Genomic DNA, 104861 nt, shown 5'->3' on the forward strand with positions numbered 1-104861 from the left:
GCCCGGTCCCATTCCGAACCCGGAAGCTAAGGCCACCTGCGCCGATGGTACTGCACTCGACAGGGTGTGGGAGAGTAGGACACCGCCGGAACATCCTTCGCGATAAGGGGACCCTCTTGGGTCCCCTTATCGGCGTTTAAGCACCCGGTGCTGCGTTGACGCTCGAGGCAGCGTGATTGAATTTGGGGTAGGTGGATCGCCCACCCGCCCTCCTCACGCGCTCTCCAGCGCCGTGGCCGGGTACCGCAGGCTACAAAGTACAGAGAGGGATCACCGTGGCGGAGCAGAACGACGGCCGCAAACCCTTCCGCCGCAATGACGGTGGATCCGGACAGGGCGGCTACGGTCGACGCGAGGACGGCGGACGCCGGGACCAGGGCCGGCCGTCGTACGGCGGTGGTCCGCGTCGCGAGGGCGGCGGCGGCCGCGAAGGCGGCTTCAACCGCGGTGGTGGCGGCGGCTTCAACCGCGGCAAGGACAATGAACGCGGCGGTTTCAACCGCTCCGAGGGCGACCGCGATCGCGGCGGCTATCGGGGCGAGGGCCGGACCGGCTCCGATCGTGACGGCGGCAGCCGGAGCGGTTACAGCCGCGGCGACCGCGACGGTGGATTCAACCGGGACCGCGGTGACCGCCGCGAGGGCGGTTTCAACCGTGGTGGGGAGCGCCGTGAGGGCGGCTTCGATCGTGGTGGCGAACGCCGTGAAGGCGGGTTCAACCGTGGCGGTGGCGAACGCCGTGAAGGCGGGTTCAACCGTGGCGGTGGTGACCGTCGCGAAGGTGGCTTCAACCGTGGTGGCGGCAGTGGTCGTCGCGAGGGTGGCTTCGATCGTGGTGGGGAGCGCCGTGAGGGCGGTTTCAGCCGCGGCGGAGATCGTCGTGAAGGCGGTTTCGATCGGGGCGGTGACCGCCGTGAGGGTGGTTTCAACCGTGGTGGCGGCGGCGATCGTCGCGAGGGCGGTTTCGATCGCGGTGGTGACCGCCGTGAAGGTGGGTTCAACCGTGGCGGGGAGCGCCGCGAGGGTGGCTTCAGCGGCGGCGGTGGTGACCGTCGTGAAGGTGGCTTCAGCCGTGGTGGCAGTGGTGACCGCCGTGAAGGCGGGTTCAACCGTGGTGGCGAGCGCCGCGAGGGCGGGTTCAGCCGTGGTGGCAGTGGTGACCGTCGTGAGGGCGGTTTCGATCGTGGTGGGGAGCGCCGTGAGGGTGGCTTCAACCGTGGCGGTGGTGACCGTCGTGAGGGTGGCTTCAACCGCGGCGAGCGTCGTGAAGGCGGATTCGACCGGGGTCGTGGGGAGGATCGTCGCGAGGGCGGGTTCAACCGCGGCGGCGAGCACCGTGGTGGCGGACGGGGATTCGATCGCGACCGTGGTCCGCGTGAGGAGAAGCGGAGCTTCGCGCGCGACGAGGTCGACGCGACCGGTGGTGAGACCGCCCGCGAGGACAAGGATTTCGAGCAGACCGGGACCGGTTCGGGCGAGCGGTCGTTCGATCGCGGTGCGGACCGTCGCCGGGGCGGCGAAGGCGCGCGGGCCGGTGGCGGCCGGCCGGGCGAGCGGCGGTCGGGTCGTCCCGACGAGCCGGGCCTGCCGGACGACGTGCAGCCCTCCGATCTCGAGCCGGCGGTGCGGCGCGATCTGCTGAGCCTGGACAAGAGCAATGCCGAGACGGTGGCCCGGCACCTGGTGATGGTGGCGCAGCTGCTGGACGAGGATCCGGAGCTGGCGCTCGAGCACGCCCGGGCGGCCCGGCAGCGGGCCGGCCGGATCGCCGTGGTGCGCGAGACCGCCGGTGTCGCGGCCTATCACGCGGGTGAGTGGGCCGAGGCGCTGTCGGAGCTGCGGACCGCGCGGCGCATGTCGGGTGGTTCGGGCCTGCTGGCCGTCATGGCGGATTGCGAACGCGGTCTGGGCCGTCCGGAGCGCGCCATCGAGCTGGGCCGCAGTGATGAGGCCCGCGCCCTGCAGGGCGACGAGGCGACCGAGCTGCGCATCGTGGTGGCGGGCGCGCGCATGGACCTGGGGCAGTTCGACCAGGCCGTGGTGACGCTGCAGACCGCGGAGCTGGATCCGGCACGCTCGGGTTCGGCCGCCGCGCGGCTGTTCTACGCCTACGCCGAGGCGCTGCTGGCCGCCGGTCGCGAGAACGAGGCGCTGACCTGGTTCATGAACTCGGCGTCCGCGGACCACGACGGCGAGACCGACGCCGAGGAGCGTGCCGCCGAACTCTCCGGCGAGGGTGACGCCGACGGCGCGGACTGGACCGCGGCCTTCGACGAGGATGTCGAAGACGCCGAGGACGAATCGGATTCGGCTGCGGCGGAGCGGGATTCCGAAGACGATGGACCGGAGAAGTCGGCGAAGCCCGCCGAGGGCTCCGAGAACTAGGACCGGCAAGTGAACTCGACCGTGCGGCAGCGCCACAGCGCAGCCGCACGGTCGTTTCTGTTTCTGTGCACAGTGAGAGGGACGGCGTAATGCGATTGCGGGACCGGTTCGAGGCCTTGCTACTGGATCTGGACGGGACGCTGTTCCGCGGCCACGAGCGGATTCCCGGTGCGCCGGAAGCGCTGTCGGCGGGTGCGCCCGCGCAGCGGCTGATGTATGTCACGAACAATGCGAGCCGTTCGGCGGACGCGGTGGCGCTGCATCTGCGCGAACTGGGTTTCGACGCGCACGAGGACGAGGTGGTGACCAGCGCGCAGGCGGCCGCGCGGCTGCTGGCGCAGCGGATCCCGCCGGGGTCCACTGTGCTCGTGGTCGGCACCGACGACCTGATGTCGGAGGTGGAGAACGTGGGCCTGCAGGCGATCCGTCGCTTCGATGGCGCGTTGCCGAGCGCGGTGGTGCAGGGCCATTCGCCGCAGACGGGCTGGCCGGATCTGGCCGAGGCCGCCTACGCGCTGCGTCAGGGCGCATTGTGGGTGGCCGCCAATACCGACGCCACGTTGCCCACCGAACGCGGTCTGGCGCCGGGCAACGGGTCCATGGTGGCGGCGTTGCGGCACGCGTCGGGACTGGAGCCGATTGTGGCGGGCAAACCGTACGCACCATTGATGGAGGACGCGCTGGAACGCGCGGGCACCCGTGACGCGCTGGTGGTCGGCGACCGCCTCGACACCGATATCGACGGCGCGCACACCACCGGGCTGGAGTCGTTCATGGTTCTCACGGGCGTGAGCACGCTGAAGGATCTGCGCACCCAGCCCGCCGATCGCATGCCGACCTATGTCGCCGAATCCCTGGACGCCCTGAACCATCCGGTGGCCGACCTCGAACCGGTGGTGCCGGGGGAGGGCGATATCGCCGAGGTGATCGCCGACCGTCTGGCCAAGGCGCCCGGCCGCGCGATCACCATCCGCTCCATCTAGCACGCCGCGAGGGATACAGCCTCACAACGGTTTTCGCGCCTCGAACAAGGTTCGTGCCGAATGCGCGACGAAGGGGCCGTCGTGCACGATCTGCCGATGCAGGTCGTGCAGACGGTCCCGATACTCGGCGACGGTGAACCCGGGCACCATCCAGATGACCTTGCGCAGGAAGTACACCACCGCGCCGATGTCGTTGAACTCCACGCGAAGTCGTTCCGGCCGGGCCTGCACGATCTCCAACCCCGCGGCCCGCGCCTCGTCGGCCTCGGTGCCGGGATCACGGAGGCGGCGGGCGTCGGGCTGTGGTCCGAGGAAGTACTCGACGAGCTCGAACACACTCGCCGGATCGACATGCTGCGCGAAGTAGGCGCCGCCGGGTTGGAGAACGCGCGCGATCTCGCTTCACCAGACGGTGGCGGGGTGCCTGCTCGTCACCAGATCGAAGGCCGCGCCGGCGAACGGCAGGGGCGGTTCGTCCGGGTCGGCGACCACCACCGCGCCGCGCGGATGCAGCAGCCGGGTCGCCCGGGCCAGATTCGGCGGCCACGATTCGGTGGCGACCATGGTCGGCGGGAAGACGGCGGCCTCGGCGAGCACCTCGCCGCCGCCGGTCTGGATATCGAGGGCGGCACGCGCGGCCGCCAGTCGCGTCGCCTGGTGCCGCTGGTATCCCCAGGAGGGCCGCTGTTCGGTGGCGCGCCCGTCGAGCCAGGAGAAATCCCACCCGTCCACCGGGGCCGCGTCGGCCTCGGCGATCAGTTCCTCGAAGTCGCTGTCCATTTGCCTCATCCTGTCAGCCGCCCCCGATGGTGGCCGGCACGGCCGCCCCGGTCGGCGGTCGGATCGGGATGCGGCGGGGTACGTGTGTTCGAATGCGGGTTCGGGTAGCGTTATCGCCACGATGACTATGCCCACGCCTCGACCGCAGATTCCCGTGCTGGGACAACATCCCGGCACGCCCGGAGCGCACCCCGGTATGCCGGGTCCCCGCCCGGGCGCGCCGCTGCCGGGACAGCATCTGGCGGGCGCGAATCAGGAGTTCGCCGACCCGGATCGGGTCCGGACCGAGGTGGACGCGCTGCTGGCCGAATTGTCGGCGGGCGCGCCGAATCCGGGCTTCCCGGGCGCGCCGAGCGTGCACTCGGAGGGCACCGACATCGTGCGTCGAGCCAAGATTCTGGAGCAGGCGCACGAGGTACTGGTGCAGGCGCTGGCCACGGTGGACAAGATCTGAGGTGGCCAGGCGCGCGCGGGTGGACGCGGAACTGGTTCGCCGCGGATTGGCGCGGTCGCGGGAACACGCGGTCGAGCTGATCAACGCGGGCCGCGTCCTGATCAATGGGTCGGTCGCCACCAAACCGGCGACCGGAGTCGAAACGAGCACCCCCCTGCTGGTGCGGGAGCAGCCCGACGAGGTGCAGTGGGCCTCGCGGGGTGCGCACAAATTGCTGGGCGCGCTCGAGGCGTTCGAGCCGCAGGGCGTGTCGGTGGACGGCAAGCGTTGTCTGGACGCGGGCGCGTCCACGGGCGGTTTCACCGATGTGCTGCTGTCGAAGGGCGCGAAAGAGGTGGTGGCCGCCGACGTCGGCTACGGCCAGCTGATCTGGCGGCTGCAGAACGACGACCGCGTCCAGGTGCACGATCGCACCAATGTGCGGGCGCTGACGCCCGAACTCATCGGCGGCCCCGTCGATCTGGTGGTCACGGACCTGTCGTTCATCTCGCTGGGGCTGGTGCTGCCCGCGCTGGCGGCCTGCTGCGCGCCGGGCGCGGACCTGCTGCCGATGGTGAAGCCGCAGTTCGAGGTGGGCAAGGAACGGGTGGGTTCCGGTGGCGTGGTGCGGGATCCGGCGTTGCGCGCCGAGGTGGTGCGCGAAGTCGCCGCCGCGGCAGCGGCCCTCGGGCTGCGCACGCGCGGCGTGACGGCCAGCCCGCTGCCCGGTCCGTCGGGGAACGTCGAGTATTTCCTGTGGCTGCGCAAGGAGTCCGCGCCGGTCGAGCCGGATGCGGCCGAACCGGTGGCGACCGGCGTCGGAGCGGCCGCCTACGATGCTGACGAGGCGGCGCGTGTGGCGGCGCTGATCGAGCGTGCGGTGCAGGAGGGTCCACAGTGAACGCGGCGAGCCCGGCCAGGGAAGTGCTGCTGGTCGCGCACCCGGGACGCCCGGAGATCACCGATACCGCGCATCGGGTCGCGAAGATCCTGTGCGGGGCCGGGATCGGGCTGCGGGTGCTCGAGGACGAGGCCTACAGCACCCGCTTCGACCTCGACGACGACGGCACCTCCAACGGCTACCCGATGCGGGTGATGACGCATGACCTGGTCGCCGCGGTCGGCACCGAGATGGTGCTCGCGCTCGGCGGCGACGGCACGTTCCTGCGCGCGGCCGAACTCGCGCGCGCCGCATCGGTGCCCGTGCTCGGAATCAACCTGGGCCGCATCGGTTTTCTCACCGAAGCCGAGGCCGAACACCTCGACGAGGCGCTCTCGCAGGTGGTGCGGCGCGACTACACCGTCGAGGAACGGATGACCATCGACGTCTCCGTGCGCGTCGACGACACGGTCGTGGAACGCGGCTGGGCGCTGAACGAGGCCAGCATCGAGAACGCGGCCCGCATGGGCGTGCTCGAAGTGGTCCTCGAGGTCGACGGCCGCCCGGTGTCGGCGTTCGGTTGCGACGGTGTGCTCGTCGCCACGCCGACCGGGTCCACCGCATACGCGTTCTCAGCCGGCGGTCCGGTGGTGTGGCCGGAACTCGAAGCGCTGCTGGTGATTCCGTCCAATGCCCACGCCCTGTTCGCGCGACCCCTGGTGACCAGCCCGGATTCGCTGATCGCGGTGGAAACGGTGGCGACCGGACACGACGCGATTGTTTTTCTCGACGGCCGACGCACCCTCGCACTGCCGCGGGGCGGCCGGGTCGAGACGGTCCGCGGGACCGAACCGGTGCGGTGGGTTCGGCTCGATTCCGCGCCGTTCGCCGATCGGATGGTGCGCAAATTCCAGTTGCCCGTGACAGGCTGGAGAGGCCGACAGCGGACGGAGAGCACGAGTGCTGACAGAGATCAGGATTGACGGGCTGGGCGTAATTTCCACCGCCACCGCACAATTCCACGAAGGTCTGACCGTTTTGACGGGTGAGACGGGTGCGGGCAAGACGATGGTGGTGACGAGCCTGCATTTGCTCAGCGGCGCCCGCGCCGACGCGGGCCGGGTACGCCTGGGCGCGTCGCGAGCCGTGGTGGAGGGGCGTTTCACCGTCGACGAGGTGCACGACGGTGCACTCGGCGAGGTGGAGGAGGTGCTGGAATCCACCGGGGCCGAACGCGATGACGACGGCAGCATCATCGCCGTCCGCACCGTCGGCAGCGACGGCCGCTCCCGCGCCCACCTGGGCGGCCGGTCCGTCCCCGCCTCGGTGCTCTCGGATTTCACCGGTCCGCTGCTGACCGTGCACGGCCAGAACGACCAGCTGCGGTTGCAGCGCCCGGACCAGCAGTTGCACGCGCTGGACCAGTTCGCCTCCGACGCGGTGGCCCCGCTGCTGGCCAAGTACCAGAAGGCGCGAAAGGCCTGGCTGGACAAGCGCAATCAGCTGCTGGAGCGCACCGCGCGCAGCCGCGAGCTGGCGCTGGAAGCAGATCATCTGACCCAGTCGCTGGCCGAGATCGACGCCATCGCACCCGAACCCGGCGAGGACGAGCATCTCGTCGGCGAGGTGCGGCGGCTCTCGGATCTGGACTCGCTGCGCGAGGCCGGTTCCATCGCCCACGACGCGCTGGCCGGTCCGGCGGATTCGCCGGGCGAGGCGGCGGGCGCGCTGGATCTGCTCGGCACCGCTCGCGCGCGCATCGAATCCTCCGACGACCCGAAGCTGACGGCGCTGGCTCCCCGTCTGGGCGAGGCGATTTCGGTGGTGGTGGACCTGACCACCGAACTCAGCTCCTATCTCTCGGATCTGCCGTCGGATCCGGGCGCGCTGGAGTCCATGCTGACCCGGCAGGCCGAGCTCAAGACGCTGACCCGCAAGTACGCGCCCGATATCGACGGCGTCATCAAGTGGGCCGACGAGGCGCGCACCCGGCTGTCCTCATTGGACGTGTCCGAGGAGGCCCTGGCCGCGCTGGCCGCCGATGTCGAGACCGCCGCGGAGAAGGTGCGCGAGACCGCCCGCAAGCTGACCGCCGCGCGCGGCAAGGCCGCCGGCAAGCTGGCCAGTGCGGTGAGCACCGAACTGGGCGGACTCGCCATGGGCCGCGCCCGGCTCGAGGTCGGAGTCGGTCCGATCCTGGCGGGCGTACAGGATTCGGCGCCGCTGGTCATCGACGGCCAGGAACTGCACGCCGGATCGACCGGTGTCGACGAGGTGGAGTTCCGGCTGGCCGCGCACTCCGGTGCGCATCCGCTGCCGTTGAGCCGCAGCGCTTCCGGCGGTGAGCTCTCGCGCATCATGCTGGCGCTGGAAGTGGTGCTGGCCAGTTCCGAGCACGGCACCACCATGGTGTTCGACGAGGTCGACGCCGGTGTGGGTGGTCGTGCGGCGGTCGAGATCGGTCGTCGCCTGGCGCGTCTGGCGCGCACCCATCAGGTCATCGTCGTGACCCACCTGCCGCAGGTGGCGGCCTTCGCCGACACCCACCTGGTGGTCGACAAGCTCGATGACGGTCAGGCCGTGAAGTCGGGTGTGAAGGCGCTGACCCAGGACGAACGGGTCGTGGAGCTGGCTCGGATGCTGGCGGGCATGGGCGACACCGAGACCGGTCGCGCGCACGCGTGGGAGCTGCTGACCACCGCGCACTCCGAGAAGGTCGGCGCGGCCGCCTCCGGCGAATAGCGCGTCCCCGAACAGAAAACCGGCCGAGACCCGACAGGGTCCGGCCGGTTTTTCGTGCGTTCGTCGCGCCGGTCCTACTTCACGGCCTTGCGCACGCCGCCGATGAGGGCGTTGGTGAGGGCGCGCAGGCCGGGCTCGAGGATCTGGGCCGGAAGCGGGAGGCTCGGCTCGGATTCCATGGTGTAGACGACCCGGGTGCCGCCGGGAGCGTCGGAGAAGGCGATGGTGCCGACGTGCCGCTTGACCGGGGCGCCCGCGATGACGCGGTAGACCATGCGCTCACCGGGGACGAGCTCGGTGGTCTCCTCGGTCGGGCCGATGCCGGCGATGCCGAGCTGGTACTGGGCGCCGACGCCGGACGGGCTGCCGATGCCCGGCTTCTTCAGCGAGATCTTGATGGGCAGAAAGGGATTGAGGCTGTCGCGCTCGGAGAAGAGTTTGTACACGACGTCGCGGGGGGCGGGAATGACGGTGTCGACCGTGGTGCTGGCCATGACGGCATTGTCTCCTTTCGTGCCGGTGCTCGGAGCATATCCTTACCGGCCGGTAAGAAGATAGCCGCGAACCGGACAACCTGCGGCCGCCGGGACTCGAGCAACATTTCGGCGATCGAATGACGATGCTGACCGGCGCGCCTCCATCATTGGTTGAGGGTTTGGGGCGATCATCGGTCGCTATGAAGATGATGGGCCTGCTGTCGCGCAATACCGAAACGCTGCCGGGTCTGACCGGGATGGCCCGGGTGGACCGCAATACCAGGCGTTTGCTGCAGCGCGTGGGCCCGGGGGATGTGGTCGTCCTCGACGAGTGCGACCTCGACCGGCTCACCGCCGACCGCCTGGTCGAGGCCCAGGTCGCGGTGGTGGTCAACGCCTCACCCTCGATCTCCGGGAGGTACCCGAACCTGGGACCGGAAGTGCTGGTGGCCAACGGCATTCAGTTGCTGGACGCGGTCAGCTCGGACGTGTTCAAGAAGATCAAGGACGGCACCAAGGTGCGCGTCGAGGGCGGTGTGGTCTACGGAGACAAGCTCGCCAAGAAGGAGCCCGAGGCCCTCGTGGAGGGCATCGAACTCACCGAGGCGACCATCGCCGAGCGCATGATCGAGGCCCGCAACGGGCTCGCCGACCACCTGGAAGCGTTCTCCGGCAACACCATAGAGTTCATCCGCACCGAGTCCTCCTTGCTCATCGACGGCATCGGCGTGCCCGATGTCGAGGTCGAGATGAAGAAGCGGCATGTCGTGGTGGTGGCCGACGGTCCCGAGCACATCGAGGACCTCAAGCGCATCAAGCCGTTCATCAAGGAGTACGCCCCGATCCTGATCGGCGTGGGCCGCGGCGCGGACACCCTGACCCGCCACGGGTATCGCCCCGACCTGATCGTCGGCGATCCGGAGGAGATCACCGCCACCACGCTCAAATCCGGCGCCGAGGTGATCCTGCCCGCCGACACCGACGGCCACGCCAAGGGGCTCGAGCGCATCCAGGATCTGGGCATCGGCGCGACCACCTTCCCGTCCTCGGGCGCGCCCTCGGATCTGGCGCTGCTGCTGGCCGACCACCACGGCGCGTCGCTGATCGTGACCGTCGGCGCGGCGGCCTCGCTGGACGACTTCTTCGACCGCGGTCGCCGCGACTCCAATCCGGCGACCTTCCTGACCCGTCTCAAGATGGGCACCAAGCTCATGGACGCCAAGGCCGTGGCCTCGCTGTACCGGCACCAGGGTTCCGGCTGGGCGATCGCGCTGGTGGTGCTGGCCGCGCTGGTGGCCCTGGTGGTCGCGGTGCTGGCCACGCACATGGGCGGCGAAGCGGTGACCTGGATTTCCGATACCTGGGATCGCGGATGGCACTGGGTGGAGCGGCTATTGGACCGGCAGAGGTAGAGGACCGAATGATTTCTTTTCGCCACCACGCGATGTCGATCGCCGCGGTATTCCTGGCCCTGGCGGTGGGCGTGGTGCTGGGCACCCGGGCGCAAGGCAACGGGTTGTTCTCCGGCACAGGCGAGCGGCAGCAGGTCGGCGACCTGCGAGCCGAGAACGGACGGCTGACCGAACAGGTGAAGGCGGCCGACGCCTTCCTGTCCGGCGCGTCCGGCAAGCTGCTGACCGGGGCTCTGGCCAATCGGTCGGTTCTGATCTTCACCACGCCCGACGCGGACAGCGGCGATGTCGACGCGGTCAGCGCGGCGCTCACCACCGCCGGGGCCGCGGTCACCGGGCGGGTCGGGCTCACCGGCGCGTTCACCGACTCCTCCGAAGGCGATCGGTTGCGCACCGCGCTGGTGAATATGGTGCCCGCGGGCGCGCAGCTCGAGGTCGACGCCGTCGACCAGGGCAGCCTTGCGGGCGATCTGCTCGGGCAGGTGCTGCTTCTCGATCCGGGGAGCGGGCAGCCGCGCGGCACCCAGCAGGAGCGCGGCCTCGCTGTGGAGACGCTGCGCGGCGGCGGCTTCCTGAACCCCGCCGGCGACGTGCAGCCCGCCCAGCTGGCCGTGGTGGTCACCGGGGACGGCGCGCGGGCCGAGGAGAACAACCGGGGCACGATCATCGCCCGCTTCGCGGGCGCGCTGCGGTCCCACGGTGGCGGTGTGGTGCTGGCGGGTCGCTACGGGGCCGCCGAGGGGCCGGGCGCGATCGCGGTGGCCCGTTCCGAGCTCGGGCTGGCGGCCGTCACCACCGTCGACAACGCCGATCGTGAGATCGGGCGGATCACCACCGTGCTCGGGCTCACCGAGCAGCTGAACGGCGGTACCGGTCGTTACGGCACGGGTGCGAAGGCGACCTCGCTCACAGTCGCCGCCATGCCGCACTGACCGCGGTGAACACAAAGCCAACGCCGAGCACCGGAAAGGTTGCCCGCGACACGCGGAACCGAGTCGATCGCGGGCAACCGAACACGCGTGGCATGCGATCAGCCTCCACAATCCGTGTTACCGTGAAGACCCGTGGGTAATTCACGGATTCCGGCGCGCGCGGCCACGAAACACATCTTCGTCAGCGGCGGTGTCGCCTCTTCACTCGGTAAGGGTTTGACCGCCTCCAGCCTCGGTCAGCTGCTGACGTCGCGCGGTCTGCGCGTCACGATGCAGAAGCTGGATCCGTACCTGAACGTCGATCCCGGCACCATGAACCCCTTCCAGCACGGTGAGGTGTTCGTGACCGAGGACGGCGCGGAGACGGACCTCGACGTCGGCCACTACGAACGGTTCCTGGACCGCGATCTGTCCGGGGACGCCAATGTCACCACCGGCCAGGTGTACTCGAAGGTGATCGCCAAGGAGCGTCGCGGCGAGTATCTCGGCGACACCGTGCAGGTGATCCCGCACATCACCGACGAGATCAAGAGCCGCATCCTCGCGATGACCGGTCCCGATCTGCACGGGCAGGCGCCCGATGTGGTGATCACCGAAATCGGTGGCACCGTCGGCGATATCGAGTCGCAGCCGTTCCTCGAGGCGGCGCGCCAGATCCGCCACGAGGTGGGTCGCGATAACTGCTTCTTCCTGCACGTCACGCTGGTGCCCTACCTGGGCCCGTCCGGTGAGCTCAAGACCAAGCCGACCCAGCACTCGGTGGCGGCGCTGCGCAATATCGGTATTCAGCCCGACGCGCTGATCCTGCGCTGCGACCGCGATGTGCCGCAGCCGCTGAAGAACAAGATCGCGCTCATGTGCGACGTGGATGTGGACGCCTGCATCTCGACGCCGGACGCGCCGTCGATCTACGACATTCCGAAGGTGCTGCACCGGGAGGGCTTGGACGCGTACGTGGTCCGCAAGCTCGGGCTGCCCTTCCGCGACGTGGACTGGACGGTTTGGGGCGATCTGCTGGACCGCGTGCACAACCCGCGCGAAGAGGTCACCGTCGCGCTGGTCGGCAAGTACGTGGACCTGCCCGACGCCTACCTGTCGGTCACCGAGGCGCTGCGCGCGGGCGGTTTCGCCTCGCGGGCCAAGGTGAACATCCGCTGGGTGCAGTCCGACGAGTGTGAGACCGAGGCCGGCGCCCGCTCGCACCTCGCCGATGTCGACGCGATCCTGATCCCCGGCGGCTTCGGCATCCGCGGCATCGAGGGCAAGGTGGGCGCCATCCGCTTCGCTCGCGAGCACAAGATTCCGCTGCTGGGCCTGTGCCTGGGCCTGCAGTGCGTGGTCATCGAGGCGGCGCGCTCGGTGGGCATGAAGGACGCCAACTCGGCGGAGTTCGAGCCCGACACCAAGTTCCCCGTCATCTCGACCATGGCCGATCAGGAGCAGATCGTGGCCGGTGAGGCCGACCTGGGCGGCACCATGCGTCTCGGCGCGTATCCGGCTGTGCTGCAGAAGGATTCGCTGGTCGCGCAGGCCTACGGTGAGACCGAGGTCTCCGAGCGGCACCGCCACCGTTACGAGGTCAACAACACCTACCGCGACAAGATCGCCAAGAGCGGCCTGAAGTTCAGCGGCACCTCCCCGAACGGCCACCTGGTCGAGTTCGTGGAATACCCGCAGAACCAGCACCCGTTCCTGGTCGCCACCCAGGCGCACCCGGAACTCAAGTCCCGCCCGACCCGCCCGCACCCGCTGTTCGCGGCGCTCATCTCGGCGGCGCTGGATTACAAGGCCGCCGAACGCCTCCCGGTCGAGATCCCGGCCGAGGCCCCCGCGCCGGAAGCGGAGAAGGTCTCCAAGTAGTTCTCCGCCGAGGCTGAAAGCCCGAAACCGCCCGAGCGCCCAGCGCGCCGGGCGGTTTCGCATGTCGGCAGCTGCCCGAGATAGGGGAGCGCTGTCGCCCTGGCACCGGCCCTCCTATTCGGCGTGGTGAGGCATTGCCGCCTCGTGGACGGGCAGTCCCGCCTGAGAACGGCCGGTCGCACAGCCGCATCGACCTGGTCGGCCACGACTCGACGCCCGTTCGGCGGTGGCGTGCACCCAGCGTTGGGTGTGTGGCGCGCACTGGGGGTGGCGGCCGTCGCCGGGCGGGGTGTGTGGCATGCCGCGTCCGGGCGGTGGTAGTCGCCACGGGGCGGGGGTGTGGCAGGTACCACGGCCGCGTCGGCGGCAGGCCGGGTGTGTCCTGGCGGCACGGTGATTCGCGCTACGGTTCTCGGATGACGTCCTCCGGTCCGGTTCCCGGTTCACACGAATTCGATGTTCTGTCCAGTCGCACCGTGTATTCGGGAGCGATTCTCGCGCTGCGGCTGGACCAGGTGGTCATGCCCGGCGGCAAGGTGGCCGAGCGGGAGGTGATCGAGCACCACGGGGCGGTCGCGGTGGCGGCGCTCGACGAGGACGAGAATCTGGTGCTGATCAATCAGTATCGGCATCCGATCGGGCGGCGGTTGCTGGAATTGCCCGCCGGATTGCTGGACAAGCAGGGGGAGGATCCGCTGGAGGCGGCCAAGCGGGAGCTGGCCGAGGAGACGGGGCTGGCGGCGCGGGAGTGGGCGGTGCTGGTGGATGTGGCGCTGTCGCCGGGGTTCACCGATGAGGCGCTGCGGGTGTATCTCGCCACCGGGCTGTACGAAACCGACCGGCCTGACCCGGAAATGGAGGAGGCCGACCTCCAATTGCTGCGGATGCCCTTGGCGGAGGCCGTGCAGGCCGCGCTGGCGGGGGAGATCACCAATGCCACCGCGGTCGCCGGAGTCACCGCGCTGATGACGGCTCGGGCCACCGGGGCCGTGCTGCGCCCCGCGGACGCGCCGTGGCCCGGCATGCCGACCGCCTTCCTGGACCGTAAGGCACGGGGGCACGCGGAGTAGATCCCGATTAGGAAACTTGTTCTGTTTGCCGGGGTTTGGCTGGGGAGTTCGTCGGTGGCTGCTGCAATGATGTGACCCGTGCTGAAGCGGCAGATCGACGCGTACCTCGACCATCTGGCGGTCGAGCGCGGTGCCGCGCGCAATACGCTCAGCGCCTACCGCCGCGATCTGGGACGATACCGGCACTTCCTGTCCGAGCGCGGGGTGGAAACGCTTGCGCGCGTGGCTGAATCGGACATAGCCGACTACATGGTGTCGCTGCGGTCCGGCGACGCCGAGCATCCGGCGCTGGCGGCGTCCTCGGCGTCGCGGGCCCTGGTCGCGGTGCGTGGGCTGCACCGGTTCGCGACGGCGGAGGGGATCACCGACGCGGATGTGGCGCATCCGGTGAAGCCGCCGACGCCCGCCCGCAGGCTGCCGAAAGCCCTTCCTTACGACCAGATCTCGCGGCTGCTCGACGCGGCCGGCGGCGACATCGCCGACGGTCCGCGCGGGCTGCGGGACCGGGCCCTGCTGGAGTTGCTGTACTCCACGGGCGCGCGCATCTCCGAAATCGTCGGCCTGGACGTGGACGACATCGACACCGCCGAGCGCGCGGTCGTGCTGCGCGGCAAGGGCGGCAAACAGCGCATGGTCCCGATCGGCCGTCCCGCCCTGGCCGCCCTGGACAACTACCTGGTCCGCGGCCGCCCCGATCTCTCCGCGCGTGGCCGCGGCAACAGCGCCCTGTTCCTCAACCACCGCGGCGGCCGGCTGTCCCGCCAGACCGCTTGGCAGGTCCTGCAATCCGCGGCCGAGCGCGCGGGGATCGCGGCGCAGGTGTCGCCGCACACCCTGCGCCACTCGTTCGCGACCCACCTGCTCGACGGCGGCGCGGATGTCCGGGTCGTGCAGGAACTGCTGGGCCACGCCTCGGTGACCACCACGCAGATCTACACCCTGGTCACGGTCGGCACGCTCCACGAGGTCTGGGCGACCGCGCATCCGCGCGCCCGGTGAGAGTGCCGTGGGGTCCCGGAAGCCGTGGGTCTCGAAAGGCATTGTCGCCCCGAGGCTCTCTCGCCCGGTCCGCGGTCCGGGCGCGCCGGCACGCACGGGATGTCACTCGTGGACGCCCACGGGCGCCGGTGAGACCGCGTTGTCCTCAACCGGACTCCACCGACCGGGCTCGCGGCGCAGTTGCGCCATACCCGTATCCTCCAATTCCGCCGATTCCGGTTTATCCGGTGCTTCGGGCGCGGAACATGACCCTGAACCCGTAACCTGCTGTGCCACAGTGCAACGAGACGTCCCGGACCGGTCCTCGGCCTGGGTCGGGCGTCTGTACCGGGTCTGAAGTGCAGGTTTAGGGTGCGTGTCCGAACGTTGGTCTCGCGCGAACAGGCGGTAGCGTCTAGGAGGAACCCGATCGCACACGCGGCCGGGTGCTTCGTCCATTCCAGGCCGGTGGGCGGGGCAAGGGCAGGAACGTCGAAGGAGCAGCGGACGTGACGACTACCGGTGGTGCGGGCCAGCGGATCGAAACCGCCGCGCAAACACTGTGGGAGGCACCCGATGTGGTGTCCGACGGCAAAGAGGTCGGTCCCACCGGACGCCCGCTGCGCGAGATTCCCGAACCGCCCGAACCGGACCACACCGGCCCCGCGCTGATCGTCGCCATGTGCAATCAGAAGGGCGGAGTCGGCAAGACCACCTCGACCATCAATCTCGGTGCGGCGCTGGCGGAATACGGGCGCAAGGTGCTGCTGGTGGACCTGGATCCGCAGGGCGCGCTGTCGGCGGGACTCGGTGTGGCGCATCACGATCTGAACGTGACCGTGCACAACCTGCTGGTCGGTCCCGGCAAGGTGAATCCCGACGACGTGCTGATGAACACCAAGGTCGACGGCATGGATCTGCTGCCCAGCAATATCGACCTCTCGGCCGCGGAGATCCAGCTCGTCAACGAGGTAGGCCGCGAGCAGACCCTGGGTCGCGCCCTGGCGCCGCTGCGCGACCGCTACGACTACATCCTCATCGACTGCCAGCCGTCGCTGGGCCTGCTCACCGTGAACGCCCTGGCCTGCGCCGACGGCGTCATCATCCCGATGGAATGCGAGTACTTCTCGCTGCGCGGACTGGCCCTGCTCAACGACACCGTGGAGAAGGTGCGGGACCGGCTGAACCCGGAGCTGATCCTGTACGGCATCGTGGTCACCATGTTCGATGCCCGCCTATTGCATTCGCGCCAGGTCATGACGCGCGTGGTCGAGGTGTTCGGCGACCTCGTGTACGACACCGTGATCTCGCGGACCGTCCGCTTCCCCGACGCCAGCGTCGCGGGTGAGCCCATCACCACGTGGGCGCCGAAATCCGGTGGCGCGGAAGCCTATCGGGCCATGGCCCGGGAAGTCATCCAGCGGTCGGGCCGTTGAACGATCCTCTCGACTCGGCGTCCGGCCACGACCCCGCGGACGCGGACACGAGCATGCCCGGGGACGGGTCGCCCGTCTCGAGCGATATCGTCGGCGCTGGTGAGGACGTTGCCGGTGCGGACCTCGTCGATGCGGACCTGGCCGGGCAGGACCCGGCCGGTGTCGTCGCGGACATCGCCGGGGCCGGCGCGAACGCCGACAGCGCGACCGCGCCGGGTTCGTCGGTGGTGTCCGATATCGCCGGGTCCGGCGCTGTGGCGGCGGACGTCGCTACGGCATCCGAAAGTTCGGACAATGCGGGCAAATTCCACCTGAAGCTGGCCAACTTCGAGGGCCCCTTCGATCTGCTGCTGCAACTGATCAGTTCGCGACGCCTGGATGTCACCGAGATCTCGCTGCACAAGGTGACCGACGAGTTCATCGCCCACACCAAGGCACTCACCGCCCGTCTGTCCGAGGTGAAGGGCCTGCGGGCGGACAAGGTCCTGGACCAGACCACCGAATTCCTGCTCATCGCCGCCACCCTGCTGGATCTGAAGGCGGCCCGGCTGCTGCCCTCGGGCGAGGTGTCCGACGAGGAAGACCTGGAGTTGCTGGAGGCGCGCGACCTGCTCTTCGCCCGGCTGCTGCAGTACCGCGCGTTCAAGCAGGTCGCGGAACTGCTGGGCGAGCTGGAGGCGGCGGCGCTGCAACGGTATCCGCGCGCGGTGTCGCTGGAGGAGCGGTATCTGGCGCTGTTGCCCGAGGTTACGCTGGGGGTGGACGCCGCGGGATTCGCGGAGGTCGCGGCCACCGTGTTCCGGCCGCGTCCGCGACCGCGGGTGGGGCTGGATCACATCCACGCCCACGCCATCTCGATCGCCGAGCAGGCCGCGCTCGTGCTGGAGATGCTCAAGAACGCGGGCGCGGGCGGCTGGACGACCTTCCACGAACTCTGCGCCGACTGCGAGCTGCCGATTCAGATCGTGGCCCGCTTCCTCGCGCTGCTCGAGCTCTACCGCGGCAAGACCATCGAGTTCGACCAGCCCGACCCGCTGGGCCCGCTGTCCGTCAGCTGGATCGGCGAGCTCGAGGACCAACCCGCCCAACCGGTGACGATTGAAGAGGACTACGGGTGACCGAGGTGCACAACATGGATGACGACGTGCAGGACCAGCTCGCCGGCAGCCAGCCCGCACCCCGGCCGACCCTGGCCGAGCAGATCATCGCCGAAGCGGCCGCGGCCGCCAAGGCCCGCGCGGCCGGACCGGATGCGGCCGGGTCCGAGGCCGCCGCCGAACCCGCGTCCGAGGCTGCCGTCGAGACCACCGAGTCCGCGCCGGACGCCGAAATCACCGCGACAGCGGTCGAAATCACACCGGGCGAGGCCGAAATCACAGCGCCCCGGCACGCGGTCACATCGGCTGCGAACGAAGTCACAGTGCCCGACGCCGAAGCGGCGGATACGGGGGCGGTTGCCGCGCCGCCCGCTCTTGCGGTCGATCCGCAGGAGTTCGACGACGAGGACGAGCTGTCGGAGGCGGAGTTCCGGTCCGCGCTGGAGGCCATGTTGCTGGTGGTCGACGCGCCCGCGCCGACGGAACTGCTGGCCTCGGCATTGCGGGATCACCCGGTCCGGGTCGAGGCGGCGCTGCGGGAGATGTCGGCGGAGTTGACCGCGCGGCGCAGTGGCATGGATCTCAGGTTCGTCGGCGACGGCTGGCGGTACTACACGCGGACGGAATTCGCTCCCTATGTGGAACGTATGCTGTTGGACGGCGCACGATCGAAACTGACTCGCGCGGCTTTGGAAACCATGGCGGTGATCGCGTACCGTCAACCGGTTACCCGAGCACGCGTGAGCGCGGTGCGCGGCGTGAACGTGGATGGCGTGATCAGGACCCTGCTGGCGCGGGGGCTGATCGCGGAGGCCGGAGCGGACCCGGAGACCAACGGCACTCTGTACATCACCACCGAGCTGTTCCTGGAACGGATCGGGCTTGCGTCACTGGCGGATCTGCCGCCGTTGGCCCCGCTGCTCCCGGGCGTCGATCTGATCGACGAGATCAACGAGAGCTTGGAGACCGACCCCCGGTACACCAGGCTGAAGAAACCGGCCGAGGCGGATATCGACCTCGGCACCGAAGACTGAAACTAGGACAACGTGAATACACCCGCTCGCCGAGATGGCACACCGGATCGTAGGAAACGTGGCAGCGAACCGCCCCGCGGCGGTTCCCGCGCCGCCCGAGGCCGGACCGGAGACGACCGGTCCGCTGCCGGCGGCACTTCTTATGACGGAGCCCGTGGCGGCTCCACGTCGCGCGGCTCGCGCGGCGACTCGCCCTCCTGGGGTGGCAATTCCCGCGGTGACTCCCGCGGCGGTTCGGGTTCGTACGGCCGTGACTCGGATCGTTCGCGCGGTGGTGCTGGTTCGTATGGTCGTGATTCCGATCGTTCGCGTAGCGGTGCCGGTTCGTACGGTCGTGACTCCGATCGTTCGCGTAGCGGTGCCGGTTCGTACGGTCGTGACTCCGATCGCTCGCGTGGCGGTTCCGCTCCCCGCGGCGAAAGCCAGTGGGGCGCAAGCGGTTCCCGCGGCGGCGCGCCCGCTCGCGGCGGCTCGGGCTCCGGCGGCCAGAGCGGTAACTCCGCGCGCGGCAACCAGTCTCGCGGTATCGGCGGCGGTCGCCCGCTGGCCCCGCACACGTCGCCGAACACCGCCGGCAAGAAGAAGACCCCCAAGCCGGAGCGCAAGACCGTCGCGCCCGTGCTGATCAGCAATGCCAAGCCCGCCCGGCACCAGCACGTGGACTTCGAGGAGCGGACTCCGAAGAAGCTGCCGTGGGGTGAGGGTGAGCGCCTGCAGAAGGTCCTCGCCAAGGCCGGTGTGGCCTCGCGTCGCGTGGCCGAGGACATGATCGACGCCGGTCGCATCGAGGTGGACGGCAAGATCGTGCGCGAGCAGGGTCTGCGCATCGATCCCGAGACCGCGGTGGTCCGGGTCGACGGCGTGCGTGTGGTGATCCGCTCCGAGCAGGTGTACCTGGCGCTGAACAAGCCCAAGGGCTGGCAGTCGACCATGTCCGACGAGATGGGCCGCCCGTGCGTGGGCGATATCGTGGCCGAGCGGATCGCCGCCGGTCAGCGCCTGTTCCACGTCGGCCGCCTGGACGCCGACACCGAGGGCCTGCTGCTGCTCACCAATGACGGTGATCTGGCGCATCGGCTCATGCACCCCTCCTTCGAGGTGTCCAAGACCTACCTGGCCACCGTGAACGGCGAGGTCCGCAATCGTGAGGTCGGCAAGCAGCTCAAGGACGGCGTCGAGCTCGAGGACGGGCCCGCGTCGGTGGACAAGTTCCAGGTGCTCGAGGTCGGCAACGGCAAGTCGCTGGTGAAGGTGGTGCTGCACGAGGGTCGCAAGCACATCGTGCGCCGCCTGCTGGACGCCGTCGGGCATCCGGTGACCGCGCTGGTGCGCACGCACGTCGGGCCGATCGCGCTCGGTGATCAGCGGCCGGGCACGCTGCGCGTGCTGGGCCGGGACGAGGTCGGGAAGCTCTACGAGGCGGTGTCGTTGTGAACGGTGTGGGATCTCTGATCGATGCGGCCGGCGCCCTGACCGGTTCCGCGAAGCTGGTCGTGGCCATGGACGGTCCGTCGGGCACCGGCAAGTCGAGCGTGTCGCGCATGCTGGCGACCCGGCTCGAGGCCAGCTACCTCGACACCGGCGCCATGTACCGGGTGGCGACGCTGCGCGTGCTGCGCAGCGGCGTGGACCTGGACGACGCCTCCGCGATCGCGATCGCGGTGAAGGAACTGCCGCTGACCATCGGCACCGATCCGAGCCGGGAGGTCATCCTGCTCGACGGTGAGGACGTCTCCGGTGAGATCCGCGGCAACGCGGTCACCCAGGCGGTGTCGGCGGTGTCGGCGGTGCCCGAGGTGCGCGAGCAGCTGGTCGCGCTGCAGCGGGAGCTGTCGGCGGCGGCGGGGCGAATCGTGGTGGAGGGCCGGGACATCGGCACCACCGTGCTGCCCGCCGCGGACGTGAAGATCTACCTGACCGCGTCGGCCGAGGCCCGCGCGCAGCGCCGCAACGCGCAGAACATCGCCGAGGGGCGGGGTGACGATTTCGCGGGTGTGCTGGCCGATGTGCAGCGCCGCGACACCCTGGACTCGACGCGCAAGGTGTCGCCGCTGCGTCCCGCCGAGGACGCGGAGCTGGTCGACACCAGCGATCTGAACAAGGACGAGGTCATCGACGAGCTGTATCGCGTGGTGGCCGCACGGATTTCGGCGGGAGGCGCGCAGTGACGCAGGACACCTTCGCCGGCGATGGGATCTGGTCGGACGAATCCGACTGGGATATCGCCGAATTCGAGGGCGAGCAGGACGCCGAGCACGTTCCGCTGCCGACGGTGGCCATTGTCGGCCGCCCCAATGTCGGCAAGTCGACATTGGTGAACCGGATCCTGGGCCGCCGCGAGGCGGTCGTGGAGGACATTCCGGGCGTGACCCGGGACCGGATCTCGTATGAGGCCACCTGGGCCGGGCGCCGATTCCTGGTGCAGGACACCGGCGGCTGGGAGCCCGACGCCAAGGGCCTGCAGCAGTCGGTGGCGCGGCAGGCGCAGGTCGCCATGAACACCGCGGACGCCATCGTGGTGGTGGTGGACGCCACCGTGGGCGCGACCTCGGCGGACGAGGCGGTCGCGAAGACGCTGCGGCGCAGCAAGACTCCGGTCATCCTGGTCGCCAACAAGGTGGACAACCAGAAGCTCGAGGCCGACGCCGCCGAGCTGTGGTCGATGGGTCTCGGTGAGCCGTACATGATCTCGGCCGCGCACGGTCGCGGTACGGGTGATCTGCTCGACATCATTCTCGAGAAGCTGCCCGAGACGCCGCGCGAGGGCACTGGCCTGTCCGGCGGTCCGCGCCGCGTGGCGCTGGTCGGCAAGCCGAACGTGGGCAAGTCGTCGCTGCTGAACCGGCTCGCCGGCGAGGAGCGCTCGGTGGTCCACAATGTCGCGGGCACCACCGTCGACCCGGTCGACTCGCTGGTCGAATTGGGTGGCAAGCCCTGGCGTTTCGTGGATACCGCGGGTCTGCGCCGCAAGGTGAGCAATGCCTCCGGCCACGAGTTCTACGCCTCGCTGCGCACCAAGGGCGCGATCGAGGCGGCCGAGGTGGCGGTCATGCTGATCGACGCCTCGGAGCCGATCACCGAGCAGGACCTGCGGGTGATCTCCATGGTGGCCGAGACCGGCCGCGCCCTGGTGATCGCCTACAACAAGTGGGATCTGGTCGACGAGGATCGGCGCGAGATGCTCGAGCGCGAGATCGACCGTGAGATGGTCCAGGTCCGCTGGGCCCAGCGCGTCAATATCTCCGCGCACACCGGCCGTGCGGTCCAGAAGCTGGTTCCCGCCATGGAGATCGCGCTGGATTCGTGGGACAAGCGCATCTCCACCGGCCGCCTGAACAACTGGCTCAAGGAGGTCATCGCCGCCACACCGCCGCCGATGCGCGGCGGCCGCCTCCCGCGAGTCCTGTTCGCCACCCAGGCGTCCACCCGGCCGCCGACGTTCGTGCTCTTCACCACCGGCTTCCTCGAGGCGGGCTACCGCCGCTTCATCGAGCGGAAGCTGCGCGAGGAGTTCAACTTCGACGGTTCACCGGTCCGGGTCAATGTGCGTGTCCGCGAGAAGCGCGACCGCAAGAAGTAAGCCGACCCACCTCGGCATCGGCCCGGGCGACGGCATCTCCGTCGCCCGGGCCGACTCGTCTGCCTAGAGAGCCATCTTGCCGTTGTCGACGGTGTAGACGGCGCCGTGCACGGCGGAGGCTTCGTCGGAGCAGAGGAAGCTGATGATGTTGGCGACCTGTGCGGGTTCCATGAGGCCGCGGGGGCTGGCGGTCTTCAGGATGAGCTGGTAATCGGGGTCTTCGGGGAAGGTGAAGTTCTCGAGCATCGGCGTGGTCATGCCGCCCGGGCAGACCGCGTTGATGCGGATGCCGGCGCCGTCGAACTCCAGGGCCATGGCCCGGGTGAGGCCGATGAGGCCGTGCTTGGCGGCGCAGTAGCCCGCCGAGTAGGCCTGGCCTTCCACACCCGCGATCGAGGCCACGTTGACGATGCAGCCGGTGCGTTCGAGCAGGTGGGGGAGGGCGGCTCGGGAGAGGAAGAAGGGCGCGCTGAGGTTGACGGCGAGGTCGTGCTGCCATTCGTCGTCGGTGACCTGACCGGTGTGGCGCATGGTGTGCGCGCCCGCGGCGTTGACCAGGATGTCGAGGGCGCCGAAGCGGTCGACGCAGGCTCGCACCACCTGATCGGCCACCGTCGGATCGGCGAGATCGGCGGCGTGCCAGGCGGTTTCGGGTCCGTCGAAGGTGTCCTTCAGGCGCGCCTCGTCTCGGCCGGCGCCCAGCACGCGAGCCCCGCCCGCGATCAGCTGCCGCGCCACGGCCCGGCCCAGGCCGGAGGAGGCTCCGGTCACCACCGCGACCTTGCCGTCGAATCGACCGCCGCCATTGCCCGCCATACCCGTCTCCCATCGATCGCCGGGTGGCCGGAAGCCGCCGCCCGCTGAAACGGGTTCCAAATTAGCCGGGTGGCGCGGCCGGGGCGACCGCGCCATCCGGGGGTGCGGGTCAGACCAGTTCGGGGACGCGGAGGTGGGCGAGGGCCAGTTCGAACTCGGCGACCTCGGTGACGGCGATGCCGGCCTGCTCGGCGGCCCTGGCCCGCATGTCCGCGGCTTCCTGGGCGGTCCGGGCCAAGGCCTCGGCGCTGTCGAAGGTGGCGCAGGAGACGCCGCGCCCGGCGGTGCGATCGACCATCAGGCTGACGCTGCAGAAGCCGTCCATCTGCTCCATGGCGGGCATGGCCATCGAGCGGAAGACATTGATCGCCGAATCGATGCGATCGGCGTCGGCCCGGGTCCAGGTCACGCGGGCGCACGCGCCCTCGTCCGCGTGGTGCAGGCGGTGCAGGGCGACGATCTCCCACTCCTCGATGAGCGGGCCGTCACCGCCGAAGATGTCCCGGGCCCGGTTGCGCAGTTGGCGCACCCGGCTCGCGCTGTCGTGCATCGCGTTCTCGGACTCCCACGCGGTGGTGACGATGCAGCGGCCGGATTCCCGGTCCACCAGCAGCGACAGACCCACCCAGCCGGGCATACCGCCCAACTCGGACATCACTTCATCGCGCATGAAGGCAATCCCGGCATCGATAGAGGACAGCTGCGCCTGAATCGTGTTGGAGCGTGCGTACACGTTCGATCCACCTCCTCGGTTGCGGGGGCGACGCCCGGGGTGACGCCGCCGACGCCTCTCAGCCTGCTCCAGCCCGTTCGCCGTGGCAACACCGGGGCATACCTGGAGCAACCGGACAGGGTGAGGGGCCCCCGCGCCGGGTCGGCTCTCGCGAGGCGCCGGACGGTCGAGTACCCGCGGCCGCGGGCGATGACCCAACCCTCGCGGGGCGGCGTGCGAGCCCGTGCCGAGGAGCTGAGACGGCGGGTCCGAGCGGGTAGGGTTCGGGGGAATGTGCGGGGTGTGAAGGGCCGAATTGTGCGTGCGGGTACGGAATTCGCGGGGTATCTGATCGAGCGGAAGCTCGGTGGGGGCGGGATGGGGGAGGTCTTTCTCGCCCGGCATCCGCGGCTGCCACGGCTGGTGGCGATCAAGGTGCTGGCGCGGGAGCTGGTGACCCAGCTCGAGACTCGGTCCCGGTTCGAGCGGGAAGCCGAACTCGTTGCGCGGCTGGATCATCCGAATATCGTGGGCGTGCACGATCGGGGCGTGTCGGGCGGGCGGCTGTGGATCGCCATGCAGTACGTGGACGGCGGCGACGCCTCCGCGCTCGACCCGTTCACCCTGCCCGCCGCCGAGGCCGTGCGGATCATCGGGGAGACGGCCAAGGCGCTGGACTACGCGCATTCGATGGGCGTGATCCATCGGGACGTGAAGCCCGCCAATATCCTGCTCGGTCGTGACGCCGCCGGGCAGGAACGTCGAATTCTGCTGACCGACTTCGGAATCGGGCGGTTGCGCGATGATTCCGCGCAGATCACCCGGACCGGGACACTGGCCGCGACGATTACCTATGCCTCGCCGGAGCAACTGTCGGGGGCCGCGCTGGATCAGCGCTCGGATCAGTATTCGCTGGCCTGCACCCTGTTTCGGCTGTTCACGGGGTCCACGCCGTATCAGGCCGAGACGGCGGCCGCGATGGTCGCGGGGCATCTGCAGCATCCGGTGCCGAAAGTGACCGATCGGCGGCCCGAGCTGCCCACGGCACTGGACGCGGTGTTCGCGCGGGGACTGGCCAAGCGGCCGGAGGATCGGTTCGATACCTGTCGGGACTTCGCCGACGCTGCGGCGCGGGCGCTTTCGGGTGTCTCGGAGTCGACCGTACCGCCGCTGACGGCGGGAGCGGCGAGGATCGGGCCGACAAGCGCCACCGCCGCGACCGTCGCCATGTCGCCCGGCGGCGACCGCACTGTGCTCGACGACCCGCGACCGCGGCCGGAGCCGGTGACGGCCGCCCGGGTGGGGTCCGGTCGTCGGCTGGCGGTGGGAGTCGGCGCGCTGGTGGTCGCCGTCGCGGCGGCGGCGGGAATCATCTGGGCGGCACAGGGTTCCGGGCGGTCCGGCCTCGCCGGTCCGGCAAGCGTGGCCGGTCCCTACCCGGCCACGTATCCGGGTTTCGTGCCGCTGACCCAGATCGACGGACTCGGCGCCAAGGTGGTCGCGCCGGTGTCGGTGGCCGACCCCGCCAATGACGGCCGTCTGCCGTGCGACCCGGCGACCATCGCGGCGGCGCTTCCGCTGACCGGCTCGGACGCCGCGCTCGGCCGCACCGTGCTGGGTGCGGTGCGGCTGGCCGTCGATCAGTTCGTGAAGGGCGGAAACCCGCAGGGCGGCAACAAGGTCTGCCCGATCACGGTGCGCGAGTTCGATACCGCCGGGGATCAGGGGAAGGCGGCGCGGGTCGCCGAGCAGATCGCCGCCGACGACTCGGTGGTGGCGGTGATCGGTCCGGCGCTGTCGAAGGAGGTCATGGCCGCCGGGAAGACCTTCGACGCGGCCGGGCTGCCGTTCCTCACCCCGGTCGCGACGAATCCGCTGCTGGCGCAGTCGGGGTGGAGCGGTTTCTTCCGCGGCCTGGCCAATGACAATGCCGAGGGCCCGGCGTTGGGTCGATACCTCACCAATACCGCCCGGTTCTCGCGGGTCTGCGTGGTCCGGGACAGCGGAGGTGGGTTCGGGGTGTCGCTGGCGGGCGCGGTGGTGGAGGGCCTCGGCCCGGCCTCGGTGCCGGCCTGCGAGGTCAGCGTCGATCTCGGCGGCGATACCGTGCAGGCCGTGGCCGCCATCGCCGCCGTGAACCCGGACGCGGTGTTCTACGCGGGCTATCCGGCCGCCGCCGCGACCCTGCTGGCGAAGCTTCGGAAAGCCGATGTCACAGCCACTTTCGTACTCGGCGACGGCAGTTACGACCCCGCGTTCAAGTCCGCCGCCGGGTCGGCGGCCACCGGGACCCTGGTGGCGTGTCAGTGCGGGCCCGCCACCCAGCGCTTCCTCGACGAGTATCGCGACGCCACCGGGACCGCCGCGAACCCGTACGCCGTCGAGGCCTACGACCTCACCGCGATCGTGCTGCGGGGCATCGTGTCCGGGCACGGCGGCCGCACCGCATTGCGCGACTACCTGCACGGCTATCACGGCGACGGCCTGGCCCACACGTATGCCTGGTCCACCGGCGGCGAGCCGTCCGAGCCGCGGATCTGGCTGTACCGGGTCGCCTAGTCCGTTCGCTCGGATTCGGGGGCAAGGGGTTTCGGCTGCGACGGCTCGTCGCGTTCCGGCCGCAGGCGGCGCAGCACCAGCATGGCCGCCAGGCATCCGGCGCCCAGGCCGATGGCCGTCCACGCCGCGCGGTCACCGGCCGTGCTGACGCCATCGGGCAGGGACGGCAGCGCGTCGCAGCCCCGGTATTGCAGGGTGAGCGCCGCGGTCGGGACCAGCACGACGCCCAGTGCCAGGACGGTGCTCGCGGCCAGGCGGGTGGTGACCGCGCCGAAGCTGTATCCGGCCAGTCCCGCGTAGAGGCACGCGCCGAGCAGCGCGGCCCACGAATCATGGTGCTGCGCGCCGGAAGCCAGCAGCGCGAAGACCGACAGTCCGATGCTCGCCGCGGCGGCGGCCACCGGCTGCGGGCGGGGCAGCAGGACGCCGGCGAACAGTCCGAGCGCCAGGATCGCGAGCACCGGCGCGAGTTTCCAATGGGCGTGGACGGTCGCGAGGGCGCCGCCGGTCGCGGTGAGCGACACCGCGAGCAGCGTGAGGGTGCCGTCGCGGCCCGGCAGCAACAGGGCCGCGATCAGGGCGGCCGCGACGACCGCGACGAGCCAGGCGGTGATGGCGATCCAGCTGTGGGTGCCCGGGGTGAGGCGTTCGGAGGCCACCGCGATGGTCGTGATCACCACCGCCGCTGCCACGATCGGCGCGAACGGCAGCTGCACCGACGTCGGATGCGTGGTGCTGGTCCGCCCGCAGACCACCGCGCACACCGCGAGCAGTACCGCCGCCAGCACCGCCAGCCAGTCCGGCGGCAGATCCACGAAGGCGCGTTCGAGCACCGACAGGTTCCCGTTCTCGGCGGCGATGGTCTCGATGTGGCGTCCGAGCAGGACACCGGTGAGCCCGCCGAGCAGGTAGCCGACGGCGGGCGGCCGGTACCGCAGTGCCGCCGCCCCGGCCGCGCCGAGCAGCACGCCGCCGGCGAGCGAGTCGAGGAAGTTGGCGGTGGCCAGGGTGGCGGAGCTGGAGGCGACCAGCAGATGGTCGGTGGCGAGGACCAGCGCCGCGCACACGCCGGTGGCCCACGCGGTCCGGTCGCCGAGCATGCGCACGAGCACCGCGGCCACCACGGCGAACACCGCGCCGGTGGCGGTGGCCCGGGGCACGGTGATGGTCAGCACCGTCATCTGCATGACGGACGAGTCGGTGCCGCACCCGGCGTCGTAGGGCACGATCAAGGCCATGCCCGCGACCGCGGCGGCGATGCCTCCGCCCAGTGTGTCGAGGGCCGCGCGATAGCGCTGCACGGGCGGCTCCCTGGAGTCGAAGCGACAGAACAGTTACCGTTCGGCAACCGTAACAGTGCGTGGGCTCGCCGGGACAGTGCGCGGGCTCAGCGGGCGGGGCGGCGAGCCGCCCGGTCCACCGCGAAATCGCGGAACCGGCGTACCGCCTCCGACGGCGTCGCGGTCGCCGACCAGATCAGCCCCACATCGCGTGACGCCCCCGCGTCGGCGAGCGGGACCACGGCCAGGTCCGGCGGCGGCGGTTCCTCGGCGGGCACCAGTGCCACCCCGAGTCCGGCCGCGACCAGTCCGTGCACCGTCACCAGATCACTGGCCTCGAAGGCGATGCGCGGCCGGATCCCGGCCGCCGCGCACAGGTCGTCGAAGATGCGCCGCATCCCGAATCCCGGATGCATGGTGATGAATTCGGCGTCGGCCAGTTCGCTCAGCCGGGTCCGGCGCTGCCCGGCCAGGCGATGATCGGCGGGAACCGCCAGCACCAGCGGCTGATTCAGCAGCATGTGCCACCCGATGCCGGGCTCGCTCGGCCGCGGCGACACCAGCGCCAGATCGGCCTCCCCGTCGAGGACCTGGCGCGTGATCGCCTCGGCCGCGCCCTGGAACAGCCCGAAGTCGACCCGTCCGGCCCCGCGCCGGAATTCGGCGATCAATTCCGGCGCCAGCCGGCTGCCGAAGGAATGCAGGAACGACAGCCGCACCACCCCCTTGGCCGGATTGACCCGGTCGGCGACCGCCTGCTCCCCGGCCCGCAGTTCCGCGCGGGCGCGGCGCGCGTGCTCGTAGTACAGGCGGCCGTACTCGTTGAGCCGGATGCGCTTCCCGTGCCGATCGAACAGGGGAGCGCCCAGCCGCCGCTCCAACCGGGCGAGCATCCGCGACAGCGTCGGTTGGGCCAGATGCAATCGGTCGGCCGCCGCGCTCACGTTCTCGGTTTCGGCGAGTGTCGTGAACCACTCCAGATCCGCGCCGAGCACACCGCCTCCTCGCTATATACAGCCATGGCATGAGCCTGACGACCATCATGCATTTCCGATCTAAGCACCGGTCACGCACCCTGGATCTCGTACCCGATCCATTCTGGGAGGACCCGATGACCAGCGCCGATCAGCGGTTGAGCGCGCGAGGACCGATCGGCGCGCCCACCGGCCCGGCGATCGACGTGCCGGAAGATCCGGAGCTCACGCGTGCGCTCGCTGAGCCGGACGCGCGACTCGCCGCGACGGAACGAGCGGGACCGGCCGCGCCCCCGGCGTCCCATGGCCGCCCACCGGTCCGGCGTGCGACGGACGACGCGGACTCGGCCGGACGGGTGTCCGTGGCGGACCGGGTCGGGGCGGACCTGTCCGCCGAGATCGCCGGAGCCCACGAGAAGCGGGTCACCGTAGCGCTTTTCGCGGCCGGGCTGACCACTTTCGCGGCCATGTACTCCACACAGTCGCTGCTGCCGAGCCTGTCGGCGGCGTTCGGGGTGCCGCCCGCGCACGCGGCGCTGGCGGTGTCGCTGACCACGGGATTCCTTGCGCTGGCGATCATTCCGGTGGGAGTGCTGTCGGCCCGGATCGGCCGCACCCGGGTGCTGATCGGGTCGGCGATGGCGGCCGCGGCGCTCGGGTTGCTGCTGCCGTTGTGCCCGACCATGGACACGCTGCTGGCCGTCCGGGCGGTGCAGGGTGTCGCGCTGGCCGGGGTGCCCGCGGTGGCGATGGCGTATCTGGCCGAGGAGGTCGGCGCGAGCGGGCTGGGTTCGGCGATGGGGGTGTACATCGCGGGGACGAGCATCGGCGGGTTGGCCGGACGCTTGATCCCGTCGCTCACACTCGGGCTGACGTCGTGGCGGTGGGCGGAGCTGACGGTGTCGCTGGCCGTGGCGGCGGGCGCGGTGTGGTTCGCGCGGACCCTGCCCGCCTCACGCGGATTCGCCGCGCGTCCGGCCGGTGTCGGGACCCTGCTCGGCGATCTCGCCCGGCAGGCGCGCGCTCCGCGCCCGGCCGCGCTGTTCGCGCTCGCCTTCCTGCTCATGGGCAGTTTCGTGTCGATCTATAACTACCTCGGCTACCGGCTGACCCACCGCCCCTTCGGTCTGTCCGAGGCGGTGGTCGGACTGGTGTTCGTGCTGTACCTCGCGGGCACCGCGGCCTCGGCCTACGCGGGCCGGCTCGCCGATCGCCGTGGCCACCACCGGATCCTGGTCGTGTCCTTGGCGCTGATGGCGGTCGGCCTGGCCGTGACCATCCCGGATCACCTGAGCACGGTGCTGATCGGCATCCTGCTGCTCACCACGGGATTCTTCGGCGCGCACACCGCGGCCAGCGCCTGGGTCGGCGCGCTGGCCGAGAACCGCGGCGGCGCATCGTCTCTCTACATGTTCGCGTACTACCTGGGCAGTGCGGTGGTCGGCAGCGCGGCCGGGATCGCCTACGCGGCGGGCGGCTGGATCGGCCTGGTGGCCTGTGTGGCAGTGCTTTTCGCGGTCGCTGCGGTGCTCACCGCCACGCTGTCGCCCCGGAGCCCCGCGCGTGCCGGGACCCCGGAGCCGCGGCCGTCAGGGCAGCGGGTTGGCGTTCAGCAGTGACCACATGCGGTTGTTGACGTCGGTCGCGGCCGCCGAGCCCGGGGTGGGCCACAGGTGAGCCTTCGTCGCGTCATCGGTGGTGTGGTACAGCCGGTAGAGCACCTGGGTGCCCGACGCGCACGAGTAGCGCTCGCCCTTCACCACCGCGGTGCCGGTCTCCGAGGCCGGGGTGGCTCCGCAACTGTCCTTGGTGCGCCACAGGTCTCGATGCTGCTCGGCGACGATCTGCCACACGATGGGGTCGTTGTCGTTGAGCATCACGCCGAACGACAGCTTGCGGGTGGTCGGGCAGTCATTGGCGTCCCACGCGCCGCTCGGCCCGGCCCACACCGCGGCCGAGGCGACCAGATCCGAGGCGGAGCACGCCATCCGGGAGGTCATCTGCCCGCCGTTGGAGTGTCCGATGAAGTGCACGCGCTTGGGGTTCACGCAGTAGTCGTCGCCGATGGCGTGGACCAGGCTGCGCAGGAACGGAACGTCGTTGGCGGGGTTGGAGGCGCTGAACTCCCAGGCCCATTTGTCCGCGGCGCCGTCGTTCTTGCCGCCCTGGGGGTAGGCGACGATGAACTTCTTGCTCTGCGCGACCGTGGTCCAGCCGGTGGCGGTTTCGAAGTGCGTCGGGTTGTCCTGGCCGCCGTGCAGCGCGACCACCAGCGGCGCGGCGCCGCTCAGCCCGGACGGCACGAACAGCCGGAAGGGACGGTTGACCCCGTTCTTGTCGGGCAGGGTCAGCGCGAGGGTGCCGCCGGTGGCCGCGCTCGAGCATCCGGCGGGGGCGGGCGGCAGGGGGTCGTCGCAGGTCAGACCGCACGGGGGCAGGCCGACCGCGTTCGCGGGGGCGGCCGCGACACCGGTCATCGAGAGTGCGAACAGTGCTCCGACCGCGGCCGTCGCCAGCGCTCTGAATCCGAGCCTCACTGTAATCACCTGTCTGTCAAGCAGTTTCGTGGGACTGTAGCGACAAGAGATCTTTTCGGTCAGGCTCTCGGGCTGATATAGCTGGAATCTGCTAGGGCGCGGACGTGGGCCGATGGCTTACCGTGCGCCGGTGTTCGCGTCGATGAAGACCTGGTAGCCGTCCAGCAGCCGGTCCAGTGCGAACCCGAAATCGGCTTCCTCCCAGTGCATGTCGTCGCTGTCGAAGGCGCGGTTGGTGAGCGCGCTGGTGACGGCCGGGAAGCGGTCCGGGTCGAGGACGGCGGTGAGGATGCCGGTGTAGTCCTGCTCCTCGGTCTGGCGGATGGCGTCGCGCAGGAACCGGGTGCGGCCGATCACGTAGATCGAGAGATTCACCAGCAGCTGGAGTTTGAGCGACTCGGGGATGCCGACCTCGGTGAGGGCGTTCATGCCGGTCTCGAGCCAGGCCATATTGTTCGGGCCGAGCGGGGGAGTGGTCATGGGGATGTCGAGCCACCAGTCGTGGGCGCGGATGGCGTGGAACTCGGCCCAGGCCCAGGCTTCCAATCCGGCGCGCCAGCCGGCGGGCAGTTCCGGGGTGTGGTCGAAGATCCGGTCGTGCAGCAGCACCACGAGGGTGTCCTTGCTGTCGACGTAGCGGTACAGCGACATGGTCGTGAAGCCGAGCTCCTTCGCGACCCGCGCCATGGACAGCGCCGCGTAGCCCTCGGTGTCGGCGATGGTCATGGCCGTGTCGAGGATCTGCTCGAGGCTCATGCCGCGCCGGGGGCCGCGGCTGCCCGCCTCGTCCAGATCCCAGAGCAGTTTCACCGCTTTGGGCAGGGCTTGCGGCTCGGGCGTCATCGGACCTCCTGTCGTGGTGTCGGTTTCCATCTTGCGGCATCGAAGAAACTGTGTAGCCTATAAACAGAGTATATGGCATACACAGTTTACGAATGGAGCTCTCCATGACCACGTCCGGAACGGGGCCCGCCATCGAGGTGAGCGGCCTGGTCAAAGCCTTCGGCGACCAGCCGGTACTGCGCGGCATCGACGTCACTGTGCCCGCCGGGACGGTGTTCTCCCTGCTCGGCCCCAACGGTGCGGGCAAGACCACCATGGTCCGCATCCTCACCACCCTCGAACGCGCCGATGGGGGAGAGCTGCGGATCGGCGGCCACGACCCGGTGCGCGAGGCCGGCGCCGTGCGTGCGGCCATCGGCGTCACCGGGCAGTTCGCGGCGGTCGACGATGTCCTCACCGGCTCGGAGAACCTGCGGCTCATGGGGCGGCTGCTGCACCTCGGATCACGCGAGACCGCCCGGCGTGCAGCGCGATTGCTGGAGCAGTTCGAGCTCGCCGAGGCCGCCGGGAAGCGCGCGGGCTCCTACTCCGGTGGTATGCGCCGCCGCCTCGACATCGCCATGAGCCTGATGGGGCAGCCCCGCATCGTCTTCCTCGACGAGCCCACCACCGGACTGGACCCGCGCAGCCGCCGCGAACTGTGGCGGGTGATCCGCGGCCTGGTGGCCGACGGCGTCACCATCTTCCTCACTACCCAGTACCTGGAGGAGGCCGACCAGTTGGCCGACCGCATCGCGGTGCTCGACGGCGGCCGCATCGTGGCCGAGGGGCGTGCCGAGGAGTTGAAGCGCCTGGTGCCCGGCGGGCACCTGCGGCTGGGCTTCGCCGACGAGCGCGGGCTGGCGGCGGCCGCGCGAGCGCTGCCGGTGGCCGCGATCGACGGCGAGGGGCTGGCATTGCGGGTGCCCTCGGACGGCAGTATCGGCGATATCCGCAAGCTGCTCGACCATTTCGACGATCACGCCGTGGCCATCGACCACTTGTCCATTCACACACCCGATCTCGACGACGTCTTCTTCGCCCTCACCGGCAATACCGTGAAAGGCGCTGCGTAATGCGTACTCTCGTGCACTCCGCCCAGGACTCCGCCACCATGGTCGGCCGCAATCTGCGCCACACCCTGCGCAGTCCGGACACCATGATCATGACCATCGCCGTGCCGGTCAGCATTCTGGTGATGTTCGTGTACGTATTCGGCGGCGCGATGAATGTCGGCGGCTCCTATATCGACTACGTCGTGCCCGGAATCATTCTGCTGTGCGCGGGATTCGGCTCGGGCGCGACTGCGGTGGCGGTGGCCACCGATACCCACACCGGCATCGTGGACCGGTTCCGCGCGATGGCCGTCTCCCGCAACTCGGTGCTGACCGGGCACGTGCTGGAGAGCGTGCTGCGCAATCTGCTCACCAGTTCACTGGTGGTGCTGGTGGCCGTGGCGCTCGGCTTCCGGCCGACCGCGGACCCGCTGCGCTGGCTGGCCGTGGCGGGCGTGCTGGCCTGCTTCGTGGTGGCGCTGTCCTGGATCGCGGCCGCGCTGGGGCTGCTGGCCTCGAATCCCGAGGCGGCCAACGGTTTCATGTTCTTCTTCATGTTCCTGCCCTACGTGAGCAGCGCGTTCGTGCCGACCGGGACCCTGCCGAGCTGGCTGCGCGGTTTCGCGACGCACCAACCGGTCACCTCCGTCACCGAGACCGTGCGCGGTCTGCTGATGGGTTCGCCGGTGGGGGATTCCGCGCCGACCGCGCTGGCGTGGTGCGCGGGTCTGGCCCTGGCGGGGTACCTCGCGGCTGGCGCGCTGTCCCGTCGTCGGACGACCTGCTGAGATATGTCTACGCCGATATGCGCATCTACGCATGGCATCTCGGGTGAGCCATCTTAAGGCGAGTGCGGTGTGCGGAACCGGGGCAGTGAGATGAATGTTGGGTTTCGCACACTTCCTAACAAGCAAACGCTTGGGTGATAACGTCGATAGTGCAGGAGGACGGTGACGGGCATCTGTCGCAACGCAGCGACGTCCGTACGCTGAACCGGACCGCGCATGCGCGGCCGTCGGAGCTAATCAATGGGGATCTGACCCGGGGGCAATTCAATTCGGCTCGACGTTGTTTCAAAAAGCGTCGTGCGATGTCGTTGCGTGCTGCCCGTCCCCGGCAAAGCAATCGACAGGAATGGCTGATGACCGAGAACAAGGTAATCCCCGACCCGAACCACCCGCTGCTGCCGCTCGCGCGGGCCTACACCGGCTACTTCACTCCCACCGTGGTCGGCGTGGAGAATCTGCCGACTTCCGGGCCGGCGCTGGTGATCGGCAATCACTCGTCCATCTACTGGGCCCCGGAGGTGTGGATCACCTTCATGGCCATGCTGGAGCACCGCCCCGACGAGCCCAGCTACGGCGTCGCCCACGACATCCTGCTGCGCGCACCGGTTCTCGGTGACAGCCTGCGCCAGTTCGGCGTCATCGCGGCCTCGAAGGAATCCGCCGCCAAGGGGCTCAAGGACGGCGGCGCGGTCATGGTCTACCCCGGCGGCGACTGGGAGGCGTGCCGCCCGTGGACCGATCGCGGCAAGATCGACTTCGCCGATCGCAAGGGCTTCATCCGGCTCGCATTGGAAGCGGGGGTTCCGGTGATTCCCGCGGTCGCCAACGGCGGCCACGACTCGATCTTCGTGCTCAGCCGCGGCGAGCGCACCGCCAAGCTGCTGCAGCTCGACAAGCTGGTGCGCGCCAAGGTGTTTCCGTACACCCTGGGCCTGCCCTTCGGTGTCGCCCCGATCCTGCCGCAGCTGCCGCTGCCCGCCTCGGTGACGGTGAGCTTCCTGCCCGCCCTGGACTGGTCCACCGAGCCCGGCGATCCGGACGACACCGCTCTGGTCGACGACTACTACACCCGTACGGTCTCGACCATGCAGACCGAGCTGGACCGGCTGCGCGCCGAGACCCCGAACCCGGTGGTCGCGGGCCTCAAGAAGCACGCGGCGGGCCTGCCGGGACCGCTGAAGGGTCTCGCCGACCTGCTGTGAGCACGCGGATTCGCCCATAGGGGGACAGCGGATTTCGTCGGATGAGCCATCGAGGATGCCGCACGCGGACCGGAGCCGCGGACGGCATCCTCCCGGCGCTGCGGACACGTTCCGGCCGCCCGATGTGGTTAACTCGCGGCAAGCGCCCGGACGGCGACTGCCCGGGCCTCGGGCCGGGTGTCCGGAACGCATTCGCCGTCCCCGGACGTTGCCTCGGGGAGCCGAGAGGGTGGAAGACATGGCGCGCCTTGTGCATTCGGTCGGCCCCGTGCTGGCGGCGGTGGGGGCGCTCGCGGTGGCGCTGGTGGTGCCGCCCCTGGTGTCGGATGCCGTCCCGGCCCGCGTGACCGACCTGGCCGAGGGGACCGGCATCACGCTGACCGCCTCCGGTATCGGCGCGGTGCACGGCGGCGACGATCCCGCCAACGCCGTCTTCTTCCGGGTGCCCGAGCCGATGCGGCGGCAGGCGACCGGCGACGAATCGGTCGTGATCCTGAAATCCGAGGACGGCGAGCGGCGGCTGTCGGTGTCGGTGACCGACGGCATCACCGATTTCCCCACGGCCGCACCCCGCATGCTCCTGCCCCTGCGCGCGGCGGGCGTCGCCGCGCGCTTCGACGGGGGAGTCGTCGACGAAGGCGAATTCCACGGCCTCACCTGCGAATTGCCCGACAAACCCGGGGCGTGTGCGCGGTGGTCGCGAGCGGCGACGTGGGCGTCACCATCCTGGCCACCGGCCCCACCCGCGAAGCGGGCCTCCAGCTGATCGCCGAGGTGCTGCGGTCGAGCAAGGCGGTGGAGGCATGAGCGGCGCCCACCGGCCGGGTCGGCGGCGTTCCTCGCGGCGCGATCTCCGCTCGTGGCGGCTGGGCGGGCCGGTCGGCGAGTTCGCTCGGCGGGAAGGTGGTGCCGCATGAGCTGGTTCCAGCCGCGTTCGGCGTTGTTCTGGGTGTACTGCGTGGCGGTTGTCGTGGGGCCCTTGCTGTTCCTGACGCAGGCGGCGGGGCAGGTGTGGTTCGCGGGGGCGGCGGCGCTGGCGGCGCTGCCGATCACGGCGCTCACGCTGCTGGTGATCGGGCGGATCCTGTTCGCGCTGGACCCTTTCCGGGCGCGGCGGCATCTGATGGCTCCCCTGATGATGGGAGCGATCTGGGGTGCGACGGTGTGGACCGGGCTGGCCATGTGGGCCAATGATCATCTGAGCCGGGCGGTCACGAATCTGTTCGGGGACCGGTTCGCGATCAGCTGGAGCGCCGCGATCACCGCGCCGATCGACGAGGAGTACATCAAGGCGATCGGTATCGCCGTGGTGGCATTGTTGTTCCGGTCGCGGCTGACCCGGCCCATGCACGGGCTGCTGCTGGGCGCGGCGGTCGGGTTGGGCGCGCAGATCGCGGAGGACTGCCTCTACAGCACGCAGACCGCGTTGTCGTCGCCGCAGACGCCGGTGGCGGACGTGCTGCTGGTGGCGGTGCTGCGGCTGGTCACCGCGCTCACCTCGCACTGGGCCATGTCGGCGCTGGCCGGGGTCGGGATCGTGATGGCGCTGGTCCGTACGGACCGGTCGTGGCTGTGGCGGTTCGGGGTGTTCGCCCTGTTCTACGGGCTGGCGTTCACCATGCACGTGCTGTTCGACGCCCCGCGCCCGCCGGGCCCGCCCTTGGTCTCGACCTATCTGCCGATCCTGATCGATCTGGTCATCTTCGCCCTCGGGTACGCCTGGGTGCTGGCGGGGGAGCGGCGCTGGTTCCGCGGGCTCATCGCCCGCCCGGCGGCGCGCGCGATCGGGTCGGAGGCGGCCCTGGCCCCGCTGCTCACCTACCATCGCCGCCGCGAAGCCCGTGCGGCGCTGCGGCATTCGGCCGGCTGGACCCGCAAGCAGGCCCTCGCCTACGAACGTGATCTGGTGGATCGCGTCACTGATCTGGACATCTCCGGGCAATCCCGGTTGTCGGGTGATCTCGGCCCCGGATCAGGCGGGCTCCCGGAGGGTAGGGTGGTCCGTTACCACTGGTAGGTGATTTAACGCGTGCCGGTGACCTGGGCCGAGATAACTGGACGCTAGCGTGGTTCATTATGAGTGAGGGTCAGACGCCGCCCGCCGACCTCGTGCGTCGGCCGGTGGACGAGTTGCTGGAGCGTCGTCAGCAAGCGCTGTGCAACTACCTCGACGCGAGCGCGGACATCGCCGGTACCCGGATTCGCGCGAACTTGAACGGCTGGCAGAAGTGGCTGGGCAGGCTGCCCGGTTCGCCGATCGCGCGGGCCACCGCTCGCCGCGACGCGCTGATGCGGGACCTGGCCGTGCACGGTGTCGGCGCGGACGATCACCGCTGGGGTGTGCTGTCGGGCGGATTCGTGCGCAGTCTCGGCGCGCCGCTGTGCCTGGAGGACACCCTCGCCGAGGTGACCGAGCGCTACGGCGCCGAGCACCCGCACTGGACGCGCCGCCTGGAGGCGCTGGCGCGCGCGACCGGCGAGGCTCGCCCGATGGCCGCGGTGGGCGATCGCGCCGTGGTCGCCGACCTCACCGAGGATCTGCTCGCCATCACCCGCTCCGCCCCCGATGAGGCCGCGCGGCAACGGCTTTCCGATCACCTGCCCGGTGTCCTGCGGCCGGTGCCGTCCGGCATCGAGTCGCTGCGCCGCGACGACAGGCTCGCCGAGGTGGTCTTCGACATCTACGCCGACACCATCAAGCTCGACAACATCACGGTGAACCCGGAGCTGCGCGGCACCGGCCTGGGCACCGCGATCCTGCAGCACCTGTGCCGGGCCGCGGATGCCCATCACCTGTGCATCGTCGGCCAGCTGGTCCCGACCTTCCGCGACGACGACTCCGCCGTGCCGGTGCTGGCGAAATGGTGCCGCCACCACGGGTTCTCGGTCAACGAGCGGCTGGGTGGCCGCATCGTCCGCACGCCGATGAGCGTCCCGGGCGCCGCGGCGATGTAGTCCGTACGACCCCCGGGAACGTGGTCCGGAGGGCCCCCGAAACGCCGAACGCCGCACACCGATCGATGGTGTGCGGCGTTCCGCGTGCGAACGTGGGTCAGATGCCCATGCCCGAGGCCAGCATCGGCCACGAGTCGTGCAGGGCCTCTTCCCAGTACGGCCAGTAGTGGGTGCCCACCGGGTCGTAGCGGAAGGTGGCCGGGATCTGCAGCGAGTCGAGCTTGCCCTGCAGGTTGCGGGTGCAGGCGTTGACCGCGCCCTCGATGATCATGCCCAGCGCCAGGTTCACGTCACCCTGCACGCCCGGGGCGGACTTGGTGTAGAACTCGACGTCGCGCATGAGCGGGATGCCGCTGCCGCTGGAGACGTAGAGCTGGGTGCCGCGCAGCTTCTCGGCATTGATGACCGGGTCGTTGGCGGCCCACAGCGGGCTGTCGGCCGGGCCGTACATATTGGCGGTGTTGCCGCCCGCCCAGGTCTCGACGGCCAGCTTCACGAACTGGCGGCCCATCGGGTCGGCGATCTGCGCGCACCCGCTGTAGGCGGCCACCGACTTGAACAGGCCCGGCTTGGCCTCGGCCAGCTGCAGCACCGAGGTGCCGGAGGTGGACAGGCCCGCGAGCGAGTTCAGGCCGGTGGAGCCGAGGGTGGCGTCCAGCAGCGGCGGCAGTTCCTGGGTGAAGAACGTCGTCCACTTGTTGACGCCCAGCTGCGGGTCGGTCTGGATCCAGTCGGCGTAGTAGCTGCCGCGGCCGCCGATCGGCTGGATGACGTTGACCTGCTTGTCGGACAGGAAGCCCAGCGCGTTGGTCTGCGCGGACCAGCTGGCGGTGCCCTCGCCGGCGTCGAGGCCGTTGAGCAGGTACAGGTTGGGGGCGGGCTGGGACTCGTCGACCGGACGCTGCACGTCGACGGTGATGTCCCTGCCCATGGCCGCCGAGTAGACCTTCAGATGCCAGGTGCGGCCCTCCTTGGTCACCGAGGAGACCGAGGAGGCCTTGTCCTGGTCGGCCGATCCGGTGCCGGCGGCCAGGGCCACGGACAGGACGGCGGTGAGGGCGACCGCGGCGGTGCGCAGGGCGGTCCGGTTACGTAGTGCAGAGAGCTTCATCGAAGAGCTGATCCCAGTTCTCGGGCCGTGCTCGGCCGCATGTAGATCGGTGCCGGGGCCCGGATGTCCCGGTCTCCCCGCACGCTATGTCTTGTGTCAAGGCAAAACTGTTACCTGAGAAATCGTCCGGGCGGTAGTCCCCAATCCGCCGGGCACGCCGTCACGGGGGTGTCGGCCCAGCGTGCGACCATCGATGGGTGACGAGCAAACCCGACGAGGAGCAGCGCCTACGGGACCTGGCGCGCCTGCGGCGGGTGCGGGACCGGATCGATCGCGAGTACGCGCGGCCGTTGGACGTGGAGGCGCTCGCGCGGGACGCGCACATCTCGGCCGGGCACCTGAGCCGGCAGTTCCGGGCGGCCTACGGCGAGTCGGTGTACGCGTATCTGATGACCCGGCGCATCGAGCGGGCCATGGCGCTGCTGCGGCGCGGGGATCTGAGCGTCACCGAAATCTGTTTCGCGGTGGGCTGTTCGTCGCTGGGCACGTTCAGCACCCGGTTCACCGAACTGGTCGGTGTGCCGCCGAGCGTGTACAAGCAGCAGATGGCCGACGCGCCCGAAGGCATGCCGTCGTGCGTGGAGAAACAGGTGACTCGACCGATCAGGAATCGAGAAGCCCAGGCAAGCGGCTCGCAACTAGCCTGATCGACATGGACATCACCATTCTCTCGAGCTTCCTCCCGCACAATGACGCGGACGCGGCGCTCGCGTTCTACCGCGACGCGCTCGGCTTCGAGCTGCGCAAGGATGTCGGCTACAACGGCCTGCGCTGGCTCACCGTGGGCCCGCCCGATCAGCCCGGAACCTCCATCGTGCTGCACCCGCCCGCTGTCGATCCGGGCATCACCGAGGACGAGCGCAAGCTCATCGTCGAGATGATGGCCAAGGGCACCTACGGCAGCGTCCTGCTGGCGTCCAAGGACGTCGACGCGGCCTTCGAGCGGTTGCAGGCGAACGACGCGGTCGAGATCGTTCAGGAGCCGACCGACCAGCCCTACGGCGTGCGCGACTTCGCCGTGCGCGACCCCGCGGGCAATATGGTCCGTATCCAGCAGGTGCCCTAACCGCTTTCCCGCCCGACCGGTCCGCCCTCAGATGGAGACACGCATGGCCCCGAGCAAGTCCACGAAGAACGCCCTGCCCGCCGCCGACGCCCACGATCTGATCCGGGTGGTCGGCGCCCGGGTGAACAACCTCAAGGACGTCTCCGTCGACCTGCCCAAGCGGCGGCTGACCGTGTTCACGGGCGTGTCCGGTTCGGGCAAGAGCTCGCTGGTCTTCGACACCATCGCCGCGGAATCGCAGCGGTTGATCAACGAGACCTACAGCGCGTTCGTGCAGGGCTTCATGCCGAGCCTGTCGCGCCCGGACGTGGACGTGCTGGAGGGCCTGACCACCGCGATCAGCGTGGACCAGCAGCGCATGGGCGGCGATCCGCGCTCCACCGTCGGCACCGCCACCGACGCCATGGCCATGCTGCGCATCCTGTTCAGCCGCCTGGGGCAGCCGCATATCGGCTCGCCGCAGGCGTTCTCGTTCAATGTGGCCTCGATCAGCGGCGCGGGCGCGGTGACCGTGGAGAAGGGCGGCAAGCAGGTCAAGGAGCGGCGCACCTTCTCGGTGACCGGCGGCATGTGCCCGCGCTGTGAGGGCCGCGGTTCGGTCAACGACATCGACCTGACCCAGCTCTACGACGACTCGAAGTCGTTGCGGGAGGGGCCGTTCACGATTCCGGGCTACAGCATGGACGGCTGGTTCGGGCGCATCTTCATGGGCAGCGGATTCTTCGATCCGGACAAGCCGATCAAGAAGTACAACAAGCGCGAGATCGCCGATCTGCTGTACAAGGAACCGACCAAGATCAAGGTCGAGGGCATCAACCTGACCTACGAGGGGCTGATCCCCAAGATCCGGAAGTCGATGCTGTCCAAGGACATCGACTCGCTGCAGCCGCACATCCGCGCCTTCGTCGAGCGCGCGGTCACCTTCCAGATCTGCCCCGACTGCCACGGCACCCGGCTCAGCGAGCTGGCCCGCTCCTCGAAGATCGACAAGATCAGCATCGCCGACGCGTGCGCCATGCAGGTCAGCGATCTGGCCGACTGGGTGCGCGGGCTCCGCGACCCGGGCGTCGCGCCGCTGCTCGAGGCGTTGCGGCAGGTGCTGGACTCGCTGGTGGAGATCGGACTGGGCTACCTGAGCCTGGACCGCGCCTCGGGCACGCTGTCGGGCGGAGAGGCCCAGCGCGTCAAGATGATCCGCCATCTCGGGTCCGCGCTCACCGACGTCACCTATGTGTTCGACGAGCCGACCGTGGGCCTGCACCCGCACGACATCCAGCGCATGAACGATCTGCTGCTGCGCCTGCGCGACAAGGGCAATACCGTGCTGGTGGTCGAGCACAAGCCGGAGACCATCGCCATCGCCGACCACGTCGTCGACATCGGCCCGGCCGCGGGTTCGGGCGGCGGCACCATCTGCTTCGAGGGCACCGTCGACGGACTGCGCGCCAGCGGCACCATCACCGGCCGCCACTTCGACGACCGCGCCGCGCTCAAGGACTCGGTGCGCGAGTCCGCGGGGGCGTTGAAGATTCGCGGCGCGACCGCCAACAACCTGCAGAAGGTCGACGTCGACATCCCACTCGGCGTGCTGGTGGTCATCACCGGTGTCGCGGGCTCGGGCAAGAGTTCGCTGGTGCACGGCTCGATCCCGGCCGGTGAGGGCGTGGTGTCGGTCGATCAGGGCGCGATCAAGGGGTCGCGGCGCAGCAACCCGGCCACCTACACCGGGCTGCTCGAACCGATCCGGAAGGCCTTCGCCAAGGCCAATGGCGTGAAACCCGCACTGTTCAGCGCGAATTCGGAGGGCGCGTGCCCGACCTGCAACGGCGCGGGCGTGATCTACAGCGACCTGGCCATCATGGCCGGGGTCGCCACCGTGTGCGAGGAGTGTGAGGGCAAGCGCTTCCAGGCGGCCGTGCTCGAATACAAGCTGGGTGGGCGTGACATCAGCGAGGTGCTGGCCATGCCGGTCGCCGAGGCCCTGGGCTTCTTCGCCGAGGGTGAGGCGAAGATCCCTGCCGCGCACAAGATCCTGGAACACCTCAACGAGGTCGGACTGGGCTACGTGAGCCTGGGCCAGCCGCTGACCACGCTCTCCGGCGGTGAGCGGCAGCGCCTGAAGCTGGCCACCCACATGGGTGAGAAGGACGGCGTCTACGTCCTCGACGAGCCGACCACCGGTCTGCACCTGGCCGATGTGGAGAACCTGCTCGGATTGCTGGACCGTCTGGTCGATTCCGGGAAGACGGTCATCGTGATCGAGCATCACCAGGCCGTCATGGCACACGCCGACTGGATCATCGACCTGGGTCCGGGCGCGGGCCACGACGGTGGCCGCATCGTCTTCGAGGGCACCCCCGCGGACCTGGTGGCCGCGCGGTCCACCCTGACCGGCGAGCACCTGGCCGCGTACATCGGCTCCTAGTACACCGTCCCCATCGCCGCGCGCACCTCGTCGAGGGTGCGTTCGGCGATCTCGACGGCGCGCCGATTGCCTTCGCGGACAAGGCCGATCGCGAAGTCCGGGTCGGCGGCCAGTTCGGCGCGGTGAGCGCGGTGGGTGGCGAAGAAGTCGTTGACCGCGTCGGTGGCGAGCTTCTTGAGCGCCGAGCCGCCGCCGTCGCCGAGCTTGTCGGCCAGGGTCACCTCGTCACTGCCCAGGCACAGGGCCGCGGTGGTGAGCAGCGCGGACACGCCGGGGCGGGCGCCGGGATCGAAGGTGATGCGGCGGTCGGCGTCGGTGGGGGCGCGACGGATGAGGGCCGCGGTCTCGTCGGCGGTCATGGACAGCGAGATGGCGTTGCCGTAGCTCTTGCTCATCTTGCGCCCGTCCAGGCCGGGGATCTCCGGGGTGGAGGTGAGCAGCGCCCGAGGTTCCGGGAACACCTGGCCGAAGCGTTCGTTGAAGCGCCGCGCGATGACCCGGGTGAGCTCCAGGTGCGGCAGCTGATCCTTGCCCACCGGCACCAGATTGCCCTTGCAGAACAGGATGTCGGCGGCCTGGTGCACCGGGTAAGTGAGCATCAGCCCGCTCAGGGCCCGCCCCGACGCGGCCAATTCGGCCTTCACCGTCGGATTGCGGTGCAACTCGGCCTCGGTGACCAGACTCAGGAACGGCAGCATCAGCTGGTTGAGGGCCGGCACCGCGGAATGGGTGAACACGGTGGCCCGGCTCGTGTCGATCCCGGCGGCCGCGTAGTCAAGCACCGCGTTCACCACGTTCTCGCGGACCTGGCCGAGGGTGTCGCGGTCGGTGATGACCTGGTAGTCGGCCAGGATCACCCACAGGTCCACGCCCTGCCCCTGCAAGCGCACCCGTTCCCGGATCGTGCCGAAGTAGTGGCCCAGATGCAGCCTGCCCGTGGGCCGTTCACCGGTGAGGACGCGGAAGCGCTCGGGGTGGTCGTCCACCTCGGCGGCCAGGTCGTCGCTGCGCTCGCGGGTGGCGGCGAAGGAATCCGAAGGTGTGGTCACCGTACAACTCCTGGAAGTTCATCGAGGGCTGCACGAGCGGAGGTGTTCCGGTCGGAATCACGGGCCGCGTACAGCCCGTGGACATGGTTCAGCGGGCCGCTACTGCGACCGGCGCCATGTCTGCCGGATGTGAATCACCTGTCCACCATAACAAGTGGGGCGCTGCGCGGCTCAGGGGCGGGCCGGGGTGTCGCCCTTGCGGTAGCGCAGCGGCGGGGTGTCGTAGCGGCGGCGGAACGCGCGGCTGAAGGCGGCCTCGGAGTCGTAGCCGACCTGGTGGGCGACCGCCGTGATGGGAATCGTGGTGGTGCGCAACAGGGTTGCGGCGCGCGCCAGGCGGCGGTCGGCCAGATAGGCGGCGGGCGCGCGGCCCAGCCTGCGGGTGAAGCGGTCGGTGAAGGTGGTACGCGACATCGACGCCAGCGCCGCCAGATCCGAGACCGTCCACGGCGCGGCGGGTGCGCGGTGCACGGCGGTGAGGACGGGGGCGAGTGCCGGGTCGAGGGCGGCGGTCAGCCATCCGGGGGCGGCGGTGTCGGTGGACCAGGCGCGCAGCGCGTGGATGAACAGCAGGTCCAGGATGCGCGAGATCATGGCGGCCGCGCCCGGACGCGGATCGGTGACCTCGACCATCAGCAGATTCAGGCTCAATGGCAGCCAGTCGCGGGCGCGACCGGCGGCGTCGATGTGGATCGCGGGGGCGAGCACGGAAAGCAGTGGGGCGGCTTGGGGTTCGTCGACCAGGAATGAGCCGGTGACCCAGCGGGTGTCGGCGGTCAGCGGCGTCACGGTGTGGCCGTCGCCGCGGGCCAGCACCACCATGTCGCCGGAATGTGCTGTGGTGAGGCCGGATTCGCCGTCCACCCGGATCTCGACGGCGCCCTGCTCGACGACGTGGAGCACCCTTCTCCCGGCCGGAACCCGCACCGGAGCATCGGAGTCGGCGGTGTGCCGGGTGACGGTCTCGCCGCGCAGCCGCACCGTCTCCAGAATCTCCGACAAGGCGTCCGGCCCCGCCAGTTCCGCCGGGTCCGGCAACCCTGTATCCGGTGATTCGGCAAAGTTTTGCGGTGTTTCCGTCATGGTCTTTGCTCCATCATCCGAATAGCGTAGATCCCGCAACCCGGGAAGCACACGAGATCAGTACTTCGAGAGGAGATACGCCATGGCGGACAAACCTGCGATCGTTCTGGTACACGGATTCTGGGGTGGTGCGGCGCACTGGGCCAAGGTCATCGTGGAATTGCGGCGGCGCGGCTACGAGTCGCTGCACGCGGTGGAGAATCCGCTCACCGGGCTGGCCGACGATGCCGCCCGGACCCAGAAGATGGTGCGCCAGATCGCCGGGCCGGTCCTGCTGGTGGGTCATTCGTACGGTGGCGCGGTCATCACCGAGGCCGGTGACCTGCCCAATGTCGAGGGCCTGGTCTATGTCGCGGCCTTCGCGCCGGATGCGGGGGAGAGTCCCGGTCAGATCACCGAGCAGCTGCCTCCGGCGGCGGTCGCGGCCATCGCGCCGGATTCGGACGGCTACCTGTGGATCGCGCAGGACAAGTTCCGTGACAGCTTCTGCCGGGACCTGTCCGAGGACGAGGCCCTGGTCATGGCCGTCACCCAGAAGGCCCCGGTGGGTTCGGCCTTCGGTGACCCGGTCACCGCCCCGGCCTGGAAGGCCAAGCCGACCTGGTATCAGGTGTCCACCGAGGACCGCATGATCAACCCGGACAACGAGCGGCGGATGGCCGAGCGTATGGGTCCGCGCCGCATCGTGGAGCTGCCCGCGAGCCACGCCTCGCTGGCCTCGCAGCCGGGCGCGATCGCGGATCTGATCGATGCCGCGGTGGCGGATCTGGGGTACAGCTAGCCCCCAAACTGACGCGCGGTGCATTCTGTTGTTCGGGGATGCACCGCGGAGTCTTGACTTTCCTGCTCCGCGCCCGCATCGTAGGAATACTTAGCGAAGCTAAGTGATTGGGAGAAATCCCGGCGACCGAACCGGATTCGGGGCGTGCGGTCACTGGAGATCCAGGGAGGCAGTGATGGTCGAGGACGTCGCGCGTGCGGAGCTGACCCAGCGATTGGCGGATCGGCTCGCCCGCGCCGAGGCCGCCCGGCGCTTCGAGGCGCTGCTGGTCGACGATCAGGTCCGCGCGCTGGTGCCCTCGCCCGAGATCGCTGCCGCCGCTCAGGCGCCCGGACTGGCGATGGCCGAGGTCGTGGCGATCCTCATGGACGGGTACGCGGACCGTCCGGCCATCGCCGAGCGGGCCGGCGAGATCGTCACCGGCCCGGATGGCCGGCGCACTCGGCGACTGCTGCCCGAGTACCGCGCCATCACCTACCGCGAATTGTGGTCGCGTGCGGGCGCACTCGCCGCCGCCTGGCAGGCGGACACGCGGAATCCCTTGCGCTCCGGCGATTTCCTGTGCTCGCTCGGCCTGGTCAGCGGCGACCTCACCGCGGTCGAGCTGGCGACCGTCCGGCTCGGCCTGGTGAGCGTGCCGTTGCAGGCGAATGCCCCGGCCGCGCAATGGCATTCGATCATCGCCGAGACCGGCGCGCGGGTGTTGGCGGTGAGCCTGGAACTACTCGCTCCCGCCCTCGACTGCGTCCTCGACGGCACCCCGGTGGAATCGCTGGTGGTCTTCGAATTCGATCCCGGCGACGACGGCCAGGCCGAGACCTATGCCGCCGCGCGCCGCCGCATCGCCGAGTCGGGCGCCGCGCTGACGCTGGAAACCCTTGCCGCCGTGATCGATCGGGGCCGCGACCTGCCGCCGGTCCCGCCGTACGTGCCCGCCGACCCCGACGAGCCCGCGCTGCTCATCTACACCTCGGGCAGCACCGGCACCCCCAAGGGCGCGATCTACACCCACCGCCTGGTGACCGGAATGTGGCAGGGCCCGGCCCAGATCCCGGTCCCGGTGCTGAACTTCTGCTACATGCCGCTGAGCCACGTCGCCGGGCGCATGGTGGTGAACGGCACCTTCTCCCGCGGCGGCACCGCCTACTGCACCGCCTCGGGCGATATGTCGACCCTGTTCGAGGATTTCCGGCTGGCCCAGCCCACCGAGGCGTTCTTCGTGCCGCGCGTGTGCGAGATGGTGTTCCAGCGCTACCAGAGCGAATCGCAGCGCCGCCTGGCCGCGGGCGCGTCCGCCGAGGAGGCCGCGGCGGCCGCGAAAACCGCTTTGCGGCAGGACTTCCTGGGTGAGCGACTGGCCCGCGTCATGGTCGGCAGCGCACCCATCTCCGCGGAGATGAAGGAGTTCATGAACGCGGTGCTCGATCAGCCGCTCATCGACGGCTACGGCTCCACCGAGGCGGGCGGCGGCCTGCTCATCGACAACGAGATCCGCCGGCCTCCGGTGCTCGACTACAAGCTGGTCGACGTGCCCGAACTCGGCTACTTCGCCACCGACAAGCCGTACCCGCGCGGCGAGTTCCTGGTGAAGTCGATCCTGCAGGTTCCCGGCTATTTCAAGCGGCCCGAGCTGACCGCGGAGATGTTCGACGAGGACGGCTTCTACCGCACCGGCGATATCGTCGCCGAGGTCCGCCCCGACCACCTGGTCTACGTCGACCGCCGCAACAATGTGCTCAAGCTGTCGCAGGGCGAGTTCGTGACGGTGGCCAAGCTGGAGGCGGTCTACGCCACCAGCCCGCTCATCGCCCAGATCTTCGTGCACGGCTCCAGCGAACGCTCGCATCTGCTGGCGGTCATCGTGCCCGCCGACGCGGCCCGCGCGCTCGAACCCGCCGAACGGACCGCCGCCATCGCCGAGTCGCTGCGGCAGCTGGCCAGGGACGCCGACCTGGAGTCCTACGAGATCCCGCGCGAGTTCCTGCTCGAATCCGAGCCCTTCACCCAGGACAACGGGCTGCTGTCGGGGATCGGAAAACTGTTGCGGCCCAAGCTGCGAGAACGCTACGGCGACCGGCTCGAGGAGCTCTACCGGGCCCAGGCCCGGCGGCAGGAGGACGAGCTGGCCGCGCTGCGCGTCGCGGTCACCGACCGGCCGGTGCTCGAGACGGTGCGCAAGGCGGCGTGCGCGATCCTCGGCGGCGGTGAGCCCGCGGCGGACGAGCACTTCACCGATCTGGGCGGCGATTCGCTGTCGGCGCTGTCGTATTCGACGCTGCTGCGGGATATCTTCGGCGTCGAGGTGCCGGTCGGCGTCATCGTCAGCCCCGCCAACGACTTCACCGGGCTGGCCGCCTACATCGAGGCCGCGCGCGCCGGTGACATCCGCCCGACCGCGGCGACGGTGCACGGCGGCACCGAGATCCGCGCCGCCGACCTCACCCTCGACAAGTTCCTCGACGCGCCGACCCTCGCGGCCGCCCCCGATCTGCGGCTCGCCCCGCAGCCGCCGCGCACGGTGCTGCTCACCGGCGCCAACGGCTACCTGGGCCGGTTCCTGTGCCTGGAATGGCTGGAGCGCCTGGACGATTCGGACGGCACCCTGATCTGCGTGATCCGCGGCCGCGACGCCGAGTCCGCGCGAGCGCGGCTCGACGAGGTCTTCGACAGCGGTGATCCGGCGCTGCTCGCGCGCTACCGCGAGCTCGCCGCGCGCCGCCTGCGCGTGCTGGCCGGTGACATCGCCGACCCGTATTTCGGCCTGGATCATCAGGTGTGGCAGGACCTGGCCGCCACCGTCGATCTGATCGTGCACCCCGCCGCCCTGGTCAATCACGTGCTGCCCTACGACCAGCTGTTCGCCCCCAATGTGGTGGGCACCGCCGAGGTGATCCGGCTGGCCCTGACCACGATCCGCAAGCCGGTGACCTACCTGTCCACGGTCGCGGTGGCCGCGCAGATCGATCCCGCGGTCTTCACCGAGGACGGCGATATCCGTGAGATCAGCCCCGTGCGTTCCCTCGACGACGGCTACGCCAACGGCTACGGCAACAGCAAGTGGGCCGGTGAGGTCCTGCTGCGCGAGGCCCATGAGCTGTGCGGGCTGCCGGTGGCGGTGTTCCGCTCCGACATGATCCTGGCGCACACCACCTTCGCCGGTCAGCTGAACCTGCCCGACATGTTCACCCGCCTGCTGCTCAGCGTGCTCGCCACCGGCCTGGCCCCGAAGTCGTTCTACGCCTTGGATGCTCGCGGCGAACGGCAGCGCGCCCACTACGACGGCCTGCCCGCCGACTTCACCGCCGCCGCCATCACCGCTCTCGGCGCCCGCGTCACCGAGGGTTTCGACAGCTACGACGTGCTCAACCCGCACGACGACGGCATCTCCCTCGACGACTTCGTCGACTGGCTCATCGACGCCGGCCATCCCATCGACCGCATCGACTCGCACCGCGACTGGTTCACCCGTTTCGAAACCGCCCTGCGCGCGCTCCCGGAGAAACAACGCTCCTACTCGTTGCTCCCGCTGCTGCACGCCTACCGCCACCCCGCGCCACCGATCCCGGGCGCGGCCCTCCCGGCCAAGCACTTCCAGGCCGCGGTGCAACAGGCGAAACTCGGCCCGAGCGGCGATATCCCGCATCTGGGCCGGTCGCTCATCGACAAGTACGCGGCCGATCTGAGGCTGCGCGGCCTGCTGCGCTGAGCGGCGGCTATCGCTCGGATCCGCGTGCCGCCGCGGGGATCTCGAGCCCGTGCTGGATCGCGGCGACGGCGTCGTCGAGGATCTCGTAGAGGCTGCGCAGCGACGGGTCCGCGCCGGCCACCCAATGGTCGAGTCCGACGCCGAAGGCCGCGAAGCAGGTCGCGGCGGCCAGTTTCGCCCGCAGGTCGTCGGCGCTGAGCCCGGCCCGGCGGGCGAAACTGCGAGCCAGGGCGTCGCGGCGGCCGAAGGCTCCGGTGAAATTCTCCTGGCGCAGCTGCGGATTGGCGATCAGCACCAGCCGCGCCCGCCGCGCCGTGTCGGCTTGGCGGCGGCGCAGGTCGAGTTCGGCGTCGTCGAGCAGGAAGTCGCGCAGCGCCGCGCGCAACGCGACGAATACCGCCTCGTCGGGCGGCCGGCGGTCCAGGGCTGCCAGCAGGTAGGACATGACGTCCTCCTCGTGGCTGAAGACCACGGCCGTCTTTCCGGGGAAGTGGCGGTGGAAGGTGCGCCGCGAGACCTGCGCGGCGTCGGCGATCTCCTGCACGGTGGTCGCCTCGAAGCCACGCCGTTCGAACAGCAGCAGCGCGGCATCGATCAGCTCGCGCCGTACCCTGGCCTTCTCGCGTTCCCGCATCCCGGTGGCTGCCGTCATCCCGACCTTTCGTGCCGTGTCACCCCCTGGTGTCTCAAAGTGACACTTCTCAGGATAGTCTCGCGGAAGTGTCTCACTGTGACACCAGAGCGAGACGAGTACGAGAGGACTCCTCGATGACGCGATGTGCCTGGCCCCGCCGCGGTGGCGCCATGATCACCCTGGTCTCGGCGGCCGTGCTGGCCTCCGGGCCGCTCGCCGCCACCGCCGTGGCCGCCCCGCCCGCTCAGGCCGAGAGCGCGTCCCCGGGCGCGGTCGTCGCGGATGCGGCGCTGCCGCAGCAGCTGTGGCTCGACGGCACCGCATCGGCCCGCAAACTCACCTACTGGACCCGCGATTCGGCGGATCAGCCCGCGCTGTCCACCGGCGTCGTGTTCACCCCGGCGGGCACCCCGCCGCCCGGCGGCTGGCCGGTGCTGTCGTGGGAGCACGGCACGGTCGGCATCGGCGACGACTGCGCGCCCTCGGTGACCGGTCGCTCCGAGCGCGACAACGGCTTCCTGGCCACCTGGCTGCGGCAGGGCTACGCCATCGTCGCCACCGACTACATCGGGCTGGGCACCCCCGGCGTGCACGCCTACCTCGATGGCCGCGCCGAGGCGCACGCCGCCATCGACATGGTGCGCGCCGCGCGTGCGGTGGACCGGTCGCTGGCCTCGAAGTGGGTGGCGATCGGTCAGTCGCAGGGCGGCGGGGCCGCGGTGTTCACCGCCTCGCTCGCGACTCGCTATGCGCCCGAACTGGATTACCGCGGCGCGGTCGCCACCGGCCCGGCTTCCAATATCGTCGACGCGGCCACGCTGATCGGCCCTGGCACCGCCGTCGGGTCCCCGCACATCACCGCCTACGCCACCTACGTCCTCAACGGCCTGAAGGCGGCCCGCCCGGACTTCGACCTGGACAGCTACCTCAGCCCGGAGGGCAAGGACCTGGTCGAGGACGCCAAGACGCTGTGCTTCACGCCGCTGGCCGAACGCGCCGACGGGCTGACGCTGGGCCGGCTGCTGTCGCGTCCGCTGGCCCAGGGTGATTTCGTGCCCACCGCGCGCTCGGTCATGGATGTGCCGCTGACCGGCTACGACCGGCCGCTGTTCATCGGCCAGGGCACCAACGACACCGACGTCCCCGCGCCGCTGACCGCCAAGCTGGTCGCCGACATGGCGCTGGCGGGCACCTTCCCGGAGGTGCACGTCTACGCGGGCAAGGACCACAGTGGCGCGATGCTGGCCTCGCTGGCCGACAGCGTGCCCTTCGTGGCCCGGCTCTTCGCCTGACGCGAACCGCTCCGAACAGGCGAAAGGCCGAGTGGCGCACTGCCACTCGGCCCTTGCGCTCGGCTCGGCGTCAGCCGCTGGTGACGGTGGTGTCGATGAGGCCGAACACCTCACCCTGCGGCCCGGACACGATGCCCATGCGTCCGAAGGGGCTGTCCGAGGGACCCATGAGGACGGTCGCGCCGAGTGAGTTCGCCTTGTCCAGCGCGGCGTCGGCGCCCGCGACCTGGAACCAGGTCAGCCAGTAATTGGGTGCGCCGCCGGGCTGTCCGCTGCTGTCGGCCATGCCGCCCATCGGCCGTCCGTCCGGACCGGCGAAGGTGGAGTACGGCATCTGCTCGTTGCCGATCTCGTCGAAGGACCAGCCGAAGACGGATGTGTAGAAGTCCTGGGACGGCTTGTAGCCGGTGGTCTGCAGGTCGTTCCAGCAGTACGCGCCGGGCTCGTTGTAGATCTGGGCGCCGGTGTGCGCCTTGGCTTCCCAGACGCCGAACACCGCGTTCGCGGTGTCGGCGGCGATGAACATGCGCCCGACGTCCATGACGTCGAAGGGCGGCATGAAGACCGCGCCGCCGGCCTCGGTCACCGCGCCGGCGATCTTGTCGGCGCTGTCGGCGGCGAAGTAGGTGGTCCACACCGAGGGCATGGGGTCGGGGCCCATCTTGGGTCCGATGCCGGCGGCGGGTTTGCCGTTGAGCATGGCCATCAGATAGCCGCCGGCCTCGGGCGGGCTGTCGAGGACTTCCCAGCCGAGCAGCTGGGAGTAGAAGTCCCGCGCGGCGGCGGGATCGTCGACCGAGCAGTCGACCCAACACGGAGTTCCTTGCGGCCAAACCTTGTCTGTCGTGGGCATCCGGATCCTCCCGATAACGGTCGGTGGCGGCCGGCCGCTGCGGTCGGCCGGACCCAGAATACCGATTGGTTCGCCGTGATCGGTGCGATCCATCCAGGTCAGACGTCCAACGCCCCGACCACGTCGTCGAAGGTGTCGCGGGCCAGCAGCTCCGCGTAGAACCCATTGCGCTCGACCAGTTCCCGATGCGTCCCGCGCTCCACCACGCGGCCGCGGTCGAGCACCACGATCTGATCGGCGTCGCGGATGGTCGACAATCGGTGCGCGATCGTGATGGTGGTCCGATTCGCCGACAGCGTGTCGATGGCGGCCTGCACCTCCCGCTCGGTGCGGGTGTCCAGTGCGCTGGTCGCCTCGTCGAGCACCATGATCGGCGGATTGCGCAGGATCGCCCGCGCCACCGCCAGCCGCTGCTTCTCGCCCCCGGAGAACCGGTAGCCGCGCTCGCCGACCAGGGTGTCGTAGCCGTCGGGCAGGCTCATGATGTGGTCGTGGATCTGCGCCGCGCGCGCCGCGGCGTGCAGTTCGGCCTCGGTGGCATCGGGTTTGGCGAAGCGCAGGTTGTCGGCGACCGAGGAGTGGAACAGGTAGGTCTCCTGCGACACCACGCCCACCGCCGCGGACAGGTCGGCGAACGACAGGTCCCGCACGTCGATCCCGTCGACGGTGACCCGTCCGGCCGTCACGTCGTAGAGCCGCGCCACCAGGTAGCCGAGAGTCGTCTTGCCCGAACCGGTTTCGCCGACGATGGCCAGGCTGGTCCCGGCGGGCACATCGATGTCGACGTCGCTGAGCACGTCCCGGTCCGCGTCGTACGCGAAGCCGACCCGGTCGAACCGCACCGCACCGGTCACCCGCTCGGGCAACGGGGTGGGTCGCACGGGCTCCTCGATATCGGGTCGCAGATCCAGGTATTCGAAGATCCGCCCGAACAACGCCAGGGAGCTCTGGATGTCCACGCCGGTCGACAGCAGCATCACCGATGGCCGCAGCAAGCCGCTCTGCAGCGTGGTGAACGCGACCAGGGTGCCGATCGACACCAGCGGATGCCCCGAGGCCACGGTCATGCCCGCCGCCCAGTAGACCACCGCGGGCATGGCCGCCATCACAATGGAGATGGTGGACTGCCGCCACCGCCCGGCCATGCTGGCGCGGATCTCGAGATCCACCAGCCCGCGCGATTCCCGGGTGAAGTCCTCGACCAGCGCGGGGGAGCGGCCCATGGTGCGCGCCAACAGGATTCCGCTCACCGACAGCGATTCCTCCACGATCGCCGACATGCCCGCCAGCTTGCGCTGCTTCTCCCCGGTGATGCGCCGGCGCTCGGAGCCGACCCGGCGGCTGATCCACACGAACAGCGGCAGCATGGCCAGTGAGACCAGGGTGAGCCGCCAGTCGAGCGCGAACATGGCGATGACCGCCGCGACGACGGAGGTGAAGTTGGAGACCAGGGAGGTGAGCGTCGAGGTGACGGTGGACTGCATGCCGCCGATGTCGTTGGCGATGCGCGACTGCACCTCGCCGGTGCGGGTGGCGGTGAAGAACGACAGCGGCATGGATTGCAGCCGCGCGTAGACCGCCGAGCGCAGATCGTGCATGACGTCCTGGCCGACGCCGGTGGAGATGTAGGTCTGCAGCACGCCGAACACGCTGTTCAGCGCGGCCACGGCGATCATGCCCGCGGCCAGCAGGGTGAGCAGGCCGGTGCGGCCGCCGGGCAGGGCGTCGTCGATGATGCCGCGCAGCAGGAACGGGGAGGCCAGACCGGCCAGCGAGGCCAGGCCGACCAGGGCCGCGACCAGGGCCAGGCGTCCCCGGTAGGGGTGGAAGAGCCGGACGATCCGGCGAAGTTCTGTTTCCGAAGTCTGATTCGCTTTCGAAGTCACAGCGCCTCCTTTCGCAGGGAGTCACACGCTGTAACTGAGTCTGACTCATTATTGTTCCGAGGACAATGAGTTATGCTCTGAATCATGTCGAGCACGCCCGCGGACCAGCCGCGCGCCACCGGGGAACCCCGCGAGGACGACCTCGCCGACCTGTTCCTGCGCGCGACCAAACGCCTGCACCGCACCCAGGCCACGCGACTGTCCCCGCTGGGCCTGACCCCGGCTCAGGCCCGCGCGCTGCGCATCATCGGCCGCGCCGCCGAGCGCGGGGGTGAACCGCTGCGTATGTCGGCGCTGGCCGAACATCTGGGCATCGTGCCGCGCTCGGCCACCACCGTGGTCGACGCGCTGGTGGCCGCCGGTCTGGTTGCCCGCGAAGCGGATCCGGCCAATCGCCGCGCCACCCTGGTGACCCCGACCGCCGCCGGTCGCGACGCGCTCGACCGCATGTTCGCGGCTCGGCGCGACGCCGCCGAGGAGATGTTCGCCGCCCTCACCCCGGAACAGCGCTATACCCTGCGCGATCTGCTCGCCGCACTGACCTCCGGCGAAACCGCGCCGCGCTGACGGGCATACAGTCGGGCGTGTTCGCCGATCCGAGCTCGTCATCTCCACAGCAAGGAGCCCGATAATGCCGCGTGAGCTGGCCGACCTGCCCTTCGCCCGTTTCCTGGAGCCGCAGGACGCGCTGCGCGACGAAGGCGCGTACGACTGCGCGCATTTCGACGGCCTGTCCCTGGACGACCCGCAGCTGCGCGGGGTCGCCTTCACCGAGTGCGCCATCTCGGCCACCACCGTGAACGGCGGCTTCTTCCGGTATTCGCGCTTCAACGACGTCTGGCTCAACAGCACCCGCTGGATCCGCACCGATCTGTCCGAAACCAATTGGATGGACGCGGAATTCGTGATGGCCGCGCTGTCGGGGGTGGAGGCGTTCGGTTCGGTGCTGCGCCGGGTGAGCTTCCACAACTGCAAGTTCGATTCGGTGAATCTGCGCGGCGCGACGCTCACCGACGTCTCGTTCGTGGACTGCGTGCTGCGCGATGTGGACATCAGCGAGGCCAAGGCGACCTCGGTGAGCTTCCCGGGCTCGGAGATCTCCGGGTTGTCGCTGCGCAACGCGAAGCTGAAGCAGGTGGATCTGCGCCAGGCCCGGTCGATCGGCGTCTCCAGCGGTGTCGAGTCGCTGTCGGGCGCGCTGGTCACCAATACTCAGCTGCTCGAGCTGGCCCCGGTGTTCGCGCATGCGTTCGGGATCGTGGTCAAGGATCTCTGAGTTAGTAGCGCTAGTGAACTGACTCGAGTTACGCTGCTCACATGACGGAGTGGCGGCCCACGGCCTGCATCCTGTGCGAGTGCAACTGCGGCATCCAGGTGCTGCTCGGCCCGGACGGCCGGTCCTTCGAGAAGATCCGCGGAGACAAGCTGCATCCCGCCTCGGAGGGCTACACCTGCAACAAGGCTCTGCAGCTGGACCGCTACCAGAACGGGCGCACCGGCCGCCTGACCTCGCCGCTGCGCCGACGCGCCGACGGCAGCTTCGAGGAAATCGATTGGGACACCGCGATTTCCGAGATCTCGGCTCGGCTGCTCGAGATCGGCCACCACTTCGGCGGGGAGTCGATCTTCTACTACGGCGGCGGCGGTCAGGGCAATCACCTGGGCGGCGCGTACGCCCCGGCGACCATGGCCGCCTTCGGCATGAAGTACCGCTCCAGCGCGCTGGCGCAGGAGAAGACCGGCGACTTCTGGGTGGGCGCGCGCATGACGGGCTACCCGATGCGCGCCGATGTCGAGCACGCCGAGGTGGCGTTCTTCATCGGCAAGAATCCCTATCAGTCGCACGGCTTCCCGCGAGCGCGCACCGTGCTCAAGGAGATCGCCAAGGATCCCGCCCGGTCCATGATCGTGCTGGATCCGGTCCGCACCGAGACCGCGGAACTGGCCGACTTCCACCTGCAGCTCAAGCCCGGCACCGATGTGTACCTGCTCACGGCCATGGCCGCGATCCTGGTGCGCGACAACCTCCTCGACGGCGAGTGGCTGGCCGCCCACACCACCGGACTCGACGCCGTCCTCGAGGTGCTGCGGGCGGTGCCGATCGAGAAGTACTGCGCTATAGCCGATGTCGACCCGGAGCTGGTGACCGCGGCGACGCACCGGCTGGCGGCGGCCGAATCGGTGGCTGCGCTCGAGGACCTCGGCGTGCAGATGAACCGGTACTCGACCGTGGTCAGTTATGTCGAGAAGCTGGTGTGGCTGCTCACCGGCAATGTCGGAAAGCCCGGCACCCAATACGCCTTCACCGGACTGAGCAATCTCGGCCACGACCGCGGCCATCCGGCCGGCGAGGGCCCCAAGAGCCCGGTGGCGGGCGCGCAGATCGTGAGCGGGCTGGTGCCGTGCAATGTGATCAGCGAGGAGATCCTCACCGACCACCCCGCGCGCTACCGGGCCATGTTCATCGAGAGCGCCAATCCCGCACACTCTCTGGCCGATTCGGCCCGCATGCGCGAGGCGCTGCGGGCGCTGGAACTGGTGGTCGTCATCGACGTCGCCATGACCGAGACCGCCCGCGAGGCCGACTACGTGCTGCCCGCGCCCACCCAGTTCGAGAAGTTCGAGGCCACCTTCTTCAACTTCGACTTCCCGCGCAATATCTTCCACCTGCGCCACCCGGTGCTGGCCGCCCCGGAGGGCGTGCTGCCCGAACCCGAGATCCACGCCCGCCTGGTCGAGGCCGCGGGCGTGCTGGGCGAGGCCGATTACGCGCCGCTACGGGCCGCGCTGGCCCAGGGCCGGGAGGCGTTCGCCATGGCCTTCCTGGGCATTCTGGGCGATCCGGCCCGCTCGAAACTGGCTCCCGTGCTGCTGTACCGGACGCTGGGGGAGACCCTGCCCGATGGCGCGGCGTCGGCGGCGCTGCTGTGGGCGGCCGCCTACAACATGGTCCGCAAGTTCCCGGCCAGCGTCGAGCGTGCCGGGTACGGCACCGGATTGGCCGCCGGGGAGCGGCTGTTCGAGGCGATCCTGACGGGCAAGCACGGCATCGTGATCTCCGAGGACGACTACGAGGAGACCTGGAACCGGGTGCGCGACAAGGTGATCCGGCTGGAGGTGCCCGAGCTGCTGGAGGTGGTCGCCACCCTGCCCGAGCCCGCCGCCGACGACCCCGCCGCCTGGCCGTTCGTCCTCTCCGCCGGGGAGCGGCGGGCCTTCACCGCCAACACCATCTTCCGCGACCCGGCCTGGCGCAAGCGCGATGCGGCCGGAACCCTGCGCATCAGCACCGGCGACGCCGAACGGCTCGGGCTCACCGCCGGGGACCTGGTGCAGGTCACCACCCGCCGCGGCACCGCGCGCGTGCCCGTCGAACCCACCGACCGGATGCGCTCGGGCCACCTGTCGCTGCCCAACGGTTTCGGCCTCTCGGTCGCCGACGCCGACGGCACCCCGGTCACCACCGGGACCGCGCCCAACGAACTGACCTCGGTCGAGGATCGCGACGAATGGGTCGGCACCCCCTGGCACAAGTACGTTCCCGCCCGCCTGGATACCGTGACCACATGAAACGTACGAGTTTCGCGAACTGGCCGTGCACCGTCGCCCGCACCGTCGACCTGCTGGGCGACTGGTGGACGCCGCTGATCCTGCGCGAAGCTTTCTACGGCGCCAAGCGTTTCGACGATTTCGAATCCACCCTCGGGCTCAGCCGAAATGTCCTCACCCAGCGGCTGACCCGGCTGGTGGAGGCGGGCCTGCTCGACAAGGTCCCCTACCAGGACCGTCCGGTGCGCCACGAGTACCGGCTCACCACCCAGGGCCGCGACTTCTTTCCGGTGATCGCGGCCATGATGGCCTGGGGCGACCGCTATCTGGCCCCCGAATCCGGGGAGCCGGTGCTGCTCCACCACACCGCCTGCGACCACGACACCCACGCCGAGGTGGTGTGCGCGCACTGCCGCGAACCGCTGCGTCACGAGGACATCTCCGCACGGCTGGGCCCGGGCTTCCCGGCGCGGCTGCGCGACACGGCCCTGGCGACGGGCCGGTTCACCGACGAGCCCTGAACCGGGGGTGTTCTAAGCTGCAAGCACTATGGCCCTGAACGCGACTCTCCATACCTTCGCCGTGCAACTGTCCGACATCGATCGGGGGGTGTACGAGGAGTTGGATCTGCGGGTCGCCCAGCATCCTTCGGAGACGGCCGAATACATGCTGACCCGGGTGCTGGCCTACTGCCTCGAGTACGAGGAGGGCATCGCGTTCAGTGTCGGCGGCGTCTCCTCGACCGATGAGCCGCCGGTGATGATCCGCGATCTCACCACCCGCATGACCGCCTGGATCGATGTGGGTGCGCCCGACGCCGCCCGCATCCACCGGGGCAGCAAACTGGCCGACCGCGTGGTCATCTACACCCACCGGGATCCGGTCAAGGTACTGGCGCAGCTCCCGGCCAAGCGGATCCACCACGCTTCGGAGATCCGCGTCTACTCGTTCGACCCCACCTTCATCGAGGACGCGACCCCGTTCCTGCAGCGCCGCAACGCGCTCACGCTCTCGATCACCGACCGGCACCTGTATCTGGAGTTGAACGGCAACACGCTGTCGACCGACATCGAAGAGCACCGCCTGTCCTGATGGCCGCCTCCCGTCGACGCCTGCTCAGCGCGGCCGCGGTCACCGTGGCCCTGCTGACCGTGACGGTCGGCTGCGGCGGGCGGCACTCCGAGACCGACGATCAACCCGATTACAGCGGCCCGGCCGGGCAGGTCATCACCGTGATCTCCGAGTCGGCCGACGCGACCACGGCCACCCTCAGCGCATGGGATCGGGTTGGGGCGCAGTGGGTTCGGGCGATCGGACCGTTGCGGGCCGATGTCGGCGCGCAGGGCATCGGCCCCGCCGGCGAATCGGCGACCCGCTCACCCGCCGGAATCTGGTCGCTGACAGAGGCTTTCGGCATCGCCGCCGACAATGGCACGCGGCTGCCGTACCGGCGGGTGACGACCTCGGACTGGTGGGTGTCGGACACCGCGTCGCGGTACTACAACACGCATTACAGTTGTGCGCCGGGTAGCTGCCCGTTCGACGAATCGGCCGGTGAGGATCTGGGGAGCGCGGGCCCGGCCTACGATCACGCCGTCGTCATCGACTACAACCGCGCCCCCGTGGTCGCGGGGGCCGGATCGGCCTATTTCCTGCACGTCGGCGACGGCCACCCGACCGCGGGCTGCGTCGCGGTTCCCGCCGCCGACCTGGACCGACTCATGCGCTGGCTGGATCCGGCGCGCGGCCCGGTCATCGATATCGCCGTCCGGGAATAGGCCCGAAAACCACGATTTCGCATTCGAAACACCTTGTGCCTGTTCTCACAATGTCGCACATGCGACCTGCGGGTTACCGGACCGGGTGAATAGCCGCGCCTTCCTCCGGAGTCGCACGAAAAGCATGTTTGACGTGTGGCAATTCCATCATTGCGCGCCAGCTATCGCGCGCACACCCCAAAAGCCAGCATGTTTCGGGCAACTAAGGTTCGGGTATTCGACTTTGTCGAACGCGAAAAGGAATTGAAACATGGGTGCGAGCCTGATGATCGTGGGGGACGACTACGGGGTCCGCGGCTCCTTGCGGGCGGCGATGGAAGAGGAAGGATACGAGGTCGCCGAGGCAAGCGCGGGTGAGGCTGCGCTGGAACAGCTGCGTGTGAACGGCGCGCCGGACGTGATGGTCGTGGACCTCTTGTCCGGTGAAATGGACGCCTTCACCTGTATTCGTGAGGTCCGGCGCGCGCACGAGGTGCCGATCATGGTGGTCAGCGCCAGCAACGACACCCATGACGTGGTCGCCGCCCTGGAAGCGGGGGCCGACGACTTCGTCACCAAGCCCTTCGAGATCAAGGAGATCAGCGCGCGCATGCGGGCGCTGCGGCGGCGCCCGCACCTGGGTGGACTGCCCGACGAATCGGTGACCGAACCGCTCACCGAGATCGTGCTCGACACCGACGAGGCTGCGCCGCTGGTGCTTTCGCCCGAGGGTGGCGCCGTGCGGCGGGGCGAGGAGCAGATTCCGTTGACCATCACCGAATTCCGGCTGCTGTGCGAGCTGGCCGCGAATCCGGGCCGCGTGCTCACCCGCACCCTGCTGCTCGAAAGAGCCTGGGACGAGGGCTTCTTCGGCGACGAACGACTCGTCGACGTCCATGTGCGGCGCTTGCGCACGAAGATCGAGGTCGATCCCTCCGATCCGCGCATCGTGGTGACGGTGCGCGGGCTCGGCTACCGCCTCGACATGCCGCGTTGACGCCGCCCTGACGCTTTGATCCCGCGCGGAGTCATCGGATCGTCATGAGATCGCAATGAGTTCGCATGGAAGACCTCAACGTTGCTTGGTCAGGCTGAGATGGTCATGCAGATCTCAATCAGCAAATTTGACGCGATATCCCAGCAAACCATCCAGATCCGGGAACCCGAGCTCGCCGACGGCGCGCACATGTGGCAGATCGCCGAGAACTCCCGGGTACTCGACACCAACTCCAGCTACGCCTATCTGCTGTGGTGCCGCGATTTCCCGGCCACCTCGATGGTCGCCGAGATCGACGGCGAGGTAGCCGGTTTCGTCATCGGCTACACCCGGCCGGCGTGGCCCAACGTCCTGTTCGTCTGGCAGGTGGCCGTGGACCAGCCGCACCGCGGGCACGGACTGGGCGTGGACATGCTCGACGCCCTGCTGGAACGCGCCACCGCGCACGGCATCACCCAGCTCGAAACCACCATCTCGCCGGACAATCCGGCGTCGGTGGCCATGTTCGCCGCCCTGGCCCGCCGCCGGGGCGCGGCTCTGACCCGCACGACCTTGTTCTCGGCGGATCAATTCCCCGGCGGGCATCAGCCGGAGGATCTCTACCGCATCGCACCGGTGACCACTCAGGAGGAACCGCGATGATCACCACCACCCCCGACCTGTCCGTGTTCGCGGATCTGGAATCGAATGTGCGCGGCTACTGCCGCTCCTGGCCGACGGTGTTCGACACCGCCTCGGGAGCCTGGCTGCGCGACGAGACCGGCCGCGAATACCTGGACTTCTTCGCCGGCGCGGGCGCGCTCAACTACGGCCACAACAACCCGGTGCTCAAGCAGTCGCTGCTCGACTACATCGCGGGCGACGGCCTGACCCACGGCCTGGACATGTCCACCGTCGCCAAACGCGAACTGCTGGAATCGCTGCGCGAGCGCATCCTGCGGCCGCGCGGCCTGGACTACAAGGTGCAGTTCCCCGGACCCACCGGTGCGAACGCGGTCGAGGCGGCGCTCAAACTGGCCCGCAAGGTGACCGGCCGCACCGAGATCCTCAACTTCACCAACGCTTTTCACGGCATGACGCTGGGCGCGCTGTCGGTCACCGGCAATGCGGCCAAGCGGGCGGGTGCGGGCGTGCCGTTGCAGCACGCCACCTCGATGCCCTTCGACGGTTACCTGTCCGGCGCCGAGGGCGACTCCTTCGAATGGATGGAGCGGGTCCTCGACGACGCCTCCTCCGGCCTGGACAGTCCGGCCGCCGTCATCGTCGAGACCGTGCAGGGCGAGGGCGGGGTCAATATCGCCAGCGTGGAATGGCTGCGCAAGCTGGCCGGATTGTGCTCCGCGCGTGAGATTCTGCTGATCGTGGACGACGTGCAGATGGGCTGCGGCCGCACCGGCCCGTTCTTCTCCTTCGAGAGCGCCGGCATCACACCGGATATCGTCACGCTGTCCAAGTCGATCGGCGGCTACGGCCTGCCGATGGCGCTGGTGTTGTTCAAACCCGAACTGGACCAGTGGAAGCCGGGTGAGCACAACGGCACCTTCCGCGGCAACAACCCGGCCTTCGTGACCGCTCGCACCGCCATCGAGCACTACTGGTCCGACGACGGCCTGGAGTCGGCCACCCGGGCCAAGGGCGCGCGCATCGATCGCGCCTTGACCGGCATGGCCGCCGCCTTCGACGGCGTGAGCGCCCGCGGGCGCGGGCTGGTGCACGGCCTGGTCTTCGACGACGCCTCGCAGGCGGAGAAGGTGTGCGCCGCCGCCTTCCAGCGCGGACTGCTGGTCGAGACCTCCGGCCCCGAGGACGAGGTGGTGAAACTGCTTCCGCCGCTGACCATTTCCGAGTACGAGCTCGATCACGGACTGGAACTGCTGGCCTCCTCGCTGGATGTCGTCGGCAGCGGACGGGGGCGCTGACATGATCGTGCGCACCACCGCCGAGATCACCGGCACCGACCGCGACGTCGCGGGTCCGGGCTGGCGCAGCAAGCGGATCGTGCTGGGCGGCGACCTGGTCGGGTTCTCGTTCCACGAGACCACCATCGACGCCGAGTCCGTCCACGAATTCCACTATCGGAATCACGTCGAGGCCGTCTGGTTGGTCGAGGGTGACGGCACCCTGGTCGATCTCGACCATGGCGTCACCTACGAGCTGGGCCCCGGCTCCATGTATCTGCTCGACGGCCATGAACGCCATCGCCTGTTCGCCCGCACCCGGATGCGCATGCTGTGCGTGTTCAATCCGCCGGTGACCGGGCAGGAGGTTCACGACGAGAACGGTGTCTACCCGCTGGTCGCCGTCGACTAGGAGATTCGAATGACCCTGTCCGACTACGGATTGATCGACCGCTACCGCACCCGCACGGTCGCCGGGACGCCGCCCATCGAGCGCGACGACCCGACGGTCTGGGGCCCGATCGACTCCCACGGCCTGGCCGAGTTCGACGACAACGGCTACGCCGTGCTGGACATGCTGCTCGACCCGGACGAGGTGCGGGCGGTGGCGACCGAGATGCGGCACCTGACCAGCGATCCCGAGCTGCTGCTCGACGAGCGCGTGATCATCGAGCGGGCCTCGCATCGGGTGCGCTCGGTCTTCGACGTGCACCGGTTCAGCCCGATGATCGGGGAGCTGGTGCGCCAGGACCGGATCGCGGGTCTGGCCCGCCAGATCCTCGGCTCGGACGTCTACCTGCACCAGGCCCGGGTGAACTACATGCCCGGGTTCACCGGCGCCGGGTTCTACTGGCACTCCGACTTCGAGACCTGGCACGCCGAGGACGGCATGTCCGCCCCGCGCGCGGTGAGCCTGTCGATCGCCCTGACCGACAACTACCCGTTCAACGGCAGCCTGATGGTCATGCCCGGCTCGCACCGCACCTTCGTGCCGTGTCAGGGCGAGACGCCCACCGACCATCACCGGGTGTCGTTGCGGGAACAGCAGATCGGCGTGCCGTCCCAGGAGGCGCTCACCGACCTGGCGGGCAAGCACGGCATCACCCAGTTCACCGGTCCGGCGGGCTCGGCGTTGCTGTTCGACTCGAACCTGATGCACGGGTCCTCGGGCAACATCACGCCGTTCCCGCGCTCGAATCTGTTCCTGGTGTTCAACAGCGTCGAGAACACCCTGCGCGACCCGTATTCCGCACCGGGTCCGCGGCCGGAATACCTGGCCGCCCGCGACTTCACACCGCTGATCTGAGCCGGATCAGCTTGCGGCGGTGACGGTCCGATGCCCGCGCGTCCCGTAGCGGCGGCGGGCATCGGCCGGGGTCACCGTTTCCAGCCGCGCGGGCAGTTCGCCCTTGATGTGCTGTTCGAGGATCCGCCCGGCCATCGGCGCGATGATCGGCGCGGCCATGATCAGGCCCTTCTTGTCGAAAAGGGTGAACAGCCACACCAGGATCCGGCCCGCCGGGCGCACCAGGAGATCCACGAAGCCGGGCCGGTCGAACCGGCCCAGCTTGCGCTGCCACTTCGGCAAGGTCGCGATCGAGGCGAACGACAGTAGCCGCGCGCCGAGCGCGTAGGTCCAGCCCGCGCCGTTCTTGGGCGAGGTGAACAGCAGCTGCCGCATACCGTCCTGGGCGGCTTCCGAAGTGCACAGGCGCGCACGGACATCCGCGTAGTACTGGCGTACGCCCTCGCGGGTGATCGGCACGTCCTCGGGCTTGCAGGTCTGCAGGTCTGCAGCTCGGCGGCGATGCGGCACTCGCGCCAGTACTGCGCCTCCTCCTCGGGAGTCAGTCCGGGCCCGAACATCTCGTAGGCCTTGAGCACCGACTGCCAGCCGGTGATGTGGATCCACAGCTGGGTCTCGGGGGAGTTGGCGCTGTAGCGCTGGCCGCTGATCGGCTCGATGCCGGTGTTCTTCGCGTGCACCGTCATCAGATGCTCCGAGGCCTGGATGGCGGTGCGGGAATCGCCGATGGCCACGATCAGGAAGTAGGCGAAGGTGGCGTCGAGGCGGTCGCGCGGCTCGGAGTAGATCTTGCCGGTGTCGGCGACCGCCGCGGTCAGGAACGGATCGAAGTGCTCGAGGGTGACCGCGCGCTGGAATCCGATGACGGCGGTGGGGGAGGTCCACACCTTCCAGCTCGGGGAATCCGGGCCGAAGAAGCCGTAGTCGTCGCGGCGGAGGGTGGTCGGATCGAAGGTCACTGGGGGCTCCTCTGCAGGTTCGATCCCATGGAATACAACGCCACCGTAGCAATTGCGTGGAATGAATACAACGGTGGCGTAGCTTTACTCTGGACGGGCGCGTGACCTCGCGATCCGGGATGACAGAATGGGGCCGATGAAGGTGGAGGCAGGGGATGAGGGCATGACGGCCGACCGGCCGCGCCGGCGCTACGCGCCCCGGCTGCCACCCGAGGAACGCCGCGCGCAATTGCTCGACGCCGCCTTCGCGGTCCTGGAGAAAGTCGAACTCCACGAGCTCGGCATGGAGGCCGTCGCCGCCGAGGCCGGCGTGGGAAAGCCCGTGCTGTACACCGTCTTCAAGACCCGCGCCGAACTCGTCGCCGCCCTGCTCGAACGCGAACGCGAACGCGCCCTCGAGCAGGTCGCCGACACCCTGCCCACCGACCTGCTCGGCGCGGATCCGGTGGTCGCGGCCTCCGCCTCGGTCCGCGCGTTCGTCGATGTGGCCCTGGACAATCCGACCCGGTGGCGGCTGCTGCTCTCGGGTCCCGGCAATGCCCCCGACGAATACCGCGAGGCCATCCGCAGCTCCCGCGCGGGCATCTTCGACCAGGCCGAGGCGCTGGTCCGCATGGGCCTCATCACCGATTCCCGCTGGGCCGGAATCGATTCCGGCCTGCTCACCAACTCGCTGCTGACCATCGCCGAGATGCTGGGCCGGATGGCGGTCAGTGAACCGGATGTATACCCCCGTGAACGCATCGAGGGATTCGTCCAGGCCATCGTCGCGCTGCTCGTCGGCACCGGCCAGTAACCGAAAACGCCACCCCATCGCCCCTGATGTCGCGAAAGTGACCCTTGCCACACCCTGGTACACGGGCGTACCGTCGCGCTGGTACGCAGAGGTACCACGCTGGGAGATGGCGCATGACCACAGTGACACTGCCCGACGGACCGACGACGCCGGGCTTCGTGCAGGGCATCGAGATCCTGGCCGGGCGCACCCGCGCCTGGCGGCGGCTGCATCAGCGCTACGGGTCGGCGTTCGTGGTGTCGATGCCGCGTTTCGGTCCCACCGTCGTGCTGTCCGACCCCGCCGAGGTGAAGGCGCTGTTCACCACCCACACCGATCTGGTCGACAACCTCGACATCAACCTCGGCCAATTCCTGGGCCCCGGTTCGCTGTTCGCGCGACGCGGTGAGGAGCACCGCAAGGAGCGCAAACTGCTCACCCCGCCCTTCCACGGGCGGCGGCTGGCGGTCTACGAATCGCTGATCGAGGAGGAGGCCGTCCGCGAGATGGCCACCTGGCCGTCGGGGCGCGAATTCGCGACCATGGATTCGATGATGCGCATCACGCTCAATGTGATCCTGCGCGCCGTATTCGGCGCGGAGGGAGCGGAATTCGAGCAATTGCGCGAGGTGATCCCGAAACTGGTGCTGGTCGCCTCCGCGCTCGCGGCGCTGCCGGTGCCGCCGGGATTGTTCGGGCGCTTCGGGCCGTGGGCGCGGTTCCAGGCCCACCGCGCGAGCTACGACGAGATCGTGGGACGGCTCATCCGCCGCGCCGCCGCCGACCCGCACCTGGCCGACCGTGACGACGTACTGGCCATGCTGTTGCAGGCCCGCTACGACGACGGCTCGGCCATGACGCAGAGCGAGATCGCCGACGAACTGCTCACCCTGCTCACCGCGGGCCACGAGACCACCGCCACCTCGCTGGCCTGGACCGTCGAACGGCTGCGCCGGCACCCGCACATCCTGGCGCGCCTGGTCGAGGAGACCGACGCGGGCGGCTCCGCGCTGCGGGAGGCGACGCTGCTCGAGGTCCAGCGGGTGCGCCCGGTCATCGACGCCACCGCCCGCAAGGTGCGGGTGGACGATTTCCGGCTGGGCCGCTGGACGCTGCCGCGCGGCCAGCACGTCCTGGTCAGCATCCGGCTCATGCACGACAATCCGGAATTGTTCACCAACCCGCGCGATTTCGACCCGGACCGGTTCGTCGACGCGCGGCCGGGGACGTTCAACTGGATTCCGTTCGGCGGCGGCGCGCGCCGCTGCATCGGGGCGGCGTTCGCGACCATGGAGATGAACGTGGTGCTGCGGGTGCTGCTGCGCGACTTCACCCTCGCGCCCACCGACGCGCCCGACGAGCGCACCCATTTCCGCGGCGTCGCGCTGGCTCCCGCGAAGAAGGGGCGTGCGGTCGTGTACCGCAGGGCGCCGCGGCCGACCACCGGCCTGGAATCCGGCGACACCGGCGCGGTGCCGGGCGAATCCAGCACTGTCACCGACGAATCCGCCGCCGCGCGGGACGCACGCGGCGAGCAGGTGACCGCATGAGCGAGCGGGTCGCCGAGGTCGGGCGGGGTATCACCCTCACCTACGAGCGGCAGGGCGCGGGCGTGCCTTTGCTGCTCATCGCCGGACTCGGGCAGCAGAAACACGAATGGCACGACGGTCTGGTCGCGCAGCTGGTGGTCCGCGGCTACGACGTGGTGCGATTCGACAATCGCGACGCCGGCACCTCCACCCACGCCGGGTTCCGGCCGCCGGGCGGTCTCGCCATGGCCCGCAAGCGCTGGGACGCACAGCAATACGATCTCGGGGACATGGCAGCCGACACCGCCGGACTGCTCGACATCCTCGGCTGGCGGTCGGCGCATCTGGTCGGCATGTCGATGGGCGGAATGATCGCTCAGACCGTGGCCGCCCGCCATCCCGAGCGGGTGTCCTCGCTGACGTCGATCTTCTCCACCACGGGCGCGCCGCGCGTCGGGCGGCCCGCGCCGTCCACCTGGATTCGCATGTTCGCCAAGCCCGCCCGCACGCGGGAGGAGCATGTCGAGGCGGCGGTGCGCATGTACCGGCACATCGGGTCGGCCGGATATCCCCTCGACGAGCCGCGCATCCGGGCCACGGCGGGCCTCACCTGGGATCGCGATCCGCGCCCGGCGGCGGGCGTGGGCCGTCAGCTCGCCGGAATCCTCAAGTCCGGGGACCGGACTCGCGAGGTGCGGACCATCACCGCGCCGACGCTGGTGGTGCACGGCGACCGCGACCAGATGGTGAACCCCACCGGCGGCGCGGTGACCGCCGCCGCGATCGCGGGCGCGCGCCTGCACACGGTGCCGGGCATGGGCCACGATCTGCCGGTCGCGCTCTGGCCCACCTTCGCCGACCTCATCGACACCCACATCCGCACCGCCGAATCCAGGAGTTCCGATGCCCCGAACCTCTAGGCCGCTGTCCGGCCACCCGGTCATGATCACCGGCGCGGCCTCGGGAATCGGGCGGGGACTGGCCCAATTGCTGTCCCGCCGTGGGTCGCCGGTCGCCATCGCCGATATCGACGCCGACGGGTTGAAGCAGACCGCGGCCGGACTGAACGGGCCGGTGCTGACCCGGGTGCTGGACGTGCGCGACGCCGCCGACCAGCTCGCCTTCGCCCAGGAAGTGAAGGCGTGGCTGACCGCACCCCTGGCCGCGGTCTTCAACAACGCCGGTGTGGCCGTGTCCTCCTCGGTGCTCGACACCGTGCCCGGGGACGACGAATGGCTGCGGCAGATCAACTTCGACGGCGTCGTGAACGGGACGCGGGCTTTCCTGCCGATCCTGGTCGACCAGGGCAGCGGCGCGATCGTCAACACCTCCAGCGTGTTCGGGCTGGCGGGCATGCCGTACCAGAGCGCCTACTGCGCGGCGAAATTCGCGGTGCGCGGATTCACCGACGCGCTGCGCCAGGAACTGCGAGGGACCGGCGTCTCGGCGGTGACCGTGCACCCCGGCGGCATTCGCACCAATATCGCCCGCAACGGACGCGTCCGCCAGGACCCGGAGGGCCGGGGCCGCAGCCACGAGCAGATGGCCGCCGAATTCGAGGCCATGACCATGACCAGCCCGGAGAAAGCGGCCGAGATCATCTGCCGCGGAGTCGAACGCGGCAAGGCGCGCATCCTCGTCGGACCCGACGCGTATCTGTTCGACACCCTCACCCGGGTGACCCCGACACACTACTTCGACGTGCTGTCGGTCGTGATGGGCCTGGCGCGGACCCGGGCCGCGAAGGGAGCGGGACGATGACCGAACACGTGGACGTACTGATCGTCGGGGCCGGACTGTCGGGCATCGGGGCGGCGCATCATCTCCAGGACGCCTTCCCGGACCGCAGCTACGCCATCCTCGAGGCTCGCGAGGCCATGGGCGGGACCTGGGACCTGTTCCGCTATCCGGGCGTGCGGTCGGACTCCGACATGCACACCCTCGGGTACCGGTTCCGCCCGTGGGTGGCGGCCGAGGCCATCGCCGACGGGCCCGCCATCCTGTCCTACATTCGCGACACCGCCGCCGAGGCGGGCATCGACCAGCGAATCCGCTACGGGCACAGCGTGACCGGGGCCTCCTGGGACTCGGAGGAAGCGCGCTGGACCGTCGGATACGAGCACGCCGGCAGGGCCTCGACCATCACCTGCGACTTCCTCTACCTGTGCAGCGGCTACTACCGCTACGACGAGGGCTACGTCCCGGAGTTCGCCGGTCTGGCCGACTTCCGCGGACAGGTCGTGCATCCGCAGCACTGGCCCGCCGAACTCGACTACGCCGGAAAGCGGGTCGTGGTGATCGGCAGCGGCGCGACCGCGGTGACGCTGGTGCCCGCCATGGCCGAGACCGCCGCGCACGTCACCATGTTGCAGCGCTCGCCCACCTACATCATGTCCGCGCCGACCGTCGACGCCGTCGCCACCAAGCTGCGGCAATGGCTGGGGGAGCGGCGCGCCTACGCCGTCACCCGCTGGAAGAACGTGGCCATCGGCACCGTCATCTACCAGCTCAGCCAGCGGCGACCGGCCATGATGCGCAGGTTCTTCCGCAACCTCACCATCAAGCAGCTGCCCGACGGATACGACGTCGACACGCATTTCAATCCCAGCTACAACCCGTGGGATCAGCGGCTGTGCCTGGTGCCCGACGGGGATCTGTTCCAGGCCATCAGCGCCGGACGCGCCTCGGTGGCCACCGACCGCATCGAGCGGTTCACCGCGGACGGCATCCGCCTCGAGTCCGGGACCGAACTGCCCGCCGACATCGTGGTGACCGCGACCGGACTGGATCTGCTGGCGCTGGGCGGCATCGCGCTCACCGTCGACGGCCGCGAGATCGCGGCGTCCGACACCATGGCCTACAAGGGCATGATGCTCAGCGGCGTCCCGAATTTCGCCTTCACCATCGGCTACACCAACGCCTCCTGGACGCTCAAGGCCGACCTGGTCGCCGAATTCGTCTGCCGGCTGCTGCGGCACCTCGACGAGCACGGGTACAGCCACGCCACGCCGTGGCCGGACCCGGCGGTGACCACCACGCCGCTGCTCGACTTCCAGGCGGGCTACGTGCTGCGGTCGATGGACCGCTTCCCCAAGGCCGGATCGCGCCCGCCGTGGCGGCTGGGCATGAATTACGCGCAGGACGTGATCACCTTGCGGCACGGGCGAATCGAGGACGGCACCATCCGCTTCGGCCGCCGTTCGGTGCGCGCCGCGAGCGCCGATCGCGGGCCCGAACCGGTGACCGCCTGACCTCGGTGACCAGCGTCGCGGCGAACACACCGACCGCCGCGGCGCCCACCGAGATCCGGGCAAACTACGCTGATGCTCGTGACCCGCGCCGACCCCGCCACCAGCGCCGACACCGCCGCCGAGTCCGGCTTCCGGCGTCGGCTGCTCGATGCCATGGCCGACGCGATCCGCGAACGCGGCTACCGCGACACCACGGTCGCCGATATCGTGCGCCTGGCCAAGACCTCGCGACGCACCTTCTACGAGCATTTCGACGACAAGCAGGACTGCTTCGTGGCGTTGCTGACCGAACGCAACAACGACACCATCGCGCAGATCTACGCCGCCGTGGACGTGGCCGCGCCGTGGGACACCCAGATCCATCAGGCGATCGAGGCGTGGATCGGGGCCTCGCGCGAGGACACCCCCATCACGCTGGCCTGGATCCGTGACATCCCGGCGCTGGGGGAGCGGGCCCGGGACCTGCAGCGCGACGCCGCGGACGCGTTCATCACGCTGATCCAAACCCTGGCCGGCACAACGGAATTCCAGGGCGCGGGCCTGCACCCGCCGACCCGTCGGATGGCGACCATCCTCTACGGCGGCTTCCGTGAGCTCATCGCCTCCACGGTGGAGGACGGGCGCGACATCACCGAGATCATTCCGGTGGCGGTGGAAACCGCGCTGGCGCTGATCGGTCCGCGCTACCCGGCCTGATCAGAAACCGCTACCGGGCCTGATCAGTCCTTGCGGGGCCGGGCGCGGAAGTGGGCGCGCTCGCCCTGTTTGCCGAACAGGCTGAGGAATTCGACCGGCTGATCGTCGGCCGCGCCGAACCAGTGCGGTTCGCGGGTATCGAATTCGGCGGCCTCGCCGGGTTGCAGGATCAGGTCGTGCGCGCCGAGGATCATCCGCAACCGGCCGTTGAGGACGTACAGCCACTCGTAGCCCTCATGGGTCTGCGGATTCGGTTCGGCGCGACCGATTTTCGGGTCCATGATGATCTTGAATGCCTGGATGCCGCCCGCCCGCCGGGTCAACGGCAGCATCTGCATCCCGCCGCGCGTGATGGGCCGCAGGTGGACTCGCGGATCCCCGGTGTCGGGCGCGTTCACCAGCTCGTCGAGGGTGACGCCGTGGGCGCGCGCCAGCGGCAGCAGCTGCTCCAGGGTGGGCCGTCGCGCCCCGGATTCCAGTCGCGACAGTGTGCTCACCGAGATCCCCGTCTCCGTGGACAGCTCGGCCAGTGTGGTTTCCCGTTGTTTACGCAGCTCGCGGAGTCGTAGGCCCACCCCTTCCAGGGCTGCGTCGATATCCTCGGTCATCACCCCAGTTTGCCACATCGGCAAAGAAGGTTGCCGATATGCCCGCGCGGTCCGCATGGTCGTAGGCAGGAGGTGGTCATCAATGACCGATCAGCTGAACGACAGCTACGACGTGGTGGTGGTGGGCGGCGGACCCGCGGGCCTGAACGGAGCCCTCATGCTCGCCCGGGCCCGCCGCACGGTGGCGGTGATCGACGCGGGCGCCCCGCGCAACGCCCCCGCAGACCGGGTGCACGGCCTGTTCGCCCGCGAGGGCGTCCCGCCCGCCGAACTACTGACCCGCGGCCGCGCGGAGGTCCGCGACTACGGCGGCCACATCGTCTCCGGTGAGGTGACCGGAATCCGCAGGGACGGTGACGATTTCGTCGTCGCTCTCGCCGACGCCCGCACTGTCCGGGCCCGCCGTCTGCTCGTCACCACCGGCCTGGTCGACGAACTCCCCGCCATTCCGGGCCTGCGCGACCGCTGGGGTCACGACGTCATCCACTGCCCCTACTGCCACGGCTGGGAGGTCCGCGACCGCCCCATCGGCGTCCTGGGCCTGGGCCCCATGGCCATCCACCTGTCCCTGCTCTTCCGCCAGTGGAGCGACGACATCGTCTACTTCGCCCACACCAACACCCCGCCCACCGAGGAGGAATCGGAACAACTGGCCGCCAGGGGAATCCGCGTCGTCTCCGGCGAAATCGCGTCGGTCGAAGTCACCGCCGACCATCTGTCCGGCGTCCGCCTCACCGACGGCACCGTCATCCCCCGTGAAATCCTCGCCGCCCCCACCCACATGCGAGCCCGAGCCGCCTTCCTCATCGACCTCGGCCTCACCCCAACACTCCACCCCTCGGGCGCAGGCGAATACATCCCCGCCGACGCCACCGGCCGCACCGAAGTCCCCGGCGTCTGGGCGGCGGGAAACGTCACCGACCTCTCCGCCCAGGTAGGCAACTCCGCCGCCGCCGGCGCCATGGCAGGCGCCCACATCAACGCCGACCTGGTCACCGAGGAAACCCGCCAAGCCGTCGAGGCGCATCGAGCTCGCGCCCTGCTGTAGTCAGGATCAAGACGAGACCAAAGACAAAAGACGCCTGGAGAAGGAAGAGAGGTGGCCGAGCTTGCGAGGCCCCCTCACCTACCAGCCCCCGCACGGCTCGGCCGCGCGTCGTCCCGGTGCAAGGGCAAGGGAGCTTTGGGTGTTTTCTCGAGAAGGTGATGCGTGCAGTCCGTGGGCTGGGGTCGGCGGGTGGCGGATCTCAGCCCGGCGTCAGCCCCAGTGCGGCAGGGCAGGCGAGGCGACCACACTCCCCGTCGCTTTGCGCACGCCAGCAGGGCACGAGCAGCCGGGTGTCACGCTGCCCGTGAGTGCCACGTTCGGCAACTGGAATCGACGGCAGCGGCGATCGCCTGCCCCACATGATGACGGTCGTTCACGCGTGGGGTGCCGGTGGGATCAAGACTCTTCGGTGCAATCCACCCTGTCCGGCCCGCGTGGGGCGAATCTTTACCCATCACAACGGTTTTCCAACCATCGGGCCCATCATTGATCAACGCGTGGCAGTGGTCGCACGCCAGGGTCAGGTTGTTGATGTCGGTGGGCCCGCCCTTGGCCCAATCATTGACGTGGTGGGCGGCGCACATGTTGGCGGGTTGTTCACAACCCGGGCGAGTACAACCCTTATCCCGGGCCAGGAGCGCCAATCGTTGGGCGCGGTTGGCGGTGCGGCGGGAGCGCCGCAGGTAGAGCGGCATCCCGTCGCCGTCGAGGACCGCGATCACCGGGCGGGTTCCTTCGGCCATCTTGAGGGCCTCGTTGATGGAGATCTGGGTGCCGGACGCGGTGGTGGCGACGCCGGTGCCGTTCTCGAGGTCGGTGAGGCTCATGGTGAGCACGACCTCGACCGGCAGCCCACGGTGCATGCCCAGGGTCCGCATGCTCACACCCGGCTGCACCAACGCCAGCAACGCATCATGGGTCCGCTGCCCGGCGTCACGACGATCACGACGCGCGGCAGCATCGAGGATGCTGTCGGCGATGAACCCACCCGTGGCCGAAGGGCTTTCCGGGTCCTCGACATTGCACATGCCGGGACGGGCGAGCTTGGCGAACACCGCATCCAGGCAGGCACGCAGTTCCGGGGTGATCCACCCCTCGATGCGCGTCATACCGTCCACGCCGGGGCGGCACAGGGTGATCCCGCGACGGCGACGACGATCCGCATCGGAGACAACCTTGCCGTCGGGATCCAGGCGGGCGAGGATGCCGCGGCCGATCTTCAACAGATCATCGGGCCACCCATGACGCGAGTAGTCGACCAGGATCTGCTCCGCCTCCGCGCGAGCTTCGGCGGGAACATCAACCGGGAGGTGGTTCATCACGTCCATGATGTGGCGGACGTGATCGCGCGAGATCTCGCCGGTTGCGAATGCCTCGGCCGTCACCGGAAGCACCGGCGGGGCGATGTGTCCGGTCTGCTGCACGAATTCGCCGCAGTGGTGGGTGATCTTCACCCGCACGGATGCGTCGTAGCGGGAGAGTCCGAGGGTGTGGCGCAGGAACGGCACCATCTTCCCCGCGCCACTACGTGAGTGCAGCGACCGTTCTCCCGCTTCGATGATCAAACGGGTATCGAGGGCGGCGAGTTGACGCTTGCAGGTTTCGAGCTGCCGCATCAACGACACAACGTCTTCGTCGGAGAAGTCCGTCATCTTCCCACCCTGCACGGATTCGGTCAGGGTCGAGACCGCGGCCGCCAGTTCGGCGATACCGCAGTCGTCGAGTGTCACCCCATTCGAATCCATGCCTCCATTTTACGCCCGCGTGATCACCCTCGGAACCCGAAATGTCCAGTATTGCAACATATTTCGATACGATCCAAGATCGGCGCCGGTCTCGCCCAGTCCACATCGTGTCATCGTTCGCATGGTCACTGTGGTGATGACCGTCGGGTTGGCATTCGTCGGCTATATGGCCACGTATGAACGGACTTCGTCTGGGCCAACGGCAGGCCCGACTTGTGCAAATCAATCAGCAGCTGAGCGAGTTCTATGGCCCCGCTTCTCGCGCTGATGGAGGCGAATCAACGGACCTTCGATGCCTTCCATTCGGACTTCGCGCCTGGCGGAGCCCAGCCCGGGAATTGCACGAGTACACCAGAGATCGGTTCGCCCACCTGAAGGTCGAGCAGGCGAGACTGCTCGGTAGGCAGCGCATCTAGAAGCGGAATGTGTTTCCACCCTGAGTGTTCGGCGCTGTCAGGGGTTGGTCAGTAGGCCGTTCACCAGTGCTCGGATCCCTGGCTCGGGGTCGAATTTCGGTTCCGGCCAGGTGATTTGGTGGAGGATGTGGCCGTCTAGGTGGTCGAGGAGGGTGCGGCAGTGGGGTGCGGGGGTGGTGGAGCCGAGGCGTTCGAGCCAGGGGGTGAGCCACGTGGTGATGGTGGTGCGGGCGATCGCCAGGGGTTCGAGGAGGTCGGGGTTGGCGACGGCTTCGAGGAAGAGGGTGTAGCGGGCCAGGGTTCGGCTGCGGGCCGGGCCCAGGGCGTGGCGGGTGATGGCGGTGAGGGCTTCGACGAGGGCGGCGGGGGTGTCGGGGCGGAGTAGGCCGCTGACGACTTCCCAGTCGTGGCGATCGAGTTCGACGAGGTGGGTGACGATGCCCAGGAGGAGGGCGTCGCGGGTGCGGAAGGAGTTGGAGGCGGTGCCGGCGGGGACGGCGGCGGCCTTGTCGGCGGCCTGGAAGGTGAGCCCTCGGGGGCCTTCGGTCGCGAGGACCTCGATCGCCGCGTTCAGTACCTGCTCCCGGCGGGACATCACTCCTCCTTGCACTATGTCTGCAGTGTCCGACACTATGAGTGTAGTGTAGCGTCGGGACGTGGCGTCACTGCCACATGTCGAGGAGCCATCATGCCCGTGTCATCCGTTGCCGGTCTGCCCCGAGGTCACAAGACCATGCTCTTGGCCCACCGGGCCATGATTCGAGATCTGGATCGGGTCCAGCGGACCGCCCTGGACCTGGCGACGACGCCGAATCCGGCGCGCGCCAAGGCGCTGGCTGCTTACATGGGCAAGGTTGCCACGGTGATCCATCATCACCACGAGGGCGAGGACGAGTTCCTGTGGCCGCGCCTGCGTGACGCCGGCGCCGATGAACGGGCCCTGGAAATCCTTGCTGCGGAACACTCCGAGCTCGCCACCCTGCTGAGCGCGTGGCAGGAGTTCGGCGCAACGCCGGTCTCCGACTCCGCGGCGGCCAACCGCCTGTCCGAGCTCACTACCGCCGTCCGCGGTCAACTCGCCGCGCACGCCGCGGACGAGGAACGCGAACTGCTCGGCCGCCTCGCCCGCGTCCTCGACGAGCCCACGTGGAAGGGCTTCGAGAACCACATGCGAAGTACGGCCCCGCTGTGGACCCTGCGCTTCATGCCCGCCTGGCTGCTGTCGGTCGCCGGTCCGGACGATGCCGCAGGCGTCCCGGTTCCCTTGCTGGGCAGGCTGTTCGGCGGCTGGCTGGAACGCGCCCAGCGGGCCGCTTTCGGCGACAACTATTGAGCCGGTGCGTGTCGTGCTCCGGAGGGGAGACCACGGCACCACCGTTATCGCACGGCCCGTCTACTGCGGAAACGGCAGTGAGGACTGGGCCGCGTCTCGGCCGGAGCGCTTGAGGAATTCGCGGGCTAGCTCGCGGTATTGCTCGGCGCCTTTGGATTTGGGGTCCAGGGTGGTGAGGGGTTCGCCGGCGATGGTGGAGTCGGGGAAGCGAACGGTGCGCGAGATCATGGTGTCGTAGAGGCGTTCGCCGAAGGTGTCGGCGACTCGGTCGAGGACCTGGCGCGAGTGCAGCAGCCGGGAGTCGAACATGGTGACCACGATTCCCGACAGTTCGAGGCGCGGGTTGAGGCGTTCGCGCACCTTTTCCATGGTGTCGTTGAGCAGGGCCAGGCCGCGCAGTGAGAAGAACTCGCACTCCATGGGGATGATGACGCCGTCGGCGCAGGCCAGGGCATTGACGGTGAGCAGGCTCAACGACGGCTGGCAGTCGATGAGGATGTAGTCGTAGCGGTCGCGGACGGGGTCCAGCACCCGGCTCACGGAGTGTTCGCGGCCGACTTCGTTGACCAGCTGGATCTCCGCGGCGGAGAGGTCGATATTGCTGGGCAGCAGATGCAGATTGGTGACGGCGGTCTTGATCAGGACATCGTCGATGGGCGGGGCGCTGCGGCCGAGTAGGTCGTAGACGGTCAGTTCCAGGTTGTGGTGGGCCACGCCGAGGGCCGCCGAGAGCGCGCCCTGCGGGTCGAGATCGACCAGCAGCACCCGCAGTCCGCACTCGGCAAGCGCGGCACCTAAATTGACCGTCGAGGTGGTCTTTCCGACGCCGCCCTTCTGATTGCACAGGGCAATCACCTGGGCCTCGCCCGTGCTAGCCACGTCCTCCCCAACAGCATTGTTTGCCGACATTTCGCCAGAATAACCTGTCACGTGGCGGAACTGGCGGACCCGCTCCGGGGCGCTTTGTCGCGAAATCGCTGGACGTTAGCCAATCCCGGTGTGGAGGGCCCCAACCCATGTCGCCCTCCACCCCCGGATCGGACGGAATCGGCAGCTCAGCGGCCCGGAAGCACCAGGATCTTCACGTGCTCCTCCGGGTCCCGCAGCGCGGTGAACGCCTCGGCCACGCCGTCGAGCCCGACGCGGCCGGTGATGATCGCCTCGGCGTCGATCTGCCCCGACGCCAGTCGCTCCAGGGTGATCTCGTAGGCGTTCTCGTACGGCCCGTGCCCGAAATTGATGGCGATCCGCCGGAACTGACCCACCACCGGAATGATCGGCTCGTCCGCGAACGGCGCGGCCACCACCTGGATGCGGGAATTGAACGGCATGGTCCGCATGAGCGTGCCGAGGATCCCGGCGCGCCCGCTGCATTCGAAGGCGATGAGAATGCCGGTGCCGGACTGGCCGACGACCGAATCCTGCTGCGCCACCGCCGTCATCCAGGCCGCGATCGGATCCTGCTCGTTCGGATCGACCACGATGTCCGCCCCGACCGCCCGCGCCAGCTCGCGGCGCTTGGGCGAGGGTTCGGAGGCGACCACCAGTCGCGCCCCGCGCGCCTTGGCCGCGATGATGGCCCCGAGCCCGATTGTCCCGCAGCCGATCACCAGCGCCGAGTCCTCGGGCGTCAGCCCTGACTGCTGCACATGCATCTCGCCCACGTGCAGCGGCTCGGCCAAGGTGGCGTGCTCGAGCGACAACCCGTCGGGCACGTGCCGCACCCACCACGAGTCCACCACGATGCTCTCGCCGAACGCCCCGTGATAGTCGTTGGAGTAGCCGATGATCGTCGGAATCCCGGTGACGGTCTCGGTGGCCAGCCCGATCCCGGCGACCCGGTCCCCGACCGCGAAATCGGTGACACCGGAACCGATCTCGCTGACGGTCCCCGCGTACTCGTGCCCTAGCACCACCGGCCGCTCGGTGTCGAAGGTCGCCAGCGGATACCCGCTGTCGGTGGCCACCTGCACGAATCGGCAGGGGTCCTTGGACATCGACAGGTCGCTGCCGCAGATGCCGCACGCGGCGACCGCGATGCGCAGCTGGCCGGGTCCGAGGGCGGGCGGCTCGGCCACCTCGGTGGCGGTGAACTCGCCGTTCAGAAACTGTGTGGCGCGCATGGTGTCAGGCTCCCGTCGCGGCGGCTTCGCCGTAGTAGTCGGTGTGGGCCTTGGTGATCGCGGTGACCAGCTGCCCGATCAGCAGTTCCCGGTTGTCGGCGGCGTACTGCAGGCTGTCCTCGCGGCGGCGGTTGCGATTCTTGAAGTGCGGGATCACCTCCGAGGCGAACAGCTCGTAGCTGCGCTTGGTGTCCTCCCAGCTCGCCATGTCCACGTGCAGCACGAGCATGGTGCCGAAGCCGCCGGTCTTCTCGATCAGCTTCTCGATCCGCTCGATCGCCTCGTCTGGTGTGCCGATGATGGCCTGCCCGAATTCGCCGAGGTTGTCATTGCGCCACTGGTCGATGATTCCCTTGGGCGTGTCGGCCCAGGCCGGATTCTCGCCGGTCTGCCGGTTCACGTAGGCGGCCATGGATCCGATGCGCCGGCTCACCGCGCGCTCGGCCTCCGCGCGGGTCTCGGCCAGGAAGATCGGGTTGACCAGCCGCCACCGCGACCGGTCGGCGACGTGCCCGTGTTCGGCGCACGCCTTCTCGTAGACGCCCCAATTGCGGTCCAGCACTTCGAATCCCATGGGCGAGCTGGCGGCCAGCGACAGCAGCGACAGCCCGTGGGTGCCGGCCAGCACCGACCCGTTGGGGGAGATGGTGGAGGCGGTGGCGACCTCGATCCCGGCCGGATCGTAGGTGGGCAGCTGGGCGCGCGCGTCGCGCAGGGTGAACCAGTCGGTGGTCATATTGACGACCTCGCCGCGCAGCAGCGCCAGGATTGCCTCGAGTGCCTCGCCCTGGCGGCGGCGCTGATCGGAGGGGTTGATGCCCATCATGTGCGCGTCGAGCGGGATCTTGCCGGGCCCGGTGCCGAAGATGAGGCGTCCGCGGGTCTGCAGGTCGAGCTGGGTGATGCGGTCCACGGTGACCAGCGGGTGGTGGTAGGGCAGCGACATGACGCCGGTGCCGAAGCGCAGGCGTTCGGTGCGTTCGGCGGCGGCGGCGATGAAAACGTCGGGCGCGGGCACGATCTCGGCGCCGGTGGAGTGGTGCTCGCCCATCCAGGCCTCGTCGAAGCCGAGGTGGTCGAGGTGTTCCATGAGATCGATGTCGCGCCGCAGCTGGAGGGCCGGGTCGGCGTCGAGGGGGTGGTAGGGGGCCAGGAACGCCCCGAACTTCATCGATTCAGCGGTCCACATGCGGGATCTCCTTACCCAGTGCGCCGGGCTTCGTCGCCCGGAGCGGTTCCCCGAGTAAACCTGGATCAACTGATCCAGAAATGGTGTCGTCCCGGTGAGTGGGCATGATTCGAAAACTGAGGTGGAAGCACTGATCACATCCCGATAATGGGCGGTTTCGGCGTCCGGAAATCGGCCTGTCGATCCACTTGTGTACCCCGTGCTGACGGGCCCGCCCCGTCGATGTGCGAAGCTCGTGGCGTGACCGTCCCGATGCAGAACCGCCAGGGCAATGCGACCCGCACCCGGCTGGTGAAGACCGCCGAGCGCCTGTTCGCCGCCCAGGGTGTGGACGCGGTGTCGGTGCGCGCGGTCAATGCCGCGGCCGGTCTGGGTCCGTCGTCGGTCAACTACCACTTCGGCACCAAGGACGATCTGATCGCCGCCGTGCTGCTGGATCTGGGCGCCGTGGTGCGTGACCGCATTCGCGCCAATGCCGACGCGCTGGCGGCCCGCCCGGAGCCGCCGACCGCGGAGACGCTGGTGCGCGCGGTCACCGAGCCGTATCGAGACCTGCTGCTGGCGCATCGGACTCGCGGCATGCGCTGGATCAAGATCGTCACCCAGCTCTCGCTACTCTCGCATCCGGCGTTGACGACCGCCGAGCAGGATCTGCCCGATCAGCTGCACGTCCAGCTGCGCCGCGCCTTCCCGGCTTCGGATCCCGATCGGCTGGAAGCTCGCTGGGCTATTGCCCTCATGGGTTTCCTGCAGGCCCTCAGCCGAGCCGACGACTGGCATCCGGGTGCGACTCCGCCGCCCGCGCAGGAGCTCTCCGATTTATACGAAGACCAGGTCGTTTTCCTGATCGGTGGGCTCGATCGTCTACTGAGTGGGACTGTCGGCTGACACTTCATGCCTCGTTTGTCCGTATGCCTGGACGCTGGACCAGGTTAGCTGTAGCGTCACTGTACGATTCGCGAGAGGCTTGCTGTCTGTCCTCTCCCGGTTCATGGGCGCGGCTGTGCCGCATGCCAATCCGTTGCTTGTTGGTCGACCGTTCGTTCACGTGCAGTCGGGGGCGCGAGACTCGAACGGCTGAAGTGTGAGGGAACGTCGTTGTTCGCAGTATCCGCCAGGGCGGTGGTCCTGGCCTTGAGCATCCTGACCGCGGGGGCGGTGTGTGCCCCCGTATCGGCTCAACCCCTTTATCCCACACAGGATTCCGATCCTTTCTACAACCCGCCTGCCGATCTGGGCAGTTTCGCGCCCGGTGACGTGGTCCGCACCCGCAGCATCGACCCGGGCCTGTATGTGGGCACCGACGGCTGGCAGGTCGCCTTCCGTTCCACCAATTCCCAGGGTCAGCCGATCCTGGGCATGACCACGGTGCTGATGCCCAAGGGCGTCAAGAACCCGCCGCTGGTCTCCTATCAGGCCCTGATCAATTCCCTGGGCTCGCAGTGCAACCCGTCGCGCTCGCTGTTCAACGGCGAACTGCAGGACGGCGCGGGCGCCATGCTGCCGATCGGGCGCGGCTGGGCCATCTCCATGCCGGACTACCTGGGCCCCAACGTGGCCTACGGTGCGGCGAAGCTGAGCGGCATGGTCACCCTGGACAGTGTGAAGGCGGTCCGCAAGGTCGCCGAGCTGGGGCTGGGCAATTCGCGGGTGGCGCTGGCCGGGTACTCCGGCGGCGGCATGGCGACCGCGTGGGCCGGGGCCCTGCAGCCGGAGTACGCCCCCGATCTGAAGCTGGACGCCGTAGTGGCGGGCGGCATTCCGGCCGACCTGGAGCAGATGGCGCTGTCGCTGGGCTTCGCCCCGCACCCGGGCTTCGGCCTGGCCTTCGCCGCGGCCATGGGGCTGGAGCGCGAGTATCCGGACCGTCTGCCGATCTCGGATCAGCTCAACGAGAACGGGCTGTGGTTCCGGGAATTCACCCATGATGCCTGCCGCCGCTTCCTGTTGTTCCACGGCGCCTTCCGCAGCGCCGATCAGATGGCCGCGTCCAAGAGTCTGATGGACTCTCCGGTGGCGCACGAGGTGCTGCGGGAGAACAGCCTGCGCTATCACCCCGGCAACCCGACTGCCCCGACCTACTTCTGGCAGGGGCGTTTCGACGAGCTGACGGCCTTCGATCCGGTTGCCGAGGTGGCCGACCACTACTGCAAGGCGGGCGCGCCGGTGGTGTTCCGGCCCTTCGAGATCGCCGAGCACATGACCACGGCGGTGGCGGGTTTCCCGGACGCCTGGAACTACGTGGAGTCGCGTTTCCGCGGGGATCCGGTCCCGACCAGCTGCTGATTCGATAACTAATTGTGTGCTGCGCCACCTGATCGCATCGATGCGCCAGCAGAGGCAGGGTGCTTCCGTTCTGAATTTCCTTTGGTAAAAGCTTGATCCCGGAACTTGTCAAGCGCTGATTCGTCCATTATTCCTAGATGGAAGTAGTTAGCTGGCTCAACGCTGAGCCGTGTTTCAAGGGGAGAAGTCCGATGCGAATCCTGCTCGTGGCCGGCGCCTTCGACAGCCTGACGCAGCGCATCCGGATCGAGCTGGCCGGGCGGGGTCATCTCATCGGGGTGGAACTGGCGCTCGGTGACGACGCGATCAGGGCCGGGGCGGCGGCCTTCGGGCCCGACCTCATCGTCGGGCTCATGCTCGCCGAACCGGTCCCGGCGGATCTGCGCGCCCGGCACGTGGTGCTGGTCGTGCGGCCGGGGCCGGACGGCGATCACGGTCCGTCGTCACTGGATTGGGCGATCGGCGCCAATGCCGCGTCGTGGAGCGTCACCGTGCAGCGCGCCGGTGACGCGCCCGGTCCGGTCTGGGCATCGGAATCTTTCCCGATGCGCATGTGCTCCAAGAGCGAGCTGTATCGGACCGAGGTCGCCGACGCCGCGGTGGCGGCCTTGCTGCGCGCGCTGGACCGATTCGAACAGCACGGCGCCGCACCGATCGACCCGCGTACCGAGGTGATCGCGCCGCCGCACCCGCGTTACGCCCAGTACTTCCGCCGCATCGACTGGGCCCACGACAGCACCACCACCGTGCTGCGCAAACTCCGTGCCGCCGACTCGAATCCGGGCGTGCTCGACGAGCTGTACGGCGGCGAGTACTTCCTCTACGGCGGTCATCTGGAGGACCGGCTGCGCGGCGTGCCGGGCCGGGTGATCGCCACCCGCGACGGCGCGATCTGCCGGGCCACCGTGGATGGCGCGGTGTGGATCCCGCAGCTGCGGGCCTGCCCGCGCCCGGATGGCCCGCCCACCTTCAAACTGCCCGCCACCGACGTGCTCGGCCCCGAAGCGCTCGCCGGCATTCCCGACGTACCGGTGAGTCCCTGTGAGGCGGCCGTGCGCGTCACCTGGTCGGAGCTGCGATATTACGAATACGACGAGGTCGGCTACCTCGGATTCACCTATGCCGGTGGCGCTCTGAGCACCCGCCAGTGCGAACGCCTGCTGGAGGCCTACCGCCTGGCCTGCACCCGTGCGGTGAAGGTGCTGGTGCTGGGTCCGGCTCGCGACTTCTTCTGTAATGGCATCCAGCTCAATGTGATCGAGGCGGCCCCCGATCCGGCCGCCGAATCCTGGCGCAATATCAACGCTTTCAACGACCTGGTCGAGGCCATTCTCACCACGACCGACAAGCTCGTGATCTCCGCGCTGCCCGGCAATGCCGCCGCGGGCGGGGTGATGCTGGCCCTGGCCGCCGACGAGGTGTGGTGCCGCGAATCGGTGGTCCTGAACCCGCATTACCGGGTGTCGGGCCTGCGCAGGTCGAAGTACTGGACCTACACCCTGCCGCGCCGGGTGGGCGCGGAGTGCGCGGATCGCCTGACGGGGGAGGCGCTCCCGATCGGCGCCCGCGCCGCCGCGGCGCTGGGCCTGGTGGATCACGTGGTGCCCGGCGATCCCGCCGAGTTCCGCACCTGGGTCCGGCACACGGCCGCCGCCCTGGCCACCGACCCCGGCCTGCCCGTCCGCCTCCGGGAGAAGCAGCGCCGCCGCGCGGCCGACGAGGCGGTGAAACCGTTGGCGGCGTACCGCTCCGAGGAGCTCGAACACCTCACCGAGGAGGTGTTCGATCCCGCCTCCCCGTTCCACCGCCTGCGCCACGAGTTCGTGACCAAGTCCGGCCCACCGAACACCCCGGCCTACCTGCTCGGGTAGGTCAGGCGGCCAGCCGCAGGACCAGCGCCCCGGCGATGATGGACCCGAAGGCGATCACCTTGGGCGCATTGATCTTCTCGTGGTAGATCAGCGCACCCAGGACGACGGTGCCGATCGAGCCGAGGCCCGTCCAGATGGTGTACCCCACCCCGACATCGAGGGTGCGCAAGGCGAGACTGAGCGTGTAGATCCCCGCCGCGGCGGCGGCCAGGGTGAACACCGACGGCCACAAGCGGGTGAACCCCTTGGTGGCATTCGTGCCGAGCGCGAAGGCGACCTCGAAGACGGCGGCGATGAGCAGGTATACCCAGGACATGACGGTTTCTCCTCGAAAAGGGTGGAACGGGAACGTGAGTCGTCGAATCAGGCGGGAGCGCCGGTGAGCTTGTCGGCGATCTTCAAGCCCAGGACGCCGCCGATGATGAGTACGAAGGCCAGGACCTTGGCCGGGGTGAACTCCTCGCCGAACACCACCGCCCCGAACAGCACGGTGCCGACCGACCCGATGCCGGTCCACACCGTGTAGCCGACGCCGACGTCGAGGGATTTCAGGGCCAGACCGAGGAAGAAGATCCCGCCCGCGGCGGCCGCTGCGGTGAGCAGGGACGGGCCCAGGACGGTGAACCCGTGGGTGGCGTTGGTCGCCAGCGCGAAGACGATTTCGAACACGGACGCGATCAGCAGATAGACCCAAGCCATGGGAGCTGCACCCTTCATGTGATTGTATGTACGTGCAAGTAAATGCTCGCGAAGAAGAGAATGCATGTACATGTAAACTTGTGTCAAGCCCCGGTGGCCGACGTCTCGTCCGGACACCGCCAGATCGAGGGAGTGAGTCGATGCCGTCGCAGGCGAAAAGCGTGAAAACCGGTGCGGATGCCCAACTCTGGAACCGCATGCTGATCCTGCACGCGCAGGTGGAGAGCCGCCTCGCGACGGCCCTGCAGCGTCGTCACGGGCTCGGATTGTCGGAGTATCGGGCGCTGAGCTTCCTCGATCAGGCCCCTGACAGCGAACTGCGCATGCAGGAACTCGCCGACAAGCTGGGCCTGAACCAGAGTTCGGTGACCCGGCTGGTCGGCCGCCTGAACGCGGCCGACTTCACCTACCGCGACCTGTGTCCCGACGACAAGCGCGGCGTGTACACCGTGCTCGCCGACGCCGGACGCGACCGATACCGCGAGGCCCGCACCACCTACGAGGACACCCTCGCCGCGGCGTTCGCGTTGGTCGGGGGGGGCCACCCGGCGATCGCCGCGATCCTGGCCGCTGCCCGCGCCGCGCACTGAGCGGGGCGCGGCGCGCGATGTGCGGGCTGCGTCAGAGCGCTTCCAGGATCATGGCATTGGCCTGACCGCCGGATTCGCACATGGTCTGCAGGCCGTAGCGGCCGCCGCGTTCGTGCAGTGCGTGCACCAGGGTGGCGGTGAGCCGCACCCCGCTGGCCCCGAGCGGATGCCCGAGCGAGATCGCGCCGCCGTGGACGTTGACCCGGTCGAGGTCGGCCCCGGTTTCGCGCGCCCATGCGAGGACGACGCTGGCGTACGCCTCGTTGATCTCGATGAGATCGATGTCGTCCAGCGTCAATCCCGTTTGCTTGAGCACCTTTTCGGTGGCGGGCACCACGGCGGTCAGCATGAGGAACGGGTCGTCGCCGACCGCGATGTGACTGCGGATCCGGGCCAGCGGGGTGAGCCCGAGTCGCTTGGCGTGTTCGCTGGTGGTGACCAGCACCGCCGCGCTGCCGTCGCCGAGCTGGCTGGCATTGCCCGCGGTGATGTGCCAGGCGATCTCCGGGAACCGCTGGGCGATGGCCTCGTTGTAGAACGACGGCGACAGCGCGGCGAGTCCGGCCGCGGAGGCGTCGAATCGGATGGTCTCGTCGCGGGCCAGGCCGTTGATCGGCGGGGTCAGTTCGGCGTCGAATCCACCCCGCTTCGTGGCCGCGGCGGCGCGGCGGTGGCTCTCGAGCGCGTACTCGTCGAGCTGGCCGCGCCCGAATCCCCAACGCGCGGTAATGAGTTCGGCGCTGATGCCCTGCCACGGCACGCCCTGCGGATAGCGTTCCAGGAACGCCGATCCGGTGAGGTTGTCCACGTCGAGCAGGCTGGTGCCCATCGGAATCCGGCTCACCGACTCCACGCCGGTGGCCACCACCAGGTCGCAGTCTCCGGCGATGACCGCGTGCGCGGCGAAGCGCAGCGCCTGCTGGCTGGCGCTGCACTGCCGGTCGATGGTGCTGGCGGGCACCGATTCCGGGAACCCGGCCGCGAGCGAGGCGCGCCGGGTGACATTGGTGGCCTGTTCGCCGACCTGGCTGACCACGCCGCCGATGACCTCGTCGATCAGCGCCGGATCGATGCCGGCCTGTTCGACCACGGCGCGCAGGCTGTGCGCCATCAGGTCCACCGGGTGCACGCCGTCGAGCGCGCCGCCTTGTTTTCCCCGTCCGATCGGCGTGCGTACCGCCGCGACGATGACCGCGTCACGCATCACGGGATCCCCAGCACCCGGCGCATGGTCGCCAGCTTGGCCGAGGTCTCGGCGAACTCGGTGTCGATCCGGCTGCGCGACACCACGCCGCCGCCGGTGCGCAGCGTGAGATCGCTGCGGTGCGAATCCAATTCGAGTCCGCGCAGCGCCATGTGGAACTCGCAGTCGCCGGTGCTGTCGATCCAGCCGACCAGGCCGCCGTAGTAGGCGCGGGCAGGTTCGTAGTCGGCGATCATGCGCCGCGATACGGCCTGCGGCACCCCGCACACCGCGGGGGAGGGGTGCAGTGCGGCGACCAGGTCGGTCACCGGGACGTCCGGGTCGAGCAGGCGAGCGGTGATGGGAGTTCCCAAGTGCCACAGGCCCGGAGCGGTCACCAGTTCGGGATCGTCGGGATAGTCGAGGTCCGGGCAGAACGCGGACAGGCCCTTCACCATGAAGTCGACCAGGTGCCGATGCTCGGTCAGGTACTTGTCGTCGAACAGCAGGGTGCGGGCGCGTTCGCGGTCCGCGGATTCGGGCAGCCGGGTGTCGCGCAGCACCGTTCCGGCCAGCGGCGTCATGGTGAGGGTGGCGCCGGACTTCGCCAGGAACAGCTCCGGGCTCGCGCCCATCGTGTACACGCCCGGGTGGTCGAGGTGCTCGACGAAGTAGCTGCGCGCGTTCGGGTACAGCTCGGTGATCCGATCGAAGAGGGCGAGCGGATCGACCACGCCGTCGTAGAAGTAGCGCTCGCAGCGCGAGATGACGATCTTCTCCAGCTCGGGCTCGGTGGCGCGCAGCAGTGCCAGCGCGTCGTCGATGTGGCGCAGATAGTCCGCGATCGCGGCGTCGTTGAACTCGACATCGGCGCGGAACTCCGGACGCGGGCCGGGACGCCGCGGGCTCCGGTCCGGCGTGGTGGTCCGCCAGCCCAGGTACAGCGAGGACTCGGCGAGCTCGGTGTCGAACGGGATCGCGCCGGCCACCACATTGCCGTACGCGCCCGCCCGCACCGCGGCCTCCGCCTCGGCGAGATTGTGATAGCAGATCAGCGGCCCGTCCAGGCCTACCGGGCCGTTCGCGCCGGCCAGGCGGAATCGCACGGGATCATGCATGGGAGTGCTCCGATTCGGTGGTGGTCAGTCGGTCGCGCACGGCGCGGCGGTCGATCTTCTGGTTCGCCAGCAACGGCAGCTCGGTGCCGAGAACGAAGCGCTTGGGCACCGCGGCCCGGCCCAGCCGCTGCCGCACCCGCTCGCGCAGCGGCTCCAGGTCGTGGTCGGGAATCGAGTGGCGCGTCACCAGATACGCGCCCACGAGCTCGCCCCACTCGCGGTCGGGCACGCCCATGACCACCGCGGACTCGATCCACGGCACGCCGGTCAGAGCCTGTTCGATCGCGACCGCGGATACCTTCACGCCGCCGGTGTTGATCAGGTCGTCGACGCGGCCGGTGGGCACCAGCAGCTCCTGCGACCAGTGCCCGCGGTCCGAGGTGCGGTACCAGCGGGTGCCGCCCTCGCGGTAGAAGGGCTGCTCGCCGGCGACATCGAGATAGCCGTCGGCGACCACGCTGCCGCCGAGATGGATTATGCCGTCGATGATCTCGACCCGCACACCGCGTAACGGCGTGCCGTCGTAGACACAGCCCCCGCATGTCTCGGTCATGCCGTAGGTGACCACGGCGTCGGTCAGCTCGCGCAGCACACGGCCGGTCTCGTCGTCGAGGCGCGCGCCGCCGATCAGGATCTTGTCGAAAACCGCTAGGGTGGTTCGGGATTCGGCGTCGGCGAGCAGCCGGGTGACCTGGGTGGGGACCAGCGAGGTGTAGCGGCGGCCGGCGGGCAGCCGCCGGGCCGCGGCCGCGAACGCGGCGGGATCGAAGTGGCCGCCGGGTAGCGTCGTCACCCGGGTGCCGCCGAGCGTGGCTCGCGAGATCACCTGGAAGCCCGCGACGAATCCGGCCGGCAGGCACAGCAGCCAGTCGCCCGCGCCGCCGAGCCGCTCCGAACTCGCCTCCGCAGAGGCGGCCAAGGCGGTGCGGGACAACAGGGTTCGCTTCGGGACGCCACTGGAACCGGAGGTGGACAGCACCACCGCGGTGGTGGCGGGCACGGTCGGCGGAAGCCCCTGCGCCTGCACGGGATCGGTGATCGGGGCGATGGCCTCGCCACCGCGGTACGCGACCTCGATGGCGCGGCGGACGGTGCCGACCGCGGCGTCGGGATCCTCGGGAACGAGTAGGGGAGTCAGTGGTATGGAGTCGGATGGGTGTGGCATCAGGAGTGCAGCTCCAGCTCGAGATTCAGCGCCGAGACGGCGGTCGCGTCGAACGCCGCCTCCACCGCCTGGCGGGTGCGGGCGTGCACATCACGCAGATCGGTTCGGGCGACCGGGATTTCGAGCACCGACAGTCGGCTGGACCGGCGGGCGAGGCCCAGTGACGCGGCCAGATCGTCGATCTCGACCGGGGTGTGCGCGACGTCGTAGGCGCGGCACAGGTGGGCGATGTCGATGTTCTGCGGCGTCCCGTAGATCCGTTCGAAGGTGTCGCCGTAGGGCTCGCGCTTGTAGCGGGCGTCGCCCTGCTCGAGCAGTTCGAAGATGCCACCGCCGGCGTCGTTGGACACCACGATGGTCAGGTTCGCGGGCATGCGTTCCAGCCGCCCGGTCTGCAATCCGGACGCGTCGTAGGCGAAGGTCAGGTCGCCCAGCAGTGCGACGACCTGCCGGTCGGGGTGGGCCAGCGCGGCTCCGGTTGCGGCACTGACGTTTCCGTCGATGCCCGCGACGCCGCGATTGGACAGCACGTCCACGCCGGGCGGGATCAGGCCGGTCAGCGAGACGTCGCGGATCGGGTTGGACGCGCCGAGCCACAGCAGGTCGCCGGGGCGCAGGGCCCCGAGCACCGCGTGCGCCACACCGACGCCGGTGCGGCGGTTGGCGGGCTCGGCCATCGTTCGCGACCAGGCGTCGCGCACGGTCTCGTCGGCGTGTTCGAGTTCCTCGATCCACACCGGCGCCGGATCGCCGGTGAAGCGCGGATTCCGGGACAGCAGCTCGATATCCGGCGCGGCGTAGAGCCAGTCGCCGCCCCCGGAGACGAGCACGGTGCGCACGCCCGGCCGGGCCAGCAGGCGGCCGACATTGCGGTGCAGGGTCGGACGGCCGTAGACCACGACCTGCTCGGGCCGCACCTGGTCGAGAACCCAGGGGTGCAGGCGTTTCCGGTCACCGACCGCCACGGTCGGCTCGGCCATCACCGGCAGCGGCGGCAGGTCGGCCGGGTCCGCGCCGTCACCGGCGATGACCAGGGTGGGCCGGCGCAGGTCGAGCTCGACCGCATCCGGGTGCGCCGCACCCGGGATCTCGGGCATGGCGATCCACGGCGCGCCGTCGGGACGTCCTGCGGGAGAGGAGGTTTCGGGCTGCGGTGGCAGTCCCGACGACAGCGGCACGTCGATCTGCACCGGGCCGGGACGGCCGACCAGCTTGCCGGTTCCGATGCCCAGGGTGCGGCAAACCTGTGACCGCAGTACGCCATTGGCGGTCGCGTCGACCGCGCCGCCGGACCAGGTCTGCTGCACGTGCCGCGTCTGCGAGGCGAGCAGCGCGGTCTGGTCCACCGTCTGCGACGCGCCGGTGCCCAGCACGTCGGGCGGGCGATTCGCCGTCACCAGCACCAGTGGCAGATCCGAGTAGTTGGCCTCGGTGACCGCGGGCAGCAGGTTCGACACCGCGGTGCCGGAGGTGGTCACCACGACCGCCGGGCGGCCGGTCGCCTTCGTGATGCCCAGTGCCACAAAGGCTGCCGAGCGTTCGTCCAGCCGGACCTGGAATTCGATCTCCCCGGCCCGGGCGCGCCGCGCCAATTCGAAGCCGATCGGACCGTTCCGAGACCCGGGACAATACACGAACCATTGCACGCCATTGCGAATGAGTTCATCGATGACTACGGCCGAGATCACCGATGGCATAGTGTATTTCCAAACTGAAATGATGTCATTCCGCGCAAATGCGAAACCCATTGAAAAATAGTCACAAATCAATCCCCACAGCGCGTCCCCGACAATTATCCGCTGTTGGTCATCTGACCCGCAACGCCATGGCAACACGCTATCGGGACGTGGCTGATGCTGTCAATGTGAGCCGTCACTCTCAACAGCCTTGCAGCTCAGAGCGATTCAGTCACGGTGTGGGGGTGTGATCTGGGCGGGTGGACAGACTGGTCTGTCAATGCCGTTGTCGCGCTGGGATAAGTCGGATTTATTGTATTGGTCAGCGCGTATTCGCTTGGCTACCAGGCCACCGGAAGCGCCTTCGGACCACGCAACAGCATGCCCGTTTTCCATTCGATAGCGTCCGCCGGAACCGCCAGGCGCAATTGTGGATATCGGTGTAGCATCGCGGTGAGCGTGACATCCAGTTCGAGGCGGGCCAGCTGCGCGCCGACGCAGTGATGGAATCCGTGGCCGAAAGTCAAGTGCGAGTTGTGATGCCGGGTCAGATCCAGGGTGTCGGGATCGGGAAATACCGTCTCGTCGCGATTGGCGGCCTGCAGATCGACGAAGACCGATTCCCCGGCGCGGATCAGCGTGCCCGAGAGTTCGATGTCCTCGGTGGCGACGCGGGGGAACGCGCCGCCGTTGCCGACCTGGATGTAGCGCAGCAGCTCCTCGATGGCGGTCGGAACCAGCCCGGGATCGGCGTGCAGCCGGTCCCATTCGCCCGGTTCGGTGAGCAGCACGTAGGTGAAGTTGGCGATCTGGTTCGCCGTGGTCTCGTGCCCGGCGACCAGCAGGGTGATGCCGAGGGTGATCAGCTCCTCCTCGCTGAGCCGGTCCTCGTTGTCCCGAGCCGCCACCAGCGCGCCGAGCAGGTCGTCGGCCGGTCGTTCGCGGCGTACGGCGATCTGCTCGGTCAGATACCCCGCGACGGCGGCGTACGCCATCGCGCGCTCCATGTCGCTGACGGCGGTGGTGGACATGATCGCGTCGGAGAAATCGCGGAAGCGATGCTGGTCTTGCGGTGGGACGCCGAGCATTTCGCAGATGACGGTGACCGGCAGCGGCAACGCCAGCGCTTCGACGAGATCGGCGGGCGAGCCCGCGGCCTCCATGGCGGAGAGCAGCTCGTCGACGATGCGTTCGGCGCGCGGGCGCAGCTGCTGGACCCGGCGCGAGGTGAACGCGGTCATGGTGAGTTTGCGGAGCCGGGTCAGCTCCGGTGGGTCCATGCTGGTCGGAATGTTCGGCAGCGCAGGGGTTTCCCGCACCCGCGGCACATCCATCCGGCCCACGGTGGCGGCGCGGCTGAAGCGGGGGTCGCTGAGCACCGAGCGCACATCCGCGTAACGGGTGACGAGCCAGGCCTCGCCGCCAAACGGCAGCAGGATGCGCGAAATCGGTTCCTCACGTTGGAGTTTCGCCGCGAGCGGCGGCGGATCGAGCCGGACCGGCTCCCCGAACGGGTAGGGGCGGGCTTCGGTGTGTGTGGTCACGCGGTACTCCCTGTTTTTGGGACGTGACCTTAGTTGTCCGCGCACCCGCGCGCCTCGCCGAACGACGTCTCGCTGCGCGATCGGCTCCGGCCGCGGCCATAGACTCGGCCACGGCGCGAACCGCGGCCGCGCGGTCGTCCCCCGCGAAGGAGTGTCGCTCGTGAACATCGACCTGACCGGCAAGACCGCACTCGTCACCGGCTCCACCCAGGGCATCGGGCTGGCCATCGCCGCCGGACTGGCCCGCAGCGGAGCGCGCGTCGCCGTCAACGGTCGCACCGCCGACCGGGTCGAGTCCGCGGTCGCCGCACTGCGGGTCACCGGGGCCGACGCGCACGGCGTCACCGCCGACGTCGCCACCGCCGAGGGTGTGGATCGACTGCTGAACGAACTGCCCGCCGTCGACATCCTGGTGAACAACCTCGGGATCTTCGGGGCCGTGCCCGCGCGGGAGATCACCGATGCGCAGTGGCGCACCTACTTCGAGGTCAATGTGCTGGCCGCGGCCCGGCTGATCCGCACCTATCTGCCGGGCATGATCGACCGGGGCTGGGGTCGCGCGCTGCAGATCGCCAGCGACTCGGCCATCGTGATTCCCGAGGAGATGATCCACTACGGCGTGTCCAAGACGGCGCTGCTGGCGTTGTCGCGGGGATTCGCGAAAGACGCTGCCGGAACCGGGGTTACGGTCAACTCGGTCATCGCCGGGCCGACGCACACCGCCGGGGTGGAGGACTTCGTCTACCAGCTGGTGGACCCCGCACTGCCGTGGGATCAGGCGCAGCGCGAGTTCATGCGCGCCCACCGCCCGCAATCGCTGATCCAGCGCCTCATCGAGCCCGAGGAGATCGCGAACATGGTGGTCTACCTCAGCTCCCCGTTCGCCTCGGCCACCACGGCGGCGCCTTGCGGGTCGACGGCGGCTACGTCGACTCGATCCTGCCGTAGACCCCGCGCCCGCTAGCTCGTCAGCGCCGCGAGGTACGGGGCCACCAGCTCCCGCGCCCGCGCGTCGACCACCGTCGGTTCGGTGCCGGCCTCGACCATCCGGGTCGCGGCGTGCACGATCGCGTTCACCAGCTCGGCCGTCAGCTCCGGATCGGCCGCGCCCAGCTCCGCCAGCGCGGCCGTGAGCGGTGTGGTGAGCCCATCGTGCAACTGCCGTGCGCGCCCGGCCATGTCGTTGTTCGGCAGGGCGGATGCCAGCGCCCGCGCCACGGCGTGCTCGCCCTCCACCACGAGATCGATATTGGCGGTGATGTATTCGAGCACCCGCTCCGCCGGATTCGCGGCCCGGCCCATCTGCTCGGCGATGCGCGCGCTCCAGCGCGGGAACGCGTCCTCCAGCACCGCGATCAGCAAGTCGTCGCGCGATTTGAAGTACTGGTAGACGCTGGGCCGCGCGAGTCCGGTCCGTGTCGCCACCTCGGTCAGCGTGGGCACCTGCCCGGCCGTCAGCACATCCCGCGCCGCGTCGAGCAGCGCGCGCCGCTGGGCCGCGTGGTGTTCGGCGACGGTCGCCGCCCGGATCTTCGGCACAGCGCCGGGTCCTCCTCGCCGGATCGGGTGAATGGTCCCGACAGTGTCCCATCCACCCGATCGGTCAGCGGCAGGTGACCGGCAGTTCGCTGAGACCGTGGATGACCAGGCTCGGCCGCCAGCGCAACCGCTCGCGCTCCCTGACGGTGAGCGCGGGGAACCGGGCGAGCAGCCGGGCCAGGGCGATATCGGCCTCGAGCCGCGCCAGCGACGCGCCCAGGCAGAAGTGGGCTCCGTAGCCGAAGGCGATGTGGTGATTGTCGATTCGGTCGGCGTGGAAGGTGTGGGGCTCGTCGAAGCGGGTGTGGTCGCGATTGCCCGCTCCGAGGGACACCATGAGCAACTCGCCGGGCTCGATGCGGACCTCACCGAGGGTGAGCGGCGCAGTCGTGTAGCGGAAGGTCGCGATATTGACCGGGCTGTGGAACCGCAGGACCTCTTCCCGGAAAGTCTTGGCGGCCACCGGATCCGTGGCGATCCGGGCCCGGGCTCCGGGATCGTCGGGCAGTTCGAGAACACAGCCGCCGATGAGGTTCACCGTCGTCTCGTGTCCGGCGACGAGCAGCAACAGGGCGTTGGATCGGAGCTCGTCGGAGGTGAGCCGGTCGCCCTCCTCGGTGGCGCGGATCAATGCCGACAGCACATCGGTCCCGCCCTCGGCCCGGTGCCCGGCGATCAGATCGTCGAGGTATTTCGCCAATTGGGCATTGGCATCGGTCTTCGACTCGTGACTCCGCGCACTGACCAGTTCGCTCGACCAGCGCTGGAAGTCGGAGCGGTCGGCGGCGGGCACGCCGAGCAGTTCGCAGATGACGGTGATCGGCAGCGGGAAGGCGAACTCCCGCAGCAGATCCACCGTCGTACCGGGCGTGATGGCGTCGAGCAGCTCGTCGGCGATCTCGGTGATCCGCGGCGCCAGGGCGGCGACGGCGGCCGGGGTGAACGCCCGATCGACCAGCTTGCGCATCCGGGTGTGGAGTGGCGGATCGGTATTGAGCATGTGCCGTCTGTTGCCCGGATCCGCGACGGTCGCACCCGCCACCAGCCGATCGTCGTCGGCCACCGCGTGCAGGTTCTTACTGACCGTCGGGTCGCACAGCACCTGCCGTGCGGTGGCGTAATCCGTGACGAGCCAACCGATCACGCCGTGCGGGAACCGCACATGATGGACCGGCCCGAGCTCGCGTAGCCGTTCGTAGGTCGCGTGCGGGTCCTGGAAGAACTCATCGGTCAACACGATCGGCCGCTCGTCGATCAAGACAACCCCCGGAGGTGAATGCGTCCGCAGCGGAGAGCCGGTCCGTGCCAGGGACGGACCTGTGACTCAGGATAGGCGCTGGCCGGCCGTCCCGTCGACGGTTGTGGCGCGTTGCGGCGGGAATCGGACGCGCATGAGGCACGATGACGAGAATCGGTGCTTGCTGAGCTGTTGCCAGTCTGTTCGTGGGAAGGCGGGATCGCTGTGATCAGTGCGGCCTCGGAGGCGGTTTCGGGGAACCCGGCCCCATTCACCTGGGTGACCGCGGTGTCCATGCTCGTGTTCTGCGCGATCCTCTGGGTGATCGTCGATTACATGCGGTTGCACCCGCGTCCGGCGACCTGGGTGTGGGGGCTGTCGCTGCTGACGTTCCCGCTGTGGATCTGGGGGCCCGGACGCGATATCGGGCTGGTGAACTGGTTCTCGTGGGCCAAGATCCTGTCGGTGCTGATTCCGCTGACCATCGTCGGGTTGATGCGCGTCGCGGTGGCCGAACAGCGGGTGGGGCGGTTCTGGGACATCCTGCGCAATCCGCGGTTCCTGTGGTTCCCATACGCGATCCTGTTCCTCAATATCGCCGAGGCCACGCTGCGGGACGCCGAGATCGGGAACTACTGGAACGCGGCGGTGGGACTGGGCCTGTGCCTGACGATCCCGTACTCGCCGCGGTTCTGGGAGATCCTGCCGGGGCGCAATGCCGAGCTCGTCGCGTACACCACCATGGCGTGGAACTTCCTCTACACCACCTGGAATCTGTGCTTCACCTTCGGCGGATACCCGCCCGAGGAGGAGCACTTCGCGGCGAGCGTCTGCATTCTCGCGGTCGCGGAGATCTATCCGCTGGTGAAGCGGCGGCCCGAGCTCTACATCATGGCGCGCATCTACACGCTGCCGGTGCTGATGCTGGTGATCGCCATCTACAACATCTTCCCGAAGGTGATGCCCTCGGACGGCTGGTTCGACAACGACGTCTGGATCGTGTGGGGCATAGTCAATTTCGTGCTCACCGTGCCGTATCTGTTCTGGTACACCTGGCAGCTCGAATCCGACCGGTCGTTCATCTCCTTCCGTCGCGGCAGGGCCCGCGAGGAGTTCGTCCGGCTGCACGGCGACACCATCGACCAGCTGATGGACATCAACCTCTCGCTCGACGCCGCCGTCGACGCCCACGGCCGGACCCGCACGCGCGGACCGCAACCCGCGCGGCCCACCCCGCCGCCCGAGGTCGGTGATCGATGACCGCCGCCGATCCGGCCGCCCGCATGCCCGCCGCGTTCCTCGGCCACGGCAGCCCGATGAACGCGCTGGAGCGCAACCGGTACACCCAGGCGTGGGAGGCGTTCGGCCGCAGCGTGCCCCGCCCGCGCGCCATCCTCATCGTGTCCGCGCACTGGTACATCAACGCGACCGCGGTGACGGTGATGCCGCACCCGCGCACCATCCACGACTTCTACGGTTTTCCGCCCGAACTGTTCGCCGTCCAGTACCCCGCGCCCGGGCTGCCCGCGCTGTTCGAGGAGGTCAGCGAGGCGGTCAAACCGAACTGGGTCGGCGCGGACACCGACAGCTGGGGCATCGACCACGGTTCCTGGTCGGTGCTGCGGCACGCCTTCCCCGACGCCGACATCCCGGTCGTACAGCTGAGCATCAATGCCGACAAGCCCCTCGAATACCATCTCGAGCTCGGCATCCGGCTGCACGCGTTGCGCGAGAGCGGAATTCTCATCGTCGGCAGCGGCAATGTGGTGCACAATCTGCGCGGCATCGACCCCAGCCGTCCCGACACCGGCTTCGACTGGGCCCGCCGCTTCGACGAGGCCGCCCAGAACCTCATGCTGAACCGGCCCGCGGACATTCTGGCGCTGACCGATCAGCGTGACTACTCCCTCGCGGTGCCGACACCCGACCACTTCATCCCGCTGCTGTATCTCGCGGGATTGGCCGCCGCCGCGTCCGAGGATACCGAGACACTGGTCGACGGTTACAGCTACGGCTCGCTGTCGATGACGGCCTATTCGCTCGGAATCTCCTGCCCTGGAGCCGATTCCGGCTCGGGCGCGGCCGCCGAACTACCCGACGGCATTCCGGCCGACGGCACCAACAGCTGAACGGCCTCAAGCCAGCCGGGCGCGCGTCCGCAACGGGGGTTCGAGCGGCTCGGCCCCCATCGACCCGTCGGCGAACATCTCCGCGGCGGTGCGGCGGGCGGCGGTGAACACCAGCGGCGCGATCCGCCGCAGTTCGAGCTCACCCCGGGTGGCCAGCGAGATCGCGGCGACCGGCCCGTCCGGACCCAGCACCGGCACGGCGACCGCGCTGATCCCCATCTCACACGTGGTCCCGAGCGAGATCGCCAGCCCATTGCGCTGCCGCACCCGATACAGATCGGCCTGGACCGCCCGCCGGCGCGCGATCGGCCGAACAGTGGAGCTGCGCAACGGAAGTCGCAACACCCGGTCCGCGTCCTCGGGATCCATCGAGGCCAGCAGTGCCAGTCCGCACACCGTCTGCGTCGCGTCCAGCCGCGCCCCGACCCGTGACGGAATGGATGCCGCGTGTGGTCCGCCCACCTTGTCCAGATAGTGGACGGCATTGCCCTCGAGCACCGCCAGATGCGCGACGGCCGCCGTCGCCACGTGCAGATCCGACAAGGCCGCCGACGCCGCGGCTCGAATGTCCTCGAAGTCGGTGATCCGCGCGAGCCGCCGCGTTCGAGCCCCCAGGCGATACCCCTGCTCGTCGTGCACGAGCCACTGCAGTTCGGTCAACTGGCACGCGAGCCGGAAGGTGGTGGATCGCGGCAGCCCGGTCCGATCGGTGATGTCCTCGAGCCGCAGGCATTCCCGCCCACTGTCGAACGCGTCCAAGATGGCCGACATCCGCTCGATGACCCCGGAACGCGATTCCCGAATGGCGGTGTCGCCGCCGACGGGCGGCTGGTCCGTCACCGTCATGCACAGTCCTCTCACCAAGCTTCGTTCCACCGCAGCGTACGACGCGGGCGAGCCGGGCGGAATACGAGCCGACCGATTGGTTCGGGCGAGCGATCAGTCGTGCGCGGTCGGCGCCGGAGCCTCCACGTCGTAGCGGCGGACATAGGCGGACAGGAAGGCCTGGGCGGTGGCCGTGACCGGGATCGCCAGCAGGGCGCCGGTCGCGCCGAACAGGGCCGCGCCCGCCAGGACCGCGCCGAAGGCGACGGCGGGGTGCATGTCGAGGGTGGTGGCGGTGATGCGGGGCTGCAGGACGTAGTTCTCGAATTGCTGGTAGACGACGATGAATCCGAGGATCCACAGCGCCGTGCGCGGCTCGTGGGCGAGGGCGACCAGGACCGGGAGCGCGCCCGCGAGGTAGGTGCCGACGGTCGGAATGAACTGGGAGACGACGCCGACCCACAGTGCCAGGGCGAAGGCGGACGGGATGCCGAGGACTCGCATGGCCGCGTAATGGGCCAGCGCCGAGCAGGCCGCGAGCAGGGCGCGGGAGTACAGGTAGCCGCCGGTCTTGTCGACCGCGATGTCCCACGCGCGCAACACGTGCCGCTGGCGTTGCGGCGGCAGCAGCGAGCAGACGGCGTTGCGGAAGCGCGGGCCGTCGGCGGCGAAGTAGAAGGTGAACAGCAGCACGCCCAGGCCTTGGAACAGCACGCCGAGCGCGGTGGTGCCGATGCCCCACACATCGTCGGCGAGGTCCAGCGCCCAGGTCTGGAGTTTGGTGCTGAGCTCCGAGGTGCGGTCGGTGATGTCGGCGACCGAGAGGTCGGTGTGGAAGGTGTCGTTGATCCAGGTGACCACACTCTGGGTATCGTGCGGCAGATTCTTGATCAGGGACGACACCTGCCCGACCACCAATTCGCCCATGGTCCAGACGAATCCGACCAGCACCACGGTCACGATCACGAAGACCGCGCCGGTCGCCGCTCCGCGTTTCCAGCCGCGCGCGGCCAGCCAGTTCACCGCGGGCTCGATGGCGAAGGCCAGGAACAGCGACACCACCAGCACGGTCAGCAGTCCCTGCAGACGGGTCAGCGCCCAGAAGGTCACCACGATGCCCGCGACCGTGGCCGCCGCCAGCAGGTACGCGCGCGGCAGCCAGGCGGGAATCACCGAGGCCACCAGGGCGTCGGGCCGGATGCCCGCGTCGTCGGCGTCCCGGACCTTCGCGTCGGTGTCCCCGGATTTCGCGTCGGTGTTCCGGGCGTTGGTCTCGTCGTCTCCGGCGGGGGATTTCTCTGCGGCCACACCGCCAACCTAGCGGCGACCCGCCTCGCGGGTCCGGCCGCGCCGCCGCGTGTTGCCGGCAAATGCGGGCGGCGCGGCCACGGCGGTCAGGACACCGTGCGGGTGAGGAATTCCCGGATCAGCGCGGCGATCTCGGGGCCGTGGGTTTCCAGGGCGAAGTGGCCCGCGTCGAGCAGGTGCAGTTCGGCGTCGGGCAGGTCGCGCAGATAGGCGCGGGCGCCGTCGGCCCCGAAGATCTCGTCGTGTTCGCCCCAGGTGATCAGCACCGGCGGACGGTGCTCGGCGAAGTACTTCTGGAAGGCCGGGTAGCTGTCGAGGTTGAACTGGTAGTCCCAGAACAGCTGGAGCTGAATCTCCTTGTTGCCCGGGCGATCCAGATAGGCCTGATCGAGGGTCCAGCTGTCGGGGCTGACCAGGTCCTGCCGATCGGCCGGGACACCGTGCAGGTACTGCCACCGCGTCGCATCGGCTTCGAGCAGTGTCCGCACGCCCGGCTCGTTGGCGGCGCGGTCCTTGGCGTGCGCGAAGAGGATGTCCCAGAACGGGGTGAAGCCCTCGAGGTAGGCATTGCCGCTCTGGGTGACGATCGCGGTGACGCGCTCGGGATGGGCGGAGGCGATGCGCAGGCCGATCGGCGCGCCGTAATCGTGGATGTAGAGGGCGAATCGGTCGAGGCCGAGCGCGTCGAGCAGGCCCTCGGTGATCTCGGTGAGTTTGTCGAAGCTGTAGTCGAATTCGCGCGCCTGCGGCATGGCCGAGCGGCCGAAGCCGATGTGGTCGGGCGCGATCAGGTGGAAGTCGTCGCCCAGGTCGCGCATCAGGGTGCGGAACATGGCCGAGCTGCTGGGGAATCCGTGCAGCAGTACGAGGGTGGGCTTGGACGGGTCGCCCGCCTCGCGGTAGAAGACGGGCAGGCCCTGGATCTCGATGGTGTGGTGGCGCACGGCGGTCATGTTCTCGGCCTTCCGGTTTCGTACCGATCAGTCTTTCTAACCGGTTATCGATAGATAGAAGGTTAGAGACTCGGGGTATGTTCCGCCGCGCGCCGAATTCGCTGCGTGATCGCCGTCACACTCCGGCGATTTACCCCCTGACCTGCGACCACAGCCGCAGATAGGCCTCCGCGCCGTGGAAGACGTCGGTCATGATCTCCGGTCCGCCGAGCACCCGGACCGCCTCGAGCCAGTCCGCGTAGGTGCCGTAGGTCGCGGTGCCGTCGGTAGCGATGTCGAAAGTCCGCTCGCCCCAGCGTTCCCGGTCGAAGGTCACCGCGCCGTCGTGGGAGGTGAACGGGTACTGGATCACGCCCGCGCCCAGCGGCGCGCCCTGGCCGCCGAGTCCGTTCATGTCCGAGCCGAAGCCGAATCCGAAATCACCGGTGGGACGCCGCATCGCCCGGGCCTCCCTCCAGGCCTTGACGAATCCCGCGGGCCCGCCCGCGTACGGGGTGGCGAATCCGCCTACGGCGTAGACGCGTTGGGTGGTGCGCTCGGAATCCCAGCCGTGCGAGGACAGCACGCCCGGATACTGCCGCGCCTCGATGATCGACATGACCTCGTCGGCGGTGGCCTCGCTCAGGTGATCGATCTCGATCAGGAAGCCCTGGTCGATCATCTTGTTGATCAGGTATCGGCCCAGCTCGGTCAGTCCGCGTGCGTTGCAATGCGTTCCGGACGGGTACAGGGGCAGGGGAGCGCCGCCGAGCAGCGGGCCGGTGAGCTTGGCCAGCAGTTGATTGATATCACCGGCGATCGGCACCGAGGGTTGCGGACTGTCGTGGCCGGGGCCGGTGCAGGGCTGCACATTCCAGAAGGTGCCGGTCTGCAGGAAGTTGCCGGCGTTGACCAGCAGGCCGGTGGTATTGCTGTCCATCTTGGTGCCGCCGAAGGCGTTGTCGAACTTGTGGACCGGGAAGAAGCTGCTGACGCCGAGCGCGCGCAGTTCGCCCAGCCAGCGGTCGACATCGGCGGTGCCGCACTTGGGCTGGCCGAGGAAGACGCCGCAGCCCATCGGGTCGGACAGTTCCATGCCGAGGATCACCGCGAGCTTGCCCGACGCCGCCACCTGACGCGCCTGCGCGGGATCGGTGACGATGCGGAAGAAGCCCTGACCGGGGCCGCCCGCCTGGGCGTCGATGTAGTCCTGGAGGGCGCGCATGTCCGCGGCCTGGGTGCGCACGGAAGTCATGTCGTCGCACGGGTTCCGGCGGTCGGTCATGATCGTGCACAGCGATTCGTTGTCGACCAGGTCCACGGTCATCACCCGCAGGCCCGCCTTCCAGCTGCGCTGGATACTGGTCCAGTAGGTGCCCTCGGTGCTGAGTTTGGAGGGTTTGGGCCAGTCCCGGAAGGTGGGCCACCCGGCCGTGTCGGAGGCGCGGGGGCCGCCGTAATCGAGGAAATCGGCGACCAGGCCATTGGTTCCGGTGCGATCGGACGCGCAGTCGGGCAGCGCGTAGGTCACCCCGTAGGGATGCCACGGGTGGCCGCAATGGAAGTCGCCGCCCAGGAACTCGTAGGCCGAGACGTGCACGTGCGCGTCGATGGTGCCGATGATCGAACCGTCCGCGCCGACGCTCGGGCCGGGCGTGCCGGTGGCGTTGTCCTGGGCTTCGGGGAAGTCCGCGCAGCCGGTGTCGGGGAAGAACGTGGCCGGCGTGCTGGTCTTGGTCGCGGCGTTCGCGAGCGTGAATCCGGTTGCGCCGGAACCATCCACCTTCCAGACCGCGGTGACCGACGGATTCTTCGCGGCGTGGATCGAGCCTGCCGAGGCGTCGACGACCTCCTTGGTCCGTCCGTAGAGCAGGTACTCGCCGAGCGTGGTCGCGCGCATCCGGAACGGTCCCGCGGCCGGTGCCACGGGTCCGCTCGGGGTGTCGATGCGGTAGCAGCCGTTGACCAGGGAGTAGCGGGTCTGCGATGGATCGGTGGTGGGGTCAGCGGTCGCGAAACCGGTGCCGGGGCCGAGGGTTCCCGCGGCCAGCAGAACCGTGGCGAGGGCTGGTAGGTACTTCACGCGGACGAAAATACTATGCAGCATAGTTTTTCGCGGGTGAATCTCAGATCATGATCACGTAGGCGACCGCGGCGCTCAGGCCGATGGCGACGATCGACGCCGCGGGCGCCAGCAGGATCGTGCCGATGACCATGAGCAACGCCCGGCGGCGCCCGGCCGCACGGGATTCCGGTGGGGCGGACAGGCATCGCAGTCGCAGCTCCAGCGACGTGTCGACCAGGTCCAGCGCGGTCGTCGTGCGGGCGGCGACCGTCCGCAACGCGGCCGCGAGGGCCTGCGGGCCGGCCTCGGCCGCGGCCGCGCGATCGGCGGCGAGTTCGATCAGGGTGGTCATGGCCGCCGGTGCGGCGGCGAACACTGGGATCCACGGGAACGCGCGGGCGAAAACCTGGCAGACGCCGAGGATCCGGTGATGGAATCCGCGTAGATGCGCGTGCTCGTGGGCGAGCACCGCCCGCCACTGCGCCTCGGTCAGGCACTGCGCGAGACCGTCGGTGACCACGACATACCCGCCGCGGCCCGCGACACTGTAGGCCAGCGGCACCGGATGCTCGAGCCACACCAGATCCGCCCGGGCGGCATCGGCGCGGCCCAGCACCTCGACCAGCTCATTGTGCTTGCGGCGCAGGGCCGCTCCGCGTTCCCGATGCCCGAGTGCGATCCGCGCCAGCCGGCCGGTCGGAGCGGTGAAGCCGATCGCGGTCACCGGCGCGATCAGCCCCGCCGTCCAGGTGACGACGATCGGCTCGAACGCACCCAGGCACGCCAGCGCACTGCCGGCGAAGGTCTCACCCGGCGGATAGCCCGGCCACGCCAGCGCGATCAACGCCAGTGCCACGTACCCGAGGGCGGCGGCGAACGCGCCCAGCCAGGCCGCCATCCCGATAGCGGGGGCGGCGCTGAAATCGATGCGGGACAGCGCCGCCGGTGCGGCCACCGCGACCGCGACGGCTGCCACCAGCAGGGCCGCGATCAGGATCACCGGCGGTGCTCGTCGCCGGACAGGCCCCGCCGCAGCGCCTCGACCTCGCGAGCGCTGGCGGTGCGGGCCAGATGCAGGAGCACCGCGGGCGCGTCGGGGCTGGCGTCGAGGATTTCGCGCAACAGATCGGTGGTCGCCTCGGCGCGCGTGCGGCTGGGGCGATAGCGGTAGGAGCGCCCGACCTTCTCGCGCAGCAGCCACTGCTTTTCCCACAGGTGGGTCAATACCGTCAATACCGTGGTGTACGCCGGAACTCGCTGGTCGTCGCTGAGCCGATCGACCACGTCGTGAACCGACAGCGCCTCGGAACTGTCCCACAGCACGGCCATCACCCGGCTCTCGAGTGCGCCCAGTCCTTTCATCACCCTCCTCGGTTCGCCCGCCAATCTACTATTCGCCATAGTTTCCCGAGGGGTGATACCGATCCTCGATCGGAAGGCCACGGAAACCGCTCTCCGACAGGTACTCTCGATGCGGTGGGACAACGTGTTCTGTTCTCGCTCGTCTGTATCGTTCTGGCGGCCTGGGGTGTGGTCGTCACGCCCGGAAAGGCCACCGCCGATTCGTGGTTACCGCCGGTGGGCGGGAATGTCCTCTGGGGCGTGTCCAGTTCCGGATTCCAGAGCGAAGGCTTTGCGCCGGACAGCAATTGGAGCCGGTATGCCGGATCCGGCCGCGCCGAAGGATACGGGGACTCCGTCGACTTCCTGCATCGATACGGCGAGGATATTCGGAATGCGGCCGACCTGGGTGTCGGCGTCTATCGCGTGAGCGTGGAATGGGCGCGCGTGCAGCCCAGTCCGGGCGAATGGGATTTCTCCTTCTACGACAGCATGATTGCGCGGATTCGCGGCGCCGGAATGCGACCGATGATCACCCTCGACCATTGGGTGTTCCCGGGCTGGGCGGTCGATCGCGGAGGCTGGCGCAATCCGGGGATGGTCGAGGACTGGCTCACCAATGCTCGTGCGGTGGTGGACCGTTACACGAGCGCCAACCCACTGTGGGTCACCTTCAACGAGCCGCTCGCCTATGTTGGCAAAGAGCAGGAGATCGGCGATATCGGCGCGGGCGACGTGGTGCCCATGATCGATCGGATGGTCGCGGCGCACCGCGCGATCTACGACCACATCCACGCCCGGCAGGGCGGCGCGATGGTCACCAGCAACATCGCCTTCACCTCGGTCGGCGCGGACCAGGCCGACGCCTCCTTCATCGACCGGATCGCGGACAAGATCGACTATGTCGGGGTCGACTACTACTACGGTGGATCGCTGAGCAACCCGCCGAATGTGCTCGCGCAGATCACCAATCAGCCCTCGCCCCTCATTCTGGAACCCGACGGCATCTACTACGCGCTGCGCCGCTACGCCCACCGATTCCCGGGCCGCCCCCTCTACATCGTCGAGAACGGCATGCCCACCTACGGCGGATCGGCCACCACCGACGGCATGACCCGCGCCGACAATCTGCGCGACACCGTCTACTGGGTACAACGCGCGAAGGCCGACGGCATGAACGTCATCGGCTACAACTACTGGAGCATCACCGACAATTACGAGTGGGGCAGTTACGCACCGCGTTTCGGCCTGTACACCGTGGACGTGACCAGCGACCCCGGCCTGTCCCGCCGCCCCACGCCCGCGGTTCCGGCGTTCCGGGATATCGCCCTGTCGGGCGGCGTCCCCGCGGGCTATGTGCCCACCCGGGCCCCGGCCCTGTGCTCCCTCCAGGACCTGCCCTCCAGCTGCGTCAACCCCGTCACCGCGCCGGGTCGCTGACCCAGTCCCCGTCGTGGGCGTTCAACTCGTGCCGCATCGTTTGGCGGAGCCGATCCAGGGCCCGGAGGAAGGGCTCGTGGACCGCGTGCCACTCCGGTGAACCAGCGGGCCGTCGCCCGACGGTCATGCTGGTCTCGATCAGAGCCTCGCGGATATCGCGCAGCTTCCGATACGCCTCCGCGGCGTCCTCCCGGACCGCCCTGGCCGCCACCAGATCCAGCTCGTACCCCACCGCCACCAAAGCGAAGGACCGGAAGGCCGCGGTCACGGCCTCCCGGTCCAAGGGTGTCGGCTCGTGCAATCCCAACGCCTGCATGGCGGTATCGGTCTGCACGAGTGTGGTCAGGTACTTCACGTAGATCTCACGCTTGGTGTCACCGAACCGCTGGGACTTCTCCCGGCGTGCCCGCGTCGTATCGATCGCGAGCGTGGTGGCGGCCCCGACGACCGCCCCTCCCAGCGTCCCGACGACCGCCAACCATTCCAATGCCACAACTGCCCCCGGTCGCCTGGAATCGCGCCGGATCTCGGCCCGGCACCCTCTCCCGAAGGAGTCTAGGCCCTGGTGGGGGTACGGAGCAGATCGTCGAGATTCAGTGCGGCCGTTGCGTAGTCCATGCGTCGGTGCAGATGGCGTTCGGAGATCCGTTCCACCAGCAGGGGAATGAACTCGCGGACACGGTGGCCCTCGAAATCGCGATGGACCCCGTGCACGACCTCACCGATGAACCGCACCGTCAAATCGGGAAAACGAGTGGCCAACCGCGCGACGAGTTCACTGATCTGCTGCTCTTCGATCTGCTGCTCTTCGTCGGAATGCGTCATGCCTCCAGCCCTCCTGCATCGCGGTGTTCGAGCCGGCACCCGTACCGCCCTGCGGGTGACCGGCGAAGTGGACAACGGCCCGGAGCCCTGCAGCTCCGGACCGTGCCCCTCGATTGTTACGGCACCCAAACGAGCATTTCCTCCGCAAATCACTGAGCCTTTTTCATCCTCGTGCGGATTGAATCTCGTGGTTTTGCAGGACGTGGATGGCCTTGGTCAGGGAGCCGGCCTTGTGCGGGCAGCAGC

92 protein-coding genes, 1 rRNA gene and 4 pseudogenes are annotated in these 104861 nt (G+C 69.2%); 59 read left to right on the forward strand and 38 right to left on the reverse strand.

Features of this window, described 5'->3' with window-relative positions; translation table 11 throughout:
* The 3 genes and pseudogenes from rrf to ABZ412_RS30505 form a co-directional block, all read left to right on the forward strand.
* Positions 1-91, forward strand: a 5S ribosomal RNA gene (rrf, locus tag ABZ412_RS30495); the annotation flags it as partial.
* 1414 nt (positions 92-1505) lie between these two features.
* A pseudogene (locus ABZ412_RS30500) lies at positions 1506-2234 on the forward strand (hypothetical protein); the annotation flags it as partial.
* A 239-nt stretch (positions 2235-2473) separates the two neighbouring features.
* Positions 2474-3367 carry an HAD-IIA family hydrolase gene (locus ABZ412_RS30505; protein WP_357287012.1) on the forward strand — a complete coding sequence of 298 codons (894 nt, stop codon included), beginning with the start codon at positions 2474-2476 and terminating at the stop codon, positions 3365-3367.
* A gap of 21 nt (positions 3368-3388) precedes the next feature.
* Here the strand turns inward: ABZ412_RS30505 and ABZ412_RS30510 are convergent.
* Positions 3389-4147: pseudogene (locus ABZ412_RS30510) on the reverse strand (class I SAM-dependent methyltransferase).
* Positions 4148-4268: 121 nt separating this feature from the next.
* Here ABZ412_RS30510 and ABZ412_RS30515 point away from each other — a divergent pair.
* The 4 genes from ABZ412_RS30515 to recN are packed head-to-tail and all read left to right on the forward strand — an operon-like array spanning position 4269 to position 8202.
* Positions 4269-4601, forward strand: a complete 333-nt coding sequence (locus tag ABZ412_RS30515) for a hypothetical protein (protein ID WP_357287015.1) — start codon at positions 4269-4271, stop codon at positions 4599-4601.
* 1 nt (position 4602) lies between these two features.
* Complete coding sequence (locus ABZ412_RS30520) at positions 4603-5481, forward strand: TlyA family RNA methyltransferase (protein WP_357287018.1); 879 nt, start codon at positions 4603-4605, stop codon at positions 5479-5481.
* Positions 5478-6443 (forward strand): NAD kinase, encoded by a 966-nt coding sequence (locus ABZ412_RS30525; RefSeq protein WP_357287021.1) that lies wholly within the window; start codon positions 5478-5480, stop codon positions 6441-6443. Before ABZ412_RS30520 ends, ABZ412_RS30525 begins: the two co-directional genes overlap by 4 nt.
* Positions 6421-8202 carry a DNA repair protein RecN gene (gene recN, locus ABZ412_RS30530; RefSeq protein WP_357287024.1) on the forward strand — a complete coding sequence of 594 codons (1782 nt, stop codon included), beginning with the start codon at positions 6421-6423 and terminating at the stop codon, positions 8200-8202. The genes ABZ412_RS30525 and recN overlap by 23 nt, the downstream gene beginning before the upstream one ends.
* Before the next feature lie 74 nt (positions 8203-8276).
* On the opposite strand, the gene ABZ412_RS30535 is transcribed toward recN, so the two are convergent.
* Positions 8277-8696 carry an SRPBCC family protein gene (locus tag ABZ412_RS30535; RefSeq protein ID WP_357287026.1) on the reverse strand — a complete coding sequence of 140 codons (420 nt, stop codon included), beginning with the start codon at positions 8694-8696 and terminating at the stop codon, positions 8277-8279.
* A gap of 182 nt (positions 8697-8878) precedes the next feature.
* Between ABZ412_RS30535 and steA the strand changes: the two genes are divergently transcribed.
* The 11 genes from steA (at position 8879) to der (ending at position 22077) form a co-directional block, all read left to right on the forward strand.
* On the forward strand, positions 8879-10090 hold the full coding sequence (steA, locus tag ABZ412_RS30540; RefSeq protein WP_357287029.1) for a putative cytokinetic ring protein SteA: 1212 nt from the start codon (positions 8879-8881) through the stop codon (positions 10088-10090).
* An 8-nt stretch (positions 10091-10098) separates the two neighbouring features.
* A complete protein-coding gene (locus ABZ412_RS30545) occupies positions 10099-11022 on the forward strand; it encodes a copper transporter (RefSeq protein WP_357287031.1) in 924 nt (307 codons plus the stop codon).
* Positions 11023-11154: 132 nt separating this feature from the next.
* Positions 11155-12882 carry a CTP synthase gene (locus tag ABZ412_RS30550; RefSeq protein ID WP_357287034.1) on the forward strand — a complete coding sequence of 576 codons (1728 nt, stop codon included), beginning with the start codon at positions 11155-11157 and terminating at the stop codon, positions 12880-12882.
* A 416-nt stretch (positions 12883-13298) separates the two neighbouring features.
* Positions 13299-13952, forward strand: coding sequence for an NUDIX hydrolase (locus ABZ412_RS30555; RefSeq protein WP_357287036.1), 654 nt, complete (start codon positions 13299-13301; stop codon positions 13950-13952).
* A 78-nt stretch (positions 13953-14030) separates the two neighbouring features.
* Entirely contained in the window at positions 14031-14951 is a 921-nt protein-coding gene (gene xerD / locus ABZ412_RS30560) for a site-specific tyrosine recombinase XerD (protein WP_357287039.1), read from the forward strand.
* A gap of 518 nt (positions 14952-15469) precedes the next feature.
* Positions 15470-16366, forward strand: a complete 897-nt coding sequence (locus tag ABZ412_RS30565; protein WP_357287237.1) for a ParA family protein — start codon at positions 15470-15472, stop codon at positions 16364-16366.
* Positions 16367-16620: 254 nt separating this feature from the next.
* Positions 16621-17484, forward strand: a complete 864-nt coding sequence (locus ABZ412_RS30570) for a segregation/condensation protein A (protein ID WP_357287240.1) — start codon at positions 16621-16623, stop codon at positions 17482-17484.
* Positions 17485-17876: 392 nt separating this feature from the next.
* Positions 17877-18497, forward strand: coding sequence for an SMC-Scp complex subunit ScpB (scpB, locus tag ABZ412_RS30575; protein WP_357287243.1), 621 nt, complete (start codon positions 17877-17879; stop codon positions 18495-18497).
* A gap of 618 nt (positions 18498-19115) precedes the next feature.
* Positions 19116-19931, forward strand: a complete 816-nt coding sequence (locus tag ABZ412_RS30580; RefSeq protein ID WP_357287042.1) for a pseudouridine synthase — start codon at positions 19116-19118, stop codon at positions 19929-19931.
* 5 nt (positions 19932-19936) lie between these two features.
* Positions 19937-20665, forward strand: a complete 729-nt coding sequence (gene cmk, locus ABZ412_RS30585; RefSeq protein ID WP_357287045.1) for a (d)CMP kinase — start codon at positions 19937-19939, stop codon at positions 20663-20665.
* Positions 20662-22077, forward strand: a complete 1416-nt coding sequence (gene der / locus ABZ412_RS30590; protein WP_357287047.1) for a ribosome biogenesis GTPase Der — start codon at positions 20662-20664, stop codon at positions 22075-22077. Before cmk ends, der begins: the two co-directional genes overlap by 4 nt.
* Positions 22078-22140: 63 nt before the next feature.
* Here the strand turns inward: der and ABZ412_RS30595 are convergent, their stop codons facing one another.
* Entirely contained in the window at positions 22141-22893 is a 753-nt protein-coding gene (locus tag ABZ412_RS30595) for an SDR family oxidoreductase (RefSeq protein ID WP_357287050.1), read from the reverse strand.
* A 109-nt stretch (positions 22894-23002) separates the two neighbouring features.
* On the reverse strand, positions 23003-23626 hold the full coding sequence (locus tag ABZ412_RS30600) for a hypothetical protein (RefSeq protein ID WP_357287052.1): 624 nt from the start codon (positions 23624-23626) through the stop codon (positions 23003-23005).
* 282 nt (positions 23627-23908) lie between these two features.
* On the opposite strand from ABZ412_RS30600, the gene ABZ412_RS30605 reads away from it, so the two are divergent.
* Positions 23909-26164 (forward strand): bifunctional serine/threonine-protein kinase/ABC transporter substrate-binding protein, encoded by a 2256-nt coding sequence (locus tag ABZ412_RS30605; RefSeq protein WP_357287055.1) that lies wholly within the window; start codon positions 23909-23911, stop codon positions 26162-26164.
* On the opposite strand, the gene ABZ412_RS30610 is transcribed toward ABZ412_RS30605, so the two are convergent.
* Positions 26161-27465, reverse strand: a complete 1305-nt coding sequence (locus ABZ412_RS30610) for a hypothetical protein (protein WP_357287058.1) — start codon at positions 27463-27465, stop codon at positions 26161-26163. The two genes, ABZ412_RS30605 and ABZ412_RS30610, sit on opposite strands and share 4 nt — an antisense overlap.
* Positions 27466-27551: 86 nt before the next feature.
* Positions 27552-28439: a LysR family transcriptional regulator gene (locus tag ABZ412_RS30615; RefSeq protein ID WP_357287061.1), complete on the reverse strand. Its 888-nt coding sequence runs from the start codon at positions 28437-28439 to the stop codon at positions 27552-27554.
* 29 nt (positions 28440-28468) lie between these two features.
* On the opposite strand from ABZ412_RS30615, the gene ABZ412_RS30620 reads away from it, so the two are divergent.
* A complete protein-coding gene (locus ABZ412_RS30620; RefSeq protein ID WP_357287064.1) occupies positions 28469-30037 on the forward strand; it encodes an MFS transporter in 1569 nt (522 codons plus the stop codon).
* Here ABZ412_RS30620 and ABZ412_RS30625 read toward each other — a convergent pair.
* Positions 30008-30955, reverse strand: a complete 948-nt coding sequence (locus ABZ412_RS30625; protein WP_357287066.1) for a PHB depolymerase family esterase — start codon at positions 30953-30955, stop codon at positions 30008-30010. The two genes, ABZ412_RS30620 and ABZ412_RS30625, sit on opposite strands and share 30 nt — an antisense overlap.
* A 117-nt stretch (positions 30956-31072) precedes the next feature.
* On the reverse strand, positions 31073-31798 hold the full coding sequence (locus ABZ412_RS30630) for a TetR/AcrR family transcriptional regulator (protein ID WP_357287069.1): 726 nt from the start codon (positions 31796-31798) through the stop codon (positions 31073-31075).
* A gap of 104 nt (positions 31799-31902) precedes the next feature.
* Here ABZ412_RS30630 and ABZ412_RS30635 point away from each other — a divergent pair, with 104 nt between their 5' ends.
* The 6 genes from ABZ412_RS30635 (at position 31903) to ABZ412_RS30660 (ending at position 37777) form a co-directional block, all read left to right on the forward strand.
* Positions 31903-32853, forward strand: a complete 951-nt coding sequence (locus ABZ412_RS30635; RefSeq protein ID WP_357287071.1) for an ATP-binding cassette domain-containing protein — start codon at positions 31903-31905, stop codon at positions 32851-32853.
* Positions 32853-33620 (forward strand): ABC transporter permease, encoded by a 768-nt coding sequence (locus ABZ412_RS30640; protein ID WP_357287074.1) that lies wholly within the window; start codon positions 32853-32855, stop codon positions 33618-33620. Before ABZ412_RS30635 ends, ABZ412_RS30640 begins: the two co-directional genes overlap by 1 nt.
* 353 nt (positions 33621-33973) lie before the next feature.
* Entirely contained in the window at positions 33974-34822 is an 849-nt protein-coding gene (locus tag ABZ412_RS30645) for a lysophospholipid acyltransferase family protein (protein ID WP_357287077.1), read from the forward strand.
* A gap of 238 nt (positions 34823-35060) precedes the next feature.
* Entirely contained in the window at positions 35061-35588 is a 528-nt protein-coding gene (locus ABZ412_RS30650) for a hypothetical protein (RefSeq protein WP_357287080.1), read from the forward strand.
* 147 nt (positions 35589-35735) lie between these two features.
* On the forward strand, positions 35736-36839 hold the full coding sequence (locus tag ABZ412_RS30655) for a PrsW family glutamic-type intramembrane protease (RefSeq protein ID WP_357287083.1): 1104 nt from the start codon (positions 35736-35738) through the stop codon (positions 36837-36839).
* Positions 36840-36898: 59 nt separating this feature from the next.
* Positions 36899-37777, forward strand: a complete 879-nt coding sequence (locus ABZ412_RS30660; RefSeq protein WP_357287086.1) for a GNAT family N-acetyltransferase — start codon at positions 36899-36901, stop codon at positions 37775-37777.
* A gap of 97 nt (positions 37778-37874) precedes the next feature.
* Here the strand turns inward: ABZ412_RS30660 and ABZ412_RS30665 are convergent, their stop codons facing one another.
* Complete coding sequence (locus ABZ412_RS30665) at positions 37875-38888, reverse strand: alpha/beta hydrolase family protein (RefSeq protein WP_357287089.1); 1014 nt, start codon at positions 38886-38888, stop codon at positions 37875-37877.
* 197 nt (positions 38889-39085) lie between these two features.
* On the opposite strand from ABZ412_RS30665, the gene ABZ412_RS30670 reads away from it, so the two are divergent.
* From ABZ412_RS30670 to ABZ412_RS30680, 3 genes are read left to right on the forward strand one after another with little or no spacing between them, the layout of a single operon-like run.
* Positions 39086-39535: a helix-turn-helix transcriptional regulator gene (locus tag ABZ412_RS30670; protein ID WP_357287092.1), complete on the forward strand. Its 450-nt coding sequence runs from the start codon at positions 39086-39088 to the stop codon at positions 39533-39535.
* A gap of 5 nt (positions 39536-39540) precedes the next feature.
* Complete coding sequence (locus ABZ412_RS30675; protein WP_357287094.1) at positions 39541-39954, forward strand: VOC family protein; 414 nt, start codon at positions 39541-39543, stop codon at positions 39952-39954.
* 43 nt (positions 39955-39997) lie between these two features.
* On the forward strand, positions 39998-42379 hold the full coding sequence (locus ABZ412_RS30680; RefSeq protein ID WP_357287097.1) for an excinuclease ABC subunit UvrA: 2382 nt from the start codon (positions 39998-40000) through the stop codon (positions 42377-42379).
* On the opposite strand, the gene trpS is transcribed toward ABZ412_RS30680, so the two are convergent.
* Together trpS and ABZ412_RS30690 are read right to left on the reverse strand one after the other, a co-directional pair.
* Complete coding sequence (trpS, locus tag ABZ412_RS30685; RefSeq protein ID WP_357287100.1) at positions 42376-43428, reverse strand: tryptophan--tRNA ligase; 1053 nt, start codon at positions 43426-43428, stop codon at positions 42376-42378. The genes ABZ412_RS30680 and trpS overlap by 4 nt on opposite strands.
* Before the next feature lie 171 nt (positions 43429-43599).
* Positions 43600-44466: an AraC family transcriptional regulator gene (locus tag ABZ412_RS30690; RefSeq protein ID WP_357287102.1), complete on the reverse strand. Its 867-nt coding sequence runs from the start codon at positions 44464-44466 to the stop codon at positions 43600-43602.
* Between the two features lie 127 nt (positions 44467-44593).
* Here ABZ412_RS30690 and ABZ412_RS30695 point away from each other — a divergent pair, with 127 nt between their 5' ends.
* Entirely contained in the window at positions 44594-45292 is a 699-nt protein-coding gene (locus ABZ412_RS30695; RefSeq protein WP_357287105.1) for an alpha/beta hydrolase, read from the forward strand.
* A 175-nt stretch (positions 45293-45467) separates the two neighbouring features.
* On the forward strand, positions 45468-48998 hold the full coding sequence (gene car / locus ABZ412_RS30700; protein ID WP_357287108.1) for a carboxylic acid reductase: 3531 nt from the start codon (positions 45468-45470) through the stop codon (positions 48996-48998).
* 7 nt (positions 48999-49005) lie between these two features.
* On the opposite strand, the gene ABZ412_RS30705 is transcribed toward car, so the two are convergent.
* Positions 49006-49650: a TetR family transcriptional regulator gene (locus ABZ412_RS30705; RefSeq protein ID WP_357287111.1), complete on the reverse strand. Its 645-nt coding sequence runs from the start codon at positions 49648-49650 to the stop codon at positions 49006-49008.
* 116 nt (positions 49651-49766) lie between these two features.
* Here ABZ412_RS30705 and ABZ412_RS30710 point away from each other — a divergent pair, with 116 nt between their 5' ends.
* Complete coding sequence (locus tag ABZ412_RS30710; RefSeq protein WP_357287113.1) at positions 49767-50924, forward strand: lipase family protein; 1158 nt, start codon at positions 49767-49769, stop codon at positions 50922-50924.
* A 70-nt stretch (positions 50925-50994) separates the two neighbouring features.
* On the opposite strand, the gene ABZ412_RS30715 is transcribed toward ABZ412_RS30710, so the two are convergent.
* Both ABZ412_RS30715 and ABZ412_RS30720 read right to left on the reverse strand, forming a co-directional pair.
* Complete coding sequence (locus ABZ412_RS30715) at positions 50995-51777, reverse strand: VOC family protein (protein WP_357287116.1); 783 nt, start codon at positions 51775-51777, stop codon at positions 50995-50997.
* Positions 51778-51875: 98 nt separating this feature from the next.
* On the reverse strand, positions 51876-53663 hold the full coding sequence (locus tag ABZ412_RS30720) for an ABC transporter ATP-binding protein (protein WP_357287119.1): 1788 nt from the start codon (positions 53661-53663) through the stop codon (positions 51876-51878).
* Between the two features lie 84 nt (positions 53664-53747).
* Between ABZ412_RS30720 and ABZ412_RS30725 the strand changes: the two genes are divergently transcribed.
* The 11 genes from ABZ412_RS30725 to thpD all read left to right on the forward strand — a co-directional run bounded on the left by ABZ412_RS30725 (position 53748) and on the right by thpD (position 63170).
* Entirely contained in the window at positions 53748-54230 is a 483-nt protein-coding gene (locus ABZ412_RS30725; RefSeq protein ID WP_357287122.1) for a MarR family transcriptional regulator, read from the forward strand.
* Between the two features lie 64 nt (positions 54231-54294).
* Positions 54295-54939 carry a pentapeptide repeat-containing protein gene (locus tag ABZ412_RS30730; protein WP_357287125.1) on the forward strand — a complete coding sequence of 215 codons (645 nt, stop codon included), beginning with the start codon at positions 54295-54297 and terminating at the stop codon, positions 54937-54939.
* 41 nt (positions 54940-54980) lie between these two features.
* Positions 54981-57233, forward strand: coding sequence for a molybdopterin-dependent oxidoreductase (locus ABZ412_RS30735; protein WP_357287127.1), 2253 nt, complete (start codon positions 54981-54983; stop codon positions 57231-57233).
* Positions 57230-57733: a helix-turn-helix domain-containing protein gene (locus ABZ412_RS30740; RefSeq protein WP_357287130.1), complete on the forward strand. Its 504-nt coding sequence runs from the start codon at positions 57230-57232 to the stop codon at positions 57731-57733. The genes ABZ412_RS30735 and ABZ412_RS30740 overlap by 4 nt, the downstream gene beginning before the upstream one ends.
* 28 nt (positions 57734-57761) lie before the next feature.
* The gene (locus tag ABZ412_RS30745; RefSeq protein ID WP_357287133.1) at positions 57762-58304 is read left to right on the forward strand and encodes a YaeQ family protein; all 543 of its coding nucleotides are present in this window, start codon (positions 57762-57764) and stop codon (positions 58302-58304) included.
* The gene (locus ABZ412_RS30750) at positions 58304-58990 is read left to right on the forward strand and encodes a L,D-transpeptidase family protein (RefSeq protein WP_357287134.1); all 687 of its coding nucleotides are present in this window, start codon (positions 58304-58306) and stop codon (positions 58988-58990) included. The genes ABZ412_RS30745 and ABZ412_RS30750 overlap by 1 nt, the downstream gene beginning before the upstream one ends.
* Positions 58991-59240: 250 nt before the next feature.
* Positions 59241-59966 carry a response regulator transcription factor gene (locus ABZ412_RS30755; RefSeq protein ID WP_357287137.1) on the forward strand — a complete coding sequence of 242 codons (726 nt, stop codon included), beginning with the start codon at positions 59241-59243 and terminating at the stop codon, positions 59964-59966.
* A 105-nt stretch (positions 59967-60071) separates the two neighbouring features.
* Complete coding sequence (gene ectA / locus ABZ412_RS30760) at positions 60072-60608, forward strand: diaminobutyrate acetyltransferase (protein WP_357287140.1); 537 nt, start codon at positions 60072-60074, stop codon at positions 60606-60608.
* Positions 60605-61885: a diaminobutyrate--2-oxoglutarate transaminase gene (gene ectB / locus ABZ412_RS30765; protein ID WP_357287143.1), complete on the forward strand. Its 1281-nt coding sequence runs from the start codon at positions 60605-60607 to the stop codon at positions 61883-61885. Before ectA ends, ectB begins: the two co-directional genes overlap by 4 nt.
* A 1-nt stretch (position 61886) precedes the next feature.
* The gene (locus ABZ412_RS30770) at positions 61887-62276 is read left to right on the forward strand and encodes an ectoine synthase (RefSeq protein ID WP_357287145.1); all 390 of its coding nucleotides are present in this window, start codon (positions 61887-61889) and stop codon (positions 62274-62276) included.
* Positions 62277-62285: 9 nt separating this feature from the next.
* Positions 62286-63170, forward strand: coding sequence for an ectoine hydroxylase (gene thpD / locus ABZ412_RS30775; RefSeq protein ID WP_357287148.1), 885 nt, complete (start codon positions 62286-62288; stop codon positions 63168-63170).
* Positions 63171-63176: 6 nt separating this feature from the next.
* On the opposite strand, the pseudogene ABZ412_RS30780 reads toward thpD, so the two are convergent.
* Positions 63177-64153 (reverse strand): annotated as a pseudogene (locus tag ABZ412_RS30780) (oxygenase MpaB family protein).
* 112 nt (positions 64154-64265) lie between these two features.
* Between ABZ412_RS30780 and ABZ412_RS30785 the strand changes: the two are divergent.
* The 6 genes from ABZ412_RS30785 to ABZ412_RS30810 all read left to right on the forward strand — a co-directional run bounded on the left by ABZ412_RS30785 (position 64266) and on the right by ABZ412_RS30810 (position 70380).
* Positions 64266-64925, forward strand: coding sequence for a TetR/AcrR family transcriptional regulator (locus ABZ412_RS30785; protein WP_357287151.1), 660 nt, complete (start codon positions 64266-64268; stop codon positions 64923-64925).
* 113 nt (positions 64926-65038) lie between these two features.
* Positions 65039-66454 carry a cytochrome P450 gene (locus ABZ412_RS30790; RefSeq protein ID WP_357287154.1) on the forward strand — a complete coding sequence of 472 codons (1416 nt, stop codon included), beginning with the start codon at positions 65039-65041 and terminating at the stop codon, positions 66452-66454.
* Positions 66451-67353, forward strand: coding sequence for an alpha/beta hydrolase (locus ABZ412_RS30795; RefSeq protein ID WP_357287156.1), 903 nt, complete (start codon positions 66451-66453; stop codon positions 67351-67353). The genes ABZ412_RS30790 and ABZ412_RS30795 overlap by 4 nt, the downstream gene beginning before the upstream one ends.
* Entirely contained in the window at positions 67337-68194 is an 858-nt protein-coding gene (locus ABZ412_RS30800; RefSeq protein WP_357287158.1) for an SDR family NAD(P)-dependent oxidoreductase, read from the forward strand. The genes ABZ412_RS30795 and ABZ412_RS30800 overlap by 17 nt, the downstream gene beginning before the upstream one ends.
* The gene (locus tag ABZ412_RS30805; protein WP_357287160.1) at positions 68191-69684 is read left to right on the forward strand and encodes an NAD(P)/FAD-dependent oxidoreductase; all 1494 of its coding nucleotides are present in this window, start codon (positions 68191-68193) and stop codon (positions 69682-69684) included. The genes ABZ412_RS30800 and ABZ412_RS30805 overlap by 4 nt, the downstream gene beginning before the upstream one ends.
* Positions 69685-69762: 78 nt before the next feature.
* Entirely contained in the window at positions 69763-70380 is a 618-nt protein-coding gene (locus ABZ412_RS30810; protein ID WP_357287162.1) for a TetR/AcrR family transcriptional regulator, read from the forward strand.
* A 23-nt stretch (positions 70381-70403) separates the two neighbouring features.
* Here ABZ412_RS30810 and ABZ412_RS30815 read toward each other — a convergent pair whose 3' ends face one another.
* On the reverse strand, positions 70404-70988 hold the full coding sequence (locus tag ABZ412_RS30815; protein WP_357287164.1) for an XRE family transcriptional regulator: 585 nt from the start codon (positions 70986-70988) through the stop codon (positions 70404-70406).
* Positions 70989-71070: 82 nt separating this feature from the next.
* On the opposite strand from ABZ412_RS30815, the gene ABZ412_RS30820 reads away from it, so the two are divergent.
* Positions 71071-72036 (forward strand): NAD(P)/FAD-dependent oxidoreductase, encoded by a 966-nt coding sequence (locus ABZ412_RS30820; protein ID WP_357287166.1) that lies wholly within the window; start codon positions 71071-71073, stop codon positions 72034-72036.
* Positions 72037-72329: 293 nt separating this feature from the next.
* Here the strand turns inward: ABZ412_RS30820 and ABZ412_RS30825 are convergent, their stop codons facing one another.
* Together ABZ412_RS30825 and ABZ412_RS30830 are read right to left on the reverse strand one after the other, a co-directional pair.
* Positions 72330-73781 (reverse strand): DUF222 domain-containing protein, encoded by a 1452-nt coding sequence (locus ABZ412_RS30825; RefSeq protein WP_357287168.1) that lies wholly within the window; start codon positions 73779-73781, stop codon positions 72330-72332.
* 453 nt (positions 73782-74234) lie between these two features.
* Complete coding sequence (locus ABZ412_RS30830) at positions 74235-74792, reverse strand: TetR family transcriptional regulator (RefSeq protein ID WP_357287170.1); 558 nt, start codon at positions 74790-74792, stop codon at positions 74235-74237.
* Positions 74793-74885: 93 nt separating this feature from the next.
* On the opposite strand from ABZ412_RS30830, the gene ABZ412_RS30835 reads away from it, so the two are divergent.
* Positions 74886-75530 (forward strand): hemerythrin domain-containing protein, encoded by a 645-nt coding sequence (locus tag ABZ412_RS30835; RefSeq protein ID WP_357287172.1) that lies wholly within the window; start codon positions 74886-74888, stop codon positions 75528-75530.
* 60 nt (positions 75531-75590) lie between these two features.
* Here the strand turns inward: ABZ412_RS30835 and ABZ412_RS30840 are convergent, their stop codons facing one another.
* The 3 genes from ABZ412_RS30840 to ABZ412_RS30850 all read right to left on the reverse strand — a co-directional run bounded on the left by ABZ412_RS30840 (position 75591) and on the right by ABZ412_RS30850 (position 78842).
* A complete protein-coding gene (locus tag ABZ412_RS30840; protein WP_357287174.1) occupies positions 75591-76439 on the reverse strand; it encodes a ParA family protein in 849 nt (282 codons plus the stop codon).
* 146 nt (positions 76440-76585) lie between these two features.
* The gene (locus ABZ412_RS30845) at positions 76586-77653 is read right to left on the reverse strand and encodes an alcohol dehydrogenase catalytic domain-containing protein (RefSeq protein WP_357287176.1); all 1068 of its coding nucleotides are present in this window, start codon (positions 77651-77653) and stop codon (positions 76586-76588) included.
* A 4-nt stretch (positions 77654-77657) separates the two neighbouring features.
* Positions 77658-78842 (reverse strand): LLM class flavin-dependent oxidoreductase, encoded by a 1185-nt coding sequence (locus ABZ412_RS30850; RefSeq protein WP_357287178.1) that lies wholly within the window; start codon positions 78840-78842, stop codon positions 77658-77660.
* Positions 78843-79082: 240 nt separating this feature from the next.
* On the opposite strand from ABZ412_RS30850, the gene ABZ412_RS30855 reads away from it, so the two are divergent.
* From ABZ412_RS30855 to ABZ412_RS30865, 3 genes are all read left to right on the forward strand, one after another.
* Positions 79083-79730 (forward strand): TetR/AcrR family transcriptional regulator, encoded by a 648-nt coding sequence (locus tag ABZ412_RS30855; RefSeq protein WP_357287180.1) that lies wholly within the window; start codon positions 79083-79085, stop codon positions 79728-79730.
* A 240-nt stretch (positions 79731-79970) separates the two neighbouring features.
* On the forward strand, positions 79971-81128 hold the full coding sequence (locus ABZ412_RS30860) for a lipase family protein (protein WP_357287246.1): 1158 nt from the start codon (positions 79971-79973) through the stop codon (positions 81126-81128).
* A 191-nt stretch (positions 81129-81319) separates the two neighbouring features.
* Positions 81320-82999 carry an enoyl-CoA hydratase-related protein gene (locus tag ABZ412_RS30865; RefSeq protein WP_357287182.1) on the forward strand — a complete coding sequence of 560 codons (1680 nt, stop codon included), beginning with the start codon at positions 81320-81322 and terminating at the stop codon, positions 82997-82999.
* A gap of 1 nt (position 83000) precedes the next feature.
* Here the strand turns inward: ABZ412_RS30865 and ABZ412_RS30870 are convergent, their stop codons facing one another.
* Together ABZ412_RS30870 and ABZ412_RS30875 are read right to left on the reverse strand one after the other, a co-directional pair.
* Positions 83001-83315, reverse strand: a complete 315-nt coding sequence (locus ABZ412_RS30870; RefSeq protein WP_357287184.1) for a multidrug efflux SMR transporter — start codon at positions 83313-83315, stop codon at positions 83001-83003.
* A 47-nt stretch (positions 83316-83362) separates the two neighbouring features.
* Positions 83363-83698: a multidrug efflux SMR transporter gene (locus tag ABZ412_RS30875; RefSeq protein WP_357287186.1), complete on the reverse strand. Its 336-nt coding sequence runs from the start codon at positions 83696-83698 to the stop codon at positions 83363-83365.
* 140 nt (positions 83699-83838) lie between these two features.
* Here ABZ412_RS30875 and ABZ412_RS30880 point away from each other — a divergent pair, with 140 nt between their 5' ends.
* Positions 83839-84288, forward strand: a complete 450-nt coding sequence (locus ABZ412_RS30880; RefSeq protein ID WP_357287188.1) for a MarR family transcriptional regulator — start codon at positions 83839-83841, stop codon at positions 84286-84288.
* A 31-nt stretch (positions 84289-84319) separates the two neighbouring features.
* Here ABZ412_RS30880 and ABZ412_RS30885 read toward each other — a convergent pair whose 3' ends face one another.
* The 5 genes from ABZ412_RS30885 to ABZ412_RS30905 form a co-directional block, all read right to left on the reverse strand.
* The gene (locus ABZ412_RS30885) at positions 84320-85492 is read right to left on the reverse strand and encodes a thiolase family protein (RefSeq protein ID WP_357287191.1); all 1173 of its coding nucleotides are present in this window, start codon (positions 85490-85492) and stop codon (positions 84320-84322) included.
* Positions 85492-86589 (reverse strand): chorismate-binding protein, encoded by a 1098-nt coding sequence (locus ABZ412_RS30890; protein ID WP_357287194.1) that lies wholly within the window; start codon positions 86587-86589, stop codon positions 85492-85494. Before ABZ412_RS30890 ends, ABZ412_RS30885 begins: the two co-directional genes overlap by 1 nt.
* Positions 86582-87754 carry an AMP-binding protein gene (locus tag ABZ412_RS30895; protein ID WP_357287197.1) on the reverse strand — a complete coding sequence of 391 codons (1173 nt, stop codon included), beginning with the start codon at positions 87752-87754 and terminating at the stop codon, positions 86582-86584. The genes ABZ412_RS30890 and ABZ412_RS30895 overlap by 8 nt, the downstream gene beginning before the upstream one ends.
* Positions 87754-89442, reverse strand: coding sequence for a 2-succinyl-5-enolpyruvyl-6-hydroxy-3-cyclohexene-1-carboxylic-acid synthase (menD, locus tag ABZ412_RS30900; RefSeq protein WP_357287200.1), 1689 nt, complete (start codon positions 89440-89442; stop codon positions 87754-87756). The genes ABZ412_RS30895 and menD overlap by 1 nt, the downstream gene beginning before the upstream one ends.
* 329 nt (positions 89443-89771) lie before the next feature.
* Positions 89772-90974, reverse strand: a complete 1203-nt coding sequence (locus ABZ412_RS30905; protein WP_357287203.1) for a cytochrome P450 — start codon at positions 90972-90974, stop codon at positions 89772-89774.
* A 160-nt stretch (positions 90975-91134) separates the two neighbouring features.
* On the opposite strand from ABZ412_RS30905, the pseudogene ABZ412_RS30910 reads away from it, so the two are divergent.
* Positions 91135-91922: pseudogene (locus ABZ412_RS30910) on the forward strand (SDR family oxidoreductase).
* Between the two features lie 12 nt (positions 91923-91934).
* Here ABZ412_RS30910 and ABZ412_RS30915 read toward each other — a convergent pair.
* Both ABZ412_RS30915 and ABZ412_RS30920 read right to left on the reverse strand, forming a co-directional pair.
* Entirely contained in the window at positions 91935-92513 is a 579-nt protein-coding gene (locus tag ABZ412_RS30915; RefSeq protein ID WP_357287205.1) for a TetR/AcrR family transcriptional regulator, read from the reverse strand.
* Between the two features lie 64 nt (positions 92514-92577).
* On the reverse strand, positions 92578-93750 hold the full coding sequence (locus tag ABZ412_RS30920) for a cytochrome P450 (protein WP_357287208.1): 1173 nt from the start codon (positions 93748-93750) through the stop codon (positions 92578-92580).
* A 288-nt stretch (positions 93751-94038) separates the two neighbouring features.
* Between ABZ412_RS30920 and ABZ412_RS30925 the strand changes: the two genes are divergently transcribed.
* The gene (locus tag ABZ412_RS30925; protein ID WP_357287210.1) at positions 94039-95010 is read left to right on the forward strand and encodes a hypothetical protein; all 972 of its coding nucleotides are present in this window, start codon (positions 94039-94041) and stop codon (positions 95008-95010) included.
* Between the two features lie 23 nt (positions 95011-95033).
* Complete coding sequence (gene ygiD / locus ABZ412_RS30930) at positions 95034-95879, forward strand: 4,5-DOPA dioxygenase extradiol (protein WP_357287249.1); 846 nt, start codon at positions 95034-95036, stop codon at positions 95877-95879.
* A gap of 6 nt (positions 95880-95885) precedes the next feature.
* Here the strand turns inward: ygiD and ABZ412_RS30935 are convergent, their stop codons facing one another.
* The 6 genes from ABZ412_RS30935 to ABZ412_RS30960 form a co-directional block, all read right to left on the reverse strand.
* The gene (locus tag ABZ412_RS30935; RefSeq protein ID WP_357287213.1) at positions 95886-96725 is read right to left on the reverse strand and encodes a helix-turn-helix domain-containing protein; all 840 of its coding nucleotides are present in this window, start codon (positions 96723-96725) and stop codon (positions 95886-95888) included.
* Between the two features lie 93 nt (positions 96726-96818).
* Positions 96819-98012 (reverse strand): AI-2E family transporter, encoded by a 1194-nt coding sequence (locus ABZ412_RS30940; RefSeq protein WP_357287215.1) that lies wholly within the window; start codon positions 98010-98012, stop codon positions 96819-96821.
* Positions 98013-98098: 86 nt separating this feature from the next.
* Complete coding sequence (locus tag ABZ412_RS30945) at positions 98099-98965, reverse strand: alpha/beta hydrolase (protein ID WP_357287217.1); 867 nt, start codon at positions 98963-98965, stop codon at positions 98099-98101.
* 130 nt (positions 98966-99095) lie between these two features.
* Positions 99096-101027 carry a peptidase gene (locus ABZ412_RS30950; protein ID WP_357287220.1) on the reverse strand — a complete coding sequence of 644 codons (1932 nt, stop codon included), beginning with the start codon at positions 101025-101027 and terminating at the stop codon, positions 99096-99098.
* A gap of 43 nt (positions 101028-101070) precedes the next feature.
* On the reverse strand, positions 101071-102009 hold the full coding sequence (locus tag ABZ412_RS30955; protein WP_357287223.1) for a M56 family metallopeptidase: 939 nt from the start codon (positions 102007-102009) through the stop codon (positions 101071-101073).
* On the reverse strand, positions 102006-102371 hold the full coding sequence (locus ABZ412_RS30960) for a BlaI/MecI/CopY family transcriptional regulator (protein ID WP_357287226.1): 366 nt from the start codon (positions 102369-102371) through the stop codon (positions 102006-102008). Before ABZ412_RS30960 ends, ABZ412_RS30955 begins: the two co-directional genes overlap by 4 nt.
* Positions 102372-102485: 114 nt before the next feature.
* Between ABZ412_RS30960 and ABZ412_RS30965 the strand changes: the two genes are divergently transcribed.
* Positions 102486-103790: a family 1 glycosylhydrolase gene (locus ABZ412_RS30965; RefSeq protein ID WP_357287228.1), complete on the forward strand. Its 1305-nt coding sequence runs from the start codon at positions 102486-102488 to the stop codon at positions 103788-103790.
* On the opposite strand, the gene ABZ412_RS30970 is transcribed toward ABZ412_RS30965, so the two are convergent.
* Together ABZ412_RS30970 and ABZ412_RS30975 are read right to left on the reverse strand one after the other, a co-directional pair.
* A complete protein-coding gene (locus ABZ412_RS30970) occupies positions 103771-104283 on the reverse strand; it encodes a hypothetical protein (RefSeq protein WP_357287231.1) in 513 nt (170 codons plus the stop codon). The genes ABZ412_RS30965 and ABZ412_RS30970 overlap by 20 nt on opposite strands.
* 62 nt (positions 104284-104345) lie before the next feature.
* On the reverse strand, positions 104346-104615 hold the full coding sequence (locus tag ABZ412_RS30975; RefSeq protein ID WP_357287234.1) for a three-helix bundle dimerization domain-containing protein: 270 nt from the start codon (positions 104613-104615) through the stop codon (positions 104346-104348).
* Positions 104616-104861 lie beyond the last annotated feature (246 nt).

The organism is Nocardia sp. NPDC005746 (genome assembly GCF_040630785.1).
Taxonomy (GTDB): domain Bacteria; phylum Actinomycetota; class Actinomycetes; order Mycobacteriales; family Mycobacteriaceae; genus Nocardia.

Bases quoted from the DNA above. Each gene is read 5' to 3' on its own strand.
- ABZ412_RS30505 (WP_357287012.1), top strand. From the start codon at position 2,474: ATGCGATTGCGGGACCGGTTCGAGGCCTTGCTACTGGATCTGGACGGG.
- ABZ412_RS30515 (WP_357287015.1), top strand. From the start codon at position 4,269: ATGACTATGCCCACGCCTCGACCGCAGATTCCCGTGCTGGGACAACAT.
- ABZ412_RS30535 (WP_357287026.1), bottom strand. From the start codon at position 8,696: ATGGCCAGCACCACGGTCGACACCGTCATTCCCGCCCCCCGCGACGTC.
- steA (WP_357287029.1), top strand. From the start codon at position 8,879: ATGAAGATGATGGGCCTGCTGTCGCGCAATACCGAAACGCTGCCGGGT.
- ABZ412_RS30545 (WP_357287031.1), top strand. From the start codon at position 10,099: ATGATTTCTTTTCGCCACCACGCGATGTCGATCGCCGCGGTATTCCTG.
- ABZ412_RS30555 (WP_357287036.1), top strand. From the start codon at position 13,299: ATGACGTCCTCCGGTCCGGTTCCCGGTTCACACGAATTCGATGTTCTG.
- ABZ412_RS30595 (WP_357287050.1), bottom strand. From the start codon at position 22,893: ATGGCGGGCAATGGCGGCGGTCGATTCGACGGCAAGGTCGCGGTGGTG.
- ABZ412_RS30620 (WP_357287064.1), top strand. From the start codon at position 28,469: ATGAGCCTGACGACCATCATGCATTTCCGATCTAAGCACCGGTCACGC.
- ABZ412_RS30630 (WP_357287069.1), bottom strand. From the start codon at position 31,798: ATGACGCCCGAGCCGCAAGCCCTGCCCAAAGCGGTGAAACTGCTCTGG.
- ABZ412_RS30635 (WP_357287071.1), top strand. From the start codon at position 31,903: ATGACCACGTCCGGAACGGGGCCCGCCATCGAGGTGAGCGGCCTGGTC.
- ABZ412_RS30640 (WP_357287074.1), top strand. From the start codon at position 32,853: ATGCGTACTCTCGTGCACTCCGCCCAGGACTCCGCCACCATGGTCGGC.
- ABZ412_RS30645 (WP_357287077.1), top strand. From the start codon at position 33,974: ATGACCGAGAACAAGGTAATCCCCGACCCGAACCACCCGCTGCTGCCG.
- ABZ412_RS30650 (WP_357287080.1), top strand. From the start codon at position 35,061: ATGGCGCGCCTTGTGCATTCGGTCGGCCCCGTGCTGGCGGCGGTGGGG.
- ABZ412_RS30655 (WP_357287083.1), top strand. From the start codon at position 35,736: ATGAGCTGGTTCCAGCCGCGTTCGGCGTTGTTCTGGGTGTACTGCGTG.
- ABZ412_RS30660 (WP_357287086.1), top strand. From the start codon at position 36,899: ATGAGTGAGGGTCAGACGCCGCCCGCCGACCTCGTGCGTCGGCCGGTG.
- ABZ412_RS30665 (WP_357287089.1), bottom strand. From the start codon at position 38,888: ATGAAGCTCTCTGCACTACGTAACCGGACCGCCCTGCGCACCGCCGCG.
- ABZ412_RS30675 (WP_357287094.1), top strand. From the start codon at position 39,541: ATGGACATCACCATTCTCTCGAGCTTCCTCCCGCACAATGACGCGGAC.
- ABZ412_RS30680 (WP_357287097.1), top strand. From the start codon at position 39,998: ATGGCCCCGAGCAAGTCCACGAAGAACGCCCTGCCCGCCGCCGACGCC.
- ABZ412_RS30695 (WP_357287105.1), top strand. From the start codon at position 44,594: ATGGCGGACAAACCTGCGATCGTTCTGGTACACGGATTCTGGGGTGGT.
- car (WP_357287108.1), top strand. From the start codon at position 45,468: ATGGTCGAGGACGTCGCGCGTGCGGAGCTGACCCAGCGATTGGCGGAT.
- ABZ412_RS30705 (WP_357287111.1), bottom strand. From the start codon at position 49,650: ATGACGGCAGCCACCGGGATGCGGGAACGCGAGAAGGCCAGGGTACGG.
- ABZ412_RS30710 (WP_357287113.1), top strand. From the start codon at position 49,767: ATGACGCGATGTGCCTGGCCCCGCCGCGGTGGCGCCATGATCACCCTG.
- ABZ412_RS30715 (WP_357287116.1), bottom strand. From the start codon at position 51,777: ATGCCCACGACAGACAAGGTTTGGCCGCAAGGAACTCCGTGTTGGGTC.
- ABZ412_RS30725 (WP_357287122.1), top strand. From the start codon at position 53,748: ATGTCGAGCACGCCCGCGGACCAGCCGCGCGCCACCGGGGAACCCCGC.
- ABZ412_RS30730 (WP_357287125.1), top strand. From the start codon at position 54,295: ATGCCGCGTGAGCTGGCCGACCTGCCCTTCGCCCGTTTCCTGGAGCCG.
- ABZ412_RS30735 (WP_357287127.1), top strand. From the start codon at position 54,981: ATGACGGAGTGGCGGCCCACGGCCTGCATCCTGTGCGAGTGCAACTGC.
- ABZ412_RS30740 (WP_357287130.1), top strand. From the start codon at position 57,230: ATGAAACGTACGAGTTTCGCGAACTGGCCGTGCACCGTCGCCCGCACC.
- ABZ412_RS30745 (WP_357287133.1), top strand. From the start codon at position 57,762: ATGGCCCTGAACGCGACTCTCCATACCTTCGCCGTGCAACTGTCCGAC.
- ABZ412_RS30750 (WP_357287134.1), top strand. From the start codon at position 58,304: ATGGCCGCCTCCCGTCGACGCCTGCTCAGCGCGGCCGCGGTCACCGTG.
- ABZ412_RS30755 (WP_357287137.1), top strand. From the start codon at position 59,241: ATGGGTGCGAGCCTGATGATCGTGGGGGACGACTACGGGGTCCGCGGC.
- ectA (WP_357287140.1), top strand. From the start codon at position 60,072: ATGCAGATCTCAATCAGCAAATTTGACGCGATATCCCAGCAAACCATC.
- ectB (WP_357287143.1), top strand. From the start codon at position 60,605: ATGATCACCACCACCCCCGACCTGTCCGTGTTCGCGGATCTGGAATCG.
- ABZ412_RS30770 (WP_357287145.1), top strand. From the start codon at position 61,887: ATGATCGTGCGCACCACCGCCGAGATCACCGGCACCGACCGCGACGTC.
- thpD (WP_357287148.1), top strand. From the start codon at position 62,286: ATGACCCTGTCCGACTACGGATTGATCGACCGCTACCGCACCCGCACG.
- ABZ412_RS30785 (WP_357287151.1), top strand. From the start codon at position 64,266: ATGAAGGTGGAGGCAGGGGATGAGGGCATGACGGCCGACCGGCCGCGC.
- ABZ412_RS30790 (WP_357287154.1), top strand. From the start codon at position 65,039: ATGACCACAGTGACACTGCCCGACGGACCGACGACGCCGGGCTTCGTG.
- ABZ412_RS30795 (WP_357287156.1), top strand. From the start codon at position 66,451: ATGAGCGAGCGGGTCGCCGAGGTCGGGCGGGGTATCACCCTCACCTAC.
- ABZ412_RS30800 (WP_357287158.1), top strand. From the start codon at position 67,337: ATGCCCCGAACCTCTAGGCCGCTGTCCGGCCACCCGGTCATGATCACC.
- ABZ412_RS30805 (WP_357287160.1), top strand. From the start codon at position 68,191: ATGACCGAACACGTGGACGTACTGATCGTCGGGGCCGGACTGTCGGGC.
- ABZ412_RS30815 (WP_357287164.1), bottom strand. From the start codon at position 70,988: ATGACCGAGGATATCGACGCAGCCCTGGAAGGGGTGGGCCTACGACTC.
- ABZ412_RS30820 (WP_357287166.1), top strand. From the start codon at position 71,071: ATGACCGATCAGCTGAACGACAGCTACGACGTGGTGGTGGTGGGCGGC.
- ABZ412_RS30825 (WP_357287168.1), bottom strand. From the start codon at position 73,781: ATGGATTCGAATGGGGTGACACTCGACGACTGCGGTATCGCCGAACTG.
- ABZ412_RS30830 (WP_357287170.1), bottom strand. From the start codon at position 74,792: ATGTCCCGCCGGGAGCAGGTACTGAACGCGGCGATCGAGGTCCTCGCG.
- ABZ412_RS30835 (WP_357287172.1), top strand. From the start codon at position 74,886: ATGCCCGTGTCATCCGTTGCCGGTCTGCCCCGAGGTCACAAGACCATG.
- ABZ412_RS30840 (WP_357287174.1), bottom strand. From the start codon at position 76,439: ATGTCGGCAAACAATGCTGTTGGGGAGGACGTGGCTAGCACGGGCGAG.
- ABZ412_RS30845 (WP_357287176.1), bottom strand. From the start codon at position 77,653: ATGCGCGCCACACAGTTTCTGAACGGCGAGTTCACCGCCACCGAGGTG.
- ABZ412_RS30850 (WP_357287178.1), bottom strand. From the start codon at position 78,842: ATGTGGACCGCTGAATCGATGAAGTTCGGGGCGTTCCTGGCCCCCTAC.
- ABZ412_RS30865 (WP_357287182.1), top strand. From the start codon at position 81,320: ATGCGAATCCTGCTCGTGGCCGGCGCCTTCGACAGCCTGACGCAGCGC.
- ABZ412_RS30870 (WP_357287184.1), bottom strand. From the start codon at position 83,315: ATGTCCTGGGTATACCTGCTCATCGCCGCCGTCTTCGAGGTCGCCTTC.
- ABZ412_RS30875 (WP_357287186.1), bottom strand. From the start codon at position 83,698: ATGGCTTGGGTCTATCTGCTGATCGCGTCCGTGTTCGAAATCGTCTTC.
- ABZ412_RS30880 (WP_357287188.1), top strand. From the start codon at position 83,839: ATGCCGTCGCAGGCGAAAAGCGTGAAAACCGGTGCGGATGCCCAACTC.
- ABZ412_RS30885 (WP_357287191.1), bottom strand. From the start codon at position 85,492: ATGCGTGACGCGGTCATCGTCGCGGCGGTACGCACGCCGATCGGACGG.
- ABZ412_RS30890 (WP_357287194.1), bottom strand. From the start codon at position 86,589: ATGCATGATCCCGTGCGATTCCGCCTGGCCGGCGCGAACGGCCCGGTA.
- ABZ412_RS30895 (WP_357287197.1), bottom strand. From the start codon at position 87,754: ATGCCACACCCATCCGACTCCATACCACTGACTCCCCTACTCGTTCCC.
- ygiD (WP_357287249.1), top strand. From the start codon at position 95,034: ATGCCCGCCGCGTTCCTCGGCCACGGCAGCCCGATGAACGCGCTGGAG.
- ABZ412_RS30935 (WP_357287213.1), bottom strand. From the start codon at position 96,725: ATGACGGTGACGGACCAGCCGCCCGTCGGCGGCGACACCGCCATTCGG.
- ABZ412_RS30945 (WP_357287217.1), bottom strand. From the start codon at position 98,965: ATGACCGCCGTGCGCCACCACACCATCGAGATCCAGGGCCTGCCCGTC.
- ABZ412_RS30960 (WP_357287226.1), bottom strand. From the start codon at position 102,371: ATGAAAGGACTGGGCGCACTCGAGAGCCGGGTGATGGCCGTGCTGTGG.
- ABZ412_RS30975 (WP_357287234.1), bottom strand. From the start codon at position 104,615: ATGACGCATTCCGACGAAGAGCAGCAGATCGAAGAGCAGCAGATCAGT.